Genomic DNA, 115,343 nt, shown 5'->3' on the forward strand with positions numbered 1-115,343 from the left:
TTGTATTGTGGAAAATGTCTAAGCCGGGTGAGCCTACTTGGGATTCGCCTTGGGAATCAGGTCGCCCAGGTTGGCACATTGAATGTTCAGCAATGAACAGCAAACATTTAGGTGTGCATTTTGATATTCATGGTGGTGGTAGTGATTTGCAGTTCCCGCATCATGAAAACGAAATTGCACAATCTTGCTGTGCCCATGACACGCCTTATGTTAACTATTGGATGCATTCAGGCATGGTGATGGTTGATCGCGAGAAAATGTCTAAATCATTAGGTAATTTCTTTACCATTCGTGACGTGCTTGAGCATTACGACCCAGAAACCGTACGTTACTTCTTGTTATCAGGTCATTACCGCAGCCAGTTAAATTATTCTGAAGATAATTTAAAGCAAGCCCGCGCTGCATTAGAGCGGTTATATACTGCACTTAAAGATTTAGATTTAACCGTTGCCCCAGCCGATGCTGAGCAATATGTGGCTAAGTTTAAGCAAGCAATGGATGATGATTTTAATACACCAGAAGCATACTCAGTACTATTTGATATGGTTAGAGAAATCAACCGTCTTAAATTGACTGACATGGCAGCAGCATCAGCCTTAGGCGCTAGCCTCAAGCAGTTAACAGATGTATTAGGCCTTGTGAGTCAAACACCTGAAGCATTCTTCAAAGGTGAAGGTACAGACGATGAAGTGGCCGAAATTGAGGCATTAATTGTTGAGCGTAACCGTGCCCGTACGGAAAAAGACTGGCCAGCAGCCGATGTAGCACGTGATCGCTTAAATGAGCTTGGGGTGGTTTTAGAAGACGGCACCAGCAGGCACCACGTGGCGTAAAAAATAGTTCGGGATTGCCATAAACAAAAAGCCTGCAATTTGCAGGCTTTTTGTGTCAATTTAGCGTATTGTTGAACTGATTCGAATGGCTAATTAGCTATGGTATTTCTCGCAAGCATATAAAGTGTTTTCTAATAAACTCGCAATCGTCATAGAGCACTACTCCGCCTGGGACGGGGGTAATGAATGCCGCATTTTGCGCCGCCACGTCATATTCAACATCACCGACTAAACGGCCGTCTTCTGTACGGTTAATACCAACATCAATCACAATCGCACCAGGTTTAATCCATTCGCCAGGAATAAACCCTGGCTTGCCTACCGCAACCACTAACAAATCTGCCTGACGCACTTTTTGCTCTAAGTTTTTAGTAAAACGATGGCATGTTGTCGTAGTACAACCAGCAAGTAAAAGCTCTAACGTCATCGGACGGCCTACAATGTTAGAAGCCCCAACAACTGTTGCGTCTAATCCATATGTATCTACACCAGTAGACTTGATTAATGTCATGATACCCATTGGCGTACATGAACGCAGCACGGGGATGCGTTGAGCTAAACGGCCAACGTTGTAAGGGTGAAAACCATCTACGTCTTTATCTGGGCGAATATGCTCAATGACTTTTGAGTCATCAATATGTCCAGGGAGCGGCAGCTGAACCAATATGCCATCGATTGCTGGGTTATCATTGCACTGGTCTATTACTGCCAATAATTCAGCTTCTGATGTTGATGCATCAAGGTCAAACGATTGCGATTCAAAACCGACTTCTTCACAAGCGCGGCGTTTACTACCTACATAAACCTGTGACGCAGCATCGCTACCCACTAAAATAACTGCGAGTCCTGGTGCCCGAAGGCCAGCTTCTTTTCTCGCGGCGACTTTTTGTTTAAGGGTACTGCGAATAGATTGTGCAATGGCTTTACCGTCAATAAGTTGAGCAGTCATGGCTGTAGAGTTTCCTTTGAATGGCGCAGGTTGTGGCTGAAGTGTAAATCGGGAGTATTCTAACAGGCGATTAAAAGAGTGTCATTTGCTAGACAAGGAAATACGGTGAATAAACTATTCGCGCTTTGATGCTAATCACTCTTTTTGCTGTTAAATTCAACAGATAGACAAATAGCTCAAAAAAATCGTTGACGATAACAAAGTGACTCGTTAAGATGCGCTCCGTTCTCGAGACAACATGGTTACAGTGTATTTCTGCGATATGTTGAGAACAGATAAACTCGGTGATTAGCGCAGCCCGGTAGCGCATCTCGTTTGGGACGAGAGGGTCAGAGGTTCGAATCCTCTATCACCGACCAAATTCAATTATTTGTTTATGTGTTAACTAAACAAATAATCAAACAAGTGTTAAGCTTGTTTAGCCAGACAGGAAACAGCAAATTGCTGTGCCATGCGCCCGTAGCTCAGTTGGATAGAGCACCCGCCTTCTAAGCGGGTGGTCGCAGGTTCGAGCCCTGCCGGGCGTACCATTTCAGTGGTGATTGTAGCTCAGTTGGTAGAGTCCCGGATTGTGATTCCGGTTGTCGTGGGTTCGAGCCCCATCAGTCACCCCATTTTTCTTTGATTAAATCAATCTCTAGGTTGTAAATCCGCCAGAGTGTGACACCCATCATCAAAGAAACCCTCGTGTAAAATAATTCATCGGTTACCTCATAAAGTAATTAGCACATTAAACGTGCAAACACGTCAAAATGGCTCAAAGTCGGCCTTTTATCGCCTAAATCGACCTTTTCAGGCTCGACTATGCGAAAAACGGTAGCTATAATGTCGCGTCTTGATAAATATCAAAAATAAGCTACCTGAACCAACAGCGTCTTCAGCATCATTAATATCGCTGTGCTGGCGGCCTTAGCTAAACACACGGTCAAGAAACGAATATCAAATAGTTGAGTTGTCGACTATTACAAAGAACGTTAGACATATTTCGAGGTAAAACAATGCAAGTTTCTGTTGAAACAACTCAAGGCCTAGAGCGTCGCCTAACTATTTCTGTACCTGCTGAGCAAATCGAGAAATTGGTTAAAGACAACGTATTACGCGAAGCAAAGCGTGCACGTCTTCCTGGTTTCCGTCCTGGCAAAGTACCAGTCACTGAAATCAATAAGCGCTACGGTAAAGCGATTCGTCAAGACATCACTGGTGAAGTGATGCAACGTAACTTTATTGAAGCCATCGTAGCTGAAAAATTAAACCCAGCAGGCGCGCCAGTATTTACACCAGGTGCTACTGAAGGTGACACGTTTGAATTCGTTGCGACGTTTGAAGTCTACCCTGAAGTTGCATTAACGGGTCTAGATACTATTGCCGTTGAACAGCCACACGCTGACGTAAACGAAGCCGACGTTGATACCATGATTGAAACATTACGTAAGCAACATGCAACTTATGCTGTTGTTGAACGTGAAGCTGCTGATAGCGACAAAGTGAAAATGAACTTTGTGGGTTCTATCGACGGTGAAGAGTTTGAAGGCGGCAAAGCTGACGATTTCGAACTTCAAATCGGTTCAAACCGTATGATCCCAGGTTTTGAAACAGGTGTTGTCGGTCATAAAGCGGGTGAAACTTTCGATATCGAAGTGTCATTCCCAGAAGATTACCACGCTGAAAACTTAAAAGGTAAAGCGGCTAAATTCGTTATTACCCTAACTGAAGTTCAAGGCGCAAGCTTACCAGAAGTGAATGACGAATTTGCTTCACTATTTGGTATTGCTGAAGGCGGCTTAGAAGCGCTTAAAGCTGAAATCCGTAAAAACATGACTCGTGAACTAGAGCAAGCGCTTAAAGCTAACGTTAAAGAGCAAGTGATTACTGGTTTACTAGCTGCTAATGAAATTGCTATCCCTAAAGCGCTAGTTGATGGCGAAGTTGACGTGTTACGTCAGCAAGCTATGCAACGTTTTGGTGGTCAAACTGAAAACATGCCTGAGCTTCCTGCTGAATTATTCACTGAGCAAGCAGAGCGTCGCGTTAAGATTGGTTTGCTATTAGGCGAAGTGATCAAAACTAACGAGCTTAAAGCTGAAGATGATCGCGTTAATGCATTGATCGAATCTATGGCTTCTGCGTATGAAGATCCATCTGAAGTTGTTGCTTACTACAACTCAAACAAAGAACTCATGCAAAACATGCGCAATGTAGCGCTTGAAGAGCAAGCTGTTGAAGCCCTACTAAAATCGGCTCAAGTAACGACAAAAGAAGTTGCTTTTGAAGAATTTATGAACAAGGCTACAGGCAAAGCGTAAGCTTAGCTTGACTTAACAAGGCGTTCGCCATTTATAATGGCTCGTATGAGGTTCCTCATGCGGCCATTTTTATTTTTAGGGAAATGAATAATGCATAAAGCACCAGAATCAGTACTCAATGCGCTTGTACCTATGGTTGTTGAACAAACAGCGAAAGGTGAACGTTCTTACGATATCTATTCTCGTTTATTAAAAGAACGTGTTATTTTTTTAGTTGGCCAGGTTGAAGAGCATATGGCTAACCTCATTGTGACTTCAGTTATTATTCTTAGAGTCAGAAAGCCCAGACAAAGATATCTATCTTTATATCAACTCGCCAGGTGGCTCAGTCACAGCGGGTATGGCTATTTATGACACCATGCAATTTATTAAGCCAAACGTCAGTACCGTATGTATTGGCCAAGCGGCAAGTATGGGTGCATTCTTATTAGCTGGCGGCGCAGAAGGAAAGCGTCATTGCTTACCTAACTCACGTGTGATGATCCACCAACCACTAGGTGGTTTCCAAGGTCAAGCATCAGACATCGCTATTCATGCCCAAGAAATTTTAGGCATTAAAAATAAGTTAAACCAAATGCTAGCTGAACACACAGGTCAACCGCTTGAAATTGTTGAGCGAGACACAGACCGTGACAACTTCATGAGCGCGTCACAAGCGGTAGAATACGGCCTCGTGGATTCTGTATTAACGACTCGTAGTTAATACAGGCTGATTTTTTGCTGTGACTGGGTTATTCTTCATTCTAATGAACGAATAATCCAGATATACAGCCAGTATGCATATCGACAAGCAGAGCTCAGATGTAAGGTCTAGGCTGCAACCAGAGGTAGAATAATGGGCGATAACAAAAATAACGGTGACAGCGGCAAATTGCTGTACTGCTCTTTTTGCGGAAAAAGTCAGCATGAAGTGAGAAAACTGATTGCTGTACCATCGGTATACGTGTGCGATGAATGTGTTGATTTATGTAATGACATCATTCGTGAAGAAATCAAAGAGATTTCTCCTAAGCGTGATGAAGATAAATTACCGACACCACATGAGCTGCGCCAGCATTTAGACGACTACGTCATTGGCCAAGACCAGGCTAAAAAAGTATTGGCTGTTGCGGTATACAACCACTACAAACGCTTACGTAATGGCACGGTCAAAGGTGGTGTAGAGCTAGGTAAAAGTAACATTTTGCTTATTGATCCTACCGGTAGTGGTAAAACTTTGCTGGCGGAAACTTTAGCTCGTTCACTTAACGTGCCGTTTACCATGGCTGATGCAACCACATTAACTGAAGCCGGTTATGTGGGGGAAGATGTAGAAAACATCATTCAGAAGCTACTGCAAAAATGTGATTACGACGTTGAAAAAGCTGAACGTGGGATTGTTTATATCGATGAAATCGATAAAATTAGCCGTAAATCAGACAACCCATCGATCACCCGTGACGTGTCTGGTGAAGGTGTACAGCAAGCCTTGCTTAAGCTAATTGAAGGCACTGTTGCTTCTGTGCCACCACAAGGCGGCCGTAAACACCCACAACAAGAATTTTTACAGGTTGATACCTCTAAAATTTTGTTCATTTGTGGTGGTGCATTCGCAGGACTTGAAAAAGTGATTGAGCAACGTGCTCACACAGGTACTGGTATTGGTTTTGGCGCAGAAGTGAAAGGCGAAGCTGACAAGGCAACGATTTCACAGATCTTAGGCAAAGTAGAACCCGGCGATTTAGTTAAATTTGGTTTAATTCCTGAATTTATTGGCCGTTTACCTGTTCTTGCAACATTAACAGAGTTAGACGAAGCTGCGCTGGTACAGATCTTATCTGAGCCAAAAAATGCGTTGACTAAGCAATATGGTGCATTGTTTGAAATGGAAAACGTAGAACTTGAGTTCCGAGAAGATGCATTACAAGCCATTGCTCATAAAGCCATGTCACGTAAAACCGGAGCACGTGGATTGCGTTCAATTGTTGAAAGCATCTTGCTTGATACTATGTACGACATTCCGTCTACAGATGGTGTCATTAAAGCGGTCATTGATGAGTCTGTGGTTAAAGGCGAATCTGCACCAATTTTAATTTACGAAAACACCGACACTCAGGCTGCCTCAGGCGAACAATAATTGTTCTAAAAGCTAATAAACTGAAAAATAAGGAGTCCATTGGGCTCCTTTTTTCGTATTGGCCATTGAAACTGACAACAACACCCCAATATACTCAGTATTAGTCTATTTCATTAAACGGAATCGAGCCATGACCCAAGAGCGTGAAGCGCATATCGAACTCCCCGTATTACCACTGCGAGATGTGGTGGTTTATCCGCATATGGTAATTCCGCTATTCGTAGGACGGGAAAAATCCATTCGTTGCCTAGAATCGGCAATGGAACAAGACAAACAAATTTTACTGGTCGCTCAGCGTGATGCTGACTTAGACGAGCCAACCAAGGACGATATTTTTGATATTGGTACCGTAGCGTCCATTTTGCAGCTATTAAAACTTCCTGACGGCACGGTTAAAGTGCTCGTTGAAGGTGGTCAGCGCGCTAAAATTACTCGCTACACTCAAGAAGAAGAATTTTTTTCTGCAACTGCCGAATACCTTGAGTCGCAAGAATTAAGCGACAAAGAAGAAGAAGTACTGGTTCGCAGTGCTATCGGTCAGTTTGAAGGGTATATCAAACTCAATAAGAAAATCCCACCAGAGGTGCTTACTTCATTGTCGGGTATTGATGAAGCCGCACGTTTAGCCGATACCATGGCTGCGCATATGCCGTTAAAGCTTGAAGACAAGCAATCGGTATTAGAAATGATCAACGTGGGCGAACGTCTAGAATATTTAATGGCGATGATGGAATCGGAAATCGACTTATTGCAAGTTGAAAAACGTATCCGTACCCGCGTTAAAAAACAGATGGAAAAAAGCCAGCGCGAATACTATTTGAATGAGCAAATGAAAGCGATTCAAAAAGAATTAGGCGACATTGACGAAAGCCACGATGAATTTGAAGTACTGGCGCGTAAAATTGAAGAAGCGGGCATGCCAAGCGATGCCAAAGAAAAAGCCAGTGCTGAATTGAATAAACTTAAAATGATGTCACCGATGTCAGCAGAAGCCACGGTAGTTCGTAGCTATGTAGACTGGATGACATCAGTGCCTTGGAAACAACGCTCTAAAATTAAGCGTGACTTAGCCAAAGCGCAAGAAGTGCTCGACACTGACCATCATGGTCTTGAAAAGGTCAAAGAGCGTATTCTTGAGTATTTAGCAGTACAAAGCCGAGTTAAACAACTTAAAGCTACTCAATTTTGTGCTTAGTGGGACCACCAGGTGTTGGTAAAACCTCGCTGGGTCAATCAATCGCAAAAGCCACTGGTCGTAAGTATGTGCGTGTTGCATTAGGCGGCGTACGTGATGAAGCAGAAATTCGTGGGCATCGCCGTACTTATATCGGTTCAATGCCGGGTAAAGTCATCCAAAAGATGTCTAAAGTGGGGGTTAAAAACCCATTATTCTTACTCGATGAAATCGATAAAATGAGTTCTGACATGCGCGGCGACCCATCGTCGGCATTATTAGAAGTGCTTGACCCAGAGCAAAATGCGACCTTTAACGACCATTACTTAGAAGTCGATTACGATTTATCTGATGTAATGTTCGTGGCCACGTCAAACTCAATGGATATTCCATGATTCCTTACTTGATCGTATGGAAGTGATCCGCTTATCGGGATACACCGAAGACGAAAAGCTAAACATCGCTAAGCAACATTTATTGCCAAAGCAAGTTGAACGCAATGGTCTTAAAGCTAATGAGATCAAGGTCGATGACAGTGCTATTTTAGGCATTATTCGTTATTACACCCGAGAAGCGGGTGTGCGTTCATTAGAACGTGAACTCTCGAAAATATGCCGTAAAGTGGTTAAGCAAATCTTGTTAGACAAAACCGTTAAAGTGGTTGAGGTCAATCAAGACAACCTTAAGTCATTCTTAGGTGTGCAGCGTTTTGACTTTGGTAAAGCAGAGTCGAATAACCAAATTGGCCAGGTAACCGGCCTTGCATGGACTCAGGTTGGCGGTGATTTATTAACAATCGAAGCCACCTCGGTTGCCGGTAAAGGTAAGTTAACCTATACCGGTTCGCTTGGCGATGTGATGAAAGAGTCGATTCAAGCTGCGATGACGGTAGTGCGTGCTCGCGCTGACAACTTAGGCATCAATAGCGACTTTTATGAAAAACGTGATATTCACGTGCATGTGCCAGAAGGGGCGACACCAAAAGATGATCCTTCAGCCGGTGCTGCAATGTGTACTGCGTTAGTATCGAGTTTAACCGGTAATCCTGTGCGCAGTGATGTTGCCATGACAGGCGAAATAACCTTGCGTGGTGAAGTACTTCCAATTGGTGGATTAAAAGAAAAATTACTCGCAGCACATCGCGGTGGAATCAAACACGTGTTGATTCCTAAAGAAAATGAACGCGATTTGGAAGAAATTCCAGCTAATGTGATTGCAGATTTAACCATTCATCCAGTGCGCTGGGTTGATGAAGTCTTGAAACTGGCGCTCGAACGACCAGTTGAAGGCTTCGAAGTGGTTAAAAAATAGCTTATTAGTTAAAAAATTGCTGTAGAGCATAAAAAAAATGAAAAAAGGGGCTTAACAAAACGCTGACCTGTGGTAGCCTAGGTCTGTGGAGAGTCAGACGCACCAAGCCCTTGGGGCATCTGACTTTGAGCTGTATCCAATTTCATTTTTTTGGTTTTCATACTAAGTTTGATGTGTTATCAAGCTTATTAAAATAAAGCCTCCGCAGACCGCTCTAAACACGGATTTGGTTGCGGCGCGACAATAACATTCAAGGGGATGACATGAACAAATCTGAACTAATCGAGAAAATCGCATCTGGTGCTGATATTTCTAAAGCTGCTGCTGGCCGCGCACTAGATTCTTTTATCGCTGCTGTTACTGAAGGTCTTAAAGAAGGCGATAAGATTTCTCTAGTTGGTTTTGGTACATTTGAAGTACGTCAACGTGCTGAGCGTACTGGCCGTAACCCACAAACGGGTAAAGAAATTAAAATTGCTGCTGCGAACATTCCTGCGTTCAAAGCTGGCAAAGCGCTAAAAGACGCTGTTAACTAAATCGTTAACAACGTAGCCTTTGTAAGGCATTCGTAAAGACAAGCACTGCTTATGCGGTGCTTTTTACGAAAAGCAATATTGTTATGCAAAGCATAATGAATATTGGGAGTATTGGGTCATACCCGTGGTAGCGTCTGATAACTCCATATAATTTACATTAAGGCGCATCCACAAGGTGATGCGCCTTTTTATTTTATTAATCGCAACAAGCGAGAATTCAGATGTTAGAAAAAATCCGTGAAGGTTCACAAGGGGTTGTTGCTAAAACAATTCTTGTCCTCGTGATACTTTCTTTTGCTTTTGCCGGTGTGAGCAGCTATTTAGGCTCTAACACGGGTGTTCCTGCCGCCATCGTTAATGGTGAAGAAGTTAGCGCTAGCGAATTGGAAAATGCTTTTCAAAATGAACGCTCACGCATTGAGCAGCAGTTAGGTGACATGTTTAATACATTAGCCGCTGATGACAACTACATGAACGGCATAAAGCAAGGTGTTTTAGACCGTTTAGTGGCCGACAAGTTAATTGATCAAGCAGCAGCCAAATTAGGGTTACGTGTTTCTGATGATCAAATTAAAAAAGCCATTATTGAAGAACCTGCATTTCAAACAGATGGTAAATTTGATAACGAGCGATACTTAGCGGTACTTCGTCAATTAGGTTATCAAACCACCAGTTTTAGAAACATGATGCGCGTTGATATGACACGTCGTCAGTTATTAAATGCGATTGTAGGCAGTGAGTTTGTATTAGACGGTGAAGCAAAACAGCTTGCCCAAGTACAAGGCCAAACACGTGACATTCGTTACTTAGTGGTTGACTCTACACCATACTTATCAAGTGTTTCAGTGTCTGATGAAGAAGCTAAAACTTATTATGATGCTAACTTAGCTCAATTTATGAGCCCTGAACAAGTTAGCGTAGAGTATGTTGAACTTAACGCTGCTGAAATGGCTAAAAATAGCCAAACCACAGACGAAGAAGTTAAAGCCTATTATGACGAGCACAAATCACAATACCAAACAGCAGAAAAACGCTTAGCTGCCCATATTTTCGTTGCTGCAACTGACGATGAAAGTGCTGATAAAGCAAAAGCTGATGCGATTGTTGCTAAGTTAAACCAAGGCGAAGATTACGCTGAAGTGGCTAAAACTGACTCTGATGACCAGTTAAGTGCTGAACAAGGTGGTCAATTAGATTGGTTTGAACAAGGTGTGATGGACCCAGCTTTTGATGAGGCATTATTTGCACTTCAGCAAGATCAAGTCTCACCAGTGGTTAAAACTGAGTTTGGTTACCACATCATTAAGCTGCTTGATGTGCAAGCGAGCCAAGCAACTGCGTTTGATGATGTAAAAGCCAAAATTGTGGCTCAGCTGCAAGAGAATGAAGCATTAGATGTATTTTATGGCTTACAAAGCAAACTGGCTGACACCAGCTATGAGATCCCTGATACCTTAATCGACACAGCGCAAGCAGTCGATGCTAAAGTGCAAACGACAGCGTTGTTCTCGCGTGACAATGTACCAGCTAAATTCAATAACCCTGAGTTTATTAAAGCAGCATTCTCTGACCAAGTATTGGCCAGTGGCATGAACAGTGACGTGATTGAGTTAGCGCCAAACCATGTAGTTGTTATTCGTGTTAAGCAACATAACATGGCTGGAACACAACCATTTGCTGACGTTAAAACGGCTATCGTAGCGCGCTTAAAACAAGATAAAGCTAACGAAACTGCACGCGAAAATGCGGCAGAGTTTATGGCTCAGTTAAAAGCGGGTAACGACACATTAACGGGTGCCACATTAACTTCATTACCGGGTTTAGGTCGTTTTAATCAAGATATTGACCAAGCCATCACCAACAAAGCTTTCAAGATTGCCGCACCAGCTGAAAACAGCGTGTCAATTGATACTGCTGCACTAGCGACAGGTTACGCAGTGATTGTGGTTGATAAAGTGAATGAAGCTCAAGGCATTAACGACAATTTAATTAATACCCTTAAGCAACGCTTAGCACCACAAAACAGCGAAGCGGATTACCGTGCTGTGATTGCTACACTTAAAGCTGATGCTGAAATTGAATATCCAGTAGTTGAATAATTAAATGACAATGAATTGCGTTAATCTCATTAGCGTCTATTCGTTTTAGTCAGTTAAATTAGTGAAATAGAAAAGACCTAGGCATACTGTCTAGGTCTTTTTATTTTAGGCCATTAAGGAAAACAAGTGAGCCATAAACTCGATCAAGCATTTGAAAAAGCACTCGCCTATATCGATTCTAATATTGCAGCGCCATTGAATATTGATACCCTGGCAACGATTGCAGACCTGCCAGCGTGTCATTTTCAACACTTGTTTTACTCGCTATACCGTTTGTCGATTGAGGAATACGTCGAGTTACTTAAAAGTTTGCAGGCAGCTCATCAATTGGGGTTTGGCGAACAAATTTCACTTGAGGCTATCGCGACAAATTTAGGTTATAACAATGAATCAGACTTTGTTGACTCGTTCACCCATAGTATTGGTCAAAGCCCACAGTCATTCAGGCAAGCGCCCGATTGGAACAATTTCTTTGCCAAACAACAACCGCTTAAATCGTTTGAGTCACCTCAAGATGGAATGCTCACTGCTGATGTAGAGATAGTGTCAATGGATGCCTTAACGCTGGCTAGTGTTACGCACAATGCACTCTGCCAAGGCAATGCCTAAGACGATCGAGCGCTTTATTCAATGGCGGCAAAAATACGCAGTGGAAGCCTAACGTTGGTCGAACGTTTAATCTCGTGCACAGTCTGCCACAAGCGCAGCCATATCATATGGATATTGGCGTCTCACTTGATGAAGCAACATATTCGAGGTTAGCGTCAACGGGTTTAACACAAGAGGGGATTGATACCAACATTATTGTTGCAGGTCGTTATGCAAAGCTATCGGTAACAACCGATAAGCAAAATAGCAATATCAATGTGCTGTTGCATGCTGGAGTTGATTACCTTTACCGTATTTGGTTAAACGAGCAGTTATATTCATTACGCAATAGCCCATTGATGTTTGAACGCCTTAACGTTGGCCAAGTTGTTGAGCCCGGCACCGAACTGCAACAAGCAGTCGATATCTACTTACCTCTGCAATAGCTTTAGTGTTTTTAGTCAATGAGCCGTCGTTAATGATTGGCGGTCATTTAGGGACGAATTCTTTATTGATTAATCATGCGCATTAACTCGGCACAAATCCACACCATGTAATTGGCCCAAGCATAGCCAAACACCGAGAACATCACCGCAACGGGAGCTAAGTGGCGGTTAAACGCCATAGCCACAATTGGCGATGATGCCGCGCCGCCAATGCAACATTGGCTGCTAATGGCCATATACGCTAATGGCGCTTTTATGATTAATCCTGCAATCAAAATCAGTAATGCGTGAAAGCCAAGCCAGACAAAGCCAATGGCAAAATAGATTGGAAAGTCATTGATCATGGTTAAGTCCATTTTTAATCCCATGGTGGCGATTAATAGGTATAGCAATACAGACGAAATTTTCGATGCGCCCTGGCGCTCTAGTCGCCTGACTTTGGTGTAAGACAATATAATACTGACGCTGGTGACAATGATGACAATCCAAAAAAAGTGCGATGTAAAGCTGAGTTTTTCCGATTGAGGGTAGTGATGACTAAAAAATGGCACCAAGAGATCTGCGCCGAAATGGGCTAAACCGGTAACGCCAAATGCCACCGCAAAAATCGCCATATAACTCGATAGGGTGGGTATAGGTAACTTAAACTTCGACAATGCTTTATCGCGCAAGTTAATACTTTCAACCAGCTTGTTTATGCCATTATTATCAGCCTTGAGCTTGCTATCAATAGCATTAGCGTGATTAGCGCAAAAAAGTAAAAATGACATCCAAAGCGCTGAAAATACTACGTTCACAGAAATCATGATGGCAAACATATTGTCATCAACAGCATAGACTTCTTTCATGGCCAGTTGATTAGCTGTACCGCCCACCCAGTTACCTGCTAGCGTTGCCATCGCACGCCAGGCTGCTTCCGCGCCATGCCAGTTTAGCAACTCAGGAGACAGTATTGAAAAAACATACAGTGAAAAATGCCACCTAGAATAATCCCAATACTGCCGACAATAAACAGTACAATTATTTTGGAGCCAAGCATTAATATGGACTTAATATCGACGCTAATAATAAGTAAGGTGAGACACGCTGGCATAATATAGTGCGCGGCAATATTGTTCAGTTGACTTGCTGAGGTATCAACTAGCCCGAAGGTGTTAAACAATGATGGCACCACATAGCATGCCACCATGACAGGCATATAACGATAAAAGGTTTGCCAGTAACGATGGGGACTCTCGCTGGTATAAAAAATAAGCCCTAATGTAATGGCAAGTAGGCCTAAAATAACCGGGTCTTGATTAATCATTGGGCGTAAAAATTCATTTTGGTAGGCTAAAGTCTAAAAACTCACGGGTTAAGCGGTCTAATGGTGCTTCAGAGCGATAAATTGACCAATAATGGCGAGAATAGTCCCAGCAATTTAATGGTAGTTCGACTAAGTCACCCCGAATGATTTCTTCTTCAACGGCTAAAAGCGGTAACACACTCACGCCCACTCCGGTGCCGATAGCGCGTTTTATCGCCCCCATGGTATTCATGGATAGCTCTTGGTTAATGGTAATATTGGCACTTTTAAGCAATTGAGTATTTCTGAGTCGTGATACCGAGATGGTTTCATCCATTACCCACAATTGCTGTGACAGTAATTCACTGGTGATGAGCTCTGACACGAGTGGATTGTTAGCGCCTGTGACGATACACAAGCGGTCTTTTAACCAAGCCTCATGGGATAAATTTTTATGCACAGGTTTGGCGTCAACAAAGCCAAGGTCGAGTTCTTTTTCGGCGACCATTTGTTCAATGGTTAAGCTGTTATTGATGACTAGCTTCACATCAACAGAAGGATGCTGTTGCTTAAATAAGGGGATCTTGCGTGATAATACGTAATTCCCCGCGGTTTTACTGCAACCGACTTTAATCGTGCCTCTAATGGCCGCACCTTGCGCGAATACATGTTCTAATTCTTTGCCTTTAGACAGCATTTCATTGGCGTAAGGTAAAATAACTGCACCATTGTCATTAATGGTGAGTCCAGTACTGCTGCGTTCAAACAAGCGGCTACCCAATGAGTCTTCTAAATCTCGCAGCGCCATACTGACGGCGGGCACTGACATGTGCAACTCTTTGGCGGCTCTAGAAATTTGCCCACAATGATGGATGGCTTTAAAAATAGCTAATTGTTTTAAAGTAATTCGCATAAGCATATTGATAATGGCTGATATACAAAGTATACATCGCACATTATGCACTCGCACAGAAAGGTAAGTGAAAATGTTAGAAACGTTAACAAGAGCAAGTTCCCAAGGTATTTGCGTTATAAAAAGCCAGGTTAAACAGTAATCAATTGTTTAACCTGGCTTTGCGGGGAGCGGTATATAATGTTTGGGATTAGAAGTTAAATCTTACCCCAACAGTGGCAATGTTGTCGTCTTGCAAGTCGATAACAGTACCTGAGTTGTCGATTTGGTACTCACCGTCATACATGGCGTAATGCGCTTGTAGCATGGTTGATTTTGATAATTTATATTCAGCACCAAATACCAATGAGGTCACTTCAACATCAGTTGCTGAATTATAATCAGCTGTAGATGCGACTTCTGAGTTATATTTGATGAATTTACCAAATCCAGCTTCGTCACGGCCGTACTCGACTTTTAAATCAACACCGTTTAAATCATATGTCACAGTAAAAAAGTACGAGTTACCTTCTTTTTCAGCGTTGGTTTGGCTTTCCGTGTTTTGGAACAGGCCACCCACTTTAAAGTCGCCCATTTTAACTTGACCAACAGCACGGTAAGCATCAACACCACCGATAGTATTGTATGCACCTGCTACATAATAATTTTGTTTTTTGAGTTTTTTGTCACCCGCAATCACACTGATAGCATATTGGGTTTCATCACTACCTTCGTAGTTGTCATCGACTAAATAAGTACCGTTAACGGTAAATGCGCCAGCAATAGTTGGTGAGTAATAAGTAATGCCGTCTGCCTTTCTGTCTTGGCCAGCAATCATACGGTTATAGGCCGCGTTGGTCAGATCGAATGCTTCAACATTACCTTTAGATGATTTCATTACCGTGTCATTACGACCGACTAGTACGGTACCCATCGTTTTTGATGCTATACCTAAGTAGGTACTTCTTGATTTGAATACGTCGTCATCACCTTCATTTGTAGCACCATTTACTTGCACTTCCATCTGATAAAGCAGTTCGTAATCGTCATTGATTTTCTCACTTCCCTTTACACCCACACGGCTAAAGTTGTTCTCTAAAACGGTGCCAGCTTTTCTATTTTGAGTGGTAAAACCGTGGTCAGAATTGGTTAGTGTTATGTCTAAACGGCCGTATCCTGTCGGTGAATCAGCTAGCGCACTGACTGAGGTTAGTGATAGTGCAGATAGTAAAGCTACTGATAGTAAAGATTTTTTTGTGTTCATAGTCATCTCTTCTCATTAATTTAATGTTTTTGGAATGAGTGGGCTTTCTCGTTGTGTTGAAAGCATGGGCTAATGCTAAAGACTAATTTCAGAGGGAACATGAACGTGGGTCACAGCACGAATTTTAAAGCAGCATTTTAAGAAACACTGAACAGGGTTTCACAATAACTTAACCCATTTCCAAGTTTGATGTGTGTCTAAGTTTTGGTATCTCTTTGTGGGTAACCTTGCACTCAACAACAGCAAGTAAAAATCTACATAAGAAAAGGAACGAACAATGAAACTAAAATACTTAGTCTCAGCGATGGCGGTGATGATGCTATCTTCTGGTGCTGCAGTGGCGAAGTCTGACAACTTAGCCTCATTTCATGCCGAAATGGATAGTTGTCAGTCATGTCATACTAAACCGGTAAAAGTGAGCGACAGCGAAACTCATGAAAATGCCCAGTGTAAATCATGTCATGGTGATTATGCTGAACTCGCAAATGACAAATTACATTTTGATCCACACACATCTCATCTAGGTGATATTAATTGTACGTCTTGTCACTCTGGTCACGATAAACCTCAGTTAACCTGTAACAATTGCCACAACTTCGATATGGAAATGCCTTTTGCAGAAACCAAAGCGAAGAAAAAATGGGACGGTGCTTGGGATCAAGAAAAAATCCAAAAAGCCATTGATAAAGCCACTCTGTAGAAACCGTTGATGTGATTGTTGTCGGTGCGGGTTCTGCTGGTTTTAACGCTGCTATCTCTGCCAAAATGGCGGGTGCAAAAGTGGTTTTATTTGAAAAAGCCGCATATACAGGTGGTAACTCAATGCTAGCTGCTGGTGGTATTAACGCCGTGGGTACACCACAGCAGAAGAAAAAAGGCATTGAAGATAAAGTTGAATGGTACTACGAAGATGCGATGAAAGGTGGTCGTTACCAAAATGACCCTAAATTAGTCCAAATCTTAGCTGAAGAGTCTGCGGATGCAGTTAAATGGCTTGAGTCATTGGGTGCAAACCTAGATGACTTAAAACGCTCTGGTGGTGCTCGTGTTGAACGTACTCACCGTCCATCAGGTGGTGCTTCAGTAGGACCACACATCGTTGATACATTACGTAAAGCAGCAAAAGAACGTGATGTTGATGTACGTTTGAACTCTAGAATTGAAAAAATCGTATTAAATGACGATAAGTCAGTTGCAGGTGTTGTGGTTCACGGTCGTCATTCAGGTTATAACATGGTTGCTGCAGATTCTGTCGTATTAGCAACCGGTGGTTACGGCATGAACAAAGAAATGATTGCTTACTACCGTCCAACAATGAAAGACATGACCAGCTCAAACAACGTAACCGCGACTGGTGACGGTGTATTACTGGCTAAAGAAATTGGTGCGTCAATGACTGATATTGACTGGGTTCAAGCGCATCCTACCATTGGTAAAGACAGCCGTATCTTAATCTCTGAAACCGTACGTGGTGTTGGCGCAATCATGGTAAACACTGATGGTGAGCGTTTCATCGATGAATTAACCACTCGTGACCGTGCATCTGATGCCATCTTAAAGCAAAAAGATCAATATGCTTGGTTAGTATTTGACGAGCAGCTTGTTGCTAAGAAGAAAATGGTACGTGGTTATGATCACTTAGGCATGCTAAGTAAAGGTAACACTATCGAAGAGCTAGCTAAAATCACTGGCATGAGCAAATTACCTAAAACTGCAGGTGACTACAATAAGTATCAAGCAGCGGGTAAAGACGACGCGTTTGGTCGTGACGATATGCCACTTAACTTAACTAAGCCTCCTTTCTACGCTGTAAAAGTCGCTCCTGGTATTCACCATACTATGGGTGGTGTAGCAGTAGATACTGATGCTAACGTATTAAACCTACAAAGCTGGAAAATGTCTGGTCTATTTGCTGCGGGCGAAGTGACTGGTGGTTTACATGGCTTTAACCGCCTAGGTGGTAATGCGATTGCTGACACTGTTGTGTTTGGTCGTATTGCAGGTGAAAATGCTGCTAAGCATGCTTTAGAGAAAAAATAGTAAACCGTAACACTCCATCTTTTATCCCTTGCGTTACTTTGGGTTAAGCCATCTGGCTTAACCCTTTTTTTATGTCTAATATGGAATGAATATAATCCTTTGGCGTAGCGACTAGCATCATTGTTTGTTGATCTTGACGATGGGCAGAACATACAAAACAGGGAATGGTATTAACGTGAGTTTAATGGTTCTTTTAAATACAAAAAAGCCGCAATGCGTGCATTGCGGCTTTTCGCTAATGAGATGCTAATTCTAATTAAACGTTACAGTTCAATAACCTCAAATGTCACGTTAGGATCGACATCCGCTTCGTAATCGATACCCTCAATGCCAAAACCGAACAGTTTTAAAAACTCTTCTTTGTATTCATTGTAATCGGTCAATTCACTTAAGTTTTCAGTGGTTACTTGTGGCCATAAATCACGGCAGTGTTGCTGAATATCTTCGCGTAATTCCCAATCGTCTAAACGCAGTCTGTTTTCGCTATCAACCACAGGAGCTTGGCCATCTTCACGGTATAAACGTTCGGTAAACAAACGGTAAATTTGTTCCATACACCCTTCGTGAAGGCCTTCTTGACGCATCTTCTTGAACACCATAGCGATATATAGTGGCATTACAGGAATTGCTGAACTGGCTTGTGTCACAACGCTTTTTAGTACCGCGACGTTAGCAGAACCACCTTTAGAAGCTAATTGGTTATTTAACGCATGTGCAGCACGGTCTAAATCCATCTTGGCTTGACCTAATGCACCATGCCAGTATATTGGCCAGGTTAACTCGGTACCAATGTAGCTGTAAGCCACGGTTTTACAGCCGTCAGCTAAAACGCCAGCATCACTTAACGCGCTCATCCATAATTCCCAATCCTGTCCACCCATTACGGTTACAGTGTCGGCAATTTCTTGCTCGGTTGCTGGTTCTACCGAGGTTTCGATAATGGCATTTTTATTGGTATCAACTGCAGTTGCAGAGTAGGTTTGACCAATGGGCTTTAGTGATGAACGAATAACTTCGCCAGTGTCTGGTAATTTACGCACAGGTGAAGCTAATGAATACACCACCATGTCGATTTGACCTAAATCTTGCTTAATCAACTCTATCACTTGTTGCTTAGCTTCATGGCTAAAGGCATCGCAATTAATACTTTTAGAGTATAAGCCTTCAGCTTTAGCAAATTTGTCGAAGGCAGCGGTGTTGTACCAACCAGCCGTTCCGGGTTTGGTTTCTGTACTTGGTTTTTCAAAAAACACGCCGATAGTCGCAGCGTCACTACCAAATGCTGAGGCAATACGTGATGACAAGCCATAACCACTAGAAGAGCCTACAACAAGGACTTTTTTGGTACCATTGGCTATTTTGCCTTTGGCTTTAGTGAGTTCAATTTGCTCTTTGACATTGGCTTCACAGCCAACAGGGTGAGTTGTTGTACAAATAAAGCCACGGATCTTAGGTTTAATAATCATATTTTGGTTTCTTCCTTTAACATTGGCTCTAGGATAATTAGTTCGACGACTAAATGGCACTGATTTTTGCAAAAAACAGGGCAAAACCGCAGTGGTTGGAGCAGTTTAGCGTCGTTGCATAAATTGACTTTGCTCTTGGATCAGCCGTTGTGTGTACTCATGCTGAGGGGAATTAAACAGTGCTTCAGTGGTGGTTTTTTCCACCATTTGACCATTTTGTAGCACCATAATCTTATCACTCACATGGCGGATGATATTCAGATTGTGTGACACAAAAATATACGACAAGCCCAACTCTTTTTGTAGCTTTAACAGTAGGTTAATGATTTGAGAACGCACCGACATATCCAATGCTGTTAATGCTTCGTCAGCAATAATAATTTTAGGGTTGAGCATTAATGCCCGCGCAACGGCAACACGTTGTTTTTGACCTTCAGACACCATATGCGGATAAAAATCGGCATGCTCTGGCAGCAACCCGACTTTACGCAGTGTTTCATAGACCAGCGTTTTACGTTCATTTGAGCTAAGTTGGGTATTAAAGCGCAGAGGTTCTTTTAATAAATTACCAATCGATAAGCGTGGATTGAGCGAGGTGGTTGGATCTTGGAAGATCATCCTAATTAAGCGGCAACGCTGTTTTTGGTTACGGGTTTCTAAGGCTTCACCTTCAAAAAATATTTCACCACCGCTACGTTGTTCTGCACCCACTAAAATACGGGCTAGGGTGCTTTTGCCAGAACCCACAGAGCCAACAATCGCCATCGTTTCGCCGCGCCCAAGTTCAAATGATACTGGCGATAATGCTTGGTAGTATTGTGGTTTGAAACGTTTATAACCGGTTAAGTATTGTTTACTTAAATCGGTGACTTTAAGCAATGGCGTCGTCATCTTCTTGCTCACTTTGATAAGGGAAATGGCAGGCAAAATAGCGATCTTTTATGTGTTCAAGATGTGGCTGTTTTACACACTTACGTTGTGCTTCTGGGCAGCGTGCATCGAGACGACATCCTGCAGGTAAGTGCTGCATCGACGGTGACGACCCTTGCAATGTGGGTAAATCGGCTTTGTGGCGCATTTTTTGGGTGTGATCGGGTAAGTTTTTCAATAATGCTCGGGTGTAAGGATGAAAAGGTTGCTCGGCCATCGCAGCAGCAGTGCCCGACTCCATTACCTGGCCGCTGTATAGAATGGTTAGGTTATCACACCAATTCACCATAATTTCAAGTTCGTGACTCACCAGTAATATCGACACATTTTGCAATTGATTTAATTGTGACAACAACCTAAAAATTTGTGCTTGAGTGTTCAATTCCATTGAGTTTGTTGGTTCGTCAGCTATTAACAGTTTTGGATGGTTAGCCACCGCCATAGCGATCATGACTTTTTGGCATTCGCCTTCAGAAAGCTCCCACGGGTAACACTTCATCAATTTTTTAGGGGTTTTAATGCCCACTTTATGTAACCATTTTTGAGCATTTAAATAAGTATCGCGGTTACGTCGCCAAAAGGGCACGTTCTTATTAGGCATCATGGCTTCAATAAGTTGGCTGCCAATGGTTTTAACTGGATCTAAACTGCCTGAAGGGTCTTGAAATATCATCGCCATGTCGCAGCCCATTAAACAACGTCGTTCTTTGGCTGTCATTTCAAGTAAATTACGGCCGTCCCACATCATTCGGTCTGCAAAAATGTGCCAATTATGGCCAAGTACGCCTAAAATAGCTTTTGCAAATAAGCTACGCCCCGAGCCAGACTCACCAAGCAAGCCATGAATTTCACCTGGGTTGATGGTTAAACTGACTTTTTCGAGTACTTTGACTCTACCCTGTGGGGTATCAAGTTCGATGGTAAGGTTACGCACGTCGAGTAATGGCATAGTTAATTTCTTATTGGCGCAAGAGCTGAGCGTAAACCGTCGCCGACTAAATTTACCGACAACACCGTAAATAAAATGGCCACTCCAGGTATGGTCACCGTCCAGGGCGCAAGTAATAAATTATCCAGCCCTTGTGCCACCATGGCACCCCATTCAGGGCTTGGCGCCTGAGCGCCTAAATTTAAAAAACCCAGTGCAGCAATGTCGAGAATAGCGGCCGAGATTGCCATTGTGACCTGAATAATCACTACATCCCAAACGTTAGGCATAATGACATACAAAAAAATCTGGAACGAATTGGCACCGTCTAATTTAGCCGCGGTAACGTATTCTTTTTGTAACTCTTCGTGAACCGCTTGATGAATGGCGCGCACAAATTGTGGGACCATTGCAATACCTACACCCCAAAATACATTGTTCAGCCCCGGTCCCATGACCGCTACCACTAAAATGGCCATCAATAATGAAGGGATAGAAAGTAGAGCATCAAGTAAGTGGCTTAATACACTCGACTTTATGCCGCGCATCATGCCTGATAGAGAACCAATGATAAACCCAAAAAATAACGATACCGCAACTATCAGTAATGACATGCCAAAGGTCAGTTGCACGCCATGCAAGATACGGCTAAAAATATCACGGCCTAAATCATCGGTACCCAAAAAGTGCTCAACACTGCCTGCGGGATCCCAAGATGGGGGTAAAAGCAAGACTTGTTGGTCTTGTGCTTCTGCGGAGTAAGGGGCAATAAGCGGTGCAAAAATGGTTAATACTAATAAAAAAATCACTGCCCATAAGCCAATCACCGCAAATGGATTTGCCGAGAAGCTGTTCCATAAGCGCCACATTGGCGATTCGATATGGTCTTCGTGGTAGATTTTAATGCGCGGCATATAAGTCCTTTCTACTTATCGGATTGATTATAGTGTGCATTAAGTCAATTAAAATGCTCAAAAAGATAATCAATAACGATACAGATAAGATACCTGCTTGAATCACAGTATAGTCGCGCTGATAAATACCTGACACTAACCAGCTGCCGACACCGAGCCATGAAAAAATCACTTCAACCACGATGCCATAGCTGGCAAATGAGCCTAGCATTAAGCCAATGCTCTTTAGTACTGGAATTAAAGCATTGGGCATGGCATGGCGGACTAAAATTTTAAATGTATGTAATCCGCGCGCTTCAGCCGCACGAATGTAAGTTTGATTCATCACATTAATGATAGCTTGACGAGTAATACGAACCACGAGTGTAAATGGCAGTAACGCAAGTGTTACTGCGGGTAAAATTAAGTGTAATAACGCGTCATAAAAAGCTGGTATGCGATACGTTGACTCTGACATTAATGTATCGAGCAGCATAAACCCTGTTACGGGTTCTATTTCGTATAATAAATTGATTTGGCCTGAAATGGGCAGCCAACCTAAATTAACCCCAAACCACATGGCGAGCGTGAGCCCTAGCCAAAATACCGGGATAGAATAACCGGTTAGGGTAAAAGCTAAAATGCTGTGCTGTAGCGCTTTGTTACGGCTTAATGCTGCAACTACCCCTAAAGGCACACCAAAAACCACCGCAATGAAGCCTGAAAAAAGTGACAGCTCAAGCGATGCGGGTAACACCGAAGCTAACTCATCGGCTACAGCTTGCTGTGAATTGCTTGAAATACCTAAATTACCAGACAAACGTTGGCGAAGATAAGCGGTAAACTGCAATAGTTGATTATCATTAAGTTGATAGTCGGTTTCAATTTGACGTTGCTGCTCAGCGGTAGGATATTGAATCCCCGACAACGAATAGGCTTTATTGGCTGGAAATAACCCTGTAGCAATAAACAGTACCGCTATCATTACCATCGATGTAGCCACAAACAGGGTGATGCGTCTAAAAAAATAACGCCACATTTATTCGCCTTCCTCTGTTGTTTGTATTGCCTTGGCAAATGAAATTCCACCATAAGGGCGAATTTGCATTGCAGTAATATTGTTCTTTTTCAATACCACTTTTTTGGCATGGGCTAATGTCACCATAGGAACCTGATCGCTAATAATGGCTTCAGCAGACTGATAAAATGTTTTGCGTTCTGGTTGTGAGGTAACACTTTGCGCCTGGGTGAGTAAATGTTCAAAGTCTTTCTGACACCAGCGTGAACGGTTATTGTTCGAGGCCAGTGCTGCACAACTTAATAATGGCGTAAAAAAGTTATCAGGGTCGCTGTTATCAGCATTCCAACCAATTAATACCGAGTCGTAGTTAGACGCTGATAACTTTTGTACAAATACACTCCAATCATAGCTAATGATATTAAGCTTTACGCCTATGCGAGCTAGATCGGCTTGGATAAGTTCAGCTGTTTTCAGTGCACTTGGGTTATAAATTCGAGCAACCGGCATTGCCCACACATTAATTGATAACTTATTAATCCCAGCCTGTTTGAGTAACTCAATGGCTTTTTGTGGATTATATTCATTCGGTGATAAGTTTTTAGAGTAGTACCCATGATGCTGGAGGTAAAACTCCTGTGGCTTCAACGGCTGTGTCGTTGTATACCGCTTCGAGAATGTTTTTCTTATCAATTGCATGGGCTAGTGCACGTCTAACACGGACATCATCTAATGGTGGCTTTTGAGTGTTGAATGCCCAAAATGACACATTTAAGCCAGGTTTCGCATCAACCACCACATCAGGATGTTCAGCCACAACCGTTAATTCAGCCGCTTTAGGCAAAGCCGATACGCTGCAATCTCCAGTAATGAGTTTGGCTATTCTCGATGTGCTTCTTGGGGTGATATCAAACACTAACTGGTCAAGTTCAACCGTCGCAGCCTCAATATACTGGGTGCTTTTTAAAGCGAATATATTCATTTTTAACATATTGATTAAGCTGAAATGGCACCGGTGCCTACGGCATAATAATCAATGTCTTCAGGTGTACCTTGCGCCAGCAGTTGATAACCGTATTCTGCCGATAAAATGACGGCAAAGTCGGTGGCCAAATTGGCCAAAAATGAGGCATCTTTACGGGTTAAATGAAAGATGACTTGGTAATCATTTACTTTCTCTATCGACTCAATAAGGTTATCAAAACCAATACTTTGAAAAAAAGGATAACCCGTTCTGCTGATTAAATGGTAAGGGTGTAAGGGGTCAATAATACGATTAAACGAAAATAGGACATCGTCAGCATTAAAGTCTCTTGATGGGGTAAACCGGTTGGTTTTATGAAAGCTAACATGCTCACGTAAGGTAAATTGGTAACTGAGACCATCTTCTGAGATAGACCATTGTGTGGCTAGCCCAGGAATAATATCCGTTTTGGCTTGACTGTAGTTAACCAGCTGGCTATAGATTTGGTGTGAAGTCGCATCGATAGTGGTGCCAGAGGTGACTAACTGGGGGTTAAAGCTTTCAGGATTACCTTCGCTGCAATAAACCAACCCTGAAGGCAATTGTGCTTGTCCGCATGCTGCCAGCAAGATGCTAGAAATACATAAGGAAATCAGCTGATACCAGCGTTTTACTATAACAGGCATGGTGTAATCATTTTTTATCGACTTTGAGAGTTCATTTTAACAGTGTTCATGCTAGCTGAGCAATCGCAGATGCATGAGTTCATTTACGACTTGTCTAGCAAGTTGTACTTTTTCAAAATGCCCCTAAGCTGATGGTAGCTTAATCCTAATAAATCTGCGGTTTTTTTCTGGTTGTATTGTCCCTCTGCTAGCGCGCGTTGCAGCAAATCTATTTCTGCATTTTCAGTGTATTCTTTAAAGTTTATCGGAAATTCAATATTGCTGTGGGTAAGAGGAACAGGCAATGTTTCTTCATCTGAATCAACAGATGCAACCGGCAATTCTATTGGTTGCACTTGACGTTCGCGGGTTTTAACTCGACCCGTTGGACGATAAGGTGATGCAAAAGGGTCTAAAATAATCTGGTCAATTTCTTGGCCTTCAGAGCCTTCGCGATACACACTACGTTCAACCACGTTTTTTAACTCACGGATATTACCGAGCCAATTGTGCATCATCAGTTGTTCAATTGCGATAGCGCCAAATCCGCCAAAATATTCAAGCCCGAGTTGTCTGGCCATACTCACGGCAAAGTGTTGTGCTAAAGGCATAATATCTTCAGTACGGCAGCGAAGTGGCGGTAAGGTAATCACGTCAAAGGCTAAGCGGTCTAATAAATCGGCTCTAAATTCGCCGCTGTCGGCTAATGACGGTAAGTCTTCGTTGGCGGCACAAATGAGTCGTACATCAGACTGTACTGTTTTACTGCCACCGACACGTTCAAACTCACCGTATTCAATGACCCGTAATAGCTTTTCTTGAATTAGCCCTGAGGTATTGGCCAGCTCATCTAAAAACAATGTGCCACCATTGGCTCGCTCAAAGCGGCCTTCATGTTTACCTTTTGCACCGGTAAATGCACCAGACTCATGGCCAAACAGTTCACTTTCGAGTAAGTTTTCACTTAACGATGAGCAATTAAGCTTAATAAAGCTTTGATCCCAGCGCGCTGACAAATAATGCAGCCGCTCGGCAATTAACTCTTTACCTGTTCCGCGCTCACCAATGATAAGTACGGGCTTTGAGAGGGGCGCAATTTTAGACACATGCTCTAATACTTCGAGTAATGCATTAGACTGGCCGATGAGATTATCTTGTTGGTATTGTTTGCTCACAGTGGCTTACTCGCAAAATTGTTAGTGAATTAGACTAATAATTGGTGAAAATCATAATAGATGGCTTAGTTAATAAATGAAAGTAAAAGTTAAATATTTGTATAACTCGCTAATATTGTTTATTTTTTAAAAGTTGGCACGCAATGTGTAATACCTATTGCGACATCCACGTTAATTTTTGAGGAATATATTATGGGAATTTTCTCTCGCTTTGCAGATATCGTTAATTCAAATATCAGTGCAATACTTGATAAAGCAGAAGATCCAGAAAAAATGGTACGTCTGATCATTCAAGAAATGGAAGACACGCTAGTCGAAGTTCGTTCAACCTCAGCCCGAGTGTTGGCCGAGAAAAAAGAATTACTTCGTCGTATTGGGCGAGTACAAGAACAAGTGCAAGATTGGCAAGACAAAGCAGAGTTAGCATTATCGAAAGATCGTGAAGACTTAGCTAAAGCCGCCTTAATTGAAAAGCAAAAAACCGTTGGTTTGCTTGAAACACTTGAAATGGAATTGCAAGTCGTTGAAGAACATATCACGCGTTTAAAAGATGAAGTCGCGCAACTTCAAGAAAAATTGAATGATGCCCGTGCTCGTCAAAAGACCATTATTATGCGTAAGCAAACTGCGACTTCGCGTTTAGAAGTTAAAAAGCAGCTTGATTCAAGCAAAATTGATGATGCAATGATGAAGTTTGAGCAATACGAACGTCGTGTAGAAGGTCTAGAAGCTCAAGTAGAATCATATGACTTAGGTAAAAAAGATTCACTTGCAGATGAATTTGCTGCCCTTGAAGCTGAAGATGCTGTGAATGATGAATTAGCTGCACTTAAAGCCAAAGTAAACGCAAAAAAACAACCTAAATCAAAAGCATAATAATTTTTCAGAGGTGAGTTATGGACATGGATCTTCTTATTGCACCAATTATCATATTTTTAGTAATTGTGGCGCCCATTTGGTTGATTCTTCACTACCGCAGTAAGCGACAAGTGAGCCAAGGACTCACAGAGGAAGAATTTGGCCAGCTTAATGATTTAATTGCGAAAGCTGAAAAAATGAGCCATCGCATAGAAACCTTAGAAGCAATTTTAGATACTGATTCACCAGAGTGGAGGGCGAAACATGGGCACAACTAACGGTCGTACGCTATACCGCAATCCTAAGAGTGGTAAAATAGCGGGAGTATGTTCGGGTATTGCTGACTATTTTAACTTTGAAACCTGGTTAGTGCGCGTGTTAGCGGTATCGATATTTCTCCTTGGTGGTACCGGTGTGGTGTTTGTGATTTATATTGCGCTGTGGATGATACTAGATGTCAAACCACAGGCATTAGAATATGACGAACAACACAAAGATATCGAAGTTAAAAAGAAGGTATGGCAAGCAGGTGAGCCAGCAAAACGTGCCTTGTTTGATGTCAGTCGTCAATTTAATGGGCTCGAGAGCTCGTCTACAACGACTAGAGAAACACGTTACGTCAGATAGCTTTGACTTAAAACGGGAAATCAATAGTCTTTAATAATTCTAAATGGGCGGTTTACCGCCCTTGTTTTATGATTTTAACCTTGATGTTAGGAGCTATCAGCCACCATGAAATTTTTAGATCGTTCCTTGTTCAAAGTTAGTCAAACTGCACAATCTCTTGTACATCGTAGCACCGACCGCCACGTTAGATTAGCGGTAACTGGTTTATCAGGTGCAGGAAAAACCGCATTCATCAGCGGTTTAGTCAATCAACTATTGCATGCCGGTAAAGGCAATAAGTACAATCCTTTGCCATTATGGCAAGTCGCCAGAGAAGGTCGATTAATTGGCGTGCAGCGGGCGATGCAACCCGACTTAGACATTGCCAGTTTTGACTATCAAGGCTCAATGAATGCATTAAATTCATCACCGCCTAAATGGCCTGCATCGACTCGCACCATCACCGAATTACGTTTAGCCATCAAATACCAGCCGCAACAAGGTATCTTGGCGAAATTAACAGACACCGCCACTTTGTATGTGGATATTGTTGATTATCCTGGTGAGTGGCTACTCGACTTACCTATGCTAAAACATGACTTTACTCACTGGTGTCTTTCACAGCAGCAAAATGTTGCCAACTTAAGCCAATCACCTTGTTATGAAGCGTTCACTCAAGCGATTAACAACTTAGATTTAACCCAAGTTGCAGACGAGCAACAACTAAAGTACCTAGCCGATTTGTACCAAGCGTTGCTGGTTGATTTAGTTCGAGAGCAAGGATTTTATCATGCTCAGCCCGGGCGCATGTTGTTACCTGGCGAGTATGAAAATACCCCATTACTGGCTTTTTTCCCGTTATTGTCACTGAGTCCATTAAATCATTCTGAGTTGGCATCAAGCCCTAATGACTCTCATTACCATGTTTTAAAGCGACGTTATGAGCAGTATGTATCTCAAGTAGTGAAGCCATTTTATCGTGATTACTTTTCACGTTTTGATCGTCAGTTAGTGCTGGTGGACTGTTTAAATGCGTTAAATCATGGCCAAGCACAATTTAATGATATGGGGCGTGCGTTAAACAGCATTATGGAAAGCTTTCAGTTTGGCCAGTCGAGTTTAATTAAGCGGTTGTTTTCACCCCGTATCGACAAAGTGTTATTTGCCGCGAGCCAAGTGGATCGGGTGACACGAGATCAGCAAAGTCATGTACTTAGCCTGTTAACAGCAATGCTGCAAGACAGCCAGCACTATGCCAATTTTGAAGGCAGTGAGGTTGAAACCATGGCCATCAGTGCGATTAAAGCGACGCAGCACGGTATGGTCAATACCGGCAATGGCCAGCAAGAGGTGGTTAAAGGTACGGGTTTAGAGGGTAAGCAGATTACCGTTTATCCGGGAGATGTGCCTACAACCTTGCCAGATGCCGCATTTTGGCAACAACAAGGGTTTAATTTTAATTCATTTTTACCACCTAATATCAGCCATTTAAATGAAACTCATCCTCAGTTTGAGCATATACGTCTTGACCATCTTTTAGAGTTTTTATTAGGCGACAAATTAACCTAGTGGCATGAGTGTGAGTATCCATTATGAACCAGACAAATAACGCTTCAGGGCTAAAAAAATCGCAAGTCTTTACTGACACCGATCTAATTGATGAGCCACAAGCCAATCAATCAGCACAGACAATCAAACCTACTCAATCTTTTGCTGACGTTGAGTTTGTGTGTGAGCAAACCTTAGCGGAATTACCTGAGTCAATCAGCGACAGTATTGTGCCCAGCAAGCCTAAACGTTGGTCTAAATTAGCGGTGTTATCGCTAATCAGTGTAGGGCTTTTAGCTGTGGTGCAAACGGCCTTAGGGTTAATGGAGTCGTTTAATCAAAGCCCCTGGTTATTTGGTTTTTACGCCACGGTATTAGGTATTGTGAGCTTATGGGCTGGGGTCGGTGTGATTAAAGAATGGCGCAAGTTAGCCAATCTAAAAAAAGTGGCTGATCATCAGGCAAGGGCAGAGCGTTTGTCGCAAAGTATGCAAATGGGCGAGGCCAATAAGTTTATTGCGCCCATTTTGGCGAAATATCCCAATTCAGAAGCAAAACAACAGTATATTCTGGCCAGCAATAAAGAGCACAATGATGCAGAAATGGTTATGTTGTTCGACAAGATTGTGTTGAGTGAACGTGATTTATTAGCGAAAAAAGGGTCAATCGATTTGCTGCTGAATCAGCATTGCTGTTGGCTGCAAGTCCTTTGGCTGCGTTGGATATGGCGATTATTTTGTGGCGCAATCAAAAAATGATCAATGAAGTCGCTGCTATTTATGGCATTGAGTTAGGTTATTGGAGTCGGATTAAACTTATCCGCAGTATCATTGTTAATGTTATCTATGCTGGTAGTACTGAAGTGATTACCGATTTAGGAACCCAACTATTATCAGTAGAAATGACCGGCAAACTATCAACCCGCATCGCTCAAGGTCTTGGTGGCGGCTTATTAACCGCTAGGCTAGGGTATCAGGCCATGAATTTATGCCGTCCTATTGCGTTTACCTCTAAAAATAAACCCAAATTAACGCAAGTGCATCAACACTTATTAGGCGAATTGACCCAGTTTACATCATCAATAAGGCCAGCAACAAAGTTAAGCCTGAGGATAAAGTGAAGCGTTAATATTAGCGAATTGTGTTTTTTATGTACAATTGAGGGTTGTTGACTAGAGTTAGTCTCCGATTTGGAAACGGAATAGCGTTCTGAATCTTCGCGCTGGATTTTGGACTATGTCGTACACAATAGGACTGGACCAGCTAAATAAAAAACAAGGAGACTCTAATGAAGTCATCATTAACATTAACTGCAGTATTCATGTGCTTATGTTGTTTTTTTAGCACCTCATCTTTTGCTGCAGACTCAACTAAAACCAAAACGGTTGCTGAAGTATCTCAAAAATCAACCAAAGCCGTTGAGAAATCATCCACCAAAGTACAAAACATTAATGTGAATAAGGCTAGCGTGACTGAGCTGCAGTCACTCAAGGGGATTGGTAAAGCCAAAGCACAAGCGATTGTCGATTATCGTGCTAAAAATGGTAAGTTTAAAAACTTACAACAATTGACCATGGTTAAAGGTGTGGGAGAAAAACTGGTGAGTCAAAATGCCAAAACCATCAAATTTTAACCTGTGCTAATTGGCAATAAAAACGGAAGCCTTGGCTTCCGTTTTTTTACTAGCATAAAGATTATTGTGCGTTAAGCGACTGACCATTGGTATTAATGGATTCATCACTCATTAAAAACAGGTAAGTTGGCATAATTTGTTGTGCCGTTTTTAATGTTTGTGGGTCTTCGCCTGGGTAGGCTTTTGCGCGCATTTCAGTACGGGTTGCGCCCGGATTAATGGTATTGACTCTTACTGAAGTACCATCACACTCATCGGCGAGTACTTGCATCATGCCTTCGGTAGCAAATTTAGAGAATGCATAACAGTCCCCAATATGCACGTCCTTTACGGCCAACGCTGCTAGAAGTAAAGATAATTGAGGCACTGGGTGCTTTGCGCATTATCGGCAACAAGGCTTTAGTCATAATAGCTTGAGCGGTGACGTTGACTTTCATGATGGCCTCTAATGAAGCTAAGTCAATGTGCTCAAATGACTCTAGCGCACCAAGTTCTGATGCATTATGCAAAAGACCGTCGAGGTGGCCGAACTGCTCAGCAATGGTTTCAGCCATATCAATATAGTTTTGTTCAGTCGCGCCTTTTAGGTCAAGAGGCACAATGGCAGGCGTTGGGTAACCAGCATTAACGATTTCATCATATACAGTCTCAAGTTTTTTAACCGTTTTACCTAACAAAATGACCGTAGCGCCATGTTTCGCATATTCAATGGCGGCGGTGCGACCAATGCCGGCACCTGCACCTGTTACCAAGATAGTTTTGTTATTGAGTGAATCTTTTATCGCTTGATATTCCAACATGATTAATTATTTCCTCTGAGCGCAATCGCCCGTCAAATCTAGAATTGACTAAAATCTAAACGACCGTTTGAAACAAATGATTGATAATTGTATACGAATACGTCATTTGTATGTAACAAACTTGTAGCTAACTCTATAATTTTGCGTTAACTTGAGAATAGTTAAGGACTAACATAAGTCCTTTTGGTCGCATGATAGGACTATTGTGACCAATTCTTGGGGAAAACAAAATTATTAAAACAAGATTTGGGGAAAAAAGATGAAAAGACTCATTTTGGGTGTTGCAATAACATCTGCTCTCGGTTTAACGGCATGTGGTGGCGATAGTTTTAACGAAGCAAAAGAAAAAGCCGAACCTTTGGTGCCTGTGTCGCATGTTCAATTTGATCCAGCAAACGGATTGCTTCCTGTACCAAACGATCTACTGTTTAGCGGTACCCTCGATGGCACCCTTGAGATGCCCGGTGAAACCGGTGTCGATTATACAGATCCTTCAATCGCACTGGGCGGTTTAGATGGTTGGTCAACTAGCTCACCAATTTCAATAACAATGGAGCTAGCAACTGACCTTGAGGGTAATGTATTAACACTTGATACCGCATCGGTTTCCCAACCCGGTGCTATACGCGTATTTGAAGCTACCGTCGGTGGATCATTGTCTACCGATCCTGAATGTACTTCTATGGCATCGGTGTCTGCATGTAAAGTGGGCGAAGAATTGACTTTTGGTGTTGATTTTGTCACTACAGTATCGGGTGATAACGTAGTCATTGTGCCGCTAAAACCATTAAAGCCGATTCAATCTTATTTATACGTTGCTACCGACTTAATTCAAGACTCTTTAGGCCGCAGCGTTGCAGCATCGACTACCTATAACTTACTTAAGTTAGATATCGAAACTAAACCATTAGAAACCGCAGCACAATTACAGTTGCAAGGCCTAGTGAATAGTTACGAGAAAGGCGTGGCTGCAGAGCACGGTGTTGACGCTGAAGGTATTATTTTTTCTGGTCTATTTACCACGCAATCAGTAGCAAACGTGTATGAGACCGCTAAATTGCTTATGGCATCTAGTGAAGCGTATATGCCTTCATTTGTACAAACACCAACGCCTGCTGGTTATACCGCAGCGCAAGCATTAGGATTAACATCTGACAGCGGCTTAGCTTATACGCTTGCTGATATGGCCGATGTGTATACAGCCGAAATTAAATTGCCATTTTATGGTGATTGTTCATCAAGTAGTTGTGTTATTCCTGTGGTTGATGGTGCAGCAACAGCACCTAACGGCCGTTGGTTTGCTCAAGGTGACAGCCCTGTATCAGTGTTACTCGCGCTTCAGGCTGGCACATTAAGCCAAGAAAACTTCTTTGCCCAGGCTACAGAGCAAGGTGTTGATCCACAAGCAGCGTTGGCTAATCCGGCATTACTTGCCGGTAAACAATGGTTACTTGATGATGGCACATCGGCTGATACCTCTAAGCATTTAACTCGCTTAAATCCAATTCCTGCGATTCAGAGTTATGAAACTATCCCAGTACAAATTACCTTGCCTAATGCTGCGAAGTTAGCCGCATTTACTGCTGCTCAAGGTGGCACGTTTGTTCCTCCTGAAAATGGCTGGCCAACGACTATTACTATGCATGGTCTTGGTGGGGGTAAAGAAATGAACCTGGCTTATGCGGGGACTTATGCCGCAGCGGGTGTCGCCACTATTTCAATTGATATGCCTTTGCACGGTGAACGGTCATATGAAATCGGTAACGGTGGCGCTTATGAAATTTCAGCTACAGCACCAAGTTATGGTGATTTAGTGGGGCAACCTGAAGCTTACGCAAATGGTAACCCGCTTGTGTTTGTGAACATTGCCAGTTCATTAACGGTACGTGATAACTTCCGCCAAGCAACCCTTGATCATTTAGCATTGCGCTTATTATTACAGGGTATGGCAGGACAATTAGCGGCTGCAGAGCAACCACAAGTGTTTGATGTGTCGAAAATCAGTGCTCAAGGCTTGAGTTTAGGTGCGATTGTGGGGACTACGTTCTCTACTTATGCAAGCACAGGTTTAGTTGACCCAACGTCAGGTGAAAGCTTAGACAATGCGTATGCAATTAACGCAAGCTCGTTAGTGGCTCCTGCGGGCGGTTTAGCTGGTGCGTTCGCCGGTTCTGCGGCATTTTGCCCACAATTGTTCGAAAACGTTGTTGCATCTGACTCGTTTGCTGAATTAGTGGTCGAAGCCAATACTGCAGGTTATGAAGTTGGCAGCGCTGAATATGAAGCATTAGTGCAAGCGGTTTATGCTGCATTTATTCCATCGTTCGCGTTGGCAGTTCAAACTGCAGTTGATTCAGCCGATCCACTAAACCATGCCAGTATGTTAGCTGCGACAGAAGTGCCAGTGCATTTAATTGAAATTGCAGGTGATGGCGCGGGTAACTTACCTGACCAAACCTTACCGAACAGTGTGGACGGTTTCCCACTATCAGGTACTGAGCCATTAATTACCGCCTTAGGTTTAGATTGTGTTGATGCAACAATGCCGGGTTCTGGTGCGGTGCGTTTTTCTAAAGGTCATCACAGCTCTATTGTGAGTCCGAGTGAAGTTGAAGGCGTTACCGACGGTATGGCTGCAGCTGCAACAGCAGAAATGCAATCTCAAGTCGCTGGTTTTGCAATGACAGCCGGTGCTGGACAAGCAACGATTGCAGTATCAAACAATGACGTTATTCAAGGCTGTAACTAATCCTTACTAATTAGTCGTCATTTTGATTCAAAACCCAGCAATTGCTGGGTTTTTTATTGTCTACTTATCAGCAATAACTGATAAAATAGCGCGAGACAGTTTTTCCTATATGGAGCTAAATTTGGAATTTTTATATGAATACGGTTTATTTTTAGCAAAAGCCGTAACAATCGTAGTCGCGATATTGGCCGTCGTGGTATTGATATTTGCCAGTAACATAAAAAATAAAGCTGACAAAGGTGAATTACGACTCACTGATATTTCAGATGAACTCATTCAGCTAAAGCATCAATTAAAAGAAGAATTGCTCTCTAAAAAGCAATTTAAAGCCTATGAAAAGCAAGTTAAGGCAGATGAGAAAGCGGCTGAAAAATCAGATATCACCAAGGGAAAAGTCTTTGTTATCGACTTTAAAGGCAGCATTGATGCCAGTGAAGTGGCATCGCTGCGTGAAGAAGTCACCGCGATTTTAACCATTGCCGATAAAGATGACCAAGTACTCGTAAATGTAGAAAGTGGCGGCGGCATGGTGCATGGTTATGGTTTAGCATCAAGCCAATTAGACCGTCTTCGCCAAGCGAATATTCCCTTGTCTATATGTATTGATAAAGTCGCTGCCAGTGGTGGTTATATGATGGCCTGTGTGGCAAATAAAGTGTATGCCGCGCCGTTTGCTATTGTTGGCTCTATTGGGGTTGTGGCGCAAGTGCCAAACTTTAACCGTTTGCTTAAAAAGCATGACATTGATTACGAGCAACATACCGCGGGCGACTTTAAGCGCACATTAACCATTTTTGGTGAAAACACCGATGAAGGCCGTGCTAAGTTTCAGCAAGAACTTGAAGAGACACATGTGTTGTTTAAAGAGTTTGTTGGCCGCTACCGTCCTGAAATGGACATTAGTAAAGTGGCAACAGGCGAACATTGGTATGGCCAACAAGCCATTGATTTAGGCTTAATTGATGAAATTTCGACTAGCGATGATGTTATTTTGAATCTAGCTAATACACATCAAGTGATCAAAATCAGATATCAAATGAAGAAGAAGCTGGCTGATAAAATAGCCCATGGTGCATCATTATCTGTTAATGCCGTGATGAATAAACTCATTGAGCGCAATCAATCGGTGTAACAATCGGTTTAATACTGGTTAAGACTGAATAAAAAACGACAACCTAGGCTGTCGTTTTTATTTTAGATAAGCATAATAATTTTTATGGCGTGATTACTGAGCTTTATAACTGATGTGCTGGTGGAAGCGTAAAATCACATCGACATGTTCTTTGTCGATATCAAATGCTTGAGTGAAAGTTCGCAGTGCATCTTCTACTTGGTTCATAAAGCGGCCGTAACCTTCATCTGTTTCATCACTTTTGCCCGCAACAATCACAAAACGGAACACGTCGACCAATTTACTGCTGTCCCAGTGGCCAATGGGATCTGGAGATTGAGCGTGTGGATCAAAACCAATCATCTGAAACTCATCAGTGCTGGTGAGTTGTTCGTATTTACTGTTACGCACCAACGGCAACTTACCGTTGGCGACCATAGCAACACGTTTTAACTGCTTACTTTTGGTTGCGTCGACAAACTTGTCATACACATTTTGATAAATCGAATCAAAATCGACGTTGTCATCGGCCAGTAATTGCTTTTTAATCCGGCGATCAATAGGAATGTTGATCGTGACGTAGTTTAAGGTACTGACGTTTTCAGGCAGCTCGCACTGGCGTCGGTGATAGCGGCTGTCTACCGCGCGCAGTTTATAACCGTATGTTTCTTTTAAGCCCTTTGCTTTAGCAAAAAAGTCATAGGAAATATGTTGATGGTCACGAATTTTTATTGGCAAATCTTTAACCGGTAATTGCGGGGTGAGATCGGCAATAAATTGCTTCACTTTATTATGAAAACCGGCCGCATTACTGCGTAAATCAGCACCTGTGGCTAAAAAAACAATCCGTAATTTACGCGCTCTGAACCCTGAGGTGCTGTGTAAACTGTTTGCTTCATGATATGCAGGGTTATAAAAGAAGCGCAGTTGTTCATTAGAGTTTAAACAGTAAGCTTCATTGTGAAAGCGAACCATAGGCAATTTATCGGTAGTCACAACATGAACGTTATATAATTCTTGTTTTTCAGCGAGTTGGTATACTAATTTACTGAATTCATCGTAACAATTTTCTAAACTACTGTATTTGCTTAGGTATTCGTCGGTTAATGGAAATCCGATCGTGATGTATTGGTTTTTACGGGTCGCACTAGGTAAATATACTTTTTTTTGACGACTGACGGACATGATATTTCCTTAAATTGTCTAGTGTTGTCTAAAGTTTATCGTTATTTAATTGCTTGCTGAGCATCCATTCTAAACATTGAGACTGAAAATAATATGACTTTCATTCATTTTATTAAAATCATTTTAACATTTGTTGTGAAAGTCATAAAATTTAAATAGTTACTCCGCTATTGATTGAGTGATCCAAGGTAGCATCCATTGCGTAATTTTATCTTGAGCCTGCTCATTAGGGTGAATACCATCGCGTTGCATTAGGCTTTTATCTGCGGCAATCTCTTGCATAAAGAATGGCGCTAGGTTGATAGCGAACTCGTCAGCTAATTGATGATAGACCTCAGTGAACATTTTGCTATAACGGGGCCATAATTAGGCGGCACCATGATTTCAGTTAATAACACTTTGGCGCCTTGATCTTCTGCCAGTGTAATGATTTTTGTAAGATTTGATTTCAGCTGATTTGGTGGGAAACCACGTAGGCCATCATTGCCACCAAGCTCAACAACCACAAGGTCAGGCTGGCTGGAGGCCAGTAAATTCGGGAGTCTGCGCAATCCCCCTGCGGTTGTTTCACCACTAACCGAGCCGTTAACAATAGTGTGTTGCGGTAGTTCATCGCGCAGCAATTGCACCCAACCTTGGTTTTCTGGCATGCCATAGCCTGCACTTAGGCTATCACCTAGTATCAAAACCGTGGCAGCATAGGTAGGCGCGCACATCAACATTAACGTAAATGCAGCAGCTAACATGCGTTTAAGCGACAAAAATGAGAAGGATTGTATGTCTAATAATAGCGTTCTAAATACCAGTGCCATAACGGTAACTAACCTTAATAAAACTGTGGTGACCCAAGAGGGAGAGTTGACTATCCTCAACGGCATTAATATAGAAGTCAAGCAGGGCGACAGTATTGCTATTCTTGGACCATCGGGTTCGGGTAAATCAACCTTACTTGGATTATTAGCGGCATTAGACACACCAACCTCTGGGGAAATTGTCCTTGATGGGGTGGCATTATCTGGACTCAATGAAGAACAAAAAGCAGCGCTGCGTAAACAAAAAGTCAGTTTTATTTTTCAATCCTTTATGTTAGTTGATACCTTAACCGCGTTAGAAAACGTCATGTTGCCTGCTGAACTTGCTGGCGTTACCGATGCTAAACAAAAAGCCCAAGCGATGCTTGAACGTGTTGGCTTGTCGCATCGCTTAAACCATTTACCGAAACAATTATCGGGCGGTGAGCAGCAACGTGTGGCGATTGCCAGAGCCTTTATTTGTGAACCTAAAGTGTTATTTGCCGACGAACCCACAGGTAACTTAGACAGCGTAAATGGCGACAAAATTGCCGACATGTTATTTGCCCTTAACCAAGAAAGCGACACCACTTTGGTACTGGTCACTCATGACTTACACCTTGCCCAACGCTGTGCAAGGCAGTTAGTGATGGAAAGCGGTCATTTATCTGAGCCTGCTGCAGAAGCTACCCAGCGCGAAAGTGCATCTGATCCACAATTAGTGGAGGCAAACTAATGGAATGGCGCATTGCTTGGCGTTTGTTTAAGCGTGAGCTTGCTCAAGGCCAATTAGTTTTAATCGTGCTTGCGATAACGCTAGCCGTATTGTCGGTCACTGGGCTTGCTCGGGTTAGCGAGCGTTTACAAGTGGCCATTAATGGTGAAGCCGCAAACTTTATTGCTGCCGATCGTATTATTGATTCACCCGTTGAGTTAGACCCTAAAGTGTTAACTATTGCTGACGACATTGGCCTTGACCATGTCACCAATATGCAATTTAACTCTATGGTCTATTCTGGCGATAAATTTCAATTAGTCACAGTCAAAGCGGTGGGCGAGGGTTACCCACTTAAAGGCGATATTGAGCTCAGCACAGGTATCACACAGGCGTTACCACAAACAGGCCAAGCCTGGTATGAAAATCGTTTAGGTGGATTACTTAATTACCCTAAAAGCATTGAGTTAGGTAACAGTGAGTTATCACTAACCGAAGAAATCAGCCGCTTACCTGACGCCGGTTTTAATCCATTTGCCTCATCACCAGTGTTGCTTATTCACCTAGATGATGTTGCTGCGACAGGGATTATTCAGCCGGGCAGTCGCGTGACTTACCTGTACCAGTTTACCGGTAATGCTGAGCAATTAAGCGCATTTGAGCAACAAGCTAAACCGCTACTCAATAACAGCCAACGTTGGGTTGATGTGCAGTCGGGTGACTCACCGATTGCCTCAGCGGTACAGCGTGCAGAGCGCTTTTTATTGCTGGCCAGTTTATTAGGTATTGCGCTCGCATGTGCTGCTATTGGTATTGCTGCGCAGCGTTATTGTCAACGCCATTATGATGTGGTCGCGATGCTGAAAACATTTGGCGCATCGGGCAAGCAAATCCGCGTGTTATTTGGTTTGCATCTTTCATTAGTGACCATATTGGGTATTGGCTTGGGGCTAATTGGCGGTCTGTTACTCGACCTCGGTATTACTGCATTTTTACCGCCCGAAATTGCCGCCTATTCGCCGCCTTACTTACGCCCGGTATTACTCGGTGTGAGTACTGGGTTAATCAGTGCGTTTATGTTTTCGGCTTATCCGCTAATGCGTTTATTGGCTATTCCGCCCCTGCGTGTACTGCAGCGTCAGCTTGAGGGCTTACAGCTCGGTATGTGGTTGCATTTGTTATTAAGCTTAGCGGCGATGGCTTTGTTAGGGTATTTGTACTCAAGAAGTCTCGCACTCACCATGACTGTAGTGTTAGCGGTCATGTTACTTGGGGTATTGCTGAGCCTATTAGGGTTTGTGATGATCCGTCTAGGTCATGGCATCGGCATGAGAACCACTAATCCATTGCAACTTGCTTTGGCAGGGCTGCGTCGCCGCGCTCGTCAAAATGCGGTGCAATTAGTCGGTTTTAGCAGTGCTCTGGTATTGCTATTAACCATTTTGGCCTTAAGGCAAGATTTGCTTAACGAATGGCAAAAGCAGTTACCCGAAAATGCGCCTAATTACTTTTTGGTGAACATTGCCCCTGAAGACAGTAAACCGCTCGATGACTTTTTAACCCTCAATCATATAAAAGCTACCGATATATACCCAGTTGTGCGTGGACGCTTAACCCACATTAATGATGAAGAGTTAATTTCTCGGCGCCAATCAGAAGATGGTGAAGAAGGTCGAGTGGGGATCTCTCGTGAATTAAACTTAACCTATCGCGCGACCTTGCCGCCCAATAACAAATTGCTTGAGGGTCAGTTTAATCAAACGGACGATGAGGTATCTGTAGAGTCAGGTGTGGCTGAGCGTTTAGAACTTAAACTGGGCGACAAATTGACATATCGAATCGATAACCAAGATTTGTCGGTCACGGTTGCCAGTATTAGGCAGGTGCAGTGGGAAACCTTGCAGCCAAACTTTTATATGATTTTTACGCCAAAAGCACTTGAGCCTTTTGCGTATACCTCAATGGCCAGTTTTCATCTTAATGATCAACAACTGGCTGATACCGGTAGTCCATTAACGTCAAATGAAATTGTACTGCAATTAATAAAGCAGTTTCCAACAGTGTCGATTATTGATGTGGGGGCAATGGTTAGCCAATTGCGGCAAATTATCGATCAAGTGTCTTTGTCATTGTCTCTTGTTTTAGCATTGGTATTGCTTGCCAGTGGTTTGGTTTTAGTCGCCCAAACCGAGGCTGGTATGGCAACACGACAACGTGAGTTAGCGGTATTACGCACCTTTGGTGCATCGGGCTGGTTACTGCGGGCATCTACCGGGTTTGAGTTTGCGCTGCTCGGTGCAATCGCGGGCTTGTTAGCGGTCATCGTGGCTGAGTTTGCCTTGTACATGCTTAAAACTCAGGTGTTTGAGCTGGTGGTGTATATGCATTGGCCATGGTGGGGTATCGCACCTGTAGCTGGCGCCATTATTGTTGCGACACTTGGCGTGTGGCGGTGCAGACAGTTATTGAATAAGTCGTGCAGTGATATGTTAAAAGCGGGTTAGCACACACTGAGCTGAATAACCGCTAAATGAGCGAAAAGGGAGATGCATTGTCATCTCCCTTTTGTTTTGACTTATAGATCCAAAGTTAAGGTTATTTAACCTCAACTCTGGATAAGAGATGTATTGATAACGATATAAATCAATAGATTGACTAAAATCCACTGTCAAGCGTGTGATTTGTTTTGCTAACAAGGCGAATTAACGCGTCAATAGCTAGCCTATTGCAAGTTAATTCAACGCAGTGAGGAAGGCAAAGGACTGCTTGAAAGGCGTTTGTTATCCAGAGCTGAGGTTATTTAGAGCGCGGCTTATATTGCGTTGGGCAGTAACCACGATCAATTCCTTCGAGCCTTAGCTTAAGGTGTTTGGTTTTTCTACTCGTAACGCGTGCTCGCCACAGTTTAAAGCTGCCTTGTTTCATGCTGCTTCGCATCAATTTTATTACGGCAGACTCGTTTAAACCATATTGGTGTTCAATGGCTTCAAATGGGGTTCTGTCTTCCCACGCCATTTCAATAATTCTTGAGGTATCTTGCACTGAAAGCATTGCGTATGATGATGTTATTGGGTTTGCCAATACATACGTTAAACAGCTTGTTTTGGTTTATCCATGGTCAAGTTTAACGCTGGTTTATTGTTAATTTATTATCCTGGGTATCACTATCACATGCGTCTTGACCGTTTTGTCAGCAAAAGCACCGAATTAACCCAACAGCAAGTGAGCGACTGTATTGCTCAAGCCTATGTGTCGGTTAACGGCGTTGCCGTTACCGATGAAGCCACTCAAGTGCACGAAAATAACCTAGTGCAATTAAATGGGCAAAGGTTAGTACCACGTCCTTTTCGTTATTTGTTATTACATAAGCCGCAGCAAACCTTGTGTTCAAACGTCGACGGGGTTCATCCATCGGTATTTTCGTTACTGGATATTGAGCGGCCTCAGAGCTTCATATTGCCGGGCGTTTAGATGCTGATACTACGGGGTTGGTGTTAATAACCGACGATGGCCGTTGGACATTTAATATCACCTCGCCCAAATACGCGTGTGACAAAACGTATCGGGTTAATTTGGCAAAACCGATTAAAGGGGATGTCGCCGAGCGCTTTGCTAATGGGATCTTATTACAGGGCGAAAAGGCCTAACCTTACCAGCAAGGTTAGAGGTTATCTCGGCACAAGAGGTATTGCTGACACTCACTGAGGGTAAGTTTCATCAGGTTAAACGAATGTTTGCAGCCGTTGGTAATAAAGTGATTGCCCTGCATCGGCAAACGATTGGTGCTGTAGAACTCGATGTACCTGAAGGTCAGTGGCGCTATTTAACGGCAGCAGAAATAGGCTCTTTTTATCCCAAAAATAGCGAAGCCTGATTCTGACGTTGATCATATTGCTATCGTTATTAAAAACTAACATATCAATAATCAATATTTATCAAAGCTGTTATGCTATCAACATCATTTAGTGTTGGAGTGTGGCATGTTAAATCAGCAATGGTTAACTACGTTTATCAAGTTAGTCGAAGTGGGTCACTTTACACACACCGCTGAGCAACTGTTTATGACCCAGCCTGGGGTAAGCCAACACATTAAAAAGTTGGAAGAGCAAGTGGGTGTGGCATTGTTATACCGGGTTGGAAAACGTTTTGAGCTGACTGAAGCGGGCATTCAATTACATCAACAAGCCTTACTTTGGCAGCAACAACAGCAACAACTGTTATCACAACTGGCTATTGATGATGTTCATGTAGGTGAGTGCCGAGTGGCATGTTCTGGCTCGTTGGCACTATTACTTTATCCGCATTTAATTGACTATCAGCAGCCACATAAACAATTGCAAATATCATTAGAAGCGGCACCTAACAAACGCATCATTGACAATGTGTTAGCCAACCAGGTCGAACTTGGCATTATCACCCAAGCCGTTCATATCGATGAGCTCGAACTCACGCCACTTGGCCAGCAAGCCTTATGTGTTGTGATGCCGAAAAAGTATCAAGATAGCGCCATAAACATTGATCAACTCATGGCGCTTGGCATGGTAGCGCATCCCGATGGCATGCATTATTGGCAGCAAATAGTGAATCATTACTTTAATGACAAGCAAGCCATAGCCAGCAGGTGCCAATTAGAAGCTATGTTAACCAACTGAACCAAATACTCGTGCCAGTAGCCAAAGGCTTAGCCTTTGCAGTATTACCACAATTTGCCGTAGACAGTTTTGCCCAGCAAACGCAAATATGCATTGCAACTTTTCATAACACAGGTGAGCCAAAGCAGGGCGTCAGTGAGCCATTATTTTTAATTAATAAAAAACATCGCCCGCTGGCAAAACGTTACCAACCCATCATCGATATTATTCATAATCTGGTTTGAGTCTGTTTATGATTTTATTCTTTAGGTGTTTTTAAGGCTATTGGATTTGGAGGGGGCATTGCTGGCTCATTTTTGTCTCATTGGGTATTTCATATAGCCTACGACCACTAACATCGTGGTGTAAGTAGCTCTGACCAAACCAGCTTTATACTCCCTTTAAAAAACAATACACCTGCATGTTAAATAATAATCTTATAACCACTAAATAATTGAATCAAAATAGAAACTCAGATATTGTTTGTTCATTAATCAAAACAAATTTTAAAACGAGTAATTCTAGAGACTCGTTATGTGTTTAAGGTTATCTGTCAATTCATGAATGAGGAGTCAAAGATGAAATTAAACCATAAACTCAATCGGGCTCAGCTTGGTGCTTTAACCTTATGCTTAGGCACTTCACTTGGTATGTCTATATTTGTTGGGCGTTCATCGCCTTTCATAGGATTAATGTTTGGTATAATTACAATTGGTGTTTATGTCATGATTGTCTCTGGAAAGTGGAGTACAAAACACACATATGGAAAGTGGAGTGTAAAAAAATAACTAATAAGGATAGGCCGCGCGAAGCCATGTCCTGATCCCAAGTTTAATTTTGTTAGGTGTATAGCCCTAATAGGTGAGATGTGACTATTTATTAGGTAAATAACAGTTTGAGAAAACGCGAAATTTGATGTCATAGTTATCTATCTGGCACGTTTTGTTGCCAGCAAGTAACCTTAGCTCCTAAGCACAAATCATAACAAAAAACTGTATTTCAGCATTTCTTTACTCACTACACTCTCAATCCAAAACCCATTTAACTCACTACATCGGTGAGTGCTGCTTCAATATCAGTATAGTTAAACTCATAACCTGCTTTGATCGCATTGGTGGGCAGTACAAATTGGCCTTCGATAAGTAACTGTGACATTTCACCCATAGCCAGTCTTAGTGCTAACGGTGGCGTGGTGATAATGGCTGGGCGATTAAGCACTTTGCCTAATGTTTGTGAAAACACTTTATTACTTACTGGATTTGGCGCAGTGGCATTGAACACCCCTTGCAAGGGCGGGTGCTCGAGTAAATAGTGAATTAAACCGACTAAATCGCTGATGTGGATCCAGCTCATGCCTTGCTCGCCTTTACCGATGGGAGCCACCGACTCCGAGCTTAAATGGCGGTAACATTTTGGCTAATGCGCCACCATTTTTACCCAGTACAATGCCAATTCGAGTAATACATACCCGGGTTTGTTGCGATTGTGCTTGTAGGGCTAAGTCTTCCCATTTTTGGCAAATATCGTGGCCAAACTCGGCGTGAAAACTGCTTTTTTCATCGACAGGCGTTGCACCTTGGGCGCCGTAATAACCTATTGCTGAGCCGCTAATAAAGGTGTGAGGCGGATTACTGCTATTGCTGATAAGTTGGCTTATGGCGGCGGTAATATCCCAGCGACTGCTGCAAATAAGCTGCTTTTGTTTAGGAGACCAGCGTTTTGCGACTATGGGTTCGCCGGCTAAGTTGATCACTGCATCAATGTCGTTGAGGTCAGTTTTATCAGCTAGGCTTGACCAGTATTGATGTTGCTCCCCCAGCTTGGCTTTAGCAGCAATAATATTACGGCTTAATATCACCAGTTGATGCTGTGTCAGCGAGCCCACTAACTGTTGGCCTACAAAGCCGGTGGCGCCAGTGATTAATATTTTCATATCACCCTCAATATAGTATGCCGATAGAACTTAATTATACGGCCATCAACATCAAAATGATCATCCGCGAATACTGTTGGCTTATTGCGGTTTTTGGTAACACAACTCCATTGATACCGAGTCGGCAAAACGCAGCGCATGGGGTTTGTCTATTTCGACACTGGCAAATTCAACCCAGTCATGTTCGCTGGCGATGGCTAATGTTTGGTTTGTGAGGTTTTCTAACAACGAAAAACGATTATTTTCAATCAAGGCAATGATTTTTTTAGTAATGGTGCGATAATTCAACGCATCGGCAACATTGTTGCTATTACGAGCCTTATCAGCACAATAATGAATAACCACATTGACGATAATATCTTGTTGATTATTGATTTCGTCTTCTTTAATGCCGATATAAGTACGTAACCGTAAGTTTTTAATGCGTATAATAGCGGTTTCTGGTTTCATATTATTTGTGTCATTCCCTTAATGTGATTCGCTGCTAATATCAACAAAAGATACGGTAGAACAATAAAATTTAACTTAATTAGCAACACGTTACTGAGTTTAGCTTAGCATAATCAATCATTTTAAAAAGTAGCAATAAGGATTTTTTACTCTATGAAAGGAATACAGCAATCAACGATGACTGTACGCAGTTTTGTCGTCATGGCGTGTGTGGTGATTATTTTAGCGGGGATTAAAACCGCCAGCCCTATTGTAGTGCCTTTTGTATTGTCGGCTTTTTTAGCGGTAATTTGTAATCCAGCCATTGTGCTTATGTCTAAGTATCGGATCCCTAAATGGTTATCGATTATTTTATTGATGACATTTATCGTACTTATGGGGTTGTGGTTAGCCAGTTTAGTAGGCAGTTCAATTAATGAATTCTCAAAACAGATGCCTGTGTATCGTCAACAATTAATTGAACAATTTGCATGGATTATTGAAAAACTACAAAGCTTTAATATTCAAATATCTAAACAAAAAGTACTCGACTATTTCGACCCCGGTATGGCGTTATCAATGACCACCAATATGCTGTCGGGTGTCGGTAATGTGATGGCGAATTTGTTTCTGATTATTTTGACCATTGTGTTTATGTTATTTGAAGCGCAATCCATGCCTAAAAAGTTCCATTTAGCCTTAGACGACCCAGACATGCGTTTAAAGCAAATCGACAAATTTTTACACTCTGTAAATCAATACATGGTGATTAAAACCTTAGTAAGCTTAGCCACAGCAGGGGTGATTGGAATAGGACTGAGCATCATAGGTGTTGATTATGCGCTGTTGTGGGCGGTGATTGCATTTTTGTTTAATTACATTCCTAATATCGGTTCGATTATTGCCGCTATTCCTGCTGTTTTATTAGCGTTTATTCAAATGGGACTCTGGGGCTGCGGGTATTACCGGGCTGTTATATGTGGGCACTAATATGGTGATGGGCAATGTGGTTGAGCCACGCTTTATGGGCCGCGGACTAGGCTTGTCTACTCTTGTGGTATTTTTGTCATTGATTTTTTGGGGCTGGCTGTTGGGGTCAGTTGGCATGTTATTGTCGGTGCCATTAACGATGATTGTTAAAATTGCGCTTGAATCAAGCGAGTCGGGCGGATGGTTGTCGATATTGCTCTCAGATGATGTTGAAGACATCGTTAATCAACCTGAAAATATCGAGCAAGTTGCTGCTACTTCAGCCGATGACACAGTACAACACACAGATGAGAGCTTAGTTAATACTGATGATGAGCAATCCAAACCATCATAAATTGATGAGTAAATTGAGTAAGAAAGAGAGAGTATGAAGCGTTTTTTACAAGTGTTACCCGGTTTGACAGTAGGCGATGATGTTTGTCGTTTATTTCATGGTCGCGGCGGTTTATTTGCCGGCGATGAACATCTTTGTTTAGATTGGTATAAACCGGTATTACTGCTCACTAGCTTTAAAATGTTAGACGATGAGCAACGAGACGAACTGGTCAATGCTATCGTTTCTTATTGGCAATTACAGTATCCAAATGAACCTTTAAACCTAGTTTATCAATACCGTCATGGTGGCCAAACCTTTAGCGAATTATTATACGGTGAGGTACCTGAGCAACACGTGGTAACTGAAAACGGTTGTCGTTTTTTAGTGCATTTATTGCGCGGCCAAAACCATGGCCTATTTTTAGACATGGCCAATGGTCGTGCATGGGTGAAGCAACATGCCAAGCATAAAAAAGTGCTTAATTTGTTTGCCTACACTTGTGGGTTTTCGGTGGCAGCCTTGCAAGGTGGCGCCGATGAAGTGGTTAATATGGATATGAGTAAAGGCGCATTGAGTATTGGTAAGCAAAACCATTTACTCAACGATTTACCACTTGGGGCGCGGTATTTAGGCCATGATATTTTTAAGTCTTGGGGCAAGCTGACAAAGTTAGGGCCTTATGATTTAATCGTGGCGGATCCGCCAAGCAACCAACGCGGCAGTTTTGTGGCCACTAAAGATTATGAGCGCCTGTTAAAACGTTTACCCGACTTGTTAGCGCCGCAAGGGGAAGTGTTATTGTGCCTTAATGCGCCTGAGCTGGGGTGTGATTTTTTAATGCAACAAGTGGCCAATACAGCCCCGCAATTGACCTGTGTTGAGCGAATTGACAATCCAAGTGTATTTGCAGATATCGATGAGCAAAAATCACTAAAAGTATTGCGTTATCGTTTGAGTTAATAACAAAATCGTTTTGTAGATTGTATAAAACCGACACCGCTAAGGCGTCGGTTTTTTTATGGCTTAATCATAACTTAAGGCCGCTTATAAGGTGATGTTGTATCACACTATAATACCATTTCCATTAATTATGTGACCAATCAGAGTCGCTCAGACTGTTCAGTTTGAGGCGCATTGTTGAAATAATGGTTATTCCCTTCTAAGGCAATGCAACAAAGAAATGGACTGTCTGAGCGCCTCCTGCAAGGTGGGTTTCTGTGCCTTCTATGCTGCTTAATAGTATTTTGACGTACGACTGCATGGATGCAGGAGGTAGAGCAACGCAGGAGCAGTTGCCGACGACTGCATGGATGCAGGAGGTAGAGCAACGCAGGAGCAGTTGCCGAGAGCAACTATGCCTACAATCCTATTACTTGCCTAGAAGGCACAGAATTACCGCTGAATGACCAGATAATTAGTGGAATTGGTATAATCTAGCTTTTGTATGTAACACGTTTATATTTCGAACAAATCTCAATCAAAACTGTTATACAGTTTCAAATATCGACAGTAAAAATACACTTATTTTAGCAAAAGGTGATATTGATCAAATTGTCGGTAAATAACCCTTTATTTAATCGGTATTTATGGTTAAGAACACTGATCTGGTCGATGATTTGGCTAATTTGATGATCTAGATCATATAACCCTTAGTTTACCAATTTGTGAGTATATAGTTTGTTAATTGATAAACGATAAAATTCACACGAGTCCTAATTAAGAAACATACAGATATTATATCTGAGTTGTTTTATCCCCCACTACTGGAGGGTTTATGAGTAAAGATACTACCAATTTGAAAGGCTTAGAGCTGAAAATCTTCATCTTTTTGACTGTGTTTTTAGCCCCCATTTTATCAGTGCTACTGGTCAGTGCACTGGGCTTTAGCATTTGGTTTAGCCAAATTTTAACAGAGTGCCTCCAGGCGCTGGTTAACCCATCCATAATATTAATAAAAACATTAAATATGAGAGCGATGTAATGAACAGTGAACTTCACGTAACCAGCCTAATTGTCCAAGTACAACCTGAGAAAATGGCTGAAGTAAGACAGAAAATAATGGCCATAAAAAATGCCGAGTTGTCAGCCAATAATGACGTTAAGTTAGTTGTTGTCGTTGAGGGTACAAGCCAAAAATCGTTGATGGATGATATCTCAACGATTAATGCCATTCCTGGTGTGTTATCTGCCACCATGGTTTATCACCAAAGCGAAGAGCTTGGAGAAGGTGAAAAATGAAAATGAATAGACGCGACTTTATGAAGGCTAATGCCGCTATGGCTGCGGCAAGTGTTGCAGGTTTGGCTTTACCTACCAGCGCAACAAACCTTATTACCAGCTCTGAGCAAACTAAGCTTGAATGGAACAAAGCACCTTGCCGTTTTTGTGGTACAGGGTGTTCTGTTATTGTTGCTACCCGCGACGGTAAAGTGGTCGCTACCCATGGTGACGCAAAAAGTGAAGTTAACCGCGGATTAAACTGCATTAAAGGTTATTTCTTATCTAAGATTATGTACGGTCGCGACCGCCTGCAAACACCTATGTTACGTATGACCGATGGTAAATACGATAAACACGGTGAGTTCACTCCAATTAGCTGGGAAAAAGCCTTCGACACTATGGCTGAGCGCTGGAAAGCGACCATTAAAGCTAAAGGTCCAACTGCTGTTGGCATGTTTGGTTCTGGTCAGTGGACTGTATTTGAAGGTTATGCCGCAGTTAAGTTAATGAAAGCGGGCTTTGGCTCAAACAACATCGACCCTAACGCGCGCCACTGTATGGCATCTGCGGTAGGTGGCTTTATGCGTACCTTTGGTATCGATGAGCCAATGGGTTGTTATGACGATATGGAAGCGGCTGATGCGTTTGTGCTTTGGGGCTCTAACATGGCCGAAATGCACCCAATTTTATGGACTCGCGTTACCGACCGTCGTTTAAGTGCGCAACACGTAAAAGTGGCAGTGCTTTCTACCTTTGAACACCGTTCATTTGACTTAGCTGACTTGCCGATTGTATTTACGCCGCAAACCGACTTAGCCATCCTTAACTTCATTGCCAACTACATTATTCAAAACGGTAAAGTGAATAAAGACTTTATCAACAAGCATGTTAACTTCCGTAAAGGAATCACTGACATCGGTTATGGTTTGCGCCCAACGCACCCATTAGAAATGAAAGCCAAAAACGTGGCGACAGCGGGCGATTCAACGCCAATCGACTTTGATGAATTTGCTAAATTTGTTGCCGACTACGATGTTGAATCGGTTAGTAAACTATCGGGCGTACCTGAGCACAAACTCATTGAGTTAGCTGAATTGTATGCTGACCCTGATCGTAAAGTGACTTCATTCTAGATCATGGGCTTTAACCAACATACTCGTGGTGTGTGGTGTAATAACCTTATTTACAACATTCACTTACTTGTGGGTAAAATTTCTACGCCAGGTAACAGCCCATTCTCGTTAACCGGTCAACCATCGGCTTGTGGTACTGCACGTGAAGTGGGTACATTCTCGCATCGTTTACCTGCTGATATGGTTGTCACAAACCCAGAACACAGAAAACACGCTGAACACATTTGGCACATTCCAAGCGGCATTATTCCTGCCAAGCCTGGCTACCATGCCGTTGAGCAAAACCGTCGTTTAAAAGATGGCGATTTGAACTGTTATTGGGTGCAAGTGAACAACAACATGCAAGCGGGTCCTAACATTAACGAAGAAGGTTTACCGGGCTACCGTAATCCTGAAAACTTTATCGTAGTGTCAGATGCTTACCCAACCGTGACCACTCAAGCTGCCGACTTGATTTTACCGACAGCCATGTGGGTAGAAAAAGAAGGTGCATACGGTAACGCCGAGCGTCGTACTCAATTTTGGCACCAAATGGTTAAAGCACCGGGTGAGTCAAAGTCAGACCTTTGGCAGTTAATGGAATTCTCTAAGCGCTTTACCACAGATGAAGTGTGGCCTGTTGATGTGCTAGCGGCTAACCCGCAATTTAAAGGTAAAACCTTGTTTGAAGTGTTGTACCAAAATGGCAATGTTGAGAAATTCCCATTAAGCGATGCTGATCCTAAATACTTAAATGATGAAGCGAAGCACTTTGGCTTTTATGTTCAAAAAGGTTTGTTTGAAGAATACGCTACCTTTGGTCGCGGTCATGGCCACGATTTAGCTGATTTCGATGTTTACCACCAAGAGCACGGTTTACGTTGGCCTGTAGTGAATGGTAAAGAAACCAAATGGCGCTTCCGTGAAGGGTCAGATCCTTATGTCAAATCCGGTAAAGGCTTTGAGTTTTATGGCAAACCAGACGGCCGTGCGGTCATCTTCGCATTACCTTATGAGCCAGCAGCAGAAGAGCCGGATGAAGAATACGATATCTGGTTATCGACAGGCCGTGTACTTGAGCATTGGCATTCAGGTTCAATGACCCAACGTGTGCCTGAACTGTATAAAGCGTTCCCAGATGCGGTGTGTTTTATGCACCCAGAAGATGCTAAAAAACGTGGTTTACGCCGTGGTGATGAAATTCGAGTGATTTCTCGTCGTGGTGAGATTAAAACCCGTGTTGAAACTCGCGGACGTAATAAACCACCTGAAGGTTTAGTGTTTGTGCCTTGGTTTGATGCCAGCCAGCTCATTAATAAAGTGACGTTAGATGCGACAGATCCTTTGTCAAAACAAACCGACTTTAAGAAATGCGCGATTAAGATTGTAAAGGCTTAAGGAGACAGACCATGAAAACAGGTAAATTATTATCGATTATCGCGTTACTCGGCTTCTCTGTTAGCGTTATGGCGACCAGCGTACCTGAAGAAAAAATCGACACATTGCGTTTAGCACCCATTAACATAGAACCGACCCCGCCAGCCATGCAAGCGGTGATCAATACTGATGTTAAACAAGTGCGTAACTATCCGATGCAACCACCGGTTATTCCACATAAGATTGACGGTTATCAGATTGATCTTAAAGTAAATAAATGTGTTCAATGTCATGCTCGTACCAGCACTGGCCACACACAAGCACCTATGGTTAGCGTGACGCACTATATGAATCGCGACAATAATTTCTTAGCGGATTTGTCGCCTCGTCGTTATTTTTGTACCCAGTGTCATGCACCGCAATTGGATGCGAAATTGTTAGTTGAAAATGACTTCGTTGACATTGATCACTTAATTAAAGCGAAAGCCGCGGTTAAGCATTAGGAGTCAATATGTTAGCAAAACTGCTTGAACAACTAAAACTGGTATGGAAAATTCTTCGTCGTCCGAGTGTCCATTACAGTCTTGGCTTTTTGACCATCGGTGGCTTTATTGCGGGGATTATTTTCTGGGGTGGTTTTAACACGGCTTTAGAATTAACTAACCGCGAAGAGTTTTGTATCGGTTGTCACGAAATGGAAAACAACGTTTACCAAGAGTTGCAAACAACGATTCACTTTACTAACCGCAGTGGTGTGCGTGCAACGTGCCCTGATTGTCACGTACCGCATAACTGGACAGATAAAATTGCTCGTAAAATGCAAGCGTCTAAAGAAGTGTGGGGTAAGGTATTCGGGATCATTAACACCCGCAGAAAAGTTTGAAGCAAAGCGTCGCCATTTAGCTGAAAATGAATGGAACCGACTCAAAGCTAATGACTCTTTAGAGTGTCGTAACTGTCATAACTTTGATTATATGGATTTTACCCGTCAGTCTAAGCGTGCATCGCAAATGCATTCAACGTCATTAGCCAGCGGTGAAAAAACCTGTATTGATTGTCATAAGGGTATTGCGCATCAATTACCTGACATGGCAGGTGTAGAAGGCTTCTAAACGCTTTCGATAAACTAAAATGAATAAGGCCAGCAAATTGCTGGCCTTATTTTTTGTCTCACCGAATCACAACTAACGGTGTTTATGCGCTTTTATTAATGACAAAAGCCGTTACGATAAATCGACTTGTCTGCCAATCACATCAATTAAATACTCAGTAAAATCATGACCGTGATTTTGTAGCATCTTCGGGAACATTGAAATGGGTGTTAGCCCTGGGAAGGTGTTGATTTCGTTAAGCAGAATTTGATTATCTTGAGTTAAAAAGAAATCAATACGCGATAAATGACGTAGCTTCATGCCTTTAAAGGCTTTAATGGCATAATCTCGAATTTGTTGACTTAACTCGGGTGACAAGTTTTCTGCGACGACGTCGGTGCGCGCTTTACTGTTTTTAGCGTATTTTTCTTCAAATGAATAAAAGGTATTGCTGTCGCAAATAATCTCACCGGGTAAGGTTGCCACTACTTCACCTTGGTATTCGTATACCGCCACTTCTAATTCGCGAGCGCGAATAGTTTGCTCGACTACCACGTAGGGGGCATAACTAAAGGCATCGTTAAGTACATTAGCGATGTTGGCTTTGACATCGACTTTATAACAGCCCACAGACGAGCCCTGAGAAGCAGCTTTGACAAACACCGAACCCCACAGGTCAAATGCTGCTTCAGTCTGCTTAATGGCATCATCATCGAGTTGGTGTAAAAAGATGTACGGTGTATTTGGTACGCCCAAGGCTGAAAACCACATTTTAGCGGTGATCTTGTTAAAGCAATTGCTTGATGCTTCAGACTCACAGCCAAAATAGGGCAGTTGTATTAAGTTAAAATACGATTGAATATCGCCGGTTTCACCGGGGAAGCCATGAATACAAGGAATAACATAATCTACAGGCCACGCTGGGGTGTTGTCATCTTCAAAGCGGATTTCACGGCGGTTGGTTAAATCGCATAATTTGCCGTCTTCTGTGTGGTAATGCCCGCGCTCGTCGAGTACTAATTTCAGTACCGAAAATTTATCTGACGTTGCCAGTGATGACTCAAAAAAACGTGCAGACATTAACGAAATATCGTGTTCTGCACCGCCACCGCCGCACAATAACAGCAGATTAATCTTTGGCATGCTTACTCCTGAAAACCAAAAAGAAAGGGGCTAGATTGGAATTCGATTAGCCCTATAAAAGTTTGCTTATGATAAAGACCCACAGCCATGCAGTGCAAGTAAGAGTTAATAATATTTCAGCTTATTTGACGCGGTTTTGAGGTTGGTCCCTGAATTAGGATAATAACTTATTATATATTTTGTTCATCATCTTCAGATAAGGTTGATGATGCTCAATAAACATTAGCGGCAAGAATTTGCGTGTTAAGGTACTTAACTCGGCGGTGTTGATTGTTAAAAATCACGCCTCTTTTTACGAGTATAAAGAGGCGTGACAATGATAATCACAATGGTGCTATTATACCATTTCCATTAATTATGTGACCAATCAGAGCGTCTCCTGCAAGGCGGGTTTCTGTGCCTTCTATGCTGCTTAATAGTATTTTGACGTAGAGCAACTATGCCTACAATCCTATTACTTGCCTAGAAGGTACAGAATTCCCGCTGAATGGCCAGATAATTAGTGGAATTGATATTATTTGGCTTAAGTACTCATTAAAACTGAGTGCGTTAAGCCGCTTAGCCGTGGCTATTTAAAAGCGATAGGTTAAGTTAACTGAACCGTTAACTGGTGCGCCGTAATAGCCAACAGTCGCTAAACTGTTAATGTATTTTTCATCAGTCAGGTTATTAATGTTTGCTCTTAAGGTGAGGTCGTCAGACATATCCCAGCTGGCAAAAGCATTAACGACTAGGTAGGCATCTTGCTCGACGTTGTAATCAACATTTTTGGTTTTAGACTGCCATCGGCCGCCCAAGCCAACACTCACATCAGGTAGTTGTGGCAAGGTATAATCCATCGAAAAGTTCACCACGTTACGCGCGGCCCATTCGTTTGCTTTATCACCGTTTTCGTCTTCGACATCAAGCAAGGTGTAACCAAATACCGCATTAAGGTTGTCTGTTACACGCCCGGTCACTTCAACTTCAAAGCCCTTTGATTCGACGTTGATACCTTCATAAAAGTAATTTCCGTCGGCATTGAGGCCGGCGTAGCTTGCGAGGTTATTTTGCTCAGCACTAAATAACGCAAAGGTTGCCATTAAGTCGTTATCAAGCCAAAGGGTTTTAAGCCCAAGCTCATAGTTAACCCCTTTAGTGGGCGCTAAAAAATACCCATCGTAATCATACTGCTCTTGTGGTTGGTAAATATCTGAATAACTAAAATAGGTATTGATATCATCTGTGATGCTGTAAACCACACCCGCATAAGGGCTGAATTCACTCTCATCGTTGTCGATATCAACGCCGCTATTTACACCCTCGCGAGTATATTTTATTGCATTAAAGCCTGCGACTAAGAACAGGCTGTCATTGATATTGTATTTAGTTGAACCATAAGCGCGAAGCAAGCTTACATCGATGTCTGAGTATTCTACTTTATCGCCCCATTCTGGTTCTGGGATGGCATCAAGATCATAAGGGAATGCTGGTGTTGGCTCATAAGCAGCTGTAGTTGCATAGTCAAATGGGTACTGGTACATGTACTTTTTACTTTGAGAGCCGCTCAATCCTAAAGTCATCTCGTGATCTTGACCAAACAAGCTGTAATGCCCAAGTGTGGTAATGTCTAATAAGTCGGCTGAGAAGTCAGTGTCATAACGTCCTGGCCAACCGGTTAAACCTAAGCCCGTGTCTTTGTCGATAGTGCCATAGGCGTAAAATAATTTGCTTTGGTCTTCCAAGCCTTGGTGATTATAGGCGATTTTCAGGTCCCAATCGTTAGGGAGTATATAAGTGTATTCAACAAAAGCTGTGGTATTGAGAGTGTCCCACATGGTCCATTCTTGGGTGGTTGTTGCGCTTGTGTCCCACTCGGCCTGGGTGCCGTCAGTGTAGTTAAAGACTAATCCGCCCCAGGTATTGCCGTCGGTGTTGGCATCTTGGTAAGAAAAGCCAAATGCTAATGTTGAATTATCGGTTAATTGGCCGTCTACGACAGCATAAAGATAGCCACGGTCATTTTCTAGGCCGTCTAAGTAGGAGTCTTTATCTTCGGCAACCGCGACAACCCTTGCAGCCCAGCTACCACTGTCTGTTAACAGGACTGAGTAATCGGCTTGCACGCGTTTAAAATCGTCCGTACCGTATGACACACCCACTTCACCTTCATTTTCGTTCGTAGGGCGTTTGCGTACGTAATTAATGGTACCAGCAGAATTACCAATACCTGTAAGTAAGCCGTTTGCACCGCGAATGACTTCAATTTTTTCGTAACCATAAGCTTCCATTGCTCCGGTCACAATCCCCCAATCATTTGGTAAACCCACCCCATCAATTTGGGTACTTTTAATTTCAAAACCGCGGGAGGTATATTGTGTTCGGTTGGTTTCCCACTCTTCGACATTGATACCGGTCGCCAGACGAAGTACGTCATTAAGGTTGTTAGCGGCAAAGTTAGTGATTTGCTCGTTGCTGACCACACTGATTGATTGCGGTGTTTCATCAATCTCCATGGTTAATCCGGTTGCACCTTGACTAACACGTTTATAGCGGACACCCAATATTTGGATTTTTTCGATATTTTGGTCAATGTTATCAGCATTTTGCTGCTCGGCTGCATAGGCTTGGGGCTGCACAAAAAGGCTCATCGCCAAAGCTATTGTTGAAAATGCAAAGATATTTTTAGGTTGCATGGTTTGCCTTACCTGATTGCTAAGATGACTGGAATTAACAATGTGACACAATGTTAATATTCACGAATGGTATTGTTAATCATTATCATTTACAACCCGATATTGAGATAAAAAACACAAAACGCGATCAATAAATCATTATTTACAATTAATAATGATTATCATTACATTATTGTTGAGATTAGTTATCAATCGTATTAGCATATTGGCAATATTGGTCTTTACCTAGGCCGCGGACCGATCCGGAAGACAAATGGCAAAACTTAATAATCGATTTTGGTTTAAACTGCATGGCTGGTTTTCATTACCCATGTGGATCATTTTTTGTTTTGTGTGCCTTACAGGGATCATTTCAGTCATTAGCCATGAGTTAACCTGGCTGACAAATCCTGAAGCACGTGCAAGTAATCCACAGCAAGCCCAAGAAAAGCCGATGTCGGAACTGGTAGAGATTGTTCAGCAAGCCCACCCAACGGCCAGTATTTCAACGGTAATGAGTTTTGAGCCTTATTTGGTTAATGCGGTTATTTTTACCGATAAAGACGTGCCGTTTGCTATTGCCTATGTCAACCAATACACAGGTGACATTCAGGAGATTAACCAAGGCATCACCTTCATTAATTTTATGCGGTCTTTGCATGGCTGGTTGCTGTTTCCTTGGCATAGTAATTACAGCGTGGGCTATTACATTGTTTGTGCAATGGCCATTGTGATGCTTGGCGCGCTCATTACTGGGCTGGTGGTGTATAAAAATTTCTGGCGGGCTTTTACTCAACCTAAATTACGTATTACTCAAGGCAAAAAAACACTGCTTGCAGATTTACATCGTTTAGCGGGTGTATGGTCGATGTGGTTTTTACTGCTGATGAGCATTACTGGTTTGTGGTATTTGGCACAAGCGATGATGTGGCACAATCATATTGAGCTTGAAGAGCACGCACCGTTAATTGAAGTCAGTCAGGTGCCTATGTCGTCTAATGAGGCGCCGACAAGACCTTATACACTGTCTAATGCGTTACAAGTTGCTGAACAACAGTTTCCAGGCTTTAAAAGTACCTATGTCATGCTGCCAGAGCACCAAAGAGATACGTATAAAGTGTATGGTCAAGGCGATCATATTTTTTACGACCAATACGCTTATGGTGTAACAGTTAACCCATGGAATGGAGCGATTGAAAGCGAACGTTCACCAGCGAAAATGACCACATTACAAACGCTATCGCATATTGCCGATCCGCTGCATTACGGCACAATTGGTGGGCTATGGACAAAAGCGATTTGGTTTGTTTTTGGCATTTTTCTCACGGGCATGTCGATTACAGGCTTTTTAATGTGGGGAGGGCGCATTGTCAAAGCCGCTAAAGCTGATTTAGACGTGACCTCGAGTGTTAACTCGCACTTAGTTAAACAGGAGAGTCACTAATGGCTGCATGCAAAACACGCTTTGGAACCGTTACAAATATAAAATCAATGGCTTAATATTAGTGCTCGTTGGCTATTTTTTATATCAGTCTCTGTTTCCGCAATTTCCTGATGCGCTGCCCACTCAGGAGCTGGGTGCATTTGAAGTTACGCCAATTCCTTACAATGTAGATGCCCCATATCTGCATGATGGTACTTATACCAAAGACTTTTTACTCTTGTTCAGTAAAGGGCAGGTGAGTGCGATCCGCCAGGCATATTTAACCATTGGAACAGCACCTTTGCCATTAGCGACTTTAGCCTCTGGGGACGCAGGGATTTTACACGGTAGCCAACATGGACAAGAAGTGCATGCTATTGCGCCTGAAGTATTGCGGGCAGAGCATAAAATCTGGTTAACGATTGAAGATTGGCAAGGGCAGCATCAAGTGACAAGCTGGGCTTTACCAGAGATTTTATATTCAAATAACTGATAGCTAGCCTGGTGCGCTATTTGCTGGTAGTTAGTGCTGGTAGTTAGTGCTGGAGGTAAGCTATCAGTCGCCAGCAATAACGCCCAATCGTTAAATGCCAAAGGCCTTACGCTCAGATTCACACTCATATTCTGCCATCTCAAACTCACGGCAAATAAGTGGTCTTAGCTCGTAAATTGAACACATCATGGTGTCTCTGTCTAGCGCTGCGCACCAACCATCATCAAGGCGACGCATCACTTCTCCGCCCCAATTATCTTTGGCTATATAGACTTTGGGTACGCCGGTTTCGGTAATTAACATCACTTCTAAACGGCAGCAGCATGCTTGACAGTTTGAGCAGGTTATCGGATTTTGGCTTGGCGTAGCGGTGTCGATAGCACTGCCTGATTGAGGTGAGGCGCTAGGTGCTATATCGGTAAACTTGGCAATAAGATTTGAAGGCATTAAAGGCTGCGGTTAACTATTTTGGCTAAGGATACCGTAAATTAGCAGAGGTAAGAAAATTTACTTTACATTGGAAGCGTTAATTTTTAACAGGCTCTAAAATTTCTATTTTATCTTAACTCTACATTTGTTATCTTTTTGTGTTTAAAAAGTTAAAAGTGATAGTGAGGTCAGTTATTTACCGACTTCATCAATAATAATAACAATCGACATGGAGTGGTTGTGTGAATCAATATCGACAATGGGTGTTAGGCGCCTTTGGTATGGCGTTATGTGGAGTGTCAACTTTAGGGTATTGCCTCCCCAAATTGGGTGACGACGAGGGGTATATTCTTGTTGCGATGAAAATTGAGCAAGGTTACGTACCGAGTCATATTACCATAGAGGGTAAAGGCTGGCTGTCAGATTTGAAGCTCGAACAAGTTAAACCTAATTACAACTACTGGCTAGAAGTGGTAGATGCAGGCAGTTATACATGGGACCGCGTGTACCTAGGCAAACGGACGTATATTGACGTTGCCGAACAAGGCTACGTGATAAATGTCGAGGCCGGAAAGATTAATTATGCCGGCCATCTTTCAATGTATACCGAAATGAATGGCAGTTTAGATACCTTGATTGGTGGTGCTCGGTTCTATTTTAATAACAAAGCCAGCCAAGCGTTGGAATACATGGAAGCGAGTTATCCTGAAGTGTTAACTCAATATAATTTGAACTACACAGGCAAAGAAAAAGATCACTTTTTTGAATATGCTAAAGCAATTGAAGGGAATCAATTATGAAGCTGATTAACGGTATTCTCATCGCTCTAACGTTTATTTCTATGGCTGCCACCGCAAACCTTGAAGACGACTTCTTCAGAAACCCAGATGTCGTCGCGCCTAAGTTAAGTCCCCAGGGTCAACACTTACTGTATAAAAAGCTGGTCGATAACAATTATACTGTGGTACTTGCTGGCACAGATTTTAGTTGGGATACCAAGGTAATTAGTTTTGGCCTGCAATCTAAGAGAGTCATTAGTGACTTTGGTTGGTTAGGAAAAACCTATTTTAGTGTCACCACATTTGATCGCCACTCTGGTATGCAGTTATTGGTGTACAAAGTGGATGAAGCCAATAGCGTGACTCAGGTTGCTTTGTTAAAACATACTTATTTATTTGACCCATTACTTGCGGTTGACGACACCTTTATTGCTCAGCGCTATAAAAATGGTAAAGCCCACTTATTTACTATTAACGTGACTGAAGACAGTTTTGAAGCACAGTTTCGGAGTAAAAAGCGTATATCAAAAGGCCCATTTCCTGAAGGGGGTGGTTACTTAACTCTTTTGGTGAACCCAACGTTAATTTTATTAGCGAAGGTGGTGTTACAGAAGTTCATGTTAAAAAAGCCGACAATCGAAAGTGGCAACAAGTTTGGCGGCAAAGTGATCAAACTAAATTTATACCCGTATGGTTTGATGATGCTAAAAATGAACTGTTAGTGTTATCTGAGCAGCAAAGTGGTTATCAAAGTTTATCTCGTTATGATATTCAGTCTCAGACGTTTAGCGGCGAAGTGTACCGTTTACCTGGGCGTGATATTGTTGGCATTATTCAAAATCCTTATGACAGCAGTATCATAGGTTATACCTATATGCTCGGTGGCGTATTGGTGCAAAATTATGACAATAAGTTGTCGACATACACCAGTGCATCAGAGGACAAAGAAGACAGTTATGTGATTCACTTTGATCAAGATTACCAAAAAATAGTCACCATTAATCAATCGATTGATTCACCTTCCGCATACTACCTATTTGACACTAAAACAGGTCATAGTCAGCTGATTGGTGAAGAACGTCCCTGGTTAAATAAGTACTCATTAGGTAAAAGCTCTGTGATTAAATCGATTTCTTCAGACGGTGTTGAAGTTGAGTCGTATTTGACCATGCCAAGCCAATCTACAGTGAAAGAGGTGCCTTTATTGGTGATGCCTCATGGCGGAGCCATTAGGTGTTAATGACACGCGACATTTTTCAGTGGATGTGCATTATTTTGTGCAAAAAGGCTATGCGGTATTAACGCCAAACTATCGTGGTTCATCAGGCTTTGGCAAAAAATTTCTTAACAGTGGCAAGCGTCAATGGGGTCGGCTCATTGAAGACGATATAGAATCAGCAGTAACTCAAGCCATTGCTAGGCAAGATATTGATGGTCAAAAAGTGTGTGTATTTGGCATAAGTTACGGTGGTTATTCAGCATTAATAAGTGCCATAAGACGGCCTGATTTGTATAAATGTGCCATTTCTTATGCTGGCGTGACAGACATTCCATTGCTGTTTTCAGATCATAATATTTCTGAAAAAGATGATTCTCGACGGGTGTTGATTGATATTCTTGGCGACCCAAATGAATCTTGGGATACCTTAGTTGAGTACTCTCCGGTGTATAGAATGAATGAACTGTCGATTCCTATTTTTATTGCTCAAGGTGGCAGGGATCGCGTGGTTGATTCGGAGCATTATTTCCGCTTGAAGTACGTATTGGATAAATTAGGCAAGCCGTATGAATCGATGTTTTTTGGCAATGAGGTTCATGGGTTTAACTACATTAATACTCAGCAAGCGTTATACAACAGTATTGATCAATTTATGCAGCAAAGCTTTGCTGAAAGTGAAGTCACGCCAACACTATAACTGTCTTGTCATTTAATGAAGCCACCGTATGTTAGTGGCTTTTAATGTTAACGAATGTTTTAACTACGACAACTAATCTAAAATACCATTAAAGTTAGGTTGTTCTGTTTGTTTTATGGTGATTAAGTTGGATTTCTTTTAATTGATCACAAAAAAGCACCACAAGGTGCTTTTTTGTTGTTAATCTATTGATTATAAACCAATATTATAGATTCAATAAGTAGGATTTAATAAATTGAGGCTGGTTTGGCGCTTTTGGTGTCGTTTTAAATGCTAGGGTTTCATTGTTTTGACGCAGTTTTAACTCATCAGTAAATTGGCATTCAATGGTATTAATGTGAGCGATTTTCTTTTTAAAGCTTTGATCGTTTTCACACATAGAAACCATTTCATTTGCTACCTGTGCGCAAAATGAACCGACAGCGTAAGTTTGCAACGCTTTATCATCAATTGTTTTCCAATCAACTTTTGTCTCTACTTTGAGGCCGCATTGCTTATCTATTTCGTTATTCGCATCAATGATATTTTTCTGCTGGTAAGTTAAGTGTTTTTCACGATTAAACATTGCTAACTTAGCTTGAACACCTTGACTCTGTTGCTCTTCGAATTGCGCTTTTAAATCTGCAACAATGATTGGGTTAGACTTGTCTTTTGTGGCTAAATAAATACCATCTCTGCTACCAGGTATATATAGAGTGTACGAACAACAACCATATCCGTCATCAACACTGATTAAACTTCGCTCAGTACCATCATAAATATATTTATAAGCGTTGTTACTACCATGAGGTTTAAAATCGGTCAAAAATGCAATGTCATCAATCTCATGATTAATGCCTGTTACTTTAACTAACGCTTGTTTTTTATCAGTTGTTGGCACAATAACAACATTGACACCATCACCAGAACTCAGCGCTATTGGATATTTAGCGAGTTCTAAAGCAAAGCTGTTAGATGATAGGAGCACACAGGCGATAAACAATATTTTTTTCACAATAAGTCCTTTTAAGTTTTTTAAGTTTTTGATTATATGAATTTATAATATTGATGGTAATTGATTTTAAGTGTGATGTCTCGAGTAACTTTACAGTGTCTTCTCGTTAAAATGTAATACGACCAAATCAAAAATATCAGTCATCAAGCCATTAAATATGGATTGATGACTTTAGTAAACAAAGTTGGAAGACTTATTTGCGAAGATAAATTTAGTGACATTACTTCAAGTAGATAAGCGTGCCTTAATTAGATCGGTATACCCACTCAAAATCGATAAATCATTATCCTGCTAATCTCTGTGCGTTATGCTCAACTGACATTACCCCCACAATCTCCAGGCCAAGCCCGATGCGCGTGAGGTGGCTTGCTGGCTGGCTTTTTCAAATATGTTTGCGCTGCCTAGGCAATAAAAATGGTTTTTGGCGCGGGTGATGGCGGTGTATACCAGTTCTTTGGTGAGTAACTGCCATTGGGCGATGCTCGGGCGTGTGGGCAGCACAAAGCTGACTTTATCAAATTCGCTGCCCTGGCTTTTGTGTACTGTCATGGCGTAGCAGGTTTGGTGGCTTGGTAATCTGGCGGGCAATACTTTTAATAAGCTGCCATCAGCCATCACAAAATGCGCCATTAAGCGCTCTGGTTTATTGCGGTCTTGTAAAATTAAGCCAATGTCGCCATTGAATAAGCCTAGGTTGTAATCGTTACTTTGAATAATGATGGGTCTGCCAAGGTAAAACTCACCTTGAACATGGATTAATCGAGCTTGTTTTAGGCTTTCAGTCACCGCAATGTTGATGCCTTCAACGCCAAATTCACCGGCACGCATGGCGCATAAAATACGGTATTGGTTAAAGCTGTCGATAATGGCTTGTTCACTGTGTGGTAACACAATTGGCTCATGGGATTCTGTCTCTGGGTCAGTTTGTCGCTGAGAGTATGCCAAAATCGCCTGTTGATTGGCGTTAACTTGCTGTAAATATTCTCCATAAGCCTGTACCGATAACCACAGTAATTGCTGTTTACCCACGTTTTCACCCTGGGCATTTTGTTGGTGTTCATACCAATTCAGCTCGGCGTGTTGTTGGCGCCACACCTGACGGATAGCAGTCACGTTAGCCTGATTGACAGCATTTGCGAGCAAGCCAATGCCGGCATCACCTTTAAAACGATGACTGTGCATTAACATGCATAAGCTGTCGCCGATTTTCGGTTGTGGGTGAATAAACTGACTTACATCTTGACCTGTTAGTTGACCAATTTGCAGCGCTTGGTAGCCTGGCTGTAACGCATTGACCATGGTGATGGCATATTATCTTGCCCATGCTTTAAACCAATGCAAATGTCGGCTAATACAGCGCCTGCTTCAACGGAGGCGAGCTGGTCTTGATCTCCCAGTAAAATCAATCTGCCATGAGCGGGTAAGGCGCTGAGCAGTTTGTGCATCATGGGTAGGTCGACCATTGAGGCTTCGTCGACCACTAATAAGTCGAGCCGTAATGGATTGTCTTGATGATGCCTAAATTGGTGCGAGTTAGGTATAACCCCTAAGAGTCTATGCAACGTTGAAGCTTCTTCTGGGATGTTAGTGAGCGCTTCAATCAACACAGCAGCAATGCTTTGATCAGCTAATTGGGTTAGTTCTTTGTGCAAACGCTGCTTTGAGGCTTTAATCGATTCACTTAAGCGTGCAGCTGCTTTACCTGTGGGCGCGACTAGGCGAATGGTTAAATTCGATTGGGTAAGTAGCAATAATAATAACTTGGTTACCGTGGTGGTTTTACCGGTACCCGAGCCGCCAGTGATCACCGCTAATGCGTTGATGAGCGCGGTGGCAGTGGCGATTTTTTGCCAATCTATAATGGCAGAATTATCTGTTTGTTTATTGGGAAATAAGTTGTCGATAAGCTGTGGCAATTGGCTTTGGCTTAAATCAATATCGATTTGCTGGCTGGCAAGCTGGGTCAGTTTATTAGCGACTTGGGTTTCAAAAAAGTGGTATTTATTAAGATATAAACGGCCATACTCTAAAATTAATGGCTTATTGTCACCGGGTAAACCGACAGCGTCAAACTGACTGATTTGTTCAATCAATTGGCTATGGTTTAGGCTGATTTGGCAGTTAATGTGTGCATATTTGTGGCTGTCTTCTGCCATCGGGTTGGCTAAATTAATTTGCTCAATAACCAAACAACTGTGCTGATTAGACAGTTGTTGGCTTAATAACGCGCACACTAACAGAAACAGCGATGTTGAACTGTTATCTGGCTGTAATGGCTGTTGCACGTTTTCAGTATTAGCCGCTGTGTTTTGCACAGAAGTGTCAGCCGATACCTGTGTTGACATAGATTCAATACTGGCAAGTTCAAGAGCAAAATGGCGGTCAAGCGGAGTTAATAAGCGCTGTTGTTGCCATTGTTTAAGCAATAAATCGATAGGCAGACTGAGCATTAGCATGTTGGCGTCTCCATAACAGCGTGAGTTGCATCGCCATTAAATAGGCTGTCGAGTTGCTCAATTAACGCTTGTGGTGGTTTGTCAAAAAATACGCCACTACCGGGGTGTTCTGGGCTCATGCCGCGTAAAAATAAGTAATAGCAGCCGCCCAGGTGTTGCTGGTAATCATAGCCGGGTAAGCGTAAGCGTAAATAACGATGTAATGCCAGGGTATACAAGATGTACTGCAAGTTATAGCGGTGGCTATTAATGGCTTGTGCCATGGCGCTTTCGCTATAGTCGCTAAACTTGTCGCCAAGATGGTTAGACTTATAATCGGCAATGTAATAGCGGCTACTGGTGCTCAAAGGTTAAATCGATAAAGCCTTTTAGCATGCCTTGCAAGGTGTCAAAGTCGAGCCCGGCGACATAGCCGTGTTGCTGTAATATGTGGTTTAACTGCTGCGCTTGTAAGGTGGAGATAGGCAGATAAAACTCCATTTCGACACTGGTTTGTTTGGACGGCAATTGCATTAGGTTAATCGCGTCTGAGTCATGGTGAATTGATTGATGCTTGGCTAACGGTGTCGCTAAAATATGTTGATACCACAGGCTTAACGGTTCAAACCATAATGTTTCATCAAAACCATATTGCTTCATGGCTTTTTGCAACGCGCCGGCAAGTTCAGTGTCTGCTTGGGTAAAATCAAATAGCTCTAACACTAAGTGCATAAAGCTACCGGCGTTAGCGCCTCGCTCAAAGCTAAAGCGGTCAAGTTGTGGCTCAAGGAGTTCGTCATCTTGTAACTGCAATTGCAGCAGTTCATCACTAAAGTCTTCATCATCGGCACCTGGGGCGACGCGCTCATGGGGCAAATGTTTCACTAGGCCTGAGTAACTGCCGACTCGCCAGCCTAAACTTGGCTTACGTGTAAGCGCTTTAGCGCTTAAATGCACATCGTTGTTATCAGTGCTGGTTAGTGCTGATGTGTCGATGGTATCGGTAATTTGGCTTACGCTAATAGCATCAATAGTGGCGATTTTGTCGACCTGCGCTTTGATTAAATTAAACTCGGTGTGCTTATCGACAATCCCCAATAAATAGCCAATTCCGGTTTCGTGCAGTTGGCTGCTGATGCCCGCTTTGAGCTTGCGACTTTGATTGGCAATGTATAAATAACACACATAAATAGGCCGGGTTAATGCAACGTACAATAAACGTAAATCTTCGGCGAGGGTTTCTTGTTTAAGCAGCTCCCAACCTTCATCTGTAGCGTCTATGTCCCACACTAATTGCTCATTTTGGTGATACAACATCGGTGACGGGCGTCGGCTGTTGTTTCTGGCGAGGCTAATAAATGGCACAAAACACACAGGGTATTCAAGCCCCTTACTTTTGTGAATTGTCACAATTTGCACCAAGTTTTGTTCACTCTCTAGGCGCAGCTGTTGCTCATCGCCGCTTTGGGTGCTGATAAGCTGTTGCTCATACCAATTAATTAAGGCGCTACTGCCATCAAGCTCGGTGGCTTTTTGCTGCAGTAATTCGGCTAAATGCCTAAAGTCGGTAAGGCGACGCTCGCCCGAACCTTTACTGTTTGCCGCCTTGTCACTGTCGTTAATATCGTTAATGTGTTCGCTTTTAATCTGCTCAGCTTGCGACAGATATCGATGAATTAATTGGGTTTCGCTGGCAAAGTTAAGCAGCGCTGGCATCACGCCGCGTGTTAACCATAGCTCGTGCCAGTGAATAAATTGATTGAGCACTTGTTGGCGCTGTTCTTCATCCTGATTAAATTGATGAATTTGTAATGCACTGTAGCCCACTAACTCGGTGGCGAGGGCGGCACGGATGGCTCGCTCATCTTTTGGGGTGGCGAGGGCATACAACAACAGCGCCATTTCACGTGCTTCTAGAGTGTTAAACACACTGTCGCGACTTAAAAATACCGCACCAATTTTACGGGCTGACAACTCAGCTTTCATCACCGCGGCTTCGTTGCGATCGCGCACCAACACAGCAATGTGTTTCGCAATGAGCGGTTCACCCTCTGTGTTGCCTTTGTTGTTTATAGTGCATAACCCTTGCTGCGATTCGGTTAATAAACGTTTTATTTCACTGGCGGCGTCGGCGGCAAGTATCTGTCGGGCAGTGGCTTTATTTAAGCCAAGTTCACTGTCTTCGGCGAGTAATTTAATCCGTAATGCGCTTGGGTCTGTATTGGCTTCTGTTAACCGTTTATGAGCCGAAGTGGGTGGCGTATTGACTTGGTCATAAGGAATTTCATCACTAATAAACGGATTGCTGTGCTGGCTAAATAATTGATTGACGCCGTCGACTAACTTGGTGGATGAGCGATAGTTTGTCTCTAGATTATAGTGCGCTTGTGTTTGTTGGCGAGTCGCAATGTAGGTGTAAATATCGGCGCCGCGAGAAGGCATAAATGGCTTGTTTAGGGTCGCCAATCATTAACAAACTGAGCTTGCCTGTTTGCTGGCCGTTTGCTTCAACCTGCTCAGGGCTGTTTGTTTCAATTGGCTCAGGGCTGTTTGTTTCAATTGGCTCAGGGCTGTTCTCTGCAACAAGTTCAAGTTGGGAGGCCAGTGGCTGCTGGTAGACCTGGTTAAAAATAGTAAATTGCAGCGGATCGGTATCTTGGAACTCATCAATTAATGCTACTGGAAATCGCTTGGCGATCGCCTGGCCTAAAGTGTGCGGATTTTGGCTTAATGCCATGGCTAAACTGAGTAGTAAATCATCGGGCGTCATTAAGTTGCGTTGCTGCTTTTGCCCAGCAAAACGTTGGCGGATCCCTTCACGAGCGCGCACTAAAAATGATGGAATTAACTGATTAATGAGCTCAAGTAACTTGTCGATATGTTCAAGCAAGGGGGCTTCAGCTGCGCTGGGTAGCACTCCGCCTTTATTGAGTTTAAGCTCTGATAAGGCAATTTGTTCTAAGGCTTTAATTGGCGGTAATCCCTGGCCGAATGTTGCCCAGTTACTGATGTCGTCAAACACCTTGGCAAGCTTGGGGTAACCATCGCTTGCTTTACCAAAGCGTTGGCCATTGAGGGGCAGTTTATGCAGTAATGCTAAGGTGTCGTTGTGTTTGCCTCGCCATAATAAATTAAAACGATTTAGGCTTATGCTTAACTCTGAGCTGAGTTTATCAAATGCCAGTGGCTGGTTTGACAATTGAGCACTGACTGGCACCAAGTAACGGGCGTAAATTTTGTGCCAGCGCATCGGGTTCGGCAAATTTATCGCTAATGGCTTCGGCTAAAAAGGGCGGCAACGGATAACAGACTTCACGCCAAAAATCACGCACGGCATGATGTAAAAATTCGCTGTCATCAAGGGTGAATTCTGACTCAAACAGGAGTGAGGATTCAAAAGCCATGTCGGATAAAATACGCTGACAAAAACCATGAATGGTAAATATGGCGGCTTCGTCTAACGATTTTAAAGCTAAATCTAGGCGGCGCAGCGCGATAGGGCGCTCATCTTCTGTAATGTCTTGGTATAACTGCTCAATAAACGGATCGTCAATGGGCAAGCCTAAAAAACGTTTAAATGCCAAGTTGATACGTTTACGGATCCGGTCGCGCAGTTCTTCGGTTGCGGCATTGGTAAAGGTCACTACCAAAATTTGTTCACAGCTCAGTGGTGCATTGGCGCCATGGCCGAGTAATAAACGTAAATACAAACCCGATATCGTATAGGTTTTACCGGTACCGGCGCTGGCCTCAATTAAACTGGAGCCTGCAAAGGGCAGGGTTAATGCGTCTAACGGGGTGACTTTATTGTCGCTGCTGGCTTGCTTCATTGTTTCGATCCCGTGGTCGAACGGGTAATACTGACTACATCAGCTGATTTTGGCGCATTAGGGGTGGTTATTTCACTGACAAAGCCTTCAAGCTCTGCCAGTTTATCTTTGTGATACAGACTTATCATGGGTTGTAATAAATGCTCGACCAGTTGGCCAAAACCTTCCTGGCTAAAATCATCGGGGAAGTTAAATAAACGCTGATTGTGCGGGTCAAAGGCTTCGCCAAATCGGGTTTGACCATCGTCCCATTTCGCTTCAGTTTTAAGCAGTTTATCTTCGTGCTCACCTTCCGCTTCGGCATAGGCAAAGGCGGTTTTAGGCATAAAGCACAGTGGTTGGCGCTGGCTCTGAATAAAGCACACAATAAAGCGCATCAGTTGTTCGCGGGCTTGCTCGGTAGTGATGGGGGCAAAAGCATGAAAATGACCAATGTCGAGCAAGTAACTGTAGCCTTGTTTGGCTTTATGTTGCGCTGTTGGCGAAGCTTGATCAGCCATGGCATTGAGGCATAAATGACGTAAATACACTCTAATAAAGTCGCGTCCGTGTGCGGTGCCTGGGCGATAATTAACGAGGCCTTTTGGTAAGATATCGTCTATACGGCCAACCAAATTAACCCGAATTTTTGAGGCGTTCTCTTCAGTGTCTGACTCGAGATTTAAGTCAAAATTAAGATCGACATTCACTGTATGCATGGGCTGCTCGTCTTGTAAAAACTGCACTCGGTTAATTAATGGCACGATGTCGCGTTGATATTGCGCTAACAAGATATTATCAAACGGTGCCATGGGCAGCTCTCCGCTGGCTTTAAGGCGATTGATAAGTGCCTCGTTTGGTACGCTCAGTTTATTGTCGATGGCGTTATCTATCATCGATAATTGCAATATAAAGCGCTCTAATGCATTGAGGCTAAATGGCTCATCGTTGTCATCTGCTTGAATATCTAATGATAAATCCACTTTTAAACTGCGATTAAAAAAGAACTGAGCTGGGTTTCGATAAAAGCGGATTAGCGATGACAGCTCCAATTCGACCACTTTAATGCCTTGGCTATCAATATGACTATGAGCAAACACTTCGTCAGCCTGTTCGGCTGATAAGGGCAATGGTTGATTAAAAAATGGCATACTAATCATTCCTTGTTTAGCAGGTGGACACCACTGTGAATTATAGCTTTGCTGTAGTGAGATGTTATTGCGGTTGCGACTAAATAAATTAGCATCAAATGGCTGTAATGGTTGTGCTTGGATCAGTTGTTGTAATACTAGGTTGTCGGCCTCATCATTGCTGACCTCATGGCTCTTTTCAAGTTGATGTTTAAGTGTTGATGGCAAGTAACTTAATTGGCAATATTCAATTAATTCTGACACTAGCATTGAAGCAATCCGTTCAGCATTGTCGCGCTCGCTGTGGCCAATATAGCTGATGTACAGTTGTTGTCTGGCGGATAAGAGTGCTTCTAAAAATAAGTATCTGTCGTCTAAACGGCGCGATCGGTCACCTTTTTTAGAGCCAAAGTGAGCCATTAAATCAAAACCGACAGGGTGCTGAACTCGGGGGTATACGCCATCGTTCATACCTAATAAGCATACAACATTAAATGGAATTGAGCGCATTGGCATCAAGGTACAAAAGTTAATGCTGCCGGCAAGATAGCGTTGGCCAACACGAGACTCGGTAAGGCGTTGATTAAACCATTGCTTTAAGACTTCAATATTGACCTGGCCTTGGTGTCCTGCACTTTCAAGCTCTGTTTCTAACGCAACTAAAGCGTCACGTATCGCTTGGATTTGCTCGCGTTCGTCATCATTGGCGTCGTAACAGTCGGCCAATAATTGCTGTAATTGGGCCAAACGTTGTTGGGTGTTAAAGTCGCCGGCAAATAAGCTGTAGTAGGTGTCGATAGTTTCTAAAAAGTTAAGCAGTTTACCTAATGCTTGCGACGACTGACCCTCAACGCCTTGTACGGTTAACGTACCCTGATATATCTCAGCCTGATCGTTAAATGCATAACCTAAGATTAAGCGTTTAATGCCAAAGGCTCATGAGTTTTGTGCGAAGGGTGCCACACCTAATTGGCTGCGTGTATCTTGATCGCGGCCTCAACGAACATTGGCTTGATCTAACCAACGGCGAATAAGCGACAGTTCGTCATCATCAAGATCGAAACGGCGTAAAATAGCCGGCACTTCTAAAATACTGATAATTTCAGTTAAGCCAAAGCGGCTTTGGTTGATATTAAGCAGGGTTAAAAAGCTATTAATCAGAGGTGACTCTTGTGCTGCGCCGCGATCTGCAATGGCATAAGGTAGGTAGTAGTCGCCTTTTTGTGGATTCGTGTCGGCAAAATATTGGCTGTTTGCTGTGCCAAATACGGCGTCGATAAATGGCGCATATGCCGCGACATCTGGCATCATCACCACAATATCTTTAGGGCGTAAACTGCTGTCACTAGACAACAACTCAAGCAAATGGTCGTGTAGGGTTTCGACTTCTCTTAAGGCACTGTGACAACTGCGCAGCGTAATAGAATTGTCGTTAATGTGCAGTTCTCGTCTGGCGCCTAAGTCCTGGTAAATATCAGCATCTGGCCCTAATGGTTGCCCGAGGGTTTCCATTTGTAAAATGTCGTACTGTACGCCATGCAATAGGTTGTCTGGTGTGGGTTCAACATAACAATCGTAACCAAAGTCGGTGTGCTCGGGCGGTAAACTGAGCATTAAATCCAGCAATTCGCGGCTCATCTGACCGTTATTTGCCAGTAATGGATTACCCACTTCTAGCTTGTCTTCCCAGCCCTGATCGAGTTGTTTTTTGTTGGCATATTGCAGTGCCATGCGCGCTCTGGCTTTGGGCTCAATTATGTCGCCCCAATAATGCTGACACGGGCTTAGGGATAACATGATCACGTCTATTCTTGAGGCTAAATGGTAAAGCACCTCAAGGGTTTGTGGTGGCATGGATGAAATACCAAATACATATAAGCGTTCGGGCAGCATGGATAAATCTGTGGCGGGGTTTATCAATGCTGCCAGCAAATCGGCGTGTAAATTAGCGCGATGATAATGGCTAGCTTGTAGCTGGTGGCGATTGTAATCGACCAGTGCGCGCCACAAAATAGGTTGCCAGCGTTGATTGTCATCGAGTTCAAGCTGGGTATTGATTTGGCTGAGCGGAATGTTTTGCTCCCAGGCGAGAATCCACTCTGGGCGATAAACCAAATATTGGTCAAATATATCGGCAATGCGACCACATAATTGAAATAACTTAATCGCCTCGTGGGCGGTGTCGTTTGTTTGCAGTGTGTGGCTGGCCCCTTCGACGCTACTTGTCGCTTCGAGATCGATGACTAACGCGTCGGGTTGATTACTATCTGGGGTGAGCTGCGGGCTTAAATATTGCTTTAATGGGCTAAAGTCGCTGTTGTCTAGCAAACTTGGCAATAAATCCATTAGTTTCCAGGTCATTGCCGCTTTAGTAAATGCGTTATCTTTTGGTACGTTGGGCAGTAAATCATGGCATAACTGCCAGGTAAAACTCGATGGCAGCGGAAAGGTTAACGCCGCCGCAATACCATTGTGCTTGGCCACTTCTAACCGTAACCAGGTCGACATACCGGGACTTTGCACCAGAATATGTTCACCGCTCAATACATTCAGGTTATCGGAGCTAATCGCCAGCAATTTGGCTAGCTGCTGTGATAACACTTCCATTTGATTTGATTGAATTAAGGTAAGCATGAGCAACTCGCTGATTTGACATTAATTCATTCTATGAACTCTAGAGAATTTCAGCAATCAAAACTGTGTAATCGTATATTACTTGCTGAACTAATATGCACTGTTTTATTTAACCAGTGCAGAGGATTAACTGCGCAATAAACGTAGGCGTAATTTGCGGTATAAGCGCATAAATTGTTGCTGTTGTTGCAGGCTTTGCTCTGGCGTCAACGGTTGATATTTGAGTGCCATAAAGGCCTGACTGAGTGCGTTAAAGTCGGCCGCTAAACGTGGATGTTTGTCACTGAGACGTGCCACTACATCGTTAGCGTAATCTTGTGGCGCTTGGCCTTGTGGGCGTGCGATACCTCGTTTAGCTAAACGCTGACACACTAACTGATAACGTTTGTTCAGCGGATCTTGTTGGGCGTTTTGACTAAATAATCCGGCATAGTAACCAATCACTAAAGCAATGATGATAAAGCTAAAAATCATCATTAAAGCAATCTTACTGCTGGTGACATCCCCTAATAGTTTTGATAACACTTGTTGTTTGCGCTCTTCATCAAACCCTAACACCCACACGCTCCAATAGTAATCGAGGCTAGAGAGTTGCTGGCGTAATTCGTTAAGCCAGGGGTATTGCTTCATTCTTAAGGTGCTAAATGGACTGTCTTGCAGGTAGCTGGTTTGGCTGTCAAATGTGGCGTCAAAGCCATCTAAAATTCGTTGCGGTGCAATCATGGCTGTGGGGTCAAATCGTTGCCAGCCTTTGCCTTCTAGCCACACTTCGGTCCATGCATAGGCCATGTATTGATAAACGCTGTAGTAACCGGCTTGTGAGTTGTATTCGCCGCCTTGATAACCGGTCACCATACGCGCAGGTAGACCACTCGCACGGCCATAAACACCATTGCAGAGGCGTAATGTGCACAAAATCCAGCGCGATTTTCAAATAAAAAATCATCAATTTGCTGCTCGCCAACCGGCGGTGGGCTCAAAGTATAATAATAAGCTTGCTCGGCAAAGTAATTCATCATGGCGTTTAAACGCACTTGTGGCTCGGGATAATCTTGCGCAAATTTCTTCGCTAAAGCTTGGGTTTTAAGATTACTGTTGGGTGGTAAGGCCAAATTTAATTTTTTGGTATTGTCTTTTAACGTTGGTTCCATGACGCTGTCTGGGTATGAGGTTACGCGATAGCTCATACGTTGATCGACAGGTCTAAGCGAATACAAGCTATAGTCAGGCAGCTCAACTACTTGGCTGTTGTCACTAAAGGCTTCGTCGAGGCCATATAACCATTTTTGGTGACTGGGTTCGCTAATGACGATGTAATCCACTTTACGGCTTTGGCCTGTCAGTATGGCTTTATCGCGTTGTGGTTTTTGAAAAAACGCCTGACGTTGTAAATTTTTAATGCTCGGGCCCTGCCGCCATGTTTTGCCGTCGTAGTTTTCCATGACCAAGGTGCGCCAATATAAATCTTGGTTTGCAGAGCCTGTGGTACTGCCGTCAAAATTTTCAAAGCCTGCTCGAAAAGCCAGCTCTGCTGAGCGAGTCAATTTACTGATGTCGCCAAAAGACACTTCATCAGATAAACCAGTGGTAGCCGATTTCATATTAGGCACTAGCCATAAAGGATCAAGGCGTGGAAACACCACAAACAATAAAATAGCTAATGGTAGACTTTGTAAGACTAATTTAATGCTAAAGCCAAAATTGGCGAACTTATTAGATTTATCTTGATAGACGCTGATTAAAATACCGGTGTTAATGATAACCACCGTAAATAAATGCAAGGTGTTGAGCATGCCTTGCTGGTCGAGCAAGGTAAGCGCAATCAAAAAGTACCCAACCAATACAATGGCTTTAACATCTCGTTGCTCGCGCATTTCGATGTATTTAAGGGCATAGCCTAAAATCAGTAAATTGACTAATGCGTTAAGTAAGCCGATTTCGGATGACACTAAGGCGAGGGTGACAGCAGCACCAATGGCTAATGATGTGACTAACATCTTAGGCGGTGCGGCCACTTTACCTAGGTATATTCCGACTCGCCAGACAAAGCAAATAGCACAGATGCCGATGCTCCACAGTGTGGCTTGTTGATAAAGTGGGCTTAATACGGCCACATTGGTGACTAATAACCAAAATAGGGTATTACGGCTGATGATGGCGTCAAAATTATCTTTCATTATGTCGCCTCTACATCGAGATTGGCCGAGCTTGGAGTAAAGTCGGGGTTGATACTACCATAGGCTTGGTAGGTTGCTATTGCCGTTTGACAGGCAATGCGATGTGCTTCACCAGTGTGTTGGTTGATGACAGTGTTTCCAAGTATTAAACCAAAAATTTGCTGGGTTTGGCTGAGTTTATCGACTTGCCAGGCAAGGCGACTGAGCTGCTGTTCAAGATCTTTACCACTGGTTTGGGCTAACGAAAGCCAGACGGGTAAGCCTTCTGGCTCGGCAAACTCTTTTGACAACATGCCTTTGTCTTGCGCCCATTGTTTCCACGCGACTTGTTTAAGTGATTCTCCCGGAACATAAGCGCGCAAGCCTTTGTAATCATCGACACCTGGGCGTAATTTTCCGTGTTCATGTTGGCTGTCGCTGTCACTCAATTGGCTAGAGAGCACAATGTCACAGGCTTCGGGTTTGGCAAATATTACATGATGAATATCAAGGTCGACATATGACCATGCACGGCACAAGCCTAATGGAAAATTGGATGACACTTTAATACGTCCGGGAGTTAAGTGGCCACGTTTTGGATGTTCAAATGGCACCGCAGCCACGGATTGTTGTTCCATGTGTTTTAAGCGCACATGGCGCTGATGTTTAAACTGTAAACAGATTTGTTGATGGGAAGTGTCACTGTGTTTATTGCTTGTGTGACCGGTAAGCATGATCGGAAATGGGCTGTCGTCGCCGGCATAGGCTATTGGCGGATTGACGGCATTAAAACTGAGCCCTGCAAGATTTTTGTAACTGTAAATAATGCAGGTGTGAAACACACTGGCTAATAATAAGCTTAAGCCTATCACTAAGTTGTTTTGGTAGTTTGTGCCAAACAAGTAGAGCAACACAATCAGCCCCATCCAAAATAAACCAAAGCCGCTGGGTAAAATAAAAATACTGCGGTGGCTTAAGGTGATGTGCTTTTGAGGCGGTAAACGCCGAGTGAGCCAACGATCCCAGCGTTTTGTCATTGACGCGGGGATAAGGCGTTGCAGCCACGACGGTTTGCTATAACCTGACTGAGCTTTGTTGGCGTTATGTTTGCTCATGTTAATTGTAAACCCTTAGCGTTAGCGAATGGGGTTAACACTGGCCAGAATAGTGTCAGACAGCGCCTGACCCTGGAACTGGCTACTACTGCGAATGCGATGCTCTGCAACTGAAGCAAATACCGCTTGAATGTCTTCGGGTACTACATATTGGCGCTGGTGAATAAACGCCCATGCTTTTGCAGCTTGCAACAGTGCAATACTGTACTCTTGGCGATAAACCACTGGCCACATCGTGCTGGCGCGAATAATCAACTAAGGCAATAAGGTAATTCAGTACCGCATCAGACGCTGACACTTGCGCTACTTGTTGCTGTAGCAATAACAATTCTTGTGGTGTGATGCATTGAGCCTGCGCTGCTTGTTTAGTGGCTTGTGTGTGGGTTTTTAGCATGGCCAATTCGGCTTCATGATTAGGGTAACCAATTGAAATACGCATCATAAAGCGGTCAAGCTGTGATTCTGGCAGCGGGAAAGTACCGGCTTGATCTAATGGGTTTTGAGTGGCAATCACAAAAAAAGGTGAGCTTAAATGATGGGTGATACCATCAATAGTGATTTGTTGCTCGGCCATAGCTTCAAGCAGCGCGCTTTGGGTTTTTGGGCTGGCACGGTTAATTTCATCTGCAAGCAGCATTTGGTTAAATACTGGCCTTTATGAAACACAAACTGTTGTTGCTCTTTGCTGTAAATAGACACCCCAAGAATGTCGGCCGGCAGCATGTCGCTGGTAAATTGAATACGTTGGTAACTCATGCCTAAGCTACTGGCAATGCCTTGAGACAAGCTGGTTTTACCCATACCTGGCAAGTCTTCAATCAGTAAATGACCTTTTGCAAGAATACAGGTTACCGCCAGTTTAATTTGCTCTGGCTTGCCTAACAATACGCTTGCTAGTTGTTTTAATAAGGTTTCGATAGTTGATTGCGACACGAACGCTCCCAGTATTTTAACCTCTAGAGATTGAGGTTGTAGCTAAGTGGTGGATTGCAGGTTGATGACCCCATCGAGCATCAATCTAATACGTTACCCTGAGCGCGAGTGTAAAGCTAGTATCGATAGCTCAGTTCTTTAGGGCTAAACAGGCTATTGGTTGATTGATCTTTTTGTTGAAAAATCATCCGATAACTTAATACGGCTTGCACATACTCGCGGGTTTCGGTGTACGGAATGGTTTCAATAAATGTCATGACATCTAAGGTGCCATCTGACGCTTTAAGCCAGCGACGGACACTGCCAGGACCTGCGTTGTAGGCTGCGGTAGCCAAGACTCTATTTTGGTCAAATTGTTTGAGCAACTCACTGTAATAAGCACTGCCTAACATGATATTGACTTTAGGGTCGTATAAGTCTTTAACGTGTTTGAATGGTATTTTGTTCTTTTTAGCGGTTTGTTTGGCGGTTGCCGGCATTAATTGCATTAAACCTCGCGCGCCCACGCCTGATGTCGCATAAGGATAAAATGCACTTTCGCGGCGAGATATCGCTCTAATTTCATCAATATTGACCTTATACTTTTTACTGGCTTCAACAAATTCATCATTGGCTGCAAGCGGGAAGCGCAGTGCTAACGAGTCCCATAATTTGCCTTGGATACTCGACTCAACACTAAATCCATGCCAACCCTGCTTTAGCGCGTACAATCCATACTGCCCTGTCATGTCATTTTCATGTCGGCGCATTAGGTAAACCCATTCATTACGAGCGTCGATAATTTTGTCTAATGCCATGAGTTCAATCACTCGAGCAAGGCCTTTGTCTTGATGCAGTTTAGCTTGTAGTTCAGGGTTAGGTGCCAGATTGTCATTGTTCATCGAAAATGGATTACCTAACGCTTCAGCTGCACTAAAACCATAAAAGTTGCGTTGGCGGCTTAACGCTGACTGTAACTCTGTCGCTTTGGTTTTATTTTTGCGGGCAAGCATTTTTGCTTGCCAGTAAAGCCAACGCGGATTGGTTTTACCCTTATCACTTAATAAACCCAGATAGGTGTCTACTGTGCTGTAGTCAAGTTCGCGAAGTGCCCAGCGTAAACGCATTTCGTATAAATCGTCAGATGCCAGTAATGGCAGCATGTTGTCGATATGGCTCACCAGCTGAGTGTCTTGTTTTATTAATGCTCTGCGCACTAAATAACGGTTAAGCTGTCGCGCTTCAACGTCACTAAAACGGTTGGCTTTTTGATACTTTACATACAATTTTATGGCTTGATGTAAGTCTTTACGAGCCAGTTTTCGTAATCCCACATCGACAATATTGCCGATAATCGGCTTTGAGCTGTCAAATTTGTTCATGTGGCGCAATATATTGGGGTCGCGATACACCGACATCAATAATTTAGCCTGGGTTTTATGTTGAGTGATTTTTTTCGATAAATAGCTTAATAGGCTAGATTGACCGGCATTAAAGCTCAATAGCATACGTTGCCAAATGACTTCTTGGCTGCGATGACCCGCTTGGATTCACTTATCAAATACAGGATCGCATTCTTTTGGGCGCGAGTAGCCATGTATCCATAAGCGCTCGATGCCTTTATATGCCATGTCTTTGTTACCCGCATCAAGCTGGGCTTGATAAAAATAACATTGCAGACGAATGTCGTTTGGCGTGTCGGGAGAGATCACTAAAAAGTCTTCCCAGCGCTGTTTTTTACCCGCATTGAGCAGGTATCGATAACGAAGATTGTTGTACAGCGGAGTGGTATCAAACTGGTTAATTGCAGTGAGCGCAGCGCTACCTGACGATTGAATAATGCCATCCATTTTTGCATGGTAATCTAAGTAAACGGTGAGTGGATAGTCGGCTAATTTATTGCGTAATGTTTGGTACTTACCCAGCTGTTTGTTGTCGAGCGCTTTGCGAGCGTCAAGGTACATTTGTTGTTGCGTTGTTAGTGCGCAGGCTTGGCTAATGAAAGCCAAGGGAGCTGCCAAAATTAATGCACCAGTAATCAGTTTTTTAGCCCAAGTGTTACGCATTTAAAAGAGAATCTCCGCCTCAATACTTCGTTTGCGATAAGGTATACGGTTTACTTACGCCCAAGGATTACTATTGCGCGTATTGATTAAATAAAGATTAATTTTTTACTGATTGTGTGTCAGTTTCATCATCGTCAATAGATTCATCTAACGCGCGGTTTAACAGCTGTTTATCAAGTTGCTTGCTGGTGTCGACGCCTAACTGCTGCATCACGTGCGCTTGCCTAATAAGGTTACCTTTACCTGATGACAGTTTTGACATGGCGTTTTGATAGCTTTTATCTGCGCTGTCTAATGCGCGGCCAAGCTTTTCCATGTCTTCTAGGTAGCCACAAAGCTTGTCGTAAATGCGGCTAGCTTGTTTGGCAATGTTTTGGGCGTTTTGGTTTTGATACTCATAGCGCCAAATATTGTTAATCGTTCGCAAGGCCACTAATAAATTGGTTGGGCTAACCAGCATAATGTTATGTTCAAGGGCAAAATTAACCAGGCTTGGATCGTATTCAATGGCTAACAAAAAGGCCGGTTCAATAGGAATAAACATCAATACATAATCAAGACTCTTAAGTCCATGCAGTTTGTGATAGTCCTTTTGGCTCAAGCCCTTGATGTGTTGCCTAATCGATAGCGCATGCTCTTTGATTGCTTGCTCACGGATGTCTTTGTCTTCGCTATTAAAATAACGCTCGTAACTCACTAGCGACATTTTTGCGTCAATGACCACATCTTTTTGTTCTGGCAAATGGACGATTACATCGGGTTTAAAACGTTTGCCGTTGTCGTCTTTTAAATCTTGTTGAATATGATATTCATGTCCTTCGCGTAGACCACTTTCTTGTAGTACGCGCTCTAAAATCACTTCGCCCCAATTGCCTTGCTGCTTGTTATCGCCTTTTAACGCCTTGGTGAGATTAATAGCATCCTGACTCATTTTTAGATTAAGTTCACGCAGGTGGTCTAATTGGTGTTTTAACGCGCTACGCTCAGACTGCTCATGGGTATAAGACTCATGAATTTGGCGTCTAAAGCCCTCAAGTTGTTGTTTTAATGCGTCCAAGCACGCCGTCCATTTGTGAGACGTTTTGTTGTTTAAAGTTCTCGCTGCGCTCATCAAATATACGATTGGCTAAATTTTCAAATTGCAGTTTAAGCCGCTCCTCTGCTGACTCGAGTAGGGCGATTTTGTCTTGTAATGACTTTTGCTCAGTTTCGGCTTTCACCAATATGGTTTGTTGGATAGCATTTGATTTAGCTAAGTTTAGTTGAGACTCCATCAAACGATGTTGAGCATCGACTAACTGCTGTTCAACGGTATAGACCCGGTCTGCTTTGGTTTCTGCTGTCGACAGCTGTGAAATTAAGCTTTCGATTTTATTTTGCAGATGGTTACTGTGATCAGTCTTGTCGTCGAGCATATCTTGCAATCTCGCCACTTCTGCATGGGCTTCGTTGATTAATGCAAGATTTTCTTGAGCATTTTGCTCTTTTAACTGTTCCCAGCGTTGACGAGTTAAACGTTGATTGATTAATGCTCCAATTAAGAAGCCAAGAAACGCAACCGCAATCAGCGCTGCAATTTGAGGAGGAGTTAATGACACAGCAAAAGGCATAACAAAAACCGAAAGAAAATAATGGTTAAGGGTCGCACGGCTAATAATTGCCTGCAAGGGGCAAAATAAGGAATTAATGATTTTTTATTGTTAATGATTAAATTTAAAACTAATCCACTGGTAAAGCCGTATAGTCAGTGATATCAGGCTTTTGTAAAAATCATTAGTCAGTATTTTTATGTCATTTGAAATAAATACATTCGTTTACCTGTCTATTCATGACAGATGGCAGAAAATATCAAAATAAGCTTTTAAGAGGTGATTTATGGCGCGTAAAAATCGATTTACTCAAGGCATATTACAACGAGCTCCTTGGCATATTGCTGACAATCAAGTGACTCCGGAATCTGTGTTTAATGACCGCCGTAATATTATTAAGGTATTAGGTTTAGGTGCGTTAGGCGCCAGTTTACCAGGGCAGGTACAAGCTGGCATATTCGATTTATTTGGCGAGCAAAAAGCTAAAAATGCGTTTACCACTCAAAGCTTAAATTATTCTACACCTCGTCAATTTGTGTTGCCTGATGTGAAAACGCCAGAAGATAAAGTCACACGCCACAATAACTTTTATGAGTTTGGTACCGGTAAGTCTGACCCATATGACAACGCCCAAAGTTTTAACGTCGACCCATGGACATTGGTTATTGATGGCTTAGTTGATAAGCCCATAACCCTTGATTTAGCGGCACTGACTAAACGGTTTGCCCTTGAAGAAAGAACCTATCGATTACGCTGTGTTGAAGCTTGGTCGATGGTTGTACCCTGGGTGGGCTTTTCACTGGCGACTTTACTAAAAGAGGCCGGTGTGAAACAAAATGCCACCCATGTAGCATTTGAAACCTTGTTTGATCCTGAGCAGATGCCAGGGCAAAAAAGCCGTTTAATGGGCGGCGGTATTCATTATCCGTACGTTGAAGGCTTAACCATTGCAGAAGCGATGAATGAATTACCGTTTTTAGCCGTGGCCTGTACGGTAAAACTCTACCGCCACAAAATGGCGCACCGATCCGTTTAGTTGTGCCATGGAAATACGGCTTTAAGAGCATTAAGTCTGTAGTGCGCATTCGTGTGATGGATAAACAGCCACCAACAAGTTGGAACCAATTAGCCTCACATGAGTATGGCTTTTATGCCAACGTTAACCCCGAGGTTGATCATCCTCGCTGGTCGCAAGCAAGTGAGCGTAGCATTGGTGAGGGCGGGTTGTTTTCGGCTAAGCGTATTCCGACGCAAATGTTTAATGGTTACGGTGACTTTGTTGCTGATTTATATAAAAACATGGATTTAAGGAAGTTTTACTAATGCGTTTAACTCCCCGCGGTGTGTTTTGGCTTAAGGTCGTGCTGCACGTGGTGTTTTTATTGCCCGCTTTGTATCTTGTTGCGTTAGTGATGACAGACAATGCGGGTGGTGACCCGGTGCAATATATTATCCATTACACCGGTATGGGGGCAATAAATAGCTTACTTGCCACGTTATTGATTTCACCCATTGCCAAACGCTTTAAGTTGGCAGCGCTTATGCAAACACGCCGTTTAGTCGGTTTGTATGTGTTTGCTTATGCTCTATTGCACATTGCTGCATTTATTAGCTTAGATTTGCTGTTTGCGTGGGGATTATTGTTTGAAGAGGTGATTAAGCGGCCGTACATTTTAGTGGGTGCTGCCGCGTTAATTATTGTGACTTTGCTTGCACTGACATCACCAAACAAGATTAAGCGCAAAATGGGTAAACGATGGCAATCACTGCATAATTGGATTTATGTGGTTGCGTTGTTGGCGCCTATTCATTTTTACTGGTCGGTAAAGTCTGAAATTATTGAGCCAAGTATTTATATTGTGTTGTTTGTTGGATTACTGTTTTACCGTAGAGCCAGTATTAAAAAATGGCTTATGCCTAATTAATGAGTCAATTAATGGCGTAATCGTTGGTTTAAGCCATTGGTACAAAACGCAGCAAACAAGGTAAATATCATCACTCCACCCATAATTATTGCCAGTCTGAGCCAAGGTTCAGACAAGGTCATGCGCATGTCTATAAAGTTAAAAGTAGTGACAGCCCAGATAAAAATAACACTTAATAGTAGGGTAAACTTTAATAATTGGTTGATGATATTGTGACGGATAAACATCAACAATGGCATGATACAAGCGATGATAGCCACTCGGTTTGACTAAAGCGAACAAAATGTGCGCCTAATAATAAAAAAGCTAAGGTAATGATGATGACTCGCCACCACATATTGTTGTCCTCAATCTGACAATCGATTTAGGTTGTCAGCATAAACTTTATGGCTCATTTATTCTCTATGCTTGTTCACAAATTGCTCATGTTTATGTAATGAGGTGTCATTTGCTATTTCTTCCTTGGCAAATTTATACTTCGGTGCAGAGCCGCCGTTTTCAGACCAACCCTATGGTTATCATGCCCTGAGCGAGACCACAGTATTTCAACTTATTGTCAGTTATCCACTCAATCTTAATCTATTTGTTGGATTTTTCTAGCGCTTCGATCTCTTGCCAAATGCTTTCCGACTCGGCGGTTAATAACGAATAGCTTTTAATGTCGCCTTTACGCTGTGCTTGCATGGCTTGTTCGAGCTTATCATCGTAGGCTTTACGTAGTTTTTTGATGGGGTCTGACTTTAAAAATGAAAACATTGAAGGTTCTTTTTTGTAGGTAGATAGTGTTACTGATACGACGTAAATCGGTTAGTGGTTTAAGTCATCCGCTTTTATTTTTTAAACATCATTATTGACGAAATTAACCAATCGATTTATTGGTTGAAGCTCACCAAGTTGCTGTATTCATTTTCAACACTTGTCCTTTGCAAAGTAAAGATCGTAATGGCAGTGTAAATAATATTGATAACGATTCCTATTAAGATTAATGTTTTTTCATCTTGTGACATTGCACGAGTAAACAAACATCTATTTAGAGGTGTATTTACGTTTATAAATACTAAATAGGACATTCGATGAAAAACAATGGGTTACATTTTTCCAAGAACAAATTGGCTGCTTTATGCGCTTGCGCATTATCTTTAAACAGTTACGCAGAGACCGTTGAGGATGACGTTGAGCAACATAATAATGACATTGAATCGATTAGTGTTGTTGGTCACAAATTGACAGAATTAAGCGCGGGTAATAATGGTGGGGCGTTAGGCAATAAAACGTTATTAGAAACCCCTTTTTCGGTCGATGTGATTTCGCTTGAAGATATGGAGATTCGACAGGTCAATACGTTAGATAGTCTTTTTAGCCGAGAAGCTTCAGTATCTGTTGATGGTAGCGCATACAGCACCTTTGGTTCGACTATTAGGGTACGTGGTCTGCCATTAGATTATACCAATAGTTTTAAAATAAATGGCATGTCTATCAATAATTTTAGTGGTGAATTGCCATATGAAGCTTTTGAGCAGGTGACTTTACTAAAGGGGGCTTCTGGCTTCATGTATGGCATGGCTGCACCTGGTGGGGTAGTCAATTATGTCACTAAAAAAGCCAAAGACGATCAACTTATTGTTGATTTCGGTTTGCGCAGCGACAGTGTCTTCAGTGGGCATATTGATGCCAGTACGCGGATAGGTGAACATGGTGAATATGGTGTTAGAGTTAATTTAGTTAAAGAGGAAGGTGACACTTATTTAGAAAATGGCACCATTGATCGTGAAACCGCCTCTTTAGCATTTGATGCGCAACTCACTGATTCTCTCTATTGAATCGTTGATGTTATTTACAGTGATCGTTTAACTGAAAATTCATGGACAACCATGAATAATAATTTAGATAGCAGCGAATCATTGCCTGATACAGTCAGTGGTACTCGAAGCATTGCCCCTGAAGGTACTTTTGACGATTATAAGAATATCGTGGCACTTACGAGCTTAAATTGGGACATTGATGAAACGTGGAGTGTTCGTTTTGAGTATGACTATTCTAAAAATGAAACTCGTTGGGTAAAAACGTTAGCGTATTTAGAAAATTCTACCGGCGATATCGATATTGCCTTATATGACCAATATTTTGATGTTAATTATGACCAAGTACAAGTACAAGCTAATGGCGAATTTGACACTGGCAGCATAAGTCACAGTTTATTAGTTGGCGCGTCCTATCAAAAGTCGACCACCTACAGAAATGACCCTGACCGCAAAGTGACTTGGGGCTATGGCACTGATAATCTTTACGATCCAGTAGATTTAACGGCTTACAATTCAACCTTAGAAGATAATTTATCGCTGGCTTGGACTGATAAACAAGAGTCTTTTTATGTTAGTGACTTTATATCGCTTACTGACGAATGGGAAGTGTTATTAGGTATTAGGGGCACTCAAATTGAGCACACTCCAAGCGAGTATTTCTCTTCATACCAAGCATATAATGAAGACAGCGCAGTAACGCCTACCGCGGCATTAATGTACAAGCCTGATATGAATACAACGTATTATGTTAGCTATGTTGAATCATTTGAAGGTACGACTTCATATGTTGGTGAGACGTATGCCAATGCTGATGAATTATTACCACCTTTAGAAAGTCTGCAATATGAATTAGGCGTTAAAACTGCAGGGGATGGTTGGTCAATGACGTCTGCACTGTTTCGTATTGAACGTGGTGCAACATTAGTAACAGATGATAACTACCTTATTCAGGATGGACTGAGTATTTACCAAGGTTTTGAGTTTAGTGCCGCATGGGAAGTTACCGATAATTTATCTTTATATGGCGATTTAATGTTGTTAGATGCGACATACGATAAAACCAATACCGCAGTGGAAGGTAATGATGTTGCTGGTACTCCGAGTGAACAATTTAGCATACAAACGAATTATGACTTTGATGCTATACCTGGTTTAGCGATTAATTTAGGCGCTAAACATTTTGGAAAAACAACTTTAGATTCAAATAATAATTGGGAGTTACCTGCATATAACTTATTTTATGCTGGGGCAAGTTATAACACTACACTTTATGACAAATCGTTAACGATAATTGGTTCTGTCGATAACCTGTTTGATAAAGAGTTTTGAGTCGTTGGTGATGCATACGGTGCATTACGTATTGGTGAGCCACGGACTTTTGCGGTAAAAGTAAAAATGAGTATTTAAATATCGTTGTAACATTTACATATTATCCAACAATTAACACGCCGCGAATAAATCATTTATTTGCGGCAAGTTATTCATAGTTTGTTATTTATTTAAAGGTTTATATCGATGTTTACATTTTTATCATTACTGGCGACATTTATAGGTGCGGCAGTTCTTTATCTCACCAACAAAAATCAAAAAATAATTGCTAGGCCATTAATTAAATACTGGAGGTTAATAACCATTTTTTGTTGGGGAATATCCTTATTTATATGGGTTTCTTTATTTGTGGTCAGTGCTGCAATCTTTATTTGGTTATTTACAATAATTATCGCCCTTACGATTGTTCCTCTATTGAGTCTCAATCACTTTTTTCATGTTAAAGGTAGTCAATAATGGTCAGGTTATCAGTTAATGAAAAGATTCAACCGCATTGGTGGAGTAAAACGCTCGCGGGACTTCTCTTAGGTTTAATGTTGGCTTATGGCATTGTTGGCATTTTTGCTTGGTATGGTTATGGCGGAATTGATGCGCCAGTAAAAGTACAATTTAACATGTGGATGATCTGCCCTATTTGGATCTTGGTTTTATCATTTAGCTATTTATTTAAAACAGGTTTTAATGCGGTTGTTTATTTACTCTCTGTAAATGCCGTTGTTTATTGTGCTTTTTTCATCTTAAGGTGGTTGTCATGAGAGTTCGTGGAGATATTTTACGCACTTATCAGTCGATTCATACTTGGATCGGCATCATTGCGGGTTTAGTGCTATTTATTGGCTTTTATGCTGGTTCGCTAACGATGTTTAAGCATGAGATCACTCAATGGGCTACACCTGCTAGCCACCAGTTATCGCAAATCCCTATTGAGAAGTTCGATAAACTGATACAACAAGCTTCATCAAAATTTGCTAAAGCAGAACAAGATTTTACCGTTAACTTTAATGAGCACTTGTCACCATTAACTTGGTTTGAACGCAGTGGTGGACGAGAGTTGGCTCTCAATAATGTGATGCGACATGCAACGTTATCCGAGGATGATCAATTAATCACTCAAGTTAATCCAACAAATGAGTTGGGTGAGTTAATTGACATGCTCCATCGAACTGCAGGCATACCCGGTAAAGCGGGGCATGAAGATATCGGAGTGTTAATTCTAGGCATCGCATCCGTGTTATATTTTCTAGCATTAGTTTCTGGAGTCGTTATTTTACTACCGACCTTAGTAAAAAGTTTTTTTGCATTAAGGCCAAATAAAGGCAGTAATCGTCTATGGCTTGATAGTCATAATTTAGTGGGCATCATTAGTTTACCTTTTCATTTGATTATCGCTTGGACGGTTATCGTGTTTGCTTTTCATGATTTTTTCTATGGTGGTTTAAGTCTTATTTATGGTGATGAACCGATGTTTGAAATAAGAAGTAAGCCCTCTATTGAATATACTGTTGAGCAGCTTCCATCTATCTCCACTTACCTTAATAAAATTGATGATATTGCTGAAGGATATAAAATTGAATCAATGGCGTTTTCAAATTTATCATCAGCAAACCCAAGTGTCGGTATCACTATTATTAATCAACATGAAATGATGAGGGTGAGTTCGGGTGATTTTATTTACATGAACCCGTATACGTTAAACGTTAATTACAGCAGCATCCCATTGAGCGATGAAGATGTATATACACCAATCGTGGCTGGCATTTTTTCATTACACTTTGGTGGTTACGCTGGGGATTTCGGGCGATGGGTGTATTTCATTTTAGGTTTGTTAGGTGCTTTTATATTCTACAGTGGTAACTTACTTTGGTTGGAAAAACGTCGTAAAAAGCAATCTCAACAAAGTCAGTCTAGCCGAATCATGGCCTCACTTACGATTGGAGTATGCTTAGGTTCAATGATGGCAGTTGTTGTTACTCTATTAGTCAGTAAATGGTTATATCTGTTTGGGTCAGAGGTTAACACTTATTACCTTTGGTGTTATTACGTTTGTTTTTTTAGTGCTTTATTATACAGTTTTCTTCGTGGGGCCGCTAAAAGTGCAATTGATTTACAGTTGATTTTATTTGTAACTTGTTTATTGATCCCGTTAACTTCTGTTGTTGCTTTATTGTTCCCGAGTATCGGGTTGTTGCGACCTCTAATCTTTTCAAGTTTTGTTGTTGAGGGGATAGCATTGTTATTTTCTGCGGTATTCTTTTATTGTTTTCTTAAAACCAGAAAAAGAGCATACCAAGGTGAAAGAAATAGCATATAGTGCCTTACCAAGCCCAGATAAACCAGTAGACTCAATAATGTTAAGCAAAGCTTAAATAGTGGCAATCGGTTAAGCCCATGAACACTCTTGATACATATCGCTAGCACGTTTATTTTGCGGGGCAATATCTGTTGCTAGTAAAATGGCACTAGCACTGCGATTGAGAGTGTAGCTAGGATGTTAGCGATGCCATAAATTTCTACGGATAAACACGCTATAAACCAGTGATGCTGGTTTAGTTAGCTTAAATTGAGCGATTTAAAGGGGTTGCTAGTGCACTTTTTGTTAATGAGTTAATCTTGCCAGCGTTGTTTAATGTACAGAATACTGGGCAGACATTGTTGCATTAACACCACTAAATCTGGGTCAAAGTGAATACCGCTTTGGCTTTCGATAAACGCCATAGCTTGTTCTACTGTCCAGGCTTCTTTGTAAGGCCGTTTACTGGTGAGCGCATCAAATACGTCAGCAATAGCAACAATGCGACCTTCAATCGGGATTTCTTTGCCTTTCAAGCCTTTAGGGTAACCGCTGCCGTCGAACTTTTCGTGGTGGGTGAGGGACACCATTTTGGCCAGTGCGATTAAATCGGAATCTGATTCACCGAGAATTTCTGCACCAATCTCTGGGTGAGTCTTCATGATGGTAAATTCTTCGTCGGTCAATTTACCGGGCTTAAGCATAATGCTGTCTGGAATACCGATTTTACCTATGTCGTGCATAGGCGCGGCGTGGAGTAAATTGTCGGCGGCAAAATCAGATAAACCGTAGGCGAGGGCAATGATTTTTGAATAGTGGCTCATGCGCATAATGTGCATGCCTGTTTCATTGTCTTTATATTCTGATGCACGGCCTAAACGTTGAATAACCTGTAAACGGGTACGGCGTAAATCGTCTGCCTGCACCAGTGATAAATGCGTACGTACTCGCGCTTTAACGATTGCTGGTGATACTGGCTTGGTGATGTAGTCAACGGCGCCGACTTCAAATCCTTTGGTTTCATCGACTTCGTCACTAAGCGCAGTGACAAAAATAACCGGTACAGCTTTGCTAAGCATGTCTGTTTTGAGTTGTTCGCATACTTCAAACCCTGTCATGCCTGGCATCATAACATCAAGCAAAATCAGATTTGGCAGTTCACGTTGTACTAGGCGTAATGCTTCTTCACCACTTTTAGCAAAAATGAGGCGGTATTGCTCCTCGAGCATTTTTTTTAGTACTCTAAGGTTTGCGGGTTCGTCATCCACAATTAGGATGGTTTGTTTACTATCTTGTCGGTTAAATATCATCTGCTTAATTCTTTATTGTGCATTAATGTGCGCGTCGAGATTATCGAGTTCAATTAACGCTTGTTCAAATTCAAAATCGTCTAAGGCATGCTGAATTGATATACATTTAAGGTGATACACTGAAGGTATGCTTGTCATCAACGAGTTGAGATCGGCCTCATTGTATTCGTTATCTTTGGCTGCAAGGCGTATTCGATTGATAAGCTGTTTCAACTTAACGGGGTTGATACAGCTTTCTTGTTGTGTTTTATCGACGCTTTTAGACGCTATGGGTTGTTGCTGAATATAGTCATTTACCTTGTTAAATGCGTGTTCAATATTAGGCAATGTGGTCAGTAAATCTTGAGCAGACTTTGTGATTGCTAGCCGCTCTGCCTCGGTGAGCAAGCGGGTTAATTGCGGCAGTGCTAAATTACCGGCTAAACCTTTTAACCCATGCAGTTGTGCCTGTATTGCTGGCCAATTATCTTCAACAATTAACTGTGTTAGCTCGGCAATACAATGCTGTTGCTTAAAGATAAAGCCGTTAATCTCTTTGATTAATGTGGCTTGGTCGCCCCACAAGCTCATGCCTTTTGGCTCGTTAACCACTTGTGGTTTTTCAGTGGTGTTTTGCGTTGTTTTAGGCGTGTTTATACTGATATCAAGTTTTAATACTTTCGCTATTTCATTATTTAACAAGGCTATATCAATGGGTTTATTGGCAAAGCCGTCCATGCCGGCATCCATAGCCGCGATTCTATCTTCAGGTAGCACGCTGGCGGTTAATGCAATGATGGGCATGTGGGGTAATTGTTGGATTACTTCTTGTTCGCGGCGCAGGCGAGATGCGGTTAGTCCATCCATGATGGGCATTTGTACGTCCATCAATACGATATCGATGTTATCGCTTTGCATGCGCAGTAGGGCTTGCTTGCCGTCGCGTGCGGTAATCACGGTATGACCTTGGCGTTTCATTACAATAGTCAATAAATCAATATTTTGCTGAATGTCATCAACCACTAATATCGTTAATGGTTTAATAACATAACTCGACAATGGGTCTACGGTTGGCTGTATGTATTTAGGGGCTGTGAGTGGTAAGGCAAATTTAAAGCAACTGCCTTTGCCATAGGTACTATTGGCGGTGATTTTTCCGCCCATTAACTCAACCAATTGTTGACTGATGGTTGTGCCTAAACCAGTACCGCCAAAACGGCGATTCATACTGGCATCTGCCTGAGCAAAAGCATCAAATACTGAGGCTAGTTGGGTTTGTGTCATGCCAATGCCGGTGTCGCTTATGGCAAATTCAATGCAACCGCTTTTAGGCTTTACACTGACATTAATACTGACGCCGCCCTCTTGGGTAAACTTAATGGCATTACCTATGAGATTAGTGAGTACTTGACGGATCCTATCGGGCGCGCCGTGATAAGACTGTTTCACCTCGGGGGCAACATCAATATCTACATAAAGCCCCTTACTGTTTGCTTGTAGCCATAAGGTTGATACTACAGAGTCGACTTCTTCAATTACCGAAAAATCACGCAATTCTAATTCAAATTTACCTTTATCGAGTTTAGCGCTGTCGAGTACATCATTAAGCAAGTGCAATAATGATTTGGCTGACTGGTTAATAGTATGCAGATGCTTTTGTTGTGCGGCAGGTAATTTATCGTCGAGTAAAATGTCACTAAAGCCAATAATGGCATTCATTGGCGTTCTAATTTCATGGCTCATGTTAGCTAAAAACGCGGCTCGCGATGATGCAGCTTGTTCCGCTTTGTCTTTAGCAATCATCAGCGATTGCTCCATTTCTTTGCGTTCGGTAATGTCCATAATAAAGCCGTCGAGCCAATGACTATTACTTTCTACATCATCAACACTTATATCATCAACATGGGTACCATAGCCCATCAGCCAACGAATATCGCCATTAGCGTTAAAAATACGAAATTCAAGAATAAACACTTTATTTGAGGTGACTTGATGAGTAATGGGTTCAACATCATCTGGGTGAACATGTTCATAAAAACTACGTTTGGGTTGTTCACCGAGATAGTCACTTGCAGGGTAGCCAGTAATGCTTTCAACGGCATCACTGATAAATACCATAGGCCAGTTTTTGGTATTTAAACAACGATAAGCAATGCCTGGAATGTTGGCTATTAATGATCTAAATTGTGCTTCGCTTTTTATCAGCGCTCGTTGCATTTCAATACGATGACGTAAGTCACTTATGTACATCACAAACAGGCTTTTACCTTCAATACTGACATGACCGATTGAGACCCTAACTGGAATGGTTTTACCATTGATGTGTAGCGCTTCAACATCGCGCCCATCACTCTTTTGATTACTTAATCTGTCATCGGTATAGCTGTTGAGGTAGGTATTAAAGTCGTCGATAAAAGTGGCAGGGATAAACTGACGTATATTTTGGTGACAAATATCATCGAGGTGCCAACCTAATAGATGCTCTACAGCTTGGTTGCCGCTTTCAATATAACCTTTATCGTTAAAGGTTATTATGCCGTCAATGGCGGTGCTAATGGTTGCCCGATAACGTGCTTCACTGAGTTTTGCAGCGTGTAAAGAGGCTTGGTACTTAATTAACATGTTAACGGTGAGTACAAATAGAATGATCACAATCGTAATCGTGGCAACCGCAATGCCTAAGTAGAGTGACACCATTGTGGTTTGTTCTGAAAACTCAAACCCAGGTGGCCTAACAAATCTCGCAGCAGCCATACCGGTATAATGCATTGCTGAAATTGCACAGCCCATCACTAGCGCTGCGATCATATTTTTATGCAATTCAGATAATTTGGAGTGACCGATCTGATTTAAGCTAAAGCGGATCCACAAAGACAATATCGCCAATGCAATAGCCACTACAATCGATAAACCAAAGTAAAACAGGTCATAACGTAATAGTGGTGCCATTTCCATTGCGGCCATGCCCACATAATGCATCGTGCCAATACCAGCGCCGACTAAAACCCCTCCAACAATAAAGTGGCTTAATTTTGGCTTGTTGATGGAAATCACATTCAACGCCACCCAGGATGCAGCAATGCTGGGCACAAACGATAATGCTGTGATCCCTACGTTATAACTCACTGGTGTACATAGGCTAAATGCCAACATACCGATAAAGTGCATCGACCAGACACCACCGCCCAACGCTATGCTGCCACACGATATAAGTAAATGGCGTTTAACGACGTTGACTGTCACGGTCGCTTGTGAGGCCACTTGCATTGCCATATAGGAGGCAAACACCGCAATAGTGATAGATATCAATACGACTAAAGGGTCAAAATTTCCTACGATGAGTAAGCTTTCATCGGAGATAGAAAATAGCGTAGGTATTGTTTGAAGCATATGAGATAGATAAAAGCCAGTTAAAGTAATCGAGAATAATGAATGTATCGGCAGGAAAACAAAAAACACCAGAATGTGGTTAATTTTTAACTAAAGTTTGTGTTAAATCAATATTTAAATCTATTATTGGGTTTATGCTGAATGGTTTTGCTTGTTAAGTGAAGGCGTTATGTTGAGTCTGATGCATTTGTTGTTAAATTGCTAACAGTAAGTGAGTGAAGCCAGATCGCGTTATATTGTTGAGGTTTTTTTCATCATTAAATCAATACCTTTACCGTATTTCGAGTTACTAAGTAATGTTTTTTATAATAAGCGTTAAGTTAATTGTTATAAAAATCAGAATCTTGTGCTTAATTAAGTATAGGTTCAATAATTGTGTGCTAAAGCACAGCGCGAAAATTAGAAAATTGTATAATTGAGCAAATTCTGTACACATCCCATGTTGTTTTTATTACTTTAGGGCTTATTTGTATGAAAGAGTCGGTCGAAACAAATAATGTCATTAAACTACCAATGGATAAACTTGCCTTAGGGATGTTTATTATTGCAGTTGACCGACGACAGCAAAAAGTGGCTGTCAATCAGCCAGGGCAAATTAAGCATCGTGACACCATTATCAAACTACGCAAAAACAACATTGCGTATGTGTGGGTGGATATTGATCGCTCATCAGATACCTGCGGCTTAAAAAAATATGTTAAGCCTAATGGATTATCTAATCCATTAGCAAAAAAAGCATCTTTTACAATAGACGAGCAACACGTTAAAGCCAAAAAATTGCTGTCTGAAGCTAAAAACTTGATACAAAAAGTGATGACGGATACTTATGAAGGTAGAAACCTTGACGTTGGCGACTTCGAACCTGTTGTCGAGAAATTAATTGAGTGCGCGATTAATGATACCGATGCATTTAGGTGTATTGCAGCGCTGCGCACAAAAGATGCTTATTTGTTAGAACATTCGATTAACGTCGCTTTTTTATTAGTGACCTTTGGCCACCACCTTAAACTTGATATCAACACCTTGAAACAACTGGCTATTGGTGGAATGTTGCATGACATTGGCAAGATTTATATTGATGATGAAATTCTTCATAAACCCGAAAAGCTAACCGTGGAAGAGTTTGAATATATCAAGCTTCATCAAGTGTTTGCTAGAGACATTTTAGAAGACACAGTCGGACTGACTCAAATGAGCATTGATGTATGTTTAATGCATCATGAAAAGCTCGATGGAACAGGTTACCCGGAAGGATTAATGGGTGTGCAGCTACCACTCCATGGCCGAATGGGCTGTATTGTTGATATTTTTGACGCGTTAACGGCATCACGTTGTTATAAAGAAGCGATGAGTACAGCTGCAGCGTTTAAAATATTGATTAGCTTAACGCCAGCTCATTTAGACCATTCATTAGTGTACGAGTTTATTCGTTGCATCGGTGTCTATCCGGTTGGCTCATTAGTGTTATTATCAAATGAGCATGTGGGTGTGGTTTGGCAGGCTAAAAACCGTGATGTATTGCATCCTATTGTTAAATGTTTTTATTCTTTAAAGCATAAGCATTATATCGACGTTACCATGATTGATTTATTAAAATCTGATGTTTACATTGAACGAGGCGTGTCGCCAAGGAGTTTAGAAATTGACCCAAGCCCTTTTTATTAAGGCTTATCGTACCATTAACCTTGTCTCGCTAACCCTATAAGCCCAAAACCGTTGCTGTTCATCCCTTTGCTGTTTTTTGTGCCTAATGCTGGCATTTTACATTGTGCTTTTAATCAATACATTCGCTCACATCATCCTAGAGGGGATGTGAGTGAATATGTATAAGCACAATTATGGCTTGGTCGTTCCAAACATAAACTCTAACGGGATATGCAAGCGCTTAGCCCAGGCGTTTTCTGTGTGATCAGCTCCTGGAAAATACAGGCTTCGCCACTGATTTTTAGGGTATTGTTGTTCAATAAAGATCTTATCGATTTGTTTTTGTAACTCTGGGTACATGGCATCAAGAGTACTGTCACCATAATCAAAATAGACTTTTTGATTACTCAGTTTATGCAAATTGGCCGCGATATACTGTTGAAATACTGGAAACACATCATCTTCGGCACTAAAAGTCCCAGGCCAATGAGTCGACATATTAATCGCGCCCGCAAATTGGTCAGGGTAATTTAATAGGGTGTACCATGAAATTAGCCCGCCCATGCTTGAGCCGCCTAAATAACGATGTTGCGCCTCTTTGTTGACGGGGTAGTTGGCCTCAATGTAAGGGATGACTTCTTTGACTAAAAATAGGCTGTAGTTATCTGAATACACCTTAGATGCAAATAATGGGTGATCGGCGTACTTTTCAATTTTATACAAGGCTTGTTGTTGTGATGGTGAGAAACGTTCAAACGGTTGCTGTGGGAAAAACTCACTGTGGCGATTTTCGACCGCATTAGGAATACCGACCACAATAAATGGGCGGATTTTTCCTTGTTCAATCAGCTCGCCAGCGACTTCATCGACTCGCCACTCTTGCTTATTCCAAGTACTATTTGCATCAAATAACATACGGCCATCGTGCATGTAAAGCACGTCATACTGGCTTTGTTTGTTATACCCTGGCGGTAACCAAACGCTTAAAAACCTGTCTTTTACATAGGTAGACTTAAATGGCTGAACGGTTTCGATTTGACCTTTACTGACAATCAAAGATGGTGCATCAGCATTAGCTGGAGCGGATAAAAAAAGCGACAAGCTAAATAATAAAATCACGAATCTCATGGCTGAGCCTTATGTATCTAAAACATTATTTTTACATGCCATTATGTTAATTCAATGTGAATCCGTATGTATCGCTAAGTATTAACAAAAGTATTTACGATTGACGCGGTCATCGTCGCACTAGGCATATATAATAATGATCATTAGGACTTTGAGAAGCTAAGTTACAAGTTAATACTACAACGGGTTCATTTAAACGGGTATATCATTCATAGCCATGCCATACTCACGTAGGAGCTTTAGCTGGATTTATTCAATGTATAAAAACAAAACCCCGTATCAGCCATGCTAATACGGGGTTTTGTTTTATCTATTATCAATAATGAATCGACATTAGATTTTAATTTGGTCGGTATGAGAGGATTCGAACCTCCGACCCCTGACACCCCATGACAGTGCGCTACCGGGCTGCGCTACATACCGAATGTTTGTTAATGCTTGGTTGATAAAAGCATTATAACTTAGCGAGTATTTAATACTGGGGTCACTAAGTGGATATGCACTTTAGCAACTGTATTTGACTAGTGCAAGCTGTTAGTTATCGGTTCATTGTCGATTGACTATAAACTATCCAGCTGTAATGAAAAGCGTATTAATTCAATGTTGTAACTTTACGTTCTAAAACATCAATGCTTTGACGTACACGTCATTATTGAGCATTGGTCGTGCTACTGATTGTAAAGCCTTCGACCTTCACGCATGACTTGAATCAACTCTGGCGCGCTCATCTTCTTGTTTAAGCGTTTTTTATACTCTAAATCGTAAATTCGGTACTTACCAAAACGGTCAAGCACTGTTATTTCTGACTTTTGATAAATCGCAAAACGGCTACTGTCACCAATATACACCCAGGTTTCGCTGTTGGGCTCTAGCAAGCTACGCCCTGAGCTGTAATCAGTACTTGGGTTGGTGCAACCTAATACCTGGCTGAGCAAAGTGGGGGCAATACCGTAATGACTTGTGCGGTAATTAATTTTATTTCCATGTCCGTCTGGCCAATGAATAATCAGCGGCACTTTAACATTACCAGGCGATAAATCGTTACGGGCATCGCTGGTGTTACTGGTAAAGACTTGACCATACGTGCCGGTAATCAAGACGATAGTGTCATCACTGATGTTATCAAGCAAAATGGCAAGCTGCTGGTCGATAAAATTAAGCGACTGACGATATTGATTAAACAATACTTTTTGTGCCGGTTTTAGCGTCATTTGGGGCTTAATGGTTTGCACACCTAAAAAGCCTATTGGCGTGTCATAATCTTCTGGGGCAGTTAAGTTAACCAGCGCAAACCAAGGCTGTGTTTGGCCCGCTTGCCAAGCATTTACGGCATTGATGGTATTGATATCAGCATCTGCACTGCCATTATACCCAGCACTGGTGTGAATTTGCATGCCTTTAAACATGGCAACATTGTTGATGTCGTCATAAATTTTCGGGGCAAAAAACGCTTGTTGATAGCCTTGTTTACTGAGCTCGCTGGTTAATATTGGCGCTGTGCTGGTAAATTCTTTGCGATCGCTATAATTGCCTTGTAATCCGTACATTAAGGTAAACATGCTGGTGTCAAAATCAGTGCCGCCGCTAAAATGGTTACTAAAGCGCTGATTTTGATTACGGTATTGGGTTAAGTAAGGCATGGTGACACTGTCAACCATGTCTGTACGCAGGCTGTCTATGGTGATGAATAAAATGTTGGGTTGGCTATCAGAGTTGCATTGCAGTGGATTGATTGGATAGCTTAATTTACGTGATGTTGTCGAGCGAGCATCTGCTGATTGCATGCTGCTGTCAATGCCGTGATTTTCCATAAACGAGCGTGCTGTCGCAGGGTAAGACACAGGATAAGCGTCATCGAAACGGGTGACTTCGGTCATGTTGGTGGCGTCTGCCCAAATATGAAATAAGTGACTGCTGACGAAACAGACGCCAACAAATATCACCACGCGATTGCCCCATTGTTTTTTCTGAATCTTGTCGATGCGTTTCCACAAAAAGTTAGCCACTGTCAGTTCTACAAGCACGATGACGATAGGGGTAACAATGTATGAGGTGCTGTGCAGCAATGCGTTGAGGTCTTGCCAGGCTAAATCGAACGCAAAAGGGCTTAAATGAATACCGTAGTCGTCATAGATTATGGTGTCATACAGTAGAGTGTAGAGTCCGAGAGATGCAATTAAGGCGGCAAAGCCACGTAAAATTTTAGAGTAGGGTAGCAGTAAAGTAATCGGGAAAATAAATATTAAGTAACCAATAAAGGCTAAAAAAGTAAAATGCCCTATGGTGCTGATGCTCAGGTAGTACCCAGCCGATAACGGTTTCTGGGTAGCCCACACTGCCAATATATCGAGCGCCAATTAGCATCGCCAATATGCCATTAAAAAAGGCAAACCAGTGACCCCAATTAACTAAGCGTGACACTTTGTCACGCGTCATTTGCTGCTTTTTGCGCTCGATCATGTTTACTGGTATTCCTACGTTATTATCACAGACTAATTCAGTGTAACTGATTGTTAGCGTAGTGATAAATTTTATTTAGTTGATTACTTAATCGACTGTGTTAACGCTTTGGCAAATTGCTCTGCAACTTGCTGGCGCGACTCATTTGGGACTTTTTTGTCGAGTAAATGAGTTACACAGTTACCTAATACCATTAGGCTTAAATCGGTAGGAGCTTGGTGCTTAGCCAGTACAGCAAGCATCTCGCTGATCAGTGCTTCAACTTGGGTGTTAGTGTATTTAGATTGAATTGCCATAGTCAGAAAACTTCAATAAAGAATGAATTAGCTGCATATAATAACGGATTTAGCGCTTTATCGCCTCAAGTTTTATTCGTGCTATGTGAGGAATATAGCAAACCCTTGTTCGATTTATACGGCGGGTCTGATATCATTCTTTTTAAAATTATCTTCAGCGACAGAATAGGTTAACAAGGCTTATGGCGATTAGTATTGAGCAAGCAATTATTCACGAAATCTCTCAAGATGGTCAGGGGCAAATGCGCTGTCGTTTACGTCCACAACCGTTATTGAATACCAATGCTGTTGAAACCATGCTAGAAGAGTTACACCAGACTTATTCGGGTAAAGCGGGTAAAGGTTTTGGTTTTTTTGGTACTCACGGGGATGATGGCGAGGCCAATGATGAATTTGCGAATGCGTTAACCACTTATCGCAGTGGCGATTTAGGTTTTGTGGAGTTTAGTGGCCAAGCTAGCCAGTTATTACAACAAGAGTTAGCTAAATATGACTTTAGCCAGGGTGGCTTTTTGTTGATGTCATGCTACACAAGTATGACGAGCGACTATTTGTTTGTGGCATTATTAAGTGCTAAGTCATCGATGACAGTATTAGATGATATGGAGCTGTCGCAAAACAATCATTTAGATTTAAGTAATATTCAACTTGCCGCACGTATTGATTTAACTGAGTGGCAAGCGGACAAGAGTTCACGCAAGTATATTTCGTTTATTCGCGGCCGCGCCGGTCGTAAAGTGGCCGATTTCTTTTTAGATTTTATGGGGTGCGTTGAAGGCGTTAATACTAAAGCGCAAAACAAAACGTTAATTCATGCGGTTGAAGATTTTGTTGCTGGCAGTGAACTGACTAAAGATGAGCGTCAAGAGTGTCGTAATAAAGTGTTTGAGTATTGCTCTGAGCGCGCAGATTCTGGTGAAGTGATTGAGGTTAAAGATTTAGCCGATGAGTTAGCAGACTCTGGCATGGATTCTTTTTATGACTTTGCCTGCGGCGGCAGTTATGAGTTAGATGAAGAGTTTCCTGCAGATAAAGCCAGTTTACGCAGTTTAAAGAAATTTTCGGGTACTGGTGGCGGTGTGACCTTAAGTTTTGACGGTGGTCATTTAGGTGAGCGCGTTATATACGATCCGGTGTCTGATACCATTTTAATTAAAGGTGTGCCGGCAAATTTAAAAGATCAATTAGATCGACGTTTAAAAGGCGAGTAATAATCGATTAACGGTTAATGTTATCGCCAAACTAGCGTCCTGTAAGGGCGCTTTTTTATATTGAATATTCGTTTTTTTACGCCAACGGGTACGATTATTCATTACAGATCAGTTTTTGCTTTTCATTACGCTTTAGTTGAGTAAACTAGCGCCAAATTTTGCACATTTTATGTTGTTAAGTTGAGTTGACTTAACACACTTTGGGGGAGCGATGATCACAGCATACGCCTATCAAAATAGACAACTTGTGACCACTGAATTAAAAGTGGGTGACAATGTGCCAGAATCGACTTTGTGGTTAGATTTATTAAAACCGGATGATAAAGAGCGAGACTGGTTGAGTTCGTTTTCTGCCGAAGAAGTGCCCGACGAAGAAGATATTAAAGAGATCGAGGCATCGACTCGTTTTTATCAAAACCAAGATGGTTTACACATTAACTCATTATTCCCGCAACGTGTGAGCTCAGATGTACGTGCCGTAAACGTATCATTTAACTTACGTAAAGCATTTTTACTGACCATACGCGAAGAAGATGTTGGCTTGATTAGACTATTGCGTAACTATTTACGTTTAGGCCGTTTAGACATCACCACGCCGCAAGGATTGTTGTTAGAGTTATTTAATCTAAAAGTAGATTACTTATCTGACTTAATTGAAGACGTGTATAGCGTGTTAGAAAATGTCGGCGAGCAAGTCTTTAATGACGAAGAGCTCGATGATGTGTTTAAGCTTATTACACTGCAAGAAGATTCTAACGGTAAAATTCGTTTAAGTTTGCTCGATACCCAACGCTCGTTACGATACATGCAACGTTATTATCGTGAAAGTTTGTCGGATGAAAATTTAAAAGACATTCGTGAGATGCTGTCAGACATTGAATCTTTAATGCCTCACAGCCAATTTATTTTTGATAAGTTACAGTTTTTACTCGATGCGGCGATGGGCTTTAGTGGTTTACAACAAAACAAGATTATTAAGATCTTTTCAGTATCTGCGGTGGTATTTTTACCGCCGACCCTAATTGCCAGTAGCTATGGGATGAACTTTCATATTATGCCAGAGCTTGATTGGCGATTTGGGTATCCTATGGCGGTAGGGCTCATGTTAGCCAGTGCTGCCGGAACTTACTTTTTCTTTAAACGTAAAGGTTGGTTGTAATACCAATTCCACTAATTATCTGGTCATTCAGCGGTAATTCTGTGCCTTCTAGGCAAGTAATAGGATTGTAGGCATAGTTGCTCTCGGCAACTGCTCCTGCGTTGCTCTACCTCCTGCATCCATGCAGTCGTACGTCAAAATCCTATTAAGCAGCATAGAAGGCACAGAAACCCGCCTTGCAGGAGGCGCTCAGACTGTCCATTTCTTTGTTGCATTGCCTTAGAAGGGAATAACCATTATTTCAACAATGCGCCTCAAACTGAACAGTCTGAGCGACTCTGATTGGTCACATAATTAATGGAAATGGTATAAAGCCTCTTTTACCGTTCAGGTTTAGCAAAAAGCCAGCTATTTAAATAGCTGGCTTTTTGTTATTACTTTTGTTCAACATCAACCCGGTTAATTAGCGCCTATACCGAAGCTGATTTTATCTCTTGGACTAAGATAAGCATGAATCTTTTTAGGTAATGCCGCAGCGGGTAAGCTACGAACTATGCTCATATTATGATTTTGTAAGCTGACAATGGGCGCTTGGTCTTTAGGCACGAGTTGATCGTAAACAATCACGTTAGGGTAGAGTAATTGCTGTAAATTGACAGACATGACCATAGCAAATTGACCACTCGACAATTCGATAATGCTCCCAGGTGGGTAAATACCTAACATTTTAATCAGCTTACTTACGTATTCGTTATTGAGTTTGTTATTGTAATTTTTGTATAGCATTCCCAGAGCGACACTCGGTGGCTTGGCTTTAACTTGGTTGGTGCCATTACACAATATGTCGTACTCGTTCACTACTGCAATTAATTGCGACATTTTGTCAAGTTTGTCAGCCTTAAGCCCTTGTGGGAATCCACTGCCATCTAAAAATTCGTGATGATTGGCGATCAACGGCTTCGCTTCTTCAGGAAAGCTGTCGGCTAATTTTAGGAAGTTAATACTCATCAATGGGTGTTGTTTGATAAAGTTTTCTTCTGGCACAGATAATGGCACACGTTTATTGAGGATCGTGCTCGGCACTTTGAGTTTGCCTATGTCATGAAATAAGGCTCCAATACCAATGGTTTCAACTTCTTCGCGGCTCCAACCAAGTTCCTTAGCCATTAGCATGCAAAGCATCGCGACATTCAGTGAATGATGATAAATATGCTCTTCATTTTTCGCATCGCTCATTAAATGTAGCGCAAGATTATCGGTATTGAGCAGCATATTAGTGAGATTGCTGATGAGATCTTTTGCTTCTGTCACGGCATTGAGTGGCCGGCTACTGACTTTAGATACCATAGAGCGCATCATGGCGACTGAGCGGTCAAATTGTTGTTCGGTTTTCTTTAGGTCACGTTTGAGTTTTTGTTGCTCGTTTATTTTTGCTGACTTGTCGCTGAGCATTTGCTCTTTAAGGGCATTAAGATCTTCTTCGTTGTGAGCTTGTTGTGATTTATCTGAGGTAACGGGCTCTATATCGCTTTTTTCAGGGTCAATAAATACGTCTTTGAGGCCTAATCCTTTGATTAGCTCAATTTGAGCGGTATTTTTTATTTTAAAGCTGCTGAACAAAAATGGATGATCTTTCCAAGAGATAGGCAGACGAATAAAGGTACCGACTTCAAGTTGTTCGACAGTGACTTTTTGGTTTTTTTTCATATTTTAATGGATTGTTACCCTACAGAACAACAAACGATGTGCGGCTTTAGCCTTTACAGATGCTTTGCTGGCATGGCAGCATAATACTACAAACTCACATGGAACAGTTATCTTAACGATGGATTTTATTGAAGTATATCCCAATGCAATAAGCGATGATTTATGTGACCGCTTAATTGCTGCATTTAATGCACACCCAAATGTGTACCTGGCCAAACCGGTTTTGGCGTTGATAATGATAAAAAACGCAGCCGAGATTTAATGTTAGATGCTTTTGCTGATTTAGCGGATTTAAAAAATGAGCTTTTGGCTGCGACGTTCACACACATGACGGATTATTTTACTCAATATTCATTGGCATTAATGGGTGCGGTGTCAGTTCAAGTTACTGATGAGCAAGGAAAACCACAAACCTTAACTCCTGATAACTTTGCAGCTTTGGGTAAACCGCGCGCGTCAACGTTAACTAAATATTTGTACCGCAGTGGTACGATAAATGTTCAGCATTACCAACAAGGAGTAGGCGGTTATCCGCATTGGCACTCTGAGCAGTTCCCACAAAATGGCCATAACGAAGCTTTACACCGCGTGGTGTTGTATATGTTTTACCTTAACGATGTGCCAGAGGGCGGTGAAACTGAATTTTACTACCAACAACGTAAAATCAGTCCTAAGAAAGGCACTTTGGTGATTGCACCTGCAGGATTTACTCATAGTCATCGTGGTAATGTGCCATTGAGCAACGATAAATATATCGCGACTTCCTGGGCGATGTTTAATCGTGCCGAGCAGTTATACGCGCCACTGAGCTAACTTTGGTGTTGGGTGACAGCCGGAAGCTCGATTACAAATGCAGCCCCTCCGAGTACGCTGGTGTTTATTGTCATGGTGCCACCGTAACTACTGATAAGCTCGTGACAAACCGCGAGCCCGATCCCTTGTCCTGGTGATTGAGTGTCGGCGCGTATGCCGCGTTGAATGATTTTTTGTTTGATGTTGTCTGCTATTCCTGAGCCGTCGTCTTCTACACTAATTTGGATTAGAGTGTTATCGAGCCGTTGCACTTTGACGCTGACCTGACTGATACAAAAGCGAAATGCATTTTCGAGTAGATTTCCAAATAGCTCCATGACATCGCCTTTACTGAGCGGTAACTCAATATCGTCTGCAATGTTAATCAGTATGTTGATGCGTTTGTGTTGATAAATTTTATCGAGCATTTGAGCCAGCGACTTTACAATCTCTAACGGCTGAGTTTGCAACAAGTGCAGCCCTTGTTGGCCTAACATGGCGCGTTTGAGCTGATATTTAACTAGGTGATTCATGTCATTAATTTGCTCAAGAATTTTTTGGTTTTGTTGTTGCTTGTTCAAACTTGGGTCATCAATGATTGCGATGCTCGCCGCGAGTCGGGTTTTAAGGCTGTGGGCAAGATCGTTCATTGCATTTTGATAACGGGTTTGCCGCGCATCTGATTGGTTGAGTAATTGGTTTAGCGCTGTAGTTATACCTTGTAATTCAACAGGGTAATCTTGAGATAGACTGTTTTTTTGCCCTCGTTGTAATAAGGTTAACTCTTGTTTTAATTGCGTTAGCGGTCGCATGCCCCAGTAAGCCGCACTGATAAGCAAAAGCAATGCAATCAACAACACAATTGCCAACCTAAAATAAGTCAGTCGATTAAATTGGCTCAGTTCAGTTTTAAGGGCGCTGGCGTCTTGTAAAATAAGCAAGTGGTATATGTCGGTTTCCACGTCAATACTTAATAAATAAGCCAAATAGCTTTGGCTGCCAAAGTTGAGATAAAACGGCGGTAAGTCATCCTTAATCGATTGGTATTGTTCACATATTTTGGTCAAATTAAGGCTTATTGCGTAGTCTGAGCGCCAGAGGCTGTCGTAATCATCATTGCAGGTTGCCATGATGTATTGCGTGTCTACATCATCACCTTCTCGAGCTTGGGTGATGGGAATTAAATTATTTTCTCGAAATTCTGCGGCAATGATGGGGAGTTTAGCGATTAATGAGCTGGTGGTTTGATTGTAACGGTTTTGTGCATGCAACAAGTTAATTAACCATGCGAGACCAAAGCCTACCAAGGTAATGATGCACAAGGAGGTGACAAACATCCGAGTGAGTAAACGTTTTTGAGGTCGTAAAGTTAGTCGCATGGGTGGTTAAATTTATATCCTTGGCCGCGAATAGTGGTGATGGGATCATTCATTCCGCCGTGACTGAGTTTTTTACGTAGACGGCTAATCATGACTTCTATGGTGTTAGGGTCACCTTCTTTGTCGGCATAAATCACATCGAGCAAACGTTGCTTGGCGACGACTTCATGACAGTGGCGCATAAGGTATTCTAAAATCTGATATTCAAATGCGGTTATGTCTAATGGCGTATGTTGCAGACTGACTTGTTTGGCTGCTAAATCGACTTGCAATGACTCGCTGGTGATTACTGAGCGAACAAATCCGCCACTGCGACGCACGATGGCATCGAGCCTTGCGATAAGCTCTTCTTTTTGAAATGGCTTAACAAGGTAATCATCTGCACCTGCGTTGAGGCCTCAACTTTATCTTGCCAGGTTAACCTTGCAGTTAAAATCAATAGTGGTGTTTTCACTTCGGCCTGGCGTAATGATTTGATTAAGCTAATGCCGTCTAGGTCGGGTAAACCAATATCGATTATGGCTACATCGATTGGGTAATTTGTGGCTTGATAAAAGCCTTCTTTTGCGGTTGTGGCCACTTGTACCTGATTGCCAGCCTCGGTGAGTTGCACCTGTAAATGATGTGACAGTATGGGGTCGTCTTCAATAACAAGTATACGCATGGATTATCCTTATCTAAGCACAAGCACTAGGTTTTAACTTATCTCTGTTTACGGTCAAATACTAACCGTAATTATGTTGCATAGGCTAGGGTTTGTTGATCTTTCAAGGTTGTTTTTGCAGCGAATTGTTGGCCATTACTCACATTTACAACTGCGCGGCAGAGACTTTGAAGTGTAGTTATTCTACATAAAAAGTCGATAACGCAGTAAAAATGGCCAACAAACGCTGCCCAAAGGGTTCGGCTAAAACGTTTTACTTTTTGTTGAATGGATTTTGCTTAGATGACTAGGCATCAATCCATTCGCCTCGATTAAAACGTTTTTAACTCGAACAAAATTCAACCAGCAAAGATCAACAGACCCTAGTGTTTGTTTATCTGTGAGCTATTTCTCGATAGGGTGGGTGATGATGATTGAATACATCATCACCCTAGCTTTGGATGACGGGTTACAATAAATATCCAGCAGTATTATTGGTTTGCCCTAGGTTAACTTGCTGGGCGTAAGTTAGAATAGTGCAATTAACGGATGATTTAAGGATTACGATGAAACTAACCGGGTTTATATTAGCAGGCGTTTTAAGCTTGTTTTCAACAGTCGCGATAAGCGAAACATTCACCTTTACCGCTATTCCTGATGAAGATGAGAGCCAATTGCGCACCCGTTTTAATAAAGTTGCGGTGTACTTATCTGAGCAATTGGACGTAGAGGTTAAGTATGTGCCTGTTAAGTCTTATTCTGCCGCGGTTACGGCGTTTCGTAATAATCAGGTGCAACTCGCGTGGTTTGGTGGTTTATCTGGCGTACAAGCGCGTCGTTTAGTGCCGGGATCTGAGGCTATTGCCCAAGGTTTTGAAGATCAATTTTTCAAAAGCTACATTATTGCGCATCATTCAACTGAATTAGTGGCCAGTGATCGTTTTCCGGTATTGAACGATTATACCTTTACGTTCGGTTCAAAAGACTCAACATCTGGGCGTTTAATGCCGCAGTATTTTATTGAGAATAATTTAGGAAAGCCGGTTGAGGAAACCTTTAAACGTATTGGTTTTTCTGGTGATCACAGCCGTACAATTAGTCAAGTGGAAGCGGGTGTCTATCAAGTGGGCGCGGTAAATTATAAAGTGTGGGATACTGCGGTCGAAAAAGGTGAAGTCGACACCACAAAAGTGAGCGTGATTTGGCAAAGCCCGACTTATCCTGATTATCAATGGACTGTGCACTCTGGTGTCGACACTGTTTATGGTGCAGGTTTTAAAGATAAGTTAACTCATGCGTTGCTCAATATGAAAGACCGAAACTTACTCGATAGCTTTCCTCGCGAATCATTTGTGCCAGCGAGTAACAGTGATTACGAACCTATTGAGCGTGTAGCTAAAGCCATTGGAATGTTAGATTAATGCTTGCCGTTGTTGATACAGACTTAGGCTATGGGCAACACATTGTGTTGCCCAAGGTGAATATCACGCTTAATGAACGAGAGCATGTTGCGATTTTAGGCCGTCTGGGGTGGGAAAGACCACCTTGTTGCATCATCTATATCAACAACTGGCAAAGCAAAGCTGCTTGTGTTCTCAAGCGCAAGGGTTAGTCGACAATCTGTCTATTTTTCATAATGTATTTATGGGCAGCTTAGCCCGACATTCCTCCTGGTATAATATTGCTAATTTACTGTCGCCATTTTCAAAACCGCAACAACAAGTCGGGGCGATTTGCCAACAGCTTGAATTGAACATGCCCTTGCAGCAAAAAGTCAGTGAATTGTCTGGCGGACAACGTCAGCGTGTGGCTTTGGCTCGAGCCTTGTTTCAACAACAGCCGATATTTATGGGTGATGAACCGTTTTCGGCACTCGACCCGGTAATGGGTGTCAGGTTACTTAATATTGTTAAACAAGCACATCCAAATGTGATTTGTGTACTGCACGATGCCGAGTTGGCGTTAACACATTTTGATCGAATTATTGTGATAAGTGCAGGTAAAGTGGCTTTAGATGCGCAAGCTCAACAGTTATCTCTTGAACATTTATCACAGCATTATGTTGTCGCAGATGAATAAACTCACCCTGTTGAATCGATATCGTTAAGCCGCTATGCATTCTATTTCTTCTCGTGGTTTTCTTTCTTATCTTGGCCATTGGCAAAAGCTCACTTTAGGGTTGTTTGCGCTAGTGTTGCTGTGCTGGTTTGTCGCAGATACCGAGGTTATCGCTCTTGAACCGTGGGCAGAGCTTAGTCGTATGTTTAATGGCTTTATGCATCCCGACTTTGCGGCAACTGAATATTTGCTTGATGCCTTATGGCAAACAATCAGTTTTGCCTTATTGGGTATTGGTCTAGGGTTGTTGTTAGGTGTGCCGCTTGCTCTGGTGTATCAACATTCTTGGGTCGCGGCTATGTGTGCTTTTATTCGGGCGATTCATGAAATATTTTGGGCGCTGATTTTTTTACAAATTTTTGGGTTATCTCCGCTTACCGGTATTTTAGCGATTGGGCTGCCATATGCAGCAACGTTTGCTCGCGTGTTTGCCGATATTTTACAACAAGCGCCTGTTCACACAATATTTTGTTTACCACATGGCACCAGCAAGTTGTCGGCGCTCTTGTATGGACGTTGGATGCATGTTTATCCACAAATTGTCGCGTATATTCGTTATCGATTTGAGTGTGCGCTACGAAGCAGTGCCGTACTTGGATTTATTGGTATGCCAACGTTAGGTTTTTATTTAGAGTCTGCGTTTCGCCAAGGCCATTATCAACAAGGCGGCGCATTACTAATATTATTTATTGCGCTTATTGGCACCATTCGATTTTGGGCTAAACCTATTATGTTATGGGTTTACTTACCTTTAGCTGTGTATTTTTTACCTCCTTTACCGCTATTTCAAGAGCAGCTTGTTTGGCGTTTTATCTCTGTTGATATCTTGCCGCCAATGTTGCAAGGGCTGCCTTTGTCAGCGTGGTTTAACGCTGGTGTGTTCATGAGTGTGTGGGAATGGGGGGATCAGCTCGTTAGAAACCAAGTGATTCCGGGGATTATCGCCACGTTAGTATTAGCTTGCTGCGCGTTGGGGTTAACCCATATGTTGACGTTAATACTATTGCCGTTAAACACGCGATTATTGATGCCCAATTGGGTCACGATATTGATGCGAGCGGTGAATTTAATTTTGCGTTCTTTGCCTGAGTACCTACTTGCATTCGTATTTATGTTATTACTTGGTCCTTCAATGCTGCCAGCGATAATTGCGCTGGCATTGCATAATAGTGGTTTAATGGTGTTTTTAATGGCGAGGCAGTCTGATGAGGTCACCGTGCCATTAACGTATCGCCCACGAATAGGTGATTATTGCTATACCGTATTGCCAACGATTTATCCTTATTTTATGGCACTGTTGTTTTATCGCTTTGAGGTTATTATTCGTGAGACAGCTATTTTAGGTATGTTAGGTGTGATGACATTAGGGTTTTATGTGGACAGTAATTTTGCTGAAATTCGTTTCAGTGGTGCACTCTTGTTATTACTCTTTACAGCAGGACTCAATGTGTTAGTTGATTATTTGACTCGCAAGTTAATTCAAATTCCTCGTAACCGTTTACAGGCGTGTTAGTGTATTTTACGGCTACATGTTGCTGATAATATTACTGGCAATGGTGACGGCGACAGTAATAAAAATGACCCCAACGAATAAATCAATGATGCTATTTGCTGCTAATAGCTTTTGTTGAATACGTGGTTTAGATAACACTAATGCTAATAGCCCAAACCAGATAAAAGATAAGCCAAATAATAATACTGCTGCAGCTGTTTTTGTACTGTTACCGACTTGCGGAGTAATGAATACAGTGAATAATGTAATAAAAAATATTAATGCTTTGGGGTTAAGCAGGTTGGTGTATAACCCTATTTTAAATCCTTTAAAAGAAGATATTTTCACTACATTGTCACTCGGCAAAGTCACTACCTGATCGGGTTGACGCTTTAACTTTATGGCTTTAATTGCTGACATTAGCGCGCCATACCCCATCCAAGCCAAATAACCGCTACCAATAAGTTGAACCAAAACATAAGCCACAGGTGATTGTTGGATCATCACGCTGATCCCCATTAGCGATAACAGGGTGTGCACGAGTATGGCAACGGCAATGCCTAGTGCACAATACACTGCGGTAATTCGTGTCTGTTGAGTGGCCATTTTGACGACAATGGCAAAATCTGGCCTGGGCTCATTAAGGCAACGATATGAATAACCGCTAAGCTGGCTAATAAAGTGATGTCCATATTCATTCTGCTCTGATATTGATTATATTTTATGGGGTAAGCTAATGATAATGACATAGTTATACAAAAAAAGATAACAAAAAAGCGCTACATTAGCGCTTTTTTATATTTGAACTTTTTCAGCCAGTTATTTGCTGTTTAGTACTTGATCTTCAAAGCTTTGGGCTGCTTTACCCGCTTGTGAGTTATTAAAGGTATCTTGGTTAAATTCACCTTCAGATTTAGCAATAATCACAGTACCTACAGCGTCGCCTGTTACGTTAACTGCTGTGCGGATCATATCGAGCATTCTGTCTACACCAATAATTAATGCAATGCCTTCAACCGGTAAACCTACTTGATTAAGTACCATGGCCAGCATAATTAACCCAACACCAGGTACACCCGCCGTGCCAATTGAGGCCAGAGTCGCGGTCACAACCACTGTTGCATAATCCATAATGCTTAATTCAATGCCAAACACTTGGGCAATAAATACCGTCGCAACACCTTGCATAATGGCGGTGCCATCCATGTTAAGCGTGGCACCAAGCGGCAATGTAAATGAGGCAATTTTGTTGTCTACACCCATACGGTGCTCACAGGTTTCAATGGTCACAGGTAACGTCGCATTAGAGCTTGCCGTACTAAAAGCGAATAGTTGTACGTCGCGAATTTTACGTAAGAACATTAATGGACTCAGGCCTGAGAACAGTTTTAATAGTGTTGGGTATACCACTAAACCTTGAATTAATAACACGGCAACGACTAGGAAGAAGTATTTAACCACACTGCCAAAGGTTTCAAGACCAAGGTTAAACTCAACTTTGCCATTAATGCGAACACACCATAAGGTGCAAGCTGCATGATAAGTGTGACGACTCGCATGATCACTTCGTTTAGATCATTAAAAAATGATGCGACTCGGGTGCCGCGTTCACCAATGTGCGAGATAGCGAAACCAAAAATAACTGCAAATAGAATGATCTGCAGCATATTGCCTTCACTCATGGCTTGCATCGGGTTAGTCGGTACGATATTAATAAGGACTTCTGACAGGCTCGGTGCATCTTTGACTGAATATTCAAGTGCATTGCCAGCAAGACTTGCATTGCCTGGATGAATGATCACAGCAGCTAAAATGGCGACGGTAAGCGCAATCGCGGTGGTAAAAAGATAGAAAGAAATGGTTTTACCTCCGAGGCGGCTCCAGTTTTGATGGATCACTGAGAGAACTTGTACCACAGACAAGTGAGATAAATACCAATGGCACAACGAGCATTTTTAAGCTGGAAATAAAGATGGTACCGATGACATGTAAGAATCCATCTGTGATGTATTCTTGGATAAATTGGCTGTCTGGGAGCATGTTTCTTAACATAAGGCCAAAAATAATGCCTAATCCCATACCAATTAAAATTTTGCTCGTGAGTCCGAGCTTGCGTTGTTTACTCACGGAGTAGTCCTTCTCATCATATTATTTTAAATTTTGTTGAATGGGCTAAAGACTAGCAGGAATCAATCTTTTAGGAAATGGCAGAAAGTGAAAGTTTTAGCTGATAAATAACACAGAAAACAATAGAGTTATGCTAAAGTTACAAGATATTTGCGTATTGTTAATCTATAAGTAACTATAATAACCATTTAGTTTAAACTTAATGCAACAGGGAGCCTGACAATGAGGTCAGCATATAAAGTATATTTTGCACTTTTATGTTCGTTTTTTCTCTTCGCTTGTGGCGGTGGAGGTAGTATTACAGATGATGACTCGGGAGATAGTACCGATACAACGACAACAATAACCTTAACTATCGACAACAATCAAATCTCAGTTGCCGAGCCTGCAATTCTTACCGCTACCGTTTTAGATTCCGATGGTGATGCGGTTAACACTTTAGTCACCTTTGCCCTTAATGACGATTCTTACGGTACATTCACGCCAAGTACCGGTGAGGTAGTAACGAATGCTAATGGTGTTGCAACTATTCAGTTGGATACCGCCGAGGTTAATACTGGGGCTACAGTTACAGCAACTACCTCTGATGGCGATTCTGCAACAGTATACGTGACCATGGCCGGTGATGGCGGTGCTGCTGACGGTGGTGCTCAAGTGTCATTGGTGTTAACTGATGCTTCGGGTAATAGCATTGATTCAATCAGCACTTTATCCCCTGGTAAGTTAACTGCGACAGTGTCTGGTATTAGTAAAACCTCGATTGTGACGTTTGCTAGTTCAATTGGTGATTTACCAGTGACCACCGCGGTGACAGACTCGTCTGGGAAAGCGACTGTTGATATATACGCGGGTAGTTCCCTCGGCGCTGGTGAAGCCACTGCAACCTTATCAACCAATGAAACAGGCTCAACCATCGTTGTCGTGGGTGCGACAAACGTGGTTATGGGCAGCGGCGATCCTTTTGAAGAAGGTGTGGCATCGATTAGTACAACCGATTTATCTGCAGGTGGTACAACGACGATTTCTGTATTGATTCAAGATGATGAAGGCAATCCTTACACAGAACCTGTGGATGTTAACTTTTCATCAACCTGTGCAAATAAAAGCCCAGCTCAAGCGGTGATAAGCTCTCCCGTTTCCTCTAGCAATGGTGTCGCAACAACGACTTACCGTGCAGAAGGTTGTGTGGGTGAAGACCAAATTAATGTCACAGCCAGTGCTGGTGGCATTAGTTTATCTGCAGTGGGTACGCTGAATGTACTGCAATCAGATGTGGGCAGTATTGTGTTTGTATCAGCCACGCCTGAAAATATCAGTATTTTGGGTACTGGTGGTACTGAATCATCCGTTGTTCAATTTAAAGTATTAGATAAGAACAACAATGTGGTTGCTAACCAAAATGTGTTGTTTTCTTTAAATACTAGCGTGGGTGGTGTGGCTATTGATCCTATCGAAGCGACAACAGATAGCGATGGTTTAGTCCAGACTGTGGTAAATACAGGTACTGTCTCCACATCTTTGCGTGTGACTGCCACTGTTGATAATGATGCCGTACCAGCGATTTCGAGCCAATCAAGTCAACTTATTGTATCAACAGGTATTCCTGATCAAGACAGCTTTTCTGTTTCAGCAGAAATACTCAATCCTGAAGGCTGGGATGTTGACGGTACCGAAGTAACGGTTACTGCACGTATGGCAGATGCCTTTAACAACCCTGTCCCTGATGGAACGACAGTGTCTTTTACCACTGAAGGTGGGTCTATTGAAGATGCCTGTCAAACGCTTGATGGTGCTTGTTCTGTTACTTGGACCAGTCAATTACCAAGACCAGAAGGCCAGACCATTTTAAATGCCGCTGGGCAAATGACCCGTAATCCTGATGCAACCTTAGGTTATGACTCGGCTTTGGATCTTTACGGCAACATTTACGGCCAAAAGTACGGTGGTCGTGCAACGATTACAGCGACTGCTATTGGTGAAGAGTCATTCCCTGACTTAAATGGTAATGGCCGTTTTGATGCCTCTGAAGCAACAGAGTTTACCTCTGGTACGGATGTAACCGGTCAATCGTTTGATTTAAATGATGCGTATAATGATTATAACGAGGATGGTTTCTTTAACCCTCAGCAAACCGGTGGTCAGACAGGCGGTTCATTAGAAGAGTTAGTTGATTTCAACTCTAACGGTGTGTTTGACGTCAAAGACGGTAAGTACAACGGTGTGCTGTGTTCAGACCCTGTACATAGCGCTTGTGCTGATGGTGTAAATGAATCTAAATCATTGTTCGTTCGTCGTAGTGTTACCTTAGTGATGTCAGGCAGTACAGCGTTTGCAACTGCTCCAGCCGATATTATCGTTGTGGATAGTACGGGAACTCATTCGGGTGAAAGCAGCATGACGATTGTGGGTAAAGGTTCTGCAACAGCAACATTTACCATTTCTGATTTACACAATCAGCAAATGCCTGCCGGTTCAATCGTTAGGTTTACCACTTCAGCTGGCTCAGTGGTGAGCACCAGTGAATACACATGGCCGAGCTCTAATTACAATGGTGGACGCCAATTTACGGCGACGATTAAAGGTGAAGATGAAGCTAACACTGGGGTATTTATTGTTGAAGTTGAATCGCCTAATGGCCTGGCAACTCAGGTGGTATCAATTGGTGTCACAATCCTCTAATTGAGCTGGTGATAAAAGAAAGGCGCATTATTGACTTTATACTCCAAAGGGCGCCTTTTTGTTTTTAGATTAGATTCACCATAAATAAAAAAGCCAGTGATGAAAGTCACTGGCATTTTTGTTGACATTTTAAGCGTTATTTTTGGAATTGATATACGCTACCAAGCTTTAAAATTTGTGTTAACTCATCTAATGCGGTGCGTGATTCGATAATCAATTGTGGGTCTGCCAGATCGTTTACCGTGAGTTGGTCGCGATAATGTTTATCCACCCAGGTGTTTAAGCGAGTAAATAGGGCGTTATTCATCAAGGTGTTTTGATTCACCGCTTCCACTTCTTGCTCGTTCATTGCTACGCGTAAACGTAAACAAGCTGGACCACCACCATTTTGCATGCTTTGTTTTACGTCGTAATAGCGCACTTGCTTTATGGGTGTGCCTAGTGTGACGAGTTCATTTAAGTAAGCAAATACCGCAGGGTTTTCTTGACAATTAGTTGGGGCGATAATGGCCATTTCACCAGACGGTAAAGTAATAATCTGTGTATTAAACAAGTAACTACGAACAGCATCATCAATTGATACTTGGTCTGTTGACACTTTAACAAAATGCATGTCAGAGCTCATTTTACGACGAATTTCATCAAATTTTGCGTCGGTATTTAAAAAGGCTTGTTCATGGTAAAACAGCACATTTTGGTTACCGACAGAAATTACATCATTATGAAATACCCCTTGGTCAATAACACCAGGGTTTTGCTGCATAAACACACAACTTTCATCGTCAAGCTGATGTAAACGTGCTACTGCTTGTGAGGCTTCTAACGTTTGACGTGCCGGATACTTTGTAGGTTTAACAGCACTTGGGTTCGTGGCTTGTTGACCATAAACAAATAACTCAACCCCAGCGTGTCCATATTCGCTGCACAATCGCGTATGGTTTGCAGCACCTTCATCGCCAAAGCTTGTGTGTTCAGGGAGATGTTGATGATGCCTAAAGTGGCGATCGTTATTAAATGTGGCTTGTAAAATTTTGCCTGTGGTGACGGGTTCGATACTGCGGTGCAACTTATCGACTAAATTGGCCGGAGTAAAATGTACTTTTCCGTCACGGGTGTCGGCACTGGGTGACACCGTGGCTGCATTTGCGATCCACATACTTGATGCGCTGCAACAAGCATTAAGCAATGCAGGAGCTTGTTGAGCAGCTTTTTGTAAAACTTCAGTATCTGACCCTGAAAAACCAATTCGACGTAACGTGTATAGATCAGGGCGCTCCTGAGGGGCTAATACGCCTTGCACCATACCTAAATCTGCTAATGACTTGGCTTTTTGCAAACCTTGTTTAGCTGCTGCTTTAGGGTTTGAGGTGAGCGCTGCATTGTTTAACGAGGCGACATTACCAAACGATAGTCCAGCATAGTTATGGGTTGATCCAACCAAGCCATCAAAGTTTGCTTCAAAATGCTTCATTCGTGATCCTTGAGAAATTTTGTGAATAATTATTATTGTAGTTACACTTTTTTGTGTTACTTATAAAAAAGGAAACGTGATTACTCATGTCAGTTAACGCTAATTTAACGTCAGTATACTGAAGCTATAAGGGTTAACAAGGTGTGCTAAATTCACATAAACACGCTTAAATGACTAAAAATGCACTGAAGATGCTCCGAAGTATCATTAAGTGAAAAATTACGTTTAAAAAACGCATATTATTTTTTACATTTTTTATTATTGTTTAAAAAATGACTTAACAACCTATATAAAAGAGGGATTAACTTGAAACTATTGTCTCAACCCTCTATATATGGAACCAATTTTCTATATTCTGAGACTTTTTGGCGCAAATAAAACTATGGGTAAATCGCTAGTTATTGTCGAATCGCCGGCCAAAGCCAAGACAATTAATAAATATCTTGGTAAAGATTTCATCGTGAAGTCGAGTGTAGGTCACATCCGTGACTTACCGACTTCGTCTACTTCTGACGGTACAACCGCGACTAAAACCGCTGCTGAAGTCAGAAAAATGTCACCTGAAGAAAAAGCTAAATACAAGCTAATCAGAGACAAACAAGCACTTGTGGCGCGTATGGGCGTCAACCCAGATAAAGGTTGGGCTGCCAAGTACCAAATTTTACCTGGCAAAGAGAAAGTCGTTAAAGAACTCAAAACCTTAGCTGAGTCAGCCGACCAAATCTATCTCGCAACGGATTTGGACCGTGAAGGGGAAGCCATTGCCTGGCATTTACAGGAAATCATTGGTGGCGACGCTTCGCGGTATCAACGTGTGGTATTTAACGAAATTACCAAAACAGCCATCCAAGATGCCTTCAGCAAACCGTCGGTACTTGATACCAACATGGTTAATGCTCAACAAGCGCGCCGCTTTTTAGACCGCGTCGTTGGCTTTATGGTGTCACCATTATTATGGAAAAAGGTGACTCGTGGATTATCTGCCGGTCGTGTGCAATCGGTTGCTGTACGCTTAGTGGTTGAGCGTGAAAGTGAAATTAAGGCGTTTGTTCCTGAAGAGTTTTGGGATATTCATGCCGATTTAAATACCACTAAAGCGCAAAGTTTAAAAATGCAGGTGATGAAATATCAATCAGCTGCGTTTGAACCCATTAATGAAGCACAGGCTCAAGTTGCAGTTGATGCGCTTCGTAATGAAACGTTTGTGATTTCAGCTCGCGAAGATAAAGCAACGTCGAGCAAACCTTCAGCCCCCTTTATTACCTCTACACTGCAACAAGCAGCGAGTACCCGTCTGAGTTTTGGTGTGAAAAAAACCATGATGATGGCGCAGCGTTTGTATGAGGCTGGGCATATTACCTATATGCGTACTGACTCTACAAACTTAAGCCAAGAAGCGGTCGAAAATGTCCGTGAAATGATTGGC

The 115,343-nt window shown here is 42.3% G+C and carries 75 protein-coding genes, 4 tRNA genes and 26 pseudogenes (2 of these 105 only partly in view); 59 read left to right on the plus strand and 46 right to left on the minus strand.

The window, feature by feature from the left end:
- Window positions 1-840, plus strand: a pseudogene (gene cysS, locus N4T56_RS05125) (cysteine--tRNA ligase) (it extends 541 nt beyond the left edge of the window).
- Between the two features lie 86 nt (window positions 841-926).
- On the opposite strand, the pseudogene folD reads toward cysS, so the two are convergent.
- Window positions 927-1,782, minus strand: a pseudogene (gene folD, locus N4T56_RS05130) (bifunctional methylenetetrahydrofolate dehydrogenase/methenyltetrahydrofolate cyclohydrolase FolD).
- A 282-nt stretch (window positions 1,783-2,064) separates the two neighbouring features.
- Here folD and N4T56_RS05135 point away from each other — a divergent pair.
- The 11 genes and pseudogenes from N4T56_RS05135 (at window position 2,065) to N4T56_RS05185 (ending at window position 12,355) form a co-directional block, all read left to right on the plus strand.
- Window positions 2,065-2,141, plus strand: a tRNA-Pro gene (locus N4T56_RS05135).
- A 94-nt stretch (window positions 2,142-2,235) separates the two neighbouring features.
- Window positions 2,236-2,312 (plus strand) — tRNA-Arg (locus tag N4T56_RS05140).
- Between the two features lie 8 nt (window positions 2,313-2,320).
- A tRNA-His gene (locus tag N4T56_RS05145) sits at window positions 2,321-2,396 on the plus strand.
- Window positions 2,397-2,780: 384 nt separating this feature from the next.
- Complete coding sequence (gene tig / locus N4T56_RS05150) at window positions 2,781-4,085, plus strand: trigger factor (protein ID WP_261732458.1); 1,305 nt, start codon at window positions 2,781-2,783, stop codon at window positions 4,083-4,085.
- 90 nt (window positions 4,086-4,175) lie between these two features.
- A pseudogene (gene clpP / locus N4T56_RS05155) lies at window positions 4,176-4,788 on the plus strand (ATP-dependent Clp endopeptidase proteolytic subunit ClpP).
- A gap of 132 nt (window positions 4,789-4,920) precedes the next feature.
- On the plus strand, window positions 4,921-6,201 hold the full coding sequence (clpX, locus tag N4T56_RS05160) for an ATP-dependent protease ATP-binding subunit ClpX (RefSeq protein ID WP_261732459.1): 1,281 nt from the start codon (window positions 4,921-4,923) through the stop codon (window positions 6,199-6,201).
- Window positions 6,202-6,331: 130 nt separating this feature from the next.
- Window positions 6,332-8,686 (plus strand): annotated as a pseudogene (gene lon, locus N4T56_RS05165) (endopeptidase La).
- 263 nt (window positions 8,687-8,949) lie between these two features.
- Window positions 8,950-9,222 carry a nucleoid-associated protein HU-beta gene (hupB, locus tag N4T56_RS05170; protein ID WP_160053351.1) on the plus strand — a complete coding sequence of 91 codons (273 nt, stop codon included), beginning with the start codon at window positions 8,950-8,952 and terminating at the stop codon, window positions 9,220-9,222.
- A gap of 221 nt (window positions 9,223-9,443) precedes the next feature.
- Window positions 9,444-11,321 (plus strand): SurA N-terminal domain-containing protein, encoded by a 1,878-nt coding sequence (locus N4T56_RS05175; protein WP_261732460.1) that lies wholly within the window; start codon window positions 9,444-9,446, stop codon window positions 11,319-11,321.
- 126 nt (window positions 11,322-11,447) lie between these two features.
- Window positions 11,448-11,930, plus strand: a complete 483-nt coding sequence (locus N4T56_RS05180; protein ID WP_261732461.1) for a helix-turn-helix domain-containing protein — start codon at window positions 11,448-11,450, stop codon at window positions 11,928-11,930.
- A gap of 74 nt (window positions 11,931-12,004) precedes the next feature.
- Window positions 12,005-12,355: a hypothetical protein gene (locus N4T56_RS05185; protein WP_261732462.1), complete on the plus strand. Its 351-nt coding sequence runs from the start codon at window positions 12,005-12,007 to the stop codon at window positions 12,353-12,355.
- Window positions 12,356-12,417: 62 nt separating this feature from the next.
- On the opposite strand, the gene N4T56_RS05190 is transcribed toward N4T56_RS05185, so the two are convergent.
- The 4 genes from N4T56_RS05190 to N4T56_RS05205 form a co-directional block, all read right to left on the minus strand.
- The gene (locus N4T56_RS05190; RefSeq protein WP_390904012.1) at window positions 12,418-13,254 is read right to left on the minus strand and encodes a DUF819 family protein; all 837 of its coding nucleotides are present in this window, start codon (window positions 13,252-13,254) and stop codon (window positions 12,418-12,420) included.
- Between the two features lie 32 nt (window positions 13,255-13,286).
- Window positions 13,287-13,661 carry a DUF819 family protein gene (locus tag N4T56_RS05195; protein WP_261732464.1) on the minus strand — a complete coding sequence of 125 codons (375 nt, stop codon included), beginning with the start codon at window positions 13,659-13,661 and terminating at the stop codon, window positions 13,287-13,289.
- Window positions 13,662-13,674: 13 nt separating this feature from the next.
- Entirely contained in the window at window positions 13,675-14,559 is an 885-nt protein-coding gene (locus N4T56_RS05200) for a LysR family transcriptional regulator (RefSeq protein WP_315903009.1), read from the minus strand.
- Between the two features lie 184 nt (window positions 14,560-14,743).
- On the minus strand, window positions 14,744-15,802 hold the full coding sequence (locus tag N4T56_RS05205) for a porin (RefSeq protein WP_261732466.1): 1,059 nt from the start codon (window positions 15,800-15,802) through the stop codon (window positions 14,744-14,746).
- A gap of 271 nt (window positions 15,803-16,073) precedes the next feature.
- Here N4T56_RS05205 and N4T56_RS05210 point away from each other — a divergent pair, with 271 nt between their 5' ends.
- Both N4T56_RS05210 and N4T56_RS05215 read left to right on the plus strand, forming a co-directional pair.
- Complete coding sequence (locus tag N4T56_RS05210) at window positions 16,074-16,496, plus strand: cytochrome c3 family protein (RefSeq protein WP_261732467.1); 423 nt, start codon at window positions 16,074-16,076, stop codon at window positions 16,494-16,496.
- Window positions 16,497-16,507: 11 nt separating this feature from the next.
- On the plus strand, window positions 16,508-17,836 hold the full coding sequence (locus tag N4T56_RS05215; protein ID WP_261732468.1) for a flavocytochrome c: 1,329 nt from the start codon (window positions 16,508-16,510) through the stop codon (window positions 17,834-17,836).
- Between the two features lie 263 nt (window positions 17,837-18,099).
- Here N4T56_RS05215 and fabV read toward each other — a convergent pair whose 3' ends face one another.
- From fabV to pspF, 7 genes and pseudogenes are all read right to left on the minus strand, one after another.
- A complete protein-coding gene (fabV, locus tag N4T56_RS05220) occupies window positions 18,100-19,302 on the minus strand; it encodes an enoyl-ACP reductase FabV (protein ID WP_261732469.1) in 1,203 nt (400 codons plus the stop codon).
- 105 nt (window positions 19,303-19,407) lie between these two features.
- Window positions 19,408-20,193, minus strand: a complete 786-nt coding sequence (locus N4T56_RS05225) for a peptide ABC transporter ATP-binding protein (RefSeq protein WP_261732470.1) — start codon at window positions 20,191-20,193, stop codon at window positions 19,408-19,410.
- Window positions 20,174-21,181, minus strand: a complete 1,008-nt coding sequence (locus N4T56_RS05230) for an oligopeptide/dipeptide ABC transporter ATP-binding protein (RefSeq protein WP_261732471.1) — start codon at window positions 21,179-21,181, stop codon at window positions 20,174-20,176. Before N4T56_RS05230 ends, N4T56_RS05225 begins: the two co-directional genes overlap by 20 nt.
- A gap of 2 nt (window positions 21,182-21,183) precedes the next feature.
- A complete protein-coding gene (locus N4T56_RS05235; RefSeq protein WP_261732472.1) occupies window positions 21,184-22,074 on the minus strand; it encodes an ABC transporter permease subunit in 891 nt (296 codons plus the stop codon).
- A complete protein-coding gene (locus tag N4T56_RS05240; RefSeq protein WP_261732473.1) occupies window positions 22,061-23,092 on the minus strand; it encodes an ABC transporter permease in 1,032 nt (343 codons plus the stop codon). Before N4T56_RS05240 ends, N4T56_RS05235 begins: the two co-directional genes overlap by 14 nt.
- A pseudogene (locus N4T56_RS22680) lies at window positions 23,093-24,721 on the minus strand (ABC transporter substrate-binding protein). It lies immediately after the preceding gene.
- 83 nt (window positions 24,722-24,804) lie between these two features.
- Window positions 24,805-25,875 carry a phage shock protein operon transcriptional activator gene (gene pspF / locus N4T56_RS05260; protein WP_261732477.1) on the minus strand — a complete coding sequence of 357 codons (1,071 nt, stop codon included), beginning with the start codon at window positions 25,873-25,875 and terminating at the stop codon, window positions 24,805-24,807.
- Window positions 25,876-26,067: 192 nt separating this feature from the next.
- Between pspF and pspA the strand changes: the two genes are divergently transcribed.
- The 7 genes and pseudogenes from pspA to N4T56_RS05290 all read left to right on the plus strand — a co-directional run bounded on the left by pspA (window position 26,068) and on the right by N4T56_RS05290 (window position 30,519).
- Window positions 26,068-26,751, plus strand: coding sequence for a phage shock protein PspA (gene pspA, locus N4T56_RS05265; RefSeq protein ID WP_188919171.1), 684 nt, complete (start codon window positions 26,068-26,070; stop codon window positions 26,749-26,751).
- Window positions 26,752-26,771: 20 nt separating this feature from the next.
- Complete coding sequence (gene pspB / locus N4T56_RS05270; protein WP_188919169.1) at window positions 26,772-27,011, plus strand: envelope stress response membrane protein PspB; 240 nt, start codon at window positions 26,772-26,774, stop codon at window positions 27,009-27,011.
- Window positions 26,998-27,394: pseudogene (gene pspC, locus N4T56_RS05275) on the plus strand (envelope stress response membrane protein PspC). Before pspB ends, pspC begins: the two are co-directional and overlap by 14 nt.
- A gap of 71 nt (window positions 27,395-27,465) precedes the next feature.
- Window positions 27,466-28,908 carry a YcjX family GTP-binding protein gene (locus N4T56_RS05280; protein WP_261732478.1) on the plus strand — a complete coding sequence of 481 codons (1,443 nt, stop codon included), beginning with the start codon at window positions 27,466-27,468 and terminating at the stop codon, window positions 28,906-28,908.
- 23 nt (window positions 28,909-28,931) lie between these two features.
- On the plus strand, window positions 28,932-29,645 hold the full coding sequence (locus tag N4T56_RS05285) for a hypothetical protein (protein ID WP_390904013.1): 714 nt from the start codon (window positions 28,932-28,934) through the stop codon (window positions 29,643-29,645).
- On the plus strand, window positions 29,597-30,007 hold the full coding sequence (locus N4T56_RS22685; protein WP_390904014.1) for a TIGR01620 family protein: 411 nt from the start codon (window positions 29,597-29,599) through the stop codon (window positions 30,005-30,007). Before N4T56_RS05285 ends, N4T56_RS22685 begins: the two co-directional genes overlap by 49 nt.
- 167 nt (window positions 30,008-30,174) lie before the next feature.
- Window positions 30,175-30,519 (plus strand): ComEA family DNA-binding protein, encoded by a 345-nt coding sequence (locus tag N4T56_RS05290; protein WP_261732479.1) that lies wholly within the window; start codon window positions 30,175-30,177, stop codon window positions 30,517-30,519.
- Window positions 30,520-30,580: 61 nt separating this feature from the next.
- On the opposite strand, the pseudogene N4T56_RS05295 reads toward N4T56_RS05290, so the two are convergent.
- Window positions 30,581-31,319 (minus strand): annotated as a pseudogene (locus N4T56_RS05295) (YciK family oxidoreductase).
- Between the two features lie 259 nt (window positions 31,320-31,578).
- Here N4T56_RS05295 and N4T56_RS05300 point away from each other — a divergent pair.
- Together N4T56_RS05300 and sohB are read left to right on the plus strand one after the other, a co-directional pair.
- Window positions 31,579-34,068: a VolA/Pla-1 family phospholipase gene (locus tag N4T56_RS05300; protein ID WP_261732480.1), complete on the plus strand. Its 2,490-nt coding sequence runs from the start codon at window positions 31,579-31,581 to the stop codon at window positions 34,066-34,068.
- Between the two features lie 121 nt (window positions 34,069-34,189).
- Complete coding sequence (sohB, locus tag N4T56_RS05305; RefSeq protein WP_261732481.1) at window positions 34,190-35,200, plus strand: protease SohB; 1,011 nt, start codon at window positions 34,190-34,192, stop codon at window positions 35,198-35,200.
- Window positions 35,201-35,293: 93 nt separating this feature from the next.
- On the opposite strand, the gene N4T56_RS05310 is transcribed toward sohB, so the two are convergent.
- Window positions 35,294-36,364 carry a DUF3083 family protein gene (locus N4T56_RS05310; RefSeq protein ID WP_261732482.1) on the minus strand — a complete coding sequence of 357 codons (1,071 nt, stop codon included), beginning with the start codon at window positions 36,362-36,364 and terminating at the stop codon, window positions 35,294-35,296.
- Window positions 36,365-36,523: 159 nt separating this feature from the next.
- Window positions 36,524-37,080, minus strand: a pseudogene (locus tag N4T56_RS05315) (arylesterase).
- Between the two features lie 61 nt (window positions 37,081-37,141).
- Here N4T56_RS05315 and N4T56_RS05320 point away from each other — a divergent pair.
- Together N4T56_RS05320 and N4T56_RS05325 are read left to right on the plus strand one after the other, a co-directional pair.
- A complete protein-coding gene (locus N4T56_RS05320) occupies window positions 37,142-37,891 on the plus strand; it encodes an ABC transporter ATP-binding protein (protein WP_261732483.1) in 750 nt (249 codons plus the stop codon).
- Window positions 37,891-40,374: an ABC transporter permease gene (locus tag N4T56_RS05325; protein ID WP_261732484.1), complete on the plus strand. Its 2,484-nt coding sequence runs from the start codon at window positions 37,891-37,893 to the stop codon at window positions 40,372-40,374. The genes N4T56_RS05320 and N4T56_RS05325 overlap by 1 nt, the downstream gene beginning before the upstream one ends.
- 292 nt (window positions 40,375-40,666) lie before the next feature.
- Here the strand turns inward: N4T56_RS05325 and N4T56_RS05330 are convergent, their stop codons facing one another.
- On the minus strand, window positions 40,667-40,921 hold the full coding sequence (locus N4T56_RS05330) for a TIGR03643 family protein (protein WP_261732485.1): 255 nt from the start codon (window positions 40,919-40,921) through the stop codon (window positions 40,667-40,669).
- Between the two features lie 120 nt (window positions 40,922-41,041).
- On the opposite strand from N4T56_RS05330, the pseudogene N4T56_RS05335 reads away from it, so the two are divergent.
- The 4 genes and pseudogenes from N4T56_RS05335 to N4T56_RS05350 all read left to right on the plus strand — a co-directional run bounded on the left by N4T56_RS05335 (window position 41,042) and on the right by N4T56_RS05350 (window position 43,289).
- Window positions 41,042-41,744 (plus strand): annotated as a pseudogene (locus N4T56_RS05335) (pseudouridine synthase).
- A 106-nt stretch (window positions 41,745-41,850) separates the two neighbouring features.
- On the plus strand, window positions 41,851-42,522 hold the full coding sequence (locus tag N4T56_RS05340) for a LysR family transcriptional regulator (protein WP_261732486.1): 672 nt from the start codon (window positions 41,851-41,853) through the stop codon (window positions 42,520-42,522).
- Window positions 42,523-42,533: 11 nt separating this feature from the next.
- A complete protein-coding gene (locus N4T56_RS05345; protein ID WP_261732487.1) occupies window positions 42,534-42,746 on the plus strand; it encodes a hypothetical protein in 213 nt (70 codons plus the stop codon).
- A gap of 333 nt (window positions 42,747-43,079) precedes the next feature.
- A complete protein-coding gene (locus N4T56_RS05350; protein WP_261732488.1) occupies window positions 43,080-43,289 on the plus strand; it encodes a hypothetical protein in 210 nt (69 codons plus the stop codon).
- 253 nt (window positions 43,290-43,542) lie between these two features.
- On the opposite strand, the pseudogene N4T56_RS05355 reads toward N4T56_RS05350, so the two are convergent.
- Both N4T56_RS05355 and folX read right to left on the minus strand, forming a co-directional pair.
- A pseudogene (locus tag N4T56_RS05355) lies at window positions 43,543-44,434 on the minus strand (TIGR01777 family oxidoreductase).
- An 81-nt stretch (window positions 44,435-44,515) separates the two neighbouring features.
- Window positions 44,516-44,884 carry a dihydroneopterin triphosphate 2'-epimerase gene (gene folX / locus N4T56_RS05360; RefSeq protein ID WP_188740430.1) on the minus strand — a complete coding sequence of 123 codons (369 nt, stop codon included), beginning with the start codon at window positions 44,882-44,884 and terminating at the stop codon, window positions 44,516-44,518.
- Window positions 44,885-45,037: 153 nt separating this feature from the next.
- On the opposite strand from folX, the pseudogene N4T56_RS05365 reads away from it, so the two are divergent.
- From N4T56_RS05365 to N4T56_RS05400, 8 genes and pseudogenes are all read left to right on the plus strand, one after another.
- Window positions 45,038-46,187 (plus strand): annotated as a pseudogene (locus tag N4T56_RS05365) (AI-2E family transporter).
- A 33-nt stretch (window positions 46,188-46,220) separates the two neighbouring features.
- Entirely contained in the window at window positions 46,221-47,129 is a 909-nt protein-coding gene (locus N4T56_RS05370; protein ID WP_261732489.1) for a class I SAM-dependent methyltransferase, read from the plus strand.
- Between the two features lie 814 nt (window positions 47,130-47,943).
- Window positions 47,944-48,104: pseudogene (locus tag N4T56_RS05375) on the plus strand (periplasmic nitrate reductase, NapE protein).
- Window positions 48,105-48,149: 45 nt separating this feature from the next.
- Window positions 48,150-48,407 carry a chaperone NapD gene (locus N4T56_RS05380; protein ID WP_261732490.1) on the plus strand — a complete coding sequence of 86 codons (258 nt, stop codon included), beginning with the start codon at window positions 48,150-48,152 and terminating at the stop codon, window positions 48,405-48,407.
- Window positions 48,408-48,409: 2 nt separating this feature from the next.
- Window positions 48,410-50,899: pseudogene (napA, locus tag N4T56_RS05385) on the plus strand (nitrate reductase catalytic subunit NapA).
- Window positions 50,900-50,910: 11 nt separating this feature from the next.
- Window positions 50,911-51,381: a nitrate reductase cytochrome c-type subunit gene (locus tag N4T56_RS05390; protein ID WP_261732491.1), complete on the plus strand. Its 471-nt coding sequence runs from the start codon at window positions 50,911-50,913 to the stop codon at window positions 51,379-51,381.
- A gap of 8 nt (window positions 51,382-51,389) precedes the next feature.
- Window positions 51,390-51,761: a NapC/NirT family cytochrome c gene (locus N4T56_RS05395; RefSeq protein ID WP_261732492.1), complete on the plus strand. Its 372-nt coding sequence runs from the start codon at window positions 51,390-51,392 to the stop codon at window positions 51,759-51,761.
- The gene (locus N4T56_RS05400) at window positions 51,685-51,990 is read left to right on the plus strand and encodes a NapC/NirT family cytochrome c (RefSeq protein ID WP_261732493.1); all 306 of its coding nucleotides are present in this window, start codon (window positions 51,685-51,687) and stop codon (window positions 51,988-51,990) included. The genes N4T56_RS05395 and N4T56_RS05400 overlap by 77 nt, the downstream gene beginning before the upstream one ends.
- A gap of 111 nt (window positions 51,991-52,101) precedes the next feature.
- Here N4T56_RS05400 and N4T56_RS05405 read toward each other — a convergent pair whose 3' ends face one another.
- The gene (locus N4T56_RS05405; RefSeq protein ID WP_261732494.1) at window positions 52,102-53,112 is read right to left on the minus strand and encodes a D-alanine--D-alanine ligase; all 1,011 of its coding nucleotides are present in this window, start codon (window positions 53,110-53,112) and stop codon (window positions 52,102-52,104) included.
- 572 nt (window positions 53,113-53,684) lie between these two features.
- The gene (locus N4T56_RS05410; protein WP_261732495.1) at window positions 53,685-55,787 is read right to left on the minus strand and encodes a TonB-dependent siderophore receptor; all 2,103 of its coding nucleotides are present in this window, start codon (window positions 55,785-55,787) and stop codon (window positions 53,685-53,687) included.
- A gap of 253 nt (window positions 55,788-56,040) precedes the next feature.
- On the opposite strand from N4T56_RS05410, the gene N4T56_RS05415 reads away from it, so the two are divergent.
- Together N4T56_RS05415 and N4T56_RS05420 are read left to right on the plus strand one after the other, a co-directional pair.
- A complete protein-coding gene (locus N4T56_RS05415; protein ID WP_261732496.1) occupies window positions 56,041-57,210 on the plus strand; it encodes a PepSY-associated TM helix domain-containing protein in 1,170 nt (389 codons plus the stop codon).
- A gap of 7 nt (window positions 57,211-57,217) precedes the next feature.
- On the plus strand, window positions 57,218-57,682 hold the full coding sequence (locus tag N4T56_RS05420) for a hypothetical protein (RefSeq protein ID WP_261732497.1): 465 nt from the start codon (window positions 57,218-57,220) through the stop codon (window positions 57,680-57,682).
- Between the two features lie 90 nt (window positions 57,683-57,772).
- Here the strand turns inward: N4T56_RS05420 and N4T56_RS05425 are convergent, their stop codons facing one another.
- On the minus strand, window positions 57,773-58,129 hold the full coding sequence (locus tag N4T56_RS05425) for a YkgJ family cysteine cluster protein (protein WP_261732498.1): 357 nt from the start codon (window positions 58,127-58,129) through the stop codon (window positions 57,773-57,775).
- A 224-nt stretch (window positions 58,130-58,353) separates the two neighbouring features.
- Here N4T56_RS05425 and N4T56_RS05430 point away from each other — a divergent pair, with 224 nt between their 5' ends.
- From N4T56_RS05430 to N4T56_RS05445, 4 genes are read left to right on the plus strand one after another with little or no spacing between them, the layout of a single operon-like run.
- Window positions 58,354-58,911 (plus strand): hypothetical protein, encoded by a 558-nt coding sequence (locus N4T56_RS05430; protein WP_261732499.1) that lies wholly within the window; start codon window positions 58,354-58,356, stop codon window positions 58,909-58,911.
- The gene (locus N4T56_RS05435; RefSeq protein WP_261732500.1) at window positions 58,908-59,612 is read left to right on the plus strand and encodes a hypothetical protein; all 705 of its coding nucleotides are present in this window, start codon (window positions 58,908-58,910) and stop codon (window positions 59,610-59,612) included. The genes N4T56_RS05430 and N4T56_RS05435 overlap by 4 nt, the downstream gene beginning before the upstream one ends.
- Window positions 59,612-60,130 carry a hypothetical protein gene (locus N4T56_RS05440; RefSeq protein ID WP_261732501.1) on the plus strand — a complete coding sequence of 173 codons (519 nt, stop codon included), beginning with the start codon at window positions 59,612-59,614 and terminating at the stop codon, window positions 60,128-60,130. The genes N4T56_RS05435 and N4T56_RS05440 overlap by 1 nt, the downstream gene beginning before the upstream one ends.
- Window positions 60,108-60,806: an alpha/beta hydrolase family protein gene (locus tag N4T56_RS05445; RefSeq protein ID WP_261732502.1), complete on the plus strand. Its 699-nt coding sequence runs from the start codon at window positions 60,108-60,110 to the stop codon at window positions 60,804-60,806. Before N4T56_RS05440 ends, N4T56_RS05445 begins: the two co-directional genes overlap by 23 nt.
- 205 nt (window positions 60,807-61,011) lie before the next feature.
- On the opposite strand, the gene N4T56_RS05450 is transcribed toward N4T56_RS05445, so the two are convergent.
- From N4T56_RS05450 to rmuC, 10 genes and pseudogenes are all read right to left on the minus strand, one after another.
- Complete coding sequence (locus tag N4T56_RS05450; protein ID WP_261732503.1) at window positions 61,012-61,800, minus strand: hypothetical protein; 789 nt, start codon at window positions 61,798-61,800, stop codon at window positions 61,012-61,014.
- A gap of 321 nt (window positions 61,801-62,121) precedes the next feature.
- A pseudogene (gene recD, locus N4T56_RS05455) lies at window positions 62,122-64,256 on the minus strand (exodeoxyribonuclease V subunit alpha).
- Window positions 64,250-68,065 (minus strand): annotated as a pseudogene (locus tag N4T56_RS05460) (UvrD-helicase domain-containing protein). The pseudogenes recD and N4T56_RS05460 overlap by 7 nt, the downstream one beginning before the upstream one ends.
- Window positions 68,062-71,808 (minus strand): annotated as a pseudogene (gene recC / locus N4T56_RS05465) (exodeoxyribonuclease V subunit gamma). The pseudogenes N4T56_RS05460 and recC overlap by 4 nt, the downstream one beginning before the upstream one ends.
- Before the next feature lie 126 nt (window positions 71,809-71,934).
- Window positions 71,935-73,985 (minus strand): annotated as a pseudogene (locus tag N4T56_RS05470) (transglutaminase TgpA family protein).
- Entirely contained in the window at window positions 73,985-75,079 is a 1,095-nt protein-coding gene (locus N4T56_RS05475) for a DUF58 domain-containing protein (RefSeq protein WP_261732504.1), read from the minus strand. Before N4T56_RS05475 ends, N4T56_RS05470 begins: the two are co-directional and overlap by 1 nt.
- Before the next feature lie 21 nt (window positions 75,080-75,100).
- On the minus strand, window positions 75,101-75,313 hold the full coding sequence (locus tag N4T56_RS22690; protein ID WP_390904015.1) for a hypothetical protein: 213 nt from the start codon (window positions 75,311-75,313) through the stop codon (window positions 75,101-75,103).
- Between the two features lie 262 nt (window positions 75,314-75,575).
- Window positions 75,576-75,880 (minus strand): annotated as a pseudogene (locus tag N4T56_RS05490) (AAA family ATPase); the annotation flags it as partial.
- A 248-nt stretch (window positions 75,881-76,128) separates the two neighbouring features.
- Window positions 76,129-78,057 (minus strand): annotated as a pseudogene (locus N4T56_RS05495) (transglycosylase SLT domain-containing protein).
- Between the two features lie 97 nt (window positions 78,058-78,154).
- Window positions 78,155-79,667, minus strand: a pseudogene (rmuC, locus tag N4T56_RS05500) (DNA recombination protein RmuC).
- Between the two features lie 265 nt (window positions 79,668-79,932).
- On the opposite strand from rmuC, the pseudogene msrP reads away from it, so the two are divergent.
- Together msrP and msrQ are read left to right on the plus strand one after the other, a co-directional pair.
- A pseudogene (msrP, locus tag N4T56_RS05505) lies at window positions 79,933-80,969 on the plus strand (protein-methionine-sulfoxide reductase catalytic subunit MsrP).
- On the plus strand, window positions 80,969-81,571 hold the full coding sequence (gene msrQ, locus N4T56_RS05510; protein ID WP_261732507.1) for a protein-methionine-sulfoxide reductase heme-binding subunit MsrQ: 603 nt from the start codon (window positions 80,969-80,971) through the stop codon (window positions 81,569-81,571). The pseudogene msrP and the gene msrQ overlap by 1 nt, the downstream one beginning before the upstream one ends.
- 8 nt (window positions 81,572-81,579) lie before the next feature.
- Here msrQ and N4T56_RS05515 read toward each other — a convergent pair whose 3' ends face one another.
- On the minus strand, window positions 81,580-81,831 hold the full coding sequence (locus N4T56_RS05515; RefSeq protein ID WP_261732508.1) for a hypothetical protein: 252 nt from the start codon (window positions 81,829-81,831) through the stop codon (window positions 81,580-81,582).
- A gap of 319 nt (window positions 81,832-82,150) precedes the next feature.
- Window positions 82,151-82,327, minus strand: coding sequence for a DUF6435 family protein (locus N4T56_RS05520; RefSeq protein ID WP_261732509.1), 177 nt, complete (start codon window positions 82,325-82,327; stop codon window positions 82,151-82,153).
- Between the two features lie 317 nt (window positions 82,328-82,644).
- Here N4T56_RS05520 and N4T56_RS05525 point away from each other — a divergent pair, with 317 nt between their 5' ends.
- The 5 genes from N4T56_RS05525 to N4T56_RS05545 all read left to right on the plus strand — a co-directional run bounded on the left by N4T56_RS05525 (window position 82,645) and on the right by N4T56_RS05545 (window position 87,013).
- Window positions 82,645-83,391 carry a TonB-dependent receptor plug domain-containing protein gene (locus tag N4T56_RS05525; RefSeq protein WP_261732510.1) on the plus strand — a complete coding sequence of 249 codons (747 nt, stop codon included), beginning with the start codon at window positions 82,645-82,647 and terminating at the stop codon, window positions 83,389-83,391.
- 12 nt (window positions 83,392-83,403) lie between these two features.
- The gene (locus tag N4T56_RS05530; RefSeq protein ID WP_390904111.1) at window positions 83,404-84,702 is read left to right on the plus strand and encodes a TonB-dependent siderophore receptor; all 1,299 of its coding nucleotides are present in this window, start codon (window positions 83,404-83,406) and stop codon (window positions 84,700-84,702) included.
- A gap of 186 nt (window positions 84,703-84,888) precedes the next feature.
- A complete protein-coding gene (locus N4T56_RS05535) occupies window positions 84,889-85,158 on the plus strand; it encodes a hypothetical protein (protein ID WP_261732512.1) in 270 nt (89 codons plus the stop codon).
- Entirely contained in the window at window positions 85,158-85,457 is a 300-nt protein-coding gene (locus N4T56_RS05540; protein WP_261732513.1) for a hypothetical protein, read from the plus strand. Before N4T56_RS05535 ends, N4T56_RS05540 begins: the two co-directional genes overlap by 1 nt.
- Complete coding sequence (locus N4T56_RS05545) at window positions 85,454-87,013, plus strand: PepSY-associated TM helix domain-containing protein (RefSeq protein ID WP_261732514.1); 1,560 nt, start codon at window positions 85,454-85,456, stop codon at window positions 87,011-87,013. Before N4T56_RS05540 ends, N4T56_RS05545 begins: the two co-directional genes overlap by 4 nt.
- Window positions 87,014-87,306: 293 nt before the next feature.
- On the opposite strand, the gene N4T56_RS05550 is transcribed toward N4T56_RS05545, so the two are convergent.
- Together N4T56_RS05550 and N4T56_RS05555 are read right to left on the minus strand one after the other, a co-directional pair.
- Window positions 87,307-88,302, minus strand: coding sequence for a response regulator (locus tag N4T56_RS05550; protein WP_390904016.1), 996 nt, complete (start codon window positions 88,300-88,302; stop codon window positions 87,307-87,309).
- A gap of 12 nt (window positions 88,303-88,314) precedes the next feature.
- Window positions 88,315-91,671 (minus strand): MHYT domain-containing protein, encoded by a 3,357-nt coding sequence (locus N4T56_RS05555; protein ID WP_261732515.1) that lies wholly within the window; start codon window positions 91,669-91,671, stop codon window positions 88,315-88,317.
- Between the two features lie 471 nt (window positions 91,672-92,142).
- Here N4T56_RS05555 and N4T56_RS05560 point away from each other — a divergent pair, with 471 nt between their 5' ends.
- A complete protein-coding gene (locus N4T56_RS05560) occupies window positions 92,143-93,336 on the plus strand; it encodes an HD-GYP domain-containing protein (RefSeq protein WP_261732516.1) in 1,194 nt (397 codons plus the stop codon).
- Window positions 93,337-93,507: 171 nt separating this feature from the next.
- Here N4T56_RS05560 and N4T56_RS05565 read toward each other — a convergent pair whose 3' ends face one another.
- The 4 genes and pseudogenes from N4T56_RS05565 to N4T56_RS05580 form a co-directional block, all read right to left on the minus strand.
- Window positions 93,508-94,443: an alpha/beta hydrolase gene (locus N4T56_RS05565; protein WP_261732517.1), complete on the minus strand. Its 936-nt coding sequence runs from the start codon at window positions 94,441-94,443 to the stop codon at window positions 93,508-93,510.
- Between the two features lie 346 nt (window positions 94,444-94,789).
- A tRNA-Pro gene (locus N4T56_RS05570) sits at window positions 94,790-94,866 on the minus strand.
- Between the two features lie 245 nt (window positions 94,867-95,111).
- A pseudogene (locus N4T56_RS05575) lies at window positions 95,112-96,903 on the minus strand (DUF3413 domain-containing protein).
- A gap of 83 nt (window positions 96,904-96,986) precedes the next feature.
- Window positions 96,987-97,199, minus strand: a complete 213-nt coding sequence (locus tag N4T56_RS05580) for a YejL family protein (protein ID WP_188920485.1) — start codon at window positions 97,197-97,199, stop codon at window positions 96,987-96,989.
- A 182-nt stretch (window positions 97,200-97,381) separates the two neighbouring features.
- Between N4T56_RS05580 and yejK the strand changes: the two genes are divergently transcribed.
- Complete coding sequence (gene yejK / locus N4T56_RS05585) at window positions 97,382-98,410, plus strand: nucleoid-associated protein YejK (protein ID WP_261732518.1); 1,029 nt, start codon at window positions 97,382-97,384, stop codon at window positions 98,408-98,410.
- 211 nt (window positions 98,411-98,621) lie between these two features.
- A complete protein-coding gene (gene corA, locus N4T56_RS05590; RefSeq protein WP_261732519.1) occupies window positions 98,622-99,569 on the plus strand; it encodes a magnesium/cobalt transporter CorA in 948 nt (315 codons plus the stop codon).
- A gap of 399 nt (window positions 99,570-99,968) precedes the next feature.
- On the opposite strand, the gene N4T56_RS05595 is transcribed toward corA, so the two are convergent.
- Window positions 99,969-101,216 (minus strand): HD-GYP domain-containing protein, encoded by a 1,248-nt coding sequence (locus N4T56_RS05595; protein ID WP_261732520.1) that lies wholly within the window; start codon window positions 101,214-101,216, stop codon window positions 99,969-99,971.
- 118 nt (window positions 101,217-101,334) lie between these two features.
- Here N4T56_RS05595 and N4T56_RS05600 point away from each other — a divergent pair.
- Window positions 101,335-102,029: pseudogene (locus tag N4T56_RS05600) on the plus strand (2OG-Fe(II) oxygenase).
- Here the strand turns inward: N4T56_RS05600 and N4T56_RS05605 are convergent.
- Window positions 102,026-103,387 carry an ATP-binding protein gene (locus N4T56_RS05605; protein WP_261732521.1) on the minus strand — a complete coding sequence of 454 codons (1,362 nt, stop codon included), beginning with the start codon at window positions 103,385-103,387 and terminating at the stop codon, window positions 102,026-102,028. The pseudogene N4T56_RS05600 and the gene N4T56_RS05605 sit on opposite strands and share 4 nt — an antisense overlap.
- Window positions 103,378-104,051: pseudogene (locus N4T56_RS05610) on the minus strand (response regulator). Before N4T56_RS05610 ends, N4T56_RS05605 begins: the two are co-directional and overlap by 10 nt.
- A 545-nt stretch (window positions 104,052-104,596) precedes the next feature.
- Here N4T56_RS05610 and N4T56_RS05620 point away from each other — a divergent pair.
- The 3 genes from N4T56_RS05620 (at window position 104,597) to N4T56_RS05630 (ending at window position 107,661) form a co-directional block, all read left to right on the plus strand.
- Complete coding sequence (locus N4T56_RS05620; RefSeq protein WP_261732522.1) at window positions 104,597-105,451, plus strand: putative selenate ABC transporter substrate-binding protein; 855 nt, start codon at window positions 104,597-104,599, stop codon at window positions 105,449-105,451.
- A 109-nt stretch (window positions 105,452-105,560) separates the two neighbouring features.
- Window positions 105,561-106,109 (plus strand): ATP-binding cassette domain-containing protein, encoded by a 549-nt coding sequence (locus tag N4T56_RS05625; RefSeq protein WP_261732523.1) that lies wholly within the window; start codon window positions 105,561-105,563, stop codon window positions 106,107-106,109.
- A 34-nt stretch (window positions 106,110-106,143) separates the two neighbouring features.
- Complete coding sequence (locus tag N4T56_RS05630) at window positions 106,144-107,661, plus strand: PhnE/PtxC family ABC transporter permease (RefSeq protein WP_261732524.1); 1,518 nt, start codon at window positions 106,144-106,146, stop codon at window positions 107,659-107,661.
- Window positions 107,662-107,673: 12 nt separating this feature from the next.
- Here the strand turns inward: N4T56_RS05630 and N4T56_RS05635 are convergent.
- From N4T56_RS05635 to N4T56_RS22695, 3 genes and pseudogenes are all read right to left on the minus strand, one after another.
- A pseudogene (locus N4T56_RS05635) lies at window positions 107,674-108,332 on the minus strand (LysE family translocator).
- A 127-nt stretch (window positions 108,333-108,459) separates the two neighbouring features.
- Window positions 108,460-109,556 (minus strand): annotated as a pseudogene (locus N4T56_RS05640) (dicarboxylate/amino acid:cation symporter).
- Complete coding sequence (locus N4T56_RS22695) at window positions 109,504-109,767, minus strand: cation:dicarboxylate symporter family transporter (RefSeq protein WP_390904017.1); 264 nt, start codon at window positions 109,765-109,767, stop codon at window positions 109,504-109,506. Before N4T56_RS22695 ends, N4T56_RS05640 begins: the two are co-directional and overlap by 53 nt.
- Before the next feature lie 222 nt (window positions 109,768-109,989).
- On the opposite strand from N4T56_RS22695, the gene N4T56_RS05645 reads away from it, so the two are divergent.
- On the plus strand, window positions 109,990-112,446 hold the full coding sequence (locus N4T56_RS05645; RefSeq protein ID WP_261732525.1) for a hypothetical protein: 2,457 nt from the start codon (window positions 109,990-109,992) through the stop codon (window positions 112,444-112,446).
- Between the two features lie 136 nt (window positions 112,447-112,582).
- On the opposite strand, the gene astB is transcribed toward N4T56_RS05645, so the two are convergent.
- Window positions 112,583-113,917 (minus strand): N-succinylarginine dihydrolase, encoded by a 1,335-nt coding sequence (astB, locus tag N4T56_RS05650; RefSeq protein WP_261732526.1) that lies wholly within the window; start codon window positions 113,915-113,917, stop codon window positions 112,583-112,585.
- Window positions 113,918-114,299: 382 nt separating this feature from the next.
- Between astB and topA the strand changes: the two genes are divergently transcribed.
- Window positions 114,300-115,343, plus strand: the beginning of a protein-coding gene (gene topA / locus N4T56_RS05655; protein WP_261732527.1) for a type I DNA topoisomerase. It continues 1,596 nt past the right edge of the window; 1,044 of the gene's 2,640 nt are visible here — the first part of the coding sequence; it begins with the start codon at window positions 114,300-114,302; its stop codon lies beyond the right edge, outside the window.

It is taken from the genome of Shewanella phaeophyticola (genome assembly GCF_025398315.1).
Lineage (GTDB): Bacteria > Pseudomonadota > Gammaproteobacteria > Enterobacterales > Shewanellaceae > Shewanella > Shewanella phaeophyticola.

Excerpts from the sequence above, each read along its gene's own strand:
- N4T56_RS05310 (WP_261732482.1), bottom strand. The coding sequence starts at position 36,364 with ATGTCCGTCAGTCGTCAAAAAAAAGTATATTTACCTAGTGCGACCCGT.
- N4T56_RS05195 (WP_261732464.1), bottom strand. The coding sequence starts at position 13,661 with ATGATTAATCAAGACCCGGTTATTTTAGGCCTACTTGCCATTACATTA.
- N4T56_RS05395 (WP_261732492.1), top strand. The coding sequence starts at position 51,390 with ATGTTAGCAAAACTGCTTGAACAACTAAAACTGGTATGGAAAATTCTT.
- tig (WP_261732458.1), top strand. The coding sequence starts at position 2,781 with ATGCAAGTTTCTGTTGAAACAACTCAAGGCCTAGAGCGTCGCCTAACT.
- N4T56_RS05285 (WP_390904013.1), top strand. The coding sequence starts at position 28,932 with ATGAACCAGACAAATAACGCTTCAGGGCTAAAAAAATCGCAAGTCTTT.
- N4T56_RS05405 (WP_261732494.1), bottom strand. The coding sequence starts at position 53,112 with ATGCCAAAGATTAATCTGCTGTTATTGTGCGGCGGTGGCGGTGCAGAA.
- N4T56_RS05350 (WP_261732488.1), top strand. The coding sequence starts at position 43,080 with ATGAAATTAAACCATAAACTCAATCGGGCTCAGCTTGGTGCTTTAACC.
- N4T56_RS05420 (WP_261732497.1), top strand. The coding sequence starts at position 57,218 with ATGCAAAACACGCTTTGGAACCGTTACAAATATAAAATCAATGGCTTA.
- N4T56_RS05190 (WP_390904012.1), bottom strand. The coding sequence starts at position 13,254 with ATGGCAACGCTAGCAGGTAACTGGGTGGGCGGTACAGCTAATCAACTG.
- N4T56_RS05630 (WP_261732524.1), top strand. The coding sequence starts at position 106,144 with ATGCATTCTATTTCTTCTCGTGGTTTTCTTTCTTATCTTGGCCATTGG.
- fabV (WP_261732469.1), bottom strand. The coding sequence starts at position 19,302 with ATGATTATTAAACCTAAGATCCGTGGCTTTATTTGTACAACAACTCAC.
- N4T56_RS05525 (WP_261732510.1), top strand. The coding sequence starts at position 82,645 with ATGAAAAACAATGGGTTACATTTTTCCAAGAACAAATTGGCTGCTTTA.
- N4T56_RS05520 (WP_261732509.1), bottom strand. The coding sequence starts at position 82,327 with ATGTTTTCATTTTTAAAGTCAGACCCCATCAAAAAACTACGTAAAGCC.
- N4T56_RS05645 (WP_261732525.1), top strand. The coding sequence starts at position 109,990 with ATGAGGTCAGCATATAAAGTATATTTTGCACTTTTATGTTCGTTTTTT.
- N4T56_RS05280 (WP_261732478.1), top strand. The coding sequence starts at position 27,466 with ATGAAATTTTTAGATCGTTCCTTGTTCAAAGTTAGTCAAACTGCACAA.
- N4T56_RS05580 (WP_188920485.1), bottom strand. The coding sequence starts at position 97,199 with ATGGCAATTCAATCTAAATACACTAACACCCAAGTTGAAGCACTGATC.
- N4T56_RS05300 (WP_261732480.1), top strand. The coding sequence starts at position 31,579 with ATGAAAAGACTCATTTTGGGTGTTGCAATAACATCTGCTCTCGGTTTA.
- N4T56_RS05565 (WP_261732517.1), bottom strand. The coding sequence starts at position 94,443 with ATGAGATTCGTGATTTTATTATTTAGCTTGTCGCTTTTTTTATCCGCT.
- N4T56_RS05435 (WP_261732500.1), top strand. The coding sequence starts at position 58,908 with ATGAAGCTGATTAACGGTATTCTCATCGCTCTAACGTTTATTTCTATG.
- msrQ (WP_261732507.1), top strand. The coding sequence starts at position 80,969 with ATGCGTTTAACTCCCCGCGGTGTGTTTTGGCTTAAGGTCGTGCTGCAC.
- N4T56_RS05290 (WP_261732479.1), top strand. The coding sequence starts at position 30,175 with ATGAAGTCATCATTAACATTAACTGCAGTATTCATGTGCTTATGTTGT.
- N4T56_RS05380 (WP_261732490.1), top strand. The coding sequence starts at position 48,150 with ATGAACAGTGAACTTCACGTAACCAGCCTAATTGTCCAAGTACAACCT.
- N4T56_RS05555 (WP_261732515.1), bottom strand. The coding sequence starts at position 91,671 with ATGCTTCAAACAATACCTACGCTATTTTCTATCTCCGATGAAAGCTTA.
- N4T56_RS05175 (WP_261732460.1), top strand. The coding sequence starts at position 9,444 with ATGTTAGAAAAAATCCGTGAAGGTTCACAAGGGGTTGTTGCTAAAACA.
- N4T56_RS05535 (WP_261732512.1), top strand. The coding sequence starts at position 84,889 with ATGTTTACATTTTTATCATTACTGGCGACATTTATAGGTGCGGCAGTT.
- pspB (WP_188919169.1), top strand. The coding sequence starts at position 26,772 with ATGGACATGGATCTTCTTATTGCACCAATTATCATATTTTTAGTAATT.
- astB (WP_261732526.1), bottom strand. The coding sequence starts at position 113,917 with ATGAAGCATTTTGAAGCAAACTTTGATGGCTTGGTTGGATCAACCCAT.
- N4T56_RS05550 (WP_390904016.1), bottom strand. The coding sequence starts at position 88,302 with ATGATATTTAACCGACAAGATAGTAAACAAACCATCCTAATTGTGGAT.
- N4T56_RS05340 (WP_261732486.1), top strand. The coding sequence starts at position 41,851 with ATGTTAAATCAGCAATGGTTAACTACGTTTATCAAGTTAGTCGAAGTG.
- N4T56_RS05445 (WP_261732502.1), top strand. The coding sequence starts at position 60,108 with ATGGCGGAGCCATTAGGTGTTAATGACACGCGACATTTTTCAGTGGAT.
- N4T56_RS05225 (WP_261732470.1), bottom strand. The coding sequence starts at position 20,193 with ATGACGACGCCATTGCTTAAAGTCACCGATTTAAGTAAACAATACTTA.
- folX (WP_188740430.1), bottom strand. The coding sequence starts at position 44,884 with ATGAAACCAGAAACCGCTATTATACGCATTAAAAACTTACGGTTACGT.
- N4T56_RS05410 (WP_261732495.1), bottom strand. The coding sequence starts at position 55,787 with ATGCAACCTAAAAATATCTTTGCATTTTCAACAATAGCTTTGGCGATG.
- N4T56_RS05235 (WP_261732472.1), bottom strand. The coding sequence starts at position 22,074 with ATGCCGCGCATTAAAATCTACCACGAAGACCATATCGAATCGCCAATG.
- N4T56_RS05415 (WP_261732496.1), top strand. The coding sequence starts at position 56,041 with ATGGCAAAACTTAATAATCGATTTTGGTTTAAACTGCATGGCTGGTTT.
- N4T56_RS22690 (WP_390904015.1), bottom strand. The coding sequence starts at position 75,313 with ATGTGGCCAGTGGTTTATCGCCAAGAGTACAGTATTGCACTGTTGCAA.
- N4T56_RS05210 (WP_261732467.1), top strand. The coding sequence starts at position 16,074 with ATGAAACTAAAATACTTAGTCTCAGCGATGGCGGTGATGATGCTATCT.
- N4T56_RS05425 (WP_261732498.1), bottom strand. The coding sequence starts at position 58,129 with ATGCCTTCAAATCTTATTGCCAAGTTTACCGATATAGCACCTAGCGCC.
- N4T56_RS05390 (WP_261732491.1), top strand. The coding sequence starts at position 50,911 with ATGAAAACAGGTAAATTATTATCGATTATCGCGTTACTCGGCTTCTCT.
- yejK (WP_261732518.1), top strand. The coding sequence starts at position 97,382 with ATGGCGATTAGTATTGAGCAAGCAATTATTCACGAAATCTCTCAAGAT.
- N4T56_RS05205 (WP_261732466.1), bottom strand. The coding sequence starts at position 15,802 with ATGACTATGAACACAAAAAAATCTTTACTATCAGTAGCTTTACTATCT.
- corA (WP_261732519.1), top strand. The coding sequence starts at position 98,622 with ATGATCACAGCATACGCCTATCAAAATAGACAACTTGTGACCACTGAA.
- N4T56_RS05560 (WP_261732516.1), top strand. The coding sequence starts at position 92,143 with ATGAAAGAGTCGGTCGAAACAAATAATGTCATTAAACTACCAATGGAT.
- hupB (WP_160053351.1), top strand. The coding sequence starts at position 8,950 with ATGAACAAATCTGAACTAATCGAGAAAATCGCATCTGGTGCTGATATT.
- N4T56_RS05540 (WP_261732513.1), top strand. The coding sequence starts at position 85,158 with ATGGTCAGGTTATCAGTTAATGAAAAGATTCAACCGCATTGGTGGAGT.
- N4T56_RS05370 (WP_261732489.1), top strand. The coding sequence starts at position 46,221 with ATGAAGCGTTTTTTACAAGTGTTACCCGGTTTGACAGTAGGCGATGAT.
- N4T56_RS05605 (WP_261732521.1), bottom strand. The coding sequence starts at position 103,387 with ATGCGACTAACTTTACGACCTCAAAAACGTTTACTCACTCGGATGTTT.
- N4T56_RS05320 (WP_261732483.1), top strand. The coding sequence starts at position 37,142 with ATGTCTAATAATAGCGTTCTAAATACCAGTGCCATAACGGTAACTAAC.
- N4T56_RS05545 (WP_261732514.1), top strand. The coding sequence starts at position 85,454 with ATGAGAGTTCGTGGAGATATTTTACGCACTTATCAGTCGATTCATACT.
- N4T56_RS05240 (WP_261732473.1), bottom strand. The coding sequence starts at position 23,092 with ATGTGGCGTTATTTTTTTAGACGCATCACCCTGTTTGTGGCTACATCG.
- N4T56_RS05595 (WP_261732520.1), bottom strand. The coding sequence starts at position 101,216 with ATGAAAAAAAACCAAAAAGTCACTGTCGAACAACTTGAAGTCGGTACC.
- N4T56_RS05475 (WP_261732504.1), bottom strand. The coding sequence starts at position 75,079 with ATGAGCAAACATAACGCCAACAAAGCTCAGTCAGGTTATAGCAAACCG.
- N4T56_RS05620 (WP_261732522.1), top strand. The coding sequence starts at position 104,597 with ATGAAACTAACCGGGTTTATATTAGCAGGCGTTTTAAGCTTGTTTTCA.
- N4T56_RS05230 (WP_261732471.1), bottom strand. The coding sequence starts at position 21,181 with ATGCCATTACTCGACGTGCGTAACCTTACCATCGAACTTGATACCCCA.
- clpX (WP_261732459.1), top strand. The coding sequence starts at position 4,921 with ATGGGCGATAACAAAAATAACGGTGACAGCGGCAAATTGCTGTACTGC.
- N4T56_RS05330 (WP_261732485.1), bottom strand. The coding sequence starts at position 40,921 with ATGCTTTCAGTGCAAGATACCTCAAGAATTATTGAAATGGCGTGGGAA.
- N4T56_RS05200 (WP_315903009.1), bottom strand. The coding sequence starts at position 14,559 with ATGCTTATGCGAATTACTTTAAAACAATTAGCTATTTTTAAAGCCATC.
- N4T56_RS05325 (WP_261732484.1), top strand. The coding sequence starts at position 37,891 with ATGGAATGGCGCATTGCTTGGCGTTTGTTTAAGCGTGAGCTTGCTCAA.
- pspA (WP_188919171.1), top strand. The coding sequence starts at position 26,068 with ATGGGAATTTTCTCTCGCTTTGCAGATATCGTTAATTCAAATATCAGT.